At 69.3% G+C, this 115343-nt stretch carries 105 protein-coding genes, 1 tRNA gene and 1 pseudogene (2 of these 107 cut by a window edge); 59 read left to right on the plus strand and 48 right to left on the minus strand.

The genetic code is table 11. The annotated features are described in order from the left end of the window. The 3 genes in view from TEF_01510 to TEF_01520 are tightly spaced (at most 10 nt apart) and all read left to right on the plus strand, a layout consistent with a single transcriptional unit that may run on beyond the window. Positions 1-1442, plus strand: partial view of a hypothetical protein gene (locus TEF_01510; GenBank protein ANK79616.1) — the 3' portion only. It extends 466 nt beyond the left edge of the window; 1442 of the gene's 1908 nt are visible here — the last part of the coding sequence; its start codon lies off the left edge, out of view; the stop codon is at positions 1440-1442. Between the two features lie 10 nt (positions 1443-1452). After that, positions 1453-2574 carry a hypothetical protein gene (locus TEF_01515; protein ID ANK79617.1) on the plus strand — a complete coding sequence of 374 codons (1122 nt, stop codon included), beginning with the start codon at positions 1453-1455 and terminating at the stop codon, positions 2572-2574. Positions 2575-2582: 8 nt separating this feature from the next. Further along, positions 2583-4472: a molecular chaperone HtpG gene (locus TEF_01520; GenBank protein ID ANK79618.1), complete on the plus strand. Its 1890-nt coding sequence runs from the start codon at positions 2583-2585 to the stop codon at positions 4470-4472. A gap of 274 nt (positions 4473-4746) precedes the next feature. Here the strand turns inward: TEF_01520 and TEF_01525 are convergent, their stop codons facing one another. Next, positions 4747-5139, minus strand: coding sequence for an enamine deaminase RidA (locus tag TEF_01525; protein ID ANK79619.1), 393 nt, complete (start codon positions 5137-5139; stop codon positions 4747-4749). Positions 5140-5241: 102 nt separating this feature from the next. Here TEF_01525 and TEF_01530 point away from each other — a divergent pair, with 102 nt between their 5' ends. Then, positions 5242-5703 carry a tRNA-specific adenosine deaminase gene (locus TEF_01530; GenBank protein ID ANK79620.1) on the plus strand — a complete coding sequence of 154 codons (462 nt, stop codon included), beginning with the start codon at positions 5242-5244 and terminating at the stop codon, positions 5701-5703. Between the two features lie 58 nt (positions 5704-5761). On the opposite strand, the gene TEF_01535 is transcribed toward TEF_01530, so the two are convergent. Then, entirely contained in the window at positions 5762-6055 is a 294-nt protein-coding gene (locus TEF_01535) for a hypothetical protein (GenBank protein ID ANK79621.1), read from the minus strand. Positions 6056-6280: 225 nt separating this feature from the next. On the opposite strand from TEF_01535, the gene TEF_01540 reads away from it, so the two are divergent. Next, on the plus strand, positions 6281-6580 hold the full coding sequence (locus tag TEF_01540) for a hypothetical protein (GenBank protein ID ANK83208.1): 300 nt from the start codon (positions 6281-6283) through the stop codon (positions 6578-6580). 445 nt (positions 6581-7025) lie between these two features. On the opposite strand, the gene TEF_01545 is transcribed toward TEF_01540, so the two are convergent. Continuing rightward, positions 7026-7370 carry a hypothetical protein gene (locus TEF_01545; GenBank protein ID ANK83209.1) on the minus strand — a complete coding sequence of 115 codons (345 nt, stop codon included), beginning with the start codon at positions 7368-7370 and terminating at the stop codon, positions 7026-7028. A 185-nt stretch (positions 7371-7555) separates the two neighbouring features. Between TEF_01545 and TEF_01550 the strand changes: the two genes are divergently transcribed. After that, complete coding sequence (locus TEF_01550; GenBank protein ANK79622.1) at positions 7556-7783, plus strand: hypothetical protein; 228 nt, start codon at positions 7556-7558, stop codon at positions 7781-7783. A gap of 14 nt (positions 7784-7797) precedes the next feature. After that, positions 7798-8310 carry an RNase III inhibitor gene (locus TEF_01555; protein ID ANK79623.1) on the plus strand — a complete coding sequence of 171 codons (513 nt, stop codon included), beginning with the start codon at positions 7798-7800 and terminating at the stop codon, positions 8308-8310. On the opposite strand, the gene TEF_01560 is transcribed toward TEF_01555, so the two are convergent. The 3 genes from TEF_01560 to TEF_01570 form a co-directional block, all read right to left on the minus strand. Further along, a complete protein-coding gene (locus TEF_01560) occupies positions 8271-8519 on the minus strand; it encodes a hypothetical protein (protein ID ANK79624.1) in 249 nt (82 codons plus the stop codon). The two genes, TEF_01555 and TEF_01560, sit on opposite strands and share 40 nt — an antisense overlap. 20 nt (positions 8520-8539) lie before the next feature. Beyond that, positions 8540-8614 (minus strand) — tRNA-Gly (locus TEF_01565). A gap of 201 nt (positions 8615-8815) precedes the next feature. Further along, positions 8816-9712 carry a hypothetical protein gene (locus TEF_01570; protein ANK79625.1) on the minus strand — a complete coding sequence of 299 codons (897 nt, stop codon included), beginning with the start codon at positions 9710-9712 and terminating at the stop codon, positions 8816-8818. 310 nt (positions 9713-10022) lie between these two features. On the opposite strand from TEF_01570, the gene TEF_01575 reads away from it, so the two are divergent. The 4 genes from TEF_01575 (at position 10023) to TEF_01590 (ending at position 15021) form a co-directional block, all read left to right on the plus strand. Next, entirely contained in the window at positions 10023-10982 is a 960-nt protein-coding gene (locus TEF_01575) for a radical SAM protein (protein ANK79626.1), read from the plus strand. Positions 10983-11094: 112 nt separating this feature from the next. Then, complete coding sequence (locus TEF_01580; protein ANK79627.1) at positions 11095-11520, plus strand: Co2+/Mg2+ efflux protein ApaG; 426 nt, start codon at positions 11095-11097, stop codon at positions 11518-11520. Positions 11521-11528: 8 nt separating this feature from the next. Next, entirely contained in the window at positions 11529-12980 is a 1452-nt protein-coding gene (locus TEF_01585; protein ANK79628.1) for a potassium transporter TrkH, read from the plus strand. Positions 12981-13077: 97 nt separating this feature from the next. Next, positions 13078-15021 carry an acetate--CoA ligase gene (locus tag TEF_01590; protein ANK79629.1) on the plus strand — a complete coding sequence of 648 codons (1944 nt, stop codon included), beginning with the start codon at positions 13078-13080 and terminating at the stop codon, positions 15019-15021. Here the strand turns inward: TEF_01590 and TEF_01595 are convergent. The 3 genes from TEF_01595 to TEF_01605 all read right to left on the minus strand — a co-directional run bounded on the left by TEF_01595 (position 15003) and on the right by TEF_01605 (position 17737). Then, positions 15003-16445: a hypothetical protein gene (locus TEF_01595; protein ID ANK79630.1), complete on the minus strand. Its 1443-nt coding sequence runs from the start codon at positions 16443-16445 to the stop codon at positions 15003-15005. The genes TEF_01590 and TEF_01595 overlap by 19 nt on opposite strands. A 247-nt stretch (positions 16446-16692) precedes the next feature. Further along, entirely contained in the window at positions 16693-17244 is a 552-nt protein-coding gene (locus TEF_01600) for a hypothetical protein (GenBank protein ID ANK79631.1), read from the minus strand. Positions 17245-17296: 52 nt separating this feature from the next. Continuing rightward, a complete protein-coding gene (locus tag TEF_01605) occupies positions 17297-17737 on the minus strand; it encodes a hypothetical protein (GenBank protein ID ANK79632.1) in 441 nt (146 codons plus the stop codon). Positions 17738-17944: 207 nt separating this feature from the next. Between TEF_01605 and TEF_01610 the strand changes: the two genes are divergently transcribed. Next, positions 17945-19546, plus strand: coding sequence for an ATP-dependent acyl-CoA ligase (locus tag TEF_01610; protein ID ANK79633.1), 1602 nt, complete (start codon positions 17945-17947; stop codon positions 19544-19546). 312 nt (positions 19547-19858) lie between these two features. Here TEF_01610 and TEF_01615 read toward each other — a convergent pair whose 3' ends face one another. The 5 genes from TEF_01615 to TEF_01635 form a co-directional block, all read right to left on the minus strand. Further along, entirely contained in the window at positions 19859-20746 is an 888-nt protein-coding gene (locus TEF_01615; GenBank protein ANK83210.1) for a hypothetical protein, read from the minus strand. A gap of 208 nt (positions 20747-20954) precedes the next feature. Then, positions 20955-21143: a DUF3012 domain-containing protein gene (locus tag TEF_01620; protein ID ANK79634.1), complete on the minus strand. Its 189-nt coding sequence runs from the start codon at positions 21141-21143 to the stop codon at positions 20955-20957. Next, positions 21130-22452, minus strand: a complete 1323-nt coding sequence (locus TEF_01625; GenBank protein ID ANK79635.1) for an MFS transporter permease — start codon at positions 22450-22452, stop codon at positions 21130-21132. Before TEF_01625 ends, TEF_01620 begins: the two co-directional genes overlap by 14 nt. 7 nt (positions 22453-22459) lie before the next feature. Further along, on the minus strand, positions 22460-22747 hold the full coding sequence (locus TEF_01630; protein ID ANK79636.1) for a ferritin: 288 nt from the start codon (positions 22745-22747) through the stop codon (positions 22460-22462). 125 nt (positions 22748-22872) lie between these two features. Next, positions 22873-23889 carry an agmatinase gene (locus TEF_01635; GenBank protein ID ANK79637.1) on the minus strand — a complete coding sequence of 339 codons (1017 nt, stop codon included), beginning with the start codon at positions 23887-23889 and terminating at the stop codon, positions 22873-22875. A 107-nt stretch (positions 23890-23996) separates the two neighbouring features. On the opposite strand from TEF_01635, the gene TEF_01640 reads away from it, so the two are divergent. From TEF_01640 to TEF_01665, 6 genes are all read left to right on the plus strand, one after another. After that, the gene (locus tag TEF_01640) at positions 23997-24518 is read left to right on the plus strand and encodes a hypothetical protein (protein ANK79638.1); all 522 of its coding nucleotides are present in this window, start codon (positions 23997-23999) and stop codon (positions 24516-24518) included. Between the two features lie 111 nt (positions 24519-24629). Then, entirely contained in the window at positions 24630-25154 is a 525-nt protein-coding gene (locus tag TEF_01645) for a hypothetical protein (protein ID ANK79639.1), read from the plus strand. After that, on the plus strand, positions 25151-25663 hold the full coding sequence (locus TEF_01650; GenBank protein ANK79640.1) for a hypothetical protein: 513 nt from the start codon (positions 25151-25153) through the stop codon (positions 25661-25663). Before TEF_01645 ends, TEF_01650 begins: the two co-directional genes overlap by 4 nt. 52 nt (positions 25664-25715) lie before the next feature. After that, the gene (locus TEF_01655) at positions 25716-26174 is read left to right on the plus strand and encodes a hypothetical protein (GenBank protein ID ANK79641.1); all 459 of its coding nucleotides are present in this window, start codon (positions 25716-25718) and stop codon (positions 26172-26174) included. 89 nt (positions 26175-26263) lie between these two features. Next, positions 26264-27943 carry an energy-dependent translational throttle protein EttA gene (locus tag TEF_01660; protein ANK79642.1) on the plus strand — a complete coding sequence of 560 codons (1680 nt, stop codon included), beginning with the start codon at positions 26264-26266 and terminating at the stop codon, positions 27941-27943. 353 nt (positions 27944-28296) lie between these two features. Beyond that, positions 28297-30105, plus strand: a complete 1809-nt coding sequence (locus TEF_01665; GenBank protein ID ANK79643.1) for an elongation factor 3 — start codon at positions 28297-28299, stop codon at positions 30103-30105. 5 nt (positions 30106-30110) lie between these two features. On the opposite strand, the gene TEF_01670 is transcribed toward TEF_01665, so the two are convergent. Together TEF_01670 and TEF_01675 are read right to left on the minus strand one after the other, a co-directional pair. Beyond that, positions 30111-30608, minus strand: a complete 498-nt coding sequence (locus tag TEF_01670; GenBank protein ID ANK79644.1) for a hypothetical protein — start codon at positions 30606-30608, stop codon at positions 30111-30113. Between the two features lie 98 nt (positions 30609-30706). After that, positions 30707-31627 (minus strand): 2-nitropropane dioxygenase, encoded by a 921-nt coding sequence (locus TEF_01675; protein ID ANK79645.1) that lies wholly within the window; start codon positions 31625-31627, stop codon positions 30707-30709. Positions 31628-31740: 113 nt separating this feature from the next. Here TEF_01675 and TEF_01680 point away from each other — a divergent pair, with 113 nt between their 5' ends. The 7 genes from TEF_01680 to TEF_01710 all read left to right on the plus strand — a co-directional run bounded on the left by TEF_01680 (position 31741) and on the right by TEF_01710 (position 39800). After that, the gene (locus tag TEF_01680) at positions 31741-33498 is read left to right on the plus strand and encodes a hypothetical protein (GenBank protein ANK79646.1); all 1758 of its coding nucleotides are present in this window, start codon (positions 31741-31743) and stop codon (positions 33496-33498) included. Next, the gene (locus TEF_01685; GenBank protein ID ANK79647.1) at positions 33488-34015 is read left to right on the plus strand and encodes a molybdenum cofactor biosynthesis protein B; all 528 of its coding nucleotides are present in this window, start codon (positions 33488-33490) and stop codon (positions 34013-34015) included. Before TEF_01680 ends, TEF_01685 begins: the two co-directional genes overlap by 11 nt. A gap of 87 nt (positions 34016-34102) precedes the next feature. Then, on the plus strand, positions 34103-35266 hold the full coding sequence (locus TEF_01690; protein ANK79648.1) for a hypothetical protein: 1164 nt from the start codon (positions 34103-34105) through the stop codon (positions 35264-35266). A gap of 51 nt (positions 35267-35317) precedes the next feature. Beyond that, positions 35318-36451 carry a radical SAM protein gene (locus TEF_01695; protein ID ANK83211.1) on the plus strand — a complete coding sequence of 378 codons (1134 nt, stop codon included), beginning with the start codon at positions 35318-35320 and terminating at the stop codon, positions 36449-36451. Positions 36452-36576: 125 nt separating this feature from the next. Beyond that, positions 36577-37959 (plus strand): hypothetical protein, encoded by a 1383-nt coding sequence (locus tag TEF_01700; protein ID ANK79649.1) that lies wholly within the window; start codon positions 36577-36579, stop codon positions 37957-37959. Positions 37960-37986: 27 nt separating this feature from the next. Further along, complete coding sequence (locus TEF_01705; GenBank protein ANK79650.1) at positions 37987-38580, plus strand: ribonuclease HII; 594 nt, start codon at positions 37987-37989, stop codon at positions 38578-38580. Positions 38581-38717: 137 nt separating this feature from the next. Beyond that, positions 38718-39800: a modification methylase gene (locus TEF_01710; protein ID ANK79651.1), complete on the plus strand. Its 1083-nt coding sequence runs from the start codon at positions 38718-38720 to the stop codon at positions 39798-39800. A gap of 327 nt (positions 39801-40127) precedes the next feature. Here TEF_01710 and TEF_01715 read toward each other — a convergent pair whose 3' ends face one another. After that, the gene (locus TEF_01715) at positions 40128-44933 is read right to left on the minus strand and encodes a hypothetical protein (GenBank protein ANK79652.1); all 4806 of its coding nucleotides are present in this window, start codon (positions 44931-44933) and stop codon (positions 40128-40130) included. 260 nt (positions 44934-45193) lie between these two features. Here TEF_01715 and TEF_01720 point away from each other — a divergent pair. Beyond that, positions 45194-46551, plus strand: a pseudogene (locus tag TEF_01720) (glutamate dehydrogenase). A gap of 80 nt (positions 46552-46631) precedes the next feature. Here TEF_01720 and TEF_01725 read toward each other — a convergent pair. From TEF_01725 to TEF_01750, 6 genes are all read right to left on the minus strand, one after another. Continuing rightward, entirely contained in the window at positions 46632-48194 is a 1563-nt protein-coding gene (locus TEF_01725) for a murein biosynthesis integral membrane protein MurJ (protein ID ANK79653.1), read from the minus strand. Between the two features lie 229 nt (positions 48195-48423). Beyond that, positions 48424-48657, minus strand: coding sequence for a hypothetical protein (locus tag TEF_01730; protein ANK79654.1), 234 nt, complete (start codon positions 48655-48657; stop codon positions 48424-48426). 39 nt (positions 48658-48696) lie between these two features. Then, positions 48697-49494, minus strand: coding sequence for a hypothetical protein (locus tag TEF_01735; GenBank protein ANK79655.1), 798 nt, complete (start codon positions 49492-49494; stop codon positions 48697-48699). Positions 49495-49614: 120 nt separating this feature from the next. Next, complete coding sequence (locus TEF_01740) at positions 49615-51054, minus strand: hypothetical protein (GenBank protein ANK83212.1); 1440 nt, start codon at positions 51052-51054, stop codon at positions 49615-49617. Positions 51055-51082: 28 nt separating this feature from the next. Continuing rightward, a complete protein-coding gene (locus TEF_01745; GenBank protein ANK79656.1) occupies positions 51083-51808 on the minus strand; it encodes a response regulator in 726 nt (241 codons plus the stop codon). After that, entirely contained in the window at positions 51801-52328 is a 528-nt protein-coding gene (locus TEF_01750; protein ANK79657.1) for a hypothetical protein, read from the minus strand. Before TEF_01750 ends, TEF_01745 begins: the two co-directional genes overlap by 8 nt. A 466-nt stretch (positions 52329-52794) precedes the next feature. Between TEF_01750 and TEF_01755 the strand changes: the two genes are divergently transcribed. Continuing rightward, positions 52795-54003 carry a hypothetical protein gene (locus TEF_01755; GenBank protein ID ANK83213.1) on the plus strand — a complete coding sequence of 403 codons (1209 nt, stop codon included), beginning with the start codon at positions 52795-52797 and terminating at the stop codon, positions 54001-54003. An 89-nt stretch (positions 54004-54092) separates the two neighbouring features. On the opposite strand, the gene TEF_01760 is transcribed toward TEF_01755, so the two are convergent. From TEF_01760 to TEF_01775, 4 genes are all read right to left on the minus strand, one after another. Then, positions 54093-54764 (minus strand): hypothetical protein, encoded by a 672-nt coding sequence (locus TEF_01760; protein ID ANK79658.1) that lies wholly within the window; start codon positions 54762-54764, stop codon positions 54093-54095. A gap of 65 nt (positions 54765-54829) precedes the next feature. Continuing rightward, positions 54830-55030 carry a hypothetical protein gene (locus TEF_01765; protein ANK79659.1) on the minus strand — a complete coding sequence of 67 codons (201 nt, stop codon included), beginning with the start codon at positions 55028-55030 and terminating at the stop codon, positions 54830-54832. 1 nt (position 55031) lies between these two features. Then, positions 55032-55295 (minus strand): hypothetical protein, encoded by a 264-nt coding sequence (locus TEF_01770; protein ANK79660.1) that lies wholly within the window; start codon positions 55293-55295, stop codon positions 55032-55034. A gap of 63 nt (positions 55296-55358) precedes the next feature. Then, positions 55359-56135 carry a cyclase gene (locus TEF_01775; protein ANK79661.1) on the minus strand — a complete coding sequence of 259 codons (777 nt, stop codon included), beginning with the start codon at positions 56133-56135 and terminating at the stop codon, positions 55359-55361. 80 nt (positions 56136-56215) lie between these two features. On the opposite strand from TEF_01775, the gene TEF_01780 reads away from it, so the two are divergent. Further along, a complete protein-coding gene (locus TEF_01780; GenBank protein ID ANK79662.1) occupies positions 56216-57199 on the plus strand; it encodes a peptidase T4 in 984 nt (327 codons plus the stop codon). Positions 57200-57336: 137 nt separating this feature from the next. Here the strand turns inward: TEF_01780 and TEF_01785 are convergent, their stop codons facing one another. Continuing rightward, entirely contained in the window at positions 57337-58437 is a 1101-nt protein-coding gene (locus tag TEF_01785; GenBank protein ID ANK83214.1) for an acyl-CoA dehydrogenase, read from the minus strand. A 126-nt stretch (positions 58438-58563) separates the two neighbouring features. Here TEF_01785 and TEF_01790 point away from each other — a divergent pair, with 126 nt between their 5' ends. After that, positions 58564-59676 carry an S-(hydroxymethyl)glutathione dehydrogenase/class III alcohol dehydrogenase gene (locus tag TEF_01790; protein ANK79663.1) on the plus strand — a complete coding sequence of 371 codons (1113 nt, stop codon included), beginning with the start codon at positions 58564-58566 and terminating at the stop codon, positions 59674-59676. A gap of 246 nt (positions 59677-59922) precedes the next feature. Here the strand turns inward: TEF_01790 and TEF_01795 are convergent, their stop codons facing one another. Continuing rightward, positions 59923-60522 (minus strand): 2-hydroxychromene-2-carboxylate isomerase, encoded by a 600-nt coding sequence (locus TEF_01795; protein ANK79664.1) that lies wholly within the window; start codon positions 60520-60522, stop codon positions 59923-59925. Positions 60523-60595: 73 nt separating this feature from the next. On the opposite strand from TEF_01795, the gene TEF_01800 reads away from it, so the two are divergent. The 3 genes from TEF_01800 to TEF_01810 all read left to right on the plus strand — a co-directional run bounded on the left by TEF_01800 (position 60596) and on the right by TEF_01810 (position 64369). Next, positions 60596-62143 (plus strand): acyl-CoA synthetase, encoded by a 1548-nt coding sequence (locus tag TEF_01800; GenBank protein ANK79665.1) that lies wholly within the window; start codon positions 60596-60598, stop codon positions 62141-62143. Between the two features lie 488 nt (positions 62144-62631). Continuing rightward, entirely contained in the window at positions 62632-63105 is a 474-nt protein-coding gene (locus TEF_01805; GenBank protein ANK79666.1) for a hypothetical protein, read from the plus strand. A gap of 40 nt (positions 63106-63145) precedes the next feature. Then, on the plus strand, positions 63146-64369 hold the full coding sequence (locus tag TEF_01810; GenBank protein ID ANK79667.1) for a hypothetical protein: 1224 nt from the start codon (positions 63146-63148) through the stop codon (positions 64367-64369). Here TEF_01810 and TEF_01815 read toward each other — a convergent pair. Beyond that, positions 64326-65276 (minus strand): threonylcarbamoyl-AMP synthase, encoded by a 951-nt coding sequence (locus TEF_01815; GenBank protein ANK79668.1) that lies wholly within the window; start codon positions 65274-65276, stop codon positions 64326-64328. The two genes, TEF_01810 and TEF_01815, sit on opposite strands and share 44 nt — an antisense overlap. A 34-nt stretch (positions 65277-65310) precedes the next feature. Further along, on the minus strand, positions 65311-66603 hold the full coding sequence (locus TEF_01820) for an acyl-CoA dehydrogenase (GenBank protein ANK79669.1): 1293 nt from the start codon (positions 66601-66603) through the stop codon (positions 65311-65313). Between the two features lie 169 nt (positions 66604-66772). Here TEF_01820 and TEF_01825 point away from each other — a divergent pair, with 169 nt between their 5' ends. Next, positions 66773-68347, plus strand: coding sequence for a hypothetical protein (locus TEF_01825; GenBank protein ANK79670.1), 1575 nt, complete (start codon positions 66773-66775; stop codon positions 68345-68347). Positions 68348-68492: 145 nt separating this feature from the next. Here TEF_01825 and TEF_01830 read toward each other — a convergent pair whose 3' ends face one another. Continuing rightward, complete coding sequence (locus TEF_01830; protein ID ANK79671.1) at positions 68493-69083, minus strand: hypothetical protein; 591 nt, start codon at positions 69081-69083, stop codon at positions 68493-68495. Further along, the gene (locus TEF_01835; protein ID ANK79672.1) at positions 69080-70297 is read right to left on the minus strand and encodes a hypothetical protein; all 1218 of its coding nucleotides are present in this window, start codon (positions 70295-70297) and stop codon (positions 69080-69082) included. Before TEF_01835 ends, TEF_01830 begins: the two co-directional genes overlap by 4 nt. A 239-nt stretch (positions 70298-70536) precedes the next feature. On the opposite strand from TEF_01835, the gene TEF_01840 reads away from it, so the two are divergent. Continuing rightward, the gene (locus TEF_01840) at positions 70537-72405 is read left to right on the plus strand and encodes a potassium transporter TrkA (GenBank protein ID ANK79673.1); all 1869 of its coding nucleotides are present in this window, start codon (positions 70537-70539) and stop codon (positions 72403-72405) included. A 14-nt stretch (positions 72406-72419) separates the two neighbouring features. Next, positions 72420-73124, plus strand: coding sequence for a hypothetical protein (locus tag TEF_01845; GenBank protein ANK79674.1), 705 nt, complete (start codon positions 72420-72422; stop codon positions 73122-73124). A 136-nt stretch (positions 73125-73260) separates the two neighbouring features. On the opposite strand, the gene TEF_01850 is transcribed toward TEF_01845, so the two are convergent. After that, on the minus strand, positions 73261-74064 hold the full coding sequence (locus tag TEF_01850) for a phosphoserine phosphatase SerB (protein ANK83215.1): 804 nt from the start codon (positions 74062-74064) through the stop codon (positions 73261-73263). A 55-nt stretch (positions 74065-74119) separates the two neighbouring features. Between TEF_01850 and TEF_01855 the strand changes: the two genes are divergently transcribed. The 5 genes from TEF_01855 to TEF_01875 all read left to right on the plus strand — a co-directional run bounded on the left by TEF_01855 (position 74120) and on the right by TEF_01875 (position 79791). Then, positions 74120-75088, plus strand: coding sequence for a tRNA (adenosine(37)-N6)-dimethylallyltransferase MiaA (locus TEF_01855; protein ID ANK79675.1), 969 nt, complete (start codon positions 74120-74122; stop codon positions 75086-75088). Positions 75089-75240: 152 nt separating this feature from the next. Further along, positions 75241-77007 carry an acetolactate synthase 3 large subunit gene (locus TEF_01860; GenBank protein ID ANK79676.1) on the plus strand — a complete coding sequence of 589 codons (1767 nt, stop codon included), beginning with the start codon at positions 75241-75243 and terminating at the stop codon, positions 77005-77007. 64 nt (positions 77008-77071) lie between these two features. Next, positions 77072-77578, plus strand: a complete 507-nt coding sequence (locus TEF_01865) for an acetolactate synthase small subunit (protein ID ANK79677.1) — start codon at positions 77072-77074, stop codon at positions 77576-77578. A gap of 197 nt (positions 77579-77775) precedes the next feature. Further along, on the plus strand, positions 77776-78795 hold the full coding sequence (locus tag TEF_01870) for a ketol-acid reductoisomerase (protein ANK79678.1): 1020 nt from the start codon (positions 77776-77778) through the stop codon (positions 78793-78795). Between the two features lie 564 nt (positions 78796-79359). Next, positions 79360-79791: a hypothetical protein gene (locus tag TEF_01875; GenBank protein ANK79679.1), complete on the plus strand. Its 432-nt coding sequence runs from the start codon at positions 79360-79362 to the stop codon at positions 79789-79791. A 242-nt stretch (positions 79792-80033) separates the two neighbouring features. On the opposite strand, the gene TEF_01880 is transcribed toward TEF_01875, so the two are convergent. Further along, on the minus strand, positions 80034-81242 hold the full coding sequence (locus TEF_01880) for an acyl-CoA dehydrogenase (GenBank protein ANK79680.1): 1209 nt from the start codon (positions 81240-81242) through the stop codon (positions 80034-80036). Positions 81243-81309: 67 nt separating this feature from the next. On the opposite strand from TEF_01880, the gene TEF_01885 reads away from it, so the two are divergent. From TEF_01885 to TEF_01900, 4 genes are all read left to right on the plus strand, one after another. Continuing rightward, positions 81310-82653, plus strand: a complete 1344-nt coding sequence (locus TEF_01885; protein ID ANK79681.1) for an amidase — start codon at positions 81310-81312, stop codon at positions 82651-82653. Between the two features lie 195 nt (positions 82654-82848). Further along, positions 82849-83610 carry a hypothetical protein gene (locus TEF_01890; protein ANK79682.1) on the plus strand — a complete coding sequence of 254 codons (762 nt, stop codon included), beginning with the start codon at positions 82849-82851 and terminating at the stop codon, positions 83608-83610. Between the two features lie 63 nt (positions 83611-83673). Beyond that, positions 83674-84813, plus strand: coding sequence for an acyl-CoA dehydrogenase (locus TEF_01895; GenBank protein ID ANK83216.1), 1140 nt, complete (start codon positions 83674-83676; stop codon positions 84811-84813). 142 nt (positions 84814-84955) lie between these two features. Further along, positions 84956-85924: a hypothetical protein gene (locus TEF_01900; GenBank protein ANK79683.1), complete on the plus strand. Its 969-nt coding sequence runs from the start codon at positions 84956-84958 to the stop codon at positions 85922-85924. Positions 85925-85939: 15 nt separating this feature from the next. Here TEF_01900 and TEF_01905 read toward each other — a convergent pair whose 3' ends face one another. Further along, positions 85940-87556, minus strand: coding sequence for a hypothetical protein (locus TEF_01905; GenBank protein ID ANK79684.1), 1617 nt, complete (start codon positions 87554-87556; stop codon positions 85940-85942). Between the two features lie 283 nt (positions 87557-87839). On the opposite strand from TEF_01905, the gene TEF_01910 reads away from it, so the two are divergent. Further along, positions 87840-88601: a 3-hydroxy-2-methylbutyryl-CoA dehydrogenase gene (locus TEF_01910; protein ID ANK79685.1), complete on the plus strand. Its 762-nt coding sequence runs from the start codon at positions 87840-87842 to the stop codon at positions 88599-88601. A gap of 257 nt (positions 88602-88858) precedes the next feature. Here the strand turns inward: TEF_01910 and TEF_01915 are convergent, their stop codons facing one another. Beyond that, positions 88859-90064: a hypothetical protein gene (locus TEF_01915; GenBank protein ID ANK79686.1), complete on the minus strand. Its 1206-nt coding sequence runs from the start codon at positions 90062-90064 to the stop codon at positions 88859-88861. A 170-nt stretch (positions 90065-90234) separates the two neighbouring features. Between TEF_01915 and TEF_01920 the strand changes: the two genes are divergently transcribed. Then, on the plus strand, positions 90235-90897 hold the full coding sequence (locus tag TEF_01920; protein ID ANK79687.1) for a peroxidase: 663 nt from the start codon (positions 90235-90237) through the stop codon (positions 90895-90897). A 331-nt stretch (positions 90898-91228) separates the two neighbouring features. On the opposite strand, the gene TEF_01925 is transcribed toward TEF_01920, so the two are convergent. The 3 genes from TEF_01925 to TEF_01935 all read right to left on the minus strand — a co-directional run bounded on the left by TEF_01925 (position 91229) and on the right by TEF_01935 (position 94186). Continuing rightward, on the minus strand, positions 91229-91972 hold the full coding sequence (locus tag TEF_01925) for a hypothetical protein (GenBank protein ANK83217.1): 744 nt from the start codon (positions 91970-91972) through the stop codon (positions 91229-91231). 44 nt (positions 91973-92016) lie between these two features. Continuing rightward, a complete protein-coding gene (locus tag TEF_01930; GenBank protein ANK79688.1) occupies positions 92017-93384 on the minus strand; it encodes a modulator protein in 1368 nt (455 codons plus the stop codon). 178 nt (positions 93385-93562) lie between these two features. After that, entirely contained in the window at positions 93563-94186 is a 624-nt protein-coding gene (locus tag TEF_01935) for a hypothetical protein (protein ANK79689.1), read from the minus strand. 70 nt (positions 94187-94256) lie between these two features. Here TEF_01935 and TEF_01940 point away from each other — a divergent pair, with 70 nt between their 5' ends. Continuing rightward, on the plus strand, positions 94257-95066 hold the full coding sequence (locus TEF_01940; GenBank protein ANK79690.1) for a 4-hydroxy-tetrahydrodipicolinate reductase: 810 nt from the start codon (positions 94257-94259) through the stop codon (positions 95064-95066). Here the strand turns inward: TEF_01940 and TEF_01945 are convergent, their stop codons facing one another. Continuing rightward, entirely contained in the window at positions 95067-96218 is a 1152-nt protein-coding gene (locus TEF_01945; protein ANK79691.1) for an acyl-CoA dehydrogenase, read from the minus strand. A gap of 188 nt (positions 96219-96406) precedes the next feature. Between TEF_01945 and TEF_01950 the strand changes: the two genes are divergently transcribed. The 10 genes from TEF_01950 (at position 96407) to TEF_01995 (ending at position 105613) form a co-directional block, all read left to right on the plus strand. Further along, positions 96407-96925: a hypothetical protein gene (locus tag TEF_01950; GenBank protein ANK79692.1), complete on the plus strand. Its 519-nt coding sequence runs from the start codon at positions 96407-96409 to the stop codon at positions 96923-96925. A gap of 135 nt (positions 96926-97060) precedes the next feature. Beyond that, positions 97061-97885, plus strand: coding sequence for a cytochrome c oxidase subunit II (locus tag TEF_01955; protein ID ANK83218.1), 825 nt, complete (start codon positions 97061-97063; stop codon positions 97883-97885). 28 nt (positions 97886-97913) lie between these two features. Continuing rightward, positions 97914-99533 carry a cytochrome c oxidase subunit I gene (locus tag TEF_01960; protein ID ANK79693.1) on the plus strand — a complete coding sequence of 540 codons (1620 nt, stop codon included), beginning with the start codon at positions 97914-97916 and terminating at the stop codon, positions 99531-99533. 13 nt (positions 99534-99546) lie between these two features. Beyond that, positions 99547-100467, plus strand: a complete 921-nt coding sequence (locus TEF_01965) for a protoheme IX farnesyltransferase (protein ID ANK79694.1) — start codon at positions 99547-99549, stop codon at positions 100465-100467. 147 nt (positions 100468-100614) lie between these two features. Continuing rightward, positions 100615-101226 (plus strand): cytochrome c oxidase assembly protein, encoded by a 612-nt coding sequence (locus tag TEF_01970; GenBank protein ANK79695.1) that lies wholly within the window; start codon positions 100615-100617, stop codon positions 101224-101226. A 4-nt stretch (positions 101227-101230) separates the two neighbouring features. After that, the gene (locus TEF_01975; protein ANK79696.1) at positions 101231-102067 is read left to right on the plus strand and encodes a cytochrome B562; all 837 of its coding nucleotides are present in this window, start codon (positions 101231-101233) and stop codon (positions 102065-102067) included. Positions 102068-102092: 25 nt separating this feature from the next. After that, on the plus strand, positions 102093-102455 hold the full coding sequence (locus tag TEF_01980; protein ANK79697.1) for a hypothetical protein: 363 nt from the start codon (positions 102093-102095) through the stop codon (positions 102453-102455). A gap of 60 nt (positions 102456-102515) precedes the next feature. Continuing rightward, positions 102516-103172, plus strand: coding sequence for a hypothetical protein (locus TEF_01985; protein ANK79698.1), 657 nt, complete (start codon positions 102516-102518; stop codon positions 103170-103172). A 5-nt stretch (positions 103173-103177) separates the two neighbouring features. Then, positions 103178-104665, plus strand: a complete 1488-nt coding sequence (locus TEF_01990) for a peptidase M32 (protein ANK83219.1) — start codon at positions 103178-103180, stop codon at positions 104663-104665. A 96-nt stretch (positions 104666-104761) separates the two neighbouring features. After that, a complete protein-coding gene (locus tag TEF_01995; GenBank protein ANK79699.1) occupies positions 104762-105613 on the plus strand; it encodes a 5-carboxymethyl-2-hydroxymuconate isomerase in 852 nt (283 codons plus the stop codon). Positions 105614-105628: 15 nt separating this feature from the next. Here the strand turns inward: TEF_01995 and TEF_02000 are convergent, their stop codons facing one another. The 5 genes from TEF_02000 to TEF_02020 all read right to left on the minus strand — a co-directional run bounded on the left by TEF_02000 (position 105629) and on the right by TEF_02020 (position 111376). Then, positions 105629-107320, minus strand: a complete 1692-nt coding sequence (locus TEF_02000; GenBank protein ID ANK79700.1) for a hypothetical protein — start codon at positions 107318-107320, stop codon at positions 105629-105631. Positions 107321-107464: 144 nt separating this feature from the next. Next, a complete protein-coding gene (locus TEF_02005) occupies positions 107465-108400 on the minus strand; it encodes a hypothetical protein (GenBank protein ANK79701.1) in 936 nt (311 codons plus the stop codon). Continuing rightward, complete coding sequence (locus tag TEF_02010; GenBank protein ANK79702.1) at positions 108397-109269, minus strand: hypothetical protein; 873 nt, start codon at positions 109267-109269, stop codon at positions 108397-108399. The genes TEF_02005 and TEF_02010 overlap by 4 nt, the downstream gene beginning before the upstream one ends. Beyond that, positions 109266-109703, minus strand: coding sequence for a hypothetical protein (locus TEF_02015; GenBank protein ANK79703.1), 438 nt, complete (start codon positions 109701-109703; stop codon positions 109266-109268). Before TEF_02015 ends, TEF_02010 begins: the two co-directional genes overlap by 4 nt. Continuing rightward, positions 109700-111376, minus strand: coding sequence for a hypothetical protein (locus TEF_02020; GenBank protein ANK79704.1), 1677 nt, complete (start codon positions 111374-111376; stop codon positions 109700-109702). Before TEF_02020 ends, TEF_02015 begins: the two co-directional genes overlap by 4 nt. Positions 111377-111539: 163 nt before the next feature. On the opposite strand from TEF_02020, the gene TEF_02025 reads away from it, so the two are divergent. Continuing rightward, positions 111540-112157 carry a hypothetical protein gene (locus TEF_02025; GenBank protein ID ANK79705.1) on the plus strand — a complete coding sequence of 206 codons (618 nt, stop codon included), beginning with the start codon at positions 111540-111542 and terminating at the stop codon, positions 112155-112157. Between the two features lie 198 nt (positions 112158-112355). Here TEF_02025 and TEF_02030 read toward each other — a convergent pair whose 3' ends face one another. Next, positions 112356-113798, minus strand: a complete 1443-nt coding sequence (locus tag TEF_02030; protein ANK79706.1) for a mannose-1-phosphate guanylyltransferase/mannose-6-phosphate isomerase — start codon at positions 113796-113798, stop codon at positions 112356-112358. Further along, the gene (locus TEF_02035) at positions 113795-114715 is read right to left on the minus strand and encodes a peptide ABC transporter ATP-binding protein (GenBank protein ANK79707.1); all 921 of its coding nucleotides are present in this window, start codon (positions 114713-114715) and stop codon (positions 113795-113797) included. Before TEF_02035 ends, TEF_02030 begins: the two co-directional genes overlap by 4 nt. A gap of 80 nt (positions 114716-114795) precedes the next feature. Here TEF_02035 and TEF_02040 point away from each other — a divergent pair, with 80 nt between their 5' ends. After that, on the plus strand, positions 114796-115343 hold the 5' portion of the coding sequence (locus tag TEF_02040) for a hypothetical protein (GenBank protein ANK79708.1). It continues 475 nt past the right edge of the window; 548 of the gene's 1023 nt are visible here — the first part of the coding sequence; its start codon is at positions 114796-114798; its stop codon lies off the right edge, out of view.

Below are 115343 nucleotides of genomic sequence, written 5' to 3' on the forward strand. Positions count from 1 at the left end.
CCCCCGACCGCGCGCGCTTCCTGGAATACGACCTGACGCGGACGATCCACGGCCTGTCCAGCCCCGACCTGCCGGTGCTGTCGATCATCACTTCCTTCCCGCTGGAGTTCGGGCCCGGCGGCATCCAGGCGGCGATGCGCGGCCAGAGCCGGGCCTATGGCATCCTGCGCCCGCTCAGGGAGTTCTTCGAGGTGCGCGTGCCGACCCCGCGCTGGGAGGAACTGGACGCCGACACGGACGTGCTGATGCTGCTGCACGCGCGCGACCTGACCCCGAAGCAGCTCTATTCCATCGACCAGTTCATCGTGAACGGCGGCAAGGCGGTGATCTTCGCCGACCCGTTCTCGGAGACCGCGGCGCAGCTGCCGCCGCCGGGCGGCCAGCCGCCCAGCCCGCTGGACACCCATTCGTCGATCCCCAAGGCGCTGTTCGACGCCTGGGGCCTGCGCATCGACGGCGACCGGCTGGTCGCGGACCGCGGCTACGCCACTCGCGTCAACGCCGGCCAGGGGCGGCGCGCCATCGTCGACTACGTGGCCTGGCTCACCGCCGGCCCGGAGGCGCTGAACCAGGACGATGTCGTCACCGCCGAACTGCAGATGCCGCTGCTGCTGCCCTCGATCGGCCATATCGAGCAGGCCGAGGACGCCACCGTCGACCTGCGTCCGCTGGTGCTGTCGAGCCAGGACTCGATGCTGATCGACGCCTCGAAGATCCGGTTCCGGCCCAACCCGCAGGCGCTGCTGTCCGAATTCGAGGCCGATGACCGGCGCTATGTGCTGGCGGCGCGGCTGAAGGGCGAGGTCAGTTCCGCCTTTGCCGAAGGCCCGCCGGAGGGTGTCGAGGCGGAACACGTGGCGAAGTCCGACGGCCCCGTCGACATGATCGTTGTCGCCGACGCGGACATGCTGGACGACCGCTACTGGGTGCAGCGCCAGGACATGTTCGGCGAGGAGGTCATGCAGCCGACCTCGGCCAACGCCAGCTTCCTGGTCAACGCGCTGGACAACCTGACCGGCTCCAGCGAGCTGATCGGCCTGCGCAGCCGCGCCGAGGGCGACCGTCCCTTCGCGCGCATCGAGGAACTGCGCCGCGAAGCCGAGCAGCGCTATCTGGCCGAGGCCGAGGCGCTCGAGGCGCAGCTTTCGGAGACGGAGAAGAAGCTGGCCGAACTGCAGTCCAGGGCCGGGGAGGGCGCCACGGAGCTGCTCTCCGCCGAGGAGGAGCGGACCATTGCCGAGTTCCAGCAGCGGATGCTCGATACCAGGCGCGAACTGCGCGGCGTCCAGCACAGCCTGCGCCGCGATATCGAGGCCCTGCGGGCCGATATCCAACTGGTCAACATCGCGCTGATGCCCGCACTGGTGCTGCTGATCGCCATCGGCGTCGCGTTCTACCGGCGTCACCGCCGCCGCGTCAGCCAGCAGCTGAGGGAGGTCTGAGACCATGCGCGTGAAAAGCTGGTTCGTCCTTCTGGCCGTCACCGCCCTCGCCGTCGCCGCCGCGCTGTGGCTGGTGGCCGCGCGCGACGAGCGCCTGGCCGAGCGCGTCTACGGGGAGCCGCTTTATCCCGGCCTCGCCGCACGGGTCAACGACATCGCCGAACTCGGCTTCGACACCGGGCTGGACCAGTGGACCATCCGCCGCGACGACGCCGGCGTCTGGCGCATGGCCGAGCGCGGCGGCTACCCCGCCGATCCGGACCGCGTGAAGCAGGCCGCCGTGGCGCTGGGCAAGGCCGCCGTGGTGGCGCCGAAGACCGCCGACCCGGCGAAGCACACGCGCCTCAGCCTGGTCGGCCCCGACCCGGAAGTCGAAAGCGCCGACGACGTGAAGACCGTCGCCATGACCGCGAGGACGGCCGAAGGCGAGACGCTCGCGGCGCTGATCCTGGGCAAGACGAAGCAGTTGCCCACCTCGTCGGAGCCGGGGCAGGTCTATGTCCGCCGCGAGGGCGAGGACCGCACCTGGCTGGTCGAGAGCCGCTTCGACATCCGCAAGGATCCGACGGCCTGGCTGGACAAGACGCTGCTGAAGATCGAACGCGCCCGCATCCGCGAGGTCGTGGTCGAGCATCCCGGCGGCGAGACGCTCAGGCTGAAGCGCAATCCCTATGGCGACCTCCGCCCCGTGGACATGCCCGAAGGCCGGGTCACCGAGGACATCCGCCTGACCGCTGCCCAGCGCAGCCTGGAGTTCTTGCCCTTCGCCGACGTCCGCCCCGCCGACGAGGTCGACATGTCCGGCGCCGTGGAGACCACCTACCGCGCCGACAACGGCATGGTCGTCACCGTGCGCACGAAGGAGGCAGGCTTCGAGACGGACGGCGACCCGGCCTACTGGGTCACCTTCGACATCCGCCACGATCCCGACAGCGTCTCGACGGAGGCCGACATGCCGGAGCTGACCGGCCCCGACGAGGAAAAGCCGGTGATCGACCCGGAAGAAGGCGCCGAGCGCGCCCAGACGGCCATGGAAAGGGCCGAGGGCTGGGCCTATCTGTTTGCCGAGTTCACCGCCCAGAACTTCATCCACCGGATGGAGACCGTGACGTCACCGAAAGAGGAAAGCTGAACAAGAAGATGACGGCCGAAAACTTCCAGTTCCAGGCGGAAGTCACCAGGCTTCTGCATATCGTTACCAACGCGCTCTACTCGGAGAAGGAGATCTTCCTCCGCGAGCTGATCTCCAACGCCTCCGACGCCTGCGAGCGGCTGCGCTACCTGGCCATCGCCGAGCCGTCGCTCACCGAGGGCGCCGAGCCTTTCCGCATCCGCATCGCCGTCGACCGGGAGGCGGGCACGCTGACGGTTTGCGACAACGGCGTCGGCATGACCCGGGACGAGCTGATCGAGAACCTGGGCACCATCGCCAAGTCGGGCTCGACCGCCTTCCTGGAGCAGCTCGAGGGCGGCAAGTCCGCGGATCTTTCCGTCATCGGCCAGTTCGGCGTCGGCTTCTATTCCGCCTTCATGGTCGCCGACGGGGTCGAGGTGCTGACCCGCCGCGCCGGCGAGGACACGGCCTGGCGCTGGAAGAGCGACGGCTCGGGCGCCTACACCATCGAGGACGCGGAGCGCGCCGGCCACGGCTCCGACGTGACCCTGAAGATCGCCGAGGCCCAGAAGGAGTTCCTGGACCCCGACCGGTTGCGCCGGATCGTCGAGACCTATTCCGACCACATCGCCTGGCCCATCACCATCCACGCCGGCGGCGACGAGATGGCCGACGACGCCGACGAGCCGGTCAACAAGGCGTCCGCGATCTGGACCCGTCCGAAGTCGGAGATCACCGAACAGGACTACACGGAATTCTACCACCATGTCGGCGGCGGCTTCGACGCGCCGTGGCTGACCATTCACGCCCATGTCGAGGGCAAGGTCGAATACCGCCTGCTGCTGTTCGTGCCGAGCGAGCGGCCCTTCGACCTGTTCCACCCCGACCGCAAGCACCGGGTGAAGCTCTACGTCAAGCGCGTCTTCATCACCGACGAGGCCGAGGAGCTGGCCCCCAGCTACATGCGCTTCCTGCGCGGCGTCGTCGATTCGGAAGACCTGCCGCTCAACGTCAGCCGCGAGATGCTGCAGAACGAGCCGCTGCTGCGCCACATGCGCGGCCAGATCGTCAAGCGGGTGCTGACCGAGCTTGAGCGCAAGGCGAAGAACGATCCGGAAGGTTTCGCGAAGTTCTGGGAGACCTTCGGTGCGGTCCTGAAAGAGGGCATCTACGAGGATCAGGAGGTCGGCGAGCGCATCCTCGAGCTTTCCCGCTTCCACTCCACGGCGGGCGAGGGGCTGGTCGGGCTCGACGAGTACGTCGCCCGCATGAAGCCGGAGCAGGAGGCGATCTACTACATCACCGCCGAGGACCTGGAGCAGGCCCGCAAGAGCCCGCAGCTCGAGGGCTTCCGCGCCAAGGGCGTCGAGGTGCTGCTGCTGACCGATCCGGTCGACGACTTCTGGCTGTCGGTGCGGCCCGCCTACAATGAAAAGCCCTTCCGCTCGGTCACCCGCGGCGGCGCCGACCTGTCGAAGATCGCCGGCGGCGAGACGGAGACGTCCGAAGAAGAGGACAAGGCCGACAAGCCCGGCCAGACCGAGCTCGCGACCCTGATCGCCGGCATCAAGCAGGCGCTGGGCGAGAAGGTGAAGGATGTCCGCGAATCCGGCCGCCTGCAGGAAAGTCCGGTCTGTCTGGTCGCCGACGAGTTCGACATGGACCTTCGGCTGGAGCGGGTGCTGAAGGCCCACAAGCAGGTCGACCAGGCCTCGAAGCGCATCATGGAGATCAATCCGCGCCATCCCCTGATCCGCCGCCTGGCCGAGCGGATCCGGGAAGGCGGCGTCGACGACGCTCTGACCGAGGCCTCGGAACTGCTGCTCGACCAGGCGCTGATCATCGAGGGCGAGCCCATCGCCGACCCGGCCGCCTTCAGCCGGCGCATGGCCGACTTCATGGTGCGGGGGCTGTAGAGCGGTTCAGTCGGCGCGCCGGGGATGGACCGGCCGACCGGCGCGCCTTCTGACTCCCGTCGCACGGGGTCCCGGCTCTCCGCTGCGCTGCGGCCGGGATGACAACGTTTGTGAGGAGGGGCCCGCCCGCCTTCTGCCCCCGGTGTCATGCCCGCCAATGTGCGGGCATCCGGGCGATCGAACGACTTGCGGCGAAGCCGCTCCGGACTCCCGCACGGTGGCGGGGGTGACATCATGCGGGGACGCCAATTGCCTCAATGTCCTGGCGGCTCACCTATGCCAGCGCGATGGCCTCGATCTCGATGTCGAAGGGCCAGGGCCAGGAGCCGACGGTGACGAAGGTCCGCGCCGGCGGCTCGCTGGGGAAGAACGCGCGGTAGGCGTCGTTCACCCGGTCGAACATGCCGGCGTTCACCGCGAAGACCGTGGTCTTCATGATCTTCGACATGTCGGAGCCGTTGGCCTCCAGCACGGTCTTTATCGCGTTCAGGGAGGCGGTCGTCTGCTCCTCGATATTGCCGGTGACCAGCTTGCCCGTGTCCAGGTTCAGCGGCGGCAGACCGCCGACGAAGATCAGCCCGCCGCCGCGGGTCGCCAGCGACAGCGGCACGCGGCCCTTGTCGACGATCTCCTGGATGACGGGATGGGTCAGGATTTCCTTGCTCATGGTCGCTCTCCCCTTCGTTCGTTTGCGCCGCCAGTCTGGGCGGAAGCCGGGGCGGCGGACAAGCCGATTGCGCCGCCGCGCGCCAGCACGTTGAATATCCGCATGGATTTCGAGAAGCCCAGTTTCATGGCCCATGCGCTGGACGCGGCAGGCGCGGCGCTGCTGCGGGGCGAGGTGCCGGTTGGGGCGGTCGTTGTGCACCACCCGACGGAGCGCATCGTCGGCCGCGCCGGCAACCAGACGGTCGGGCGCAACGATCCGACGGGCCATGCCGAGATCCTGGCGCTCCGCCAGGCCGGACAGGCGCTCGGCGGGTATCGTCTGACCGAGTGCGACCTCTACGTCACGCTGGAGCCCTGCGCCATGTGCGCCGGCGCCATCAGCCACGCCCGCATCCGCCGGCTCTATTACGGCGCCGCGGACGGGAAGGGCGGCGCGGTGGAGAACGGCGTGCGCTTCTTCCAGCAGCCCACCTGCCACCATGCGCCGGAAGTCTATCCCGGCATCGACGAGGCCCGCGCCGCGGAACTGCTGCGCCGGTTCTTCCAGCAGAAGCGACTCTGAAACCGCCCCTGAGGTTGGGCCGGGGATGGTCGGGCCGGCCAGGGGGCGGCGCCGGGATTCAACCGTAGCGCCACGCCAGAAGCCCGAAACTGGCGATGAAATGGATGATCAGGTAGACGCTCGTCACCAAGCGGGTGCGGGCATGCCGTTGATTTCGTTCTCGTTCCCAGGCCGCGCGTTCTGGCGAAACCGTTGCGTCTTCGATCTCCTCGCGCAGGAACCGGTCCATCGAAGCCGGCGTCCACATGTTGTTCCAGATTACAAACCGATTTCCGTGGCCGGCGATCACGGCGGCGCCGATTACGCCGCCCAGCACGAAAAGCCAGATCACAAGGTCCATGAAGAACAACATTATTCGAGACTACATGAATTTGCGGGACGCCGGCATGACTGGTGCCGCGCACCCGCATCGCCGCGTGCACCAAGACCGCCGTTGCCCTCCATCCTTTCATCGCGCGGATGAGCATGCCATCATTCCGTCACACAGCGACGGAGGTGCGACATGGGCGAGGTGGTCAGTCTGGATGACTACAGTTCCGGCGCCCGGCGGGGACAGGCCGCCGCGCCGGGCGCCAGGATGGACGTCTTCTTCGACCGACGGGAACTCGGCCTCATCCTCGACCTCTACGGCCAGATGGTCGCCAGCGGCGACTGGCGCGACTACGCCATCGGCCATGACCGCGACGTCTGCGTCTTCGCCGTCTACCAGCGCAGTTCGGAAGCGCCGCTCTACCGCATCGTCAAGCGCCCGAAACTGGCGCGCCGCCAGGGCATGTTCCAGGTGGTGGGCCGCGACGGCCGGGTGCTGAAGCGCGGCCACGACCTCGCCACGGTGCTCCGGGTCTTCGACACCAAGCGCTGGAAGGTGGTCGAGTAGCCGCAAGGCGCGCGCCGCCCGGATCCAGGCGGCGGAACGAAAAAAATCCCGGCGGGGTTGCCGCCGGGATCGGGTGGGCCGAGCTTCGCTTGTTGTTGCTCTTGTACGTTGCGGCCCAGTGGGTTCGGCCGGATCCTGTTGTTGTTCTTGTGCCGGCCTGACTTTCGCCCCTGCTGCCTCAGCCGTGGCCTGCTGCAGGGTGACCGTGGCCGGCGAGATGGGAAACGAGGCCGCCGGCCGCGGCGACAATCATCAGCAGGGCGGTGCTGGCAAGCCTTGTCCGGATCGCGGTCTTCATTGTCGGTCTCCCTGGTTGCGACGCCGTTTCGCGTCCCGTTGTTCCTAATCTGACCCCTGCGGCCGGCGGCGGGAACCCCCCGCCGCCACTTGCCCCAGCTCTGTCACCGCCCGGATTCGGACGGTCACAGCGGGACGGCGCGGCGCCTCAATCCCGGTCGCCCGCGCCGCGCGTCGCCGCATCCACGGCCACCACGGCGTCGATGACGCGCTTGGTCGCTTCGGCGATCAGCAGCAGGTCGCCGTCGACCCGGGCGTAGATCAGGCCCTCGGCCGGATCGCGCAGGCCGTAGCGGCCATGGTCGTAGACCGGCACGTAGCGCACGCCGTCGGGCAGGCGCTCGCCGATCGCGTAGCGCTTCTTGGCGAGGCCCGGCGGCATGCAGCCGTTGTTCTTCTTGGCCAGGCCGGGCGGGCAGTGGCCCGGCTGCGCCATGGCCGGCGCGGCGATCATGGGCACGGCCATCATGGCGATGGCCGTACTCAGGAACATGGTGCGGATGGCCGTTTTCATTGTCGTTCTCTCCGTTTCCTTGCCATTCTCGGCACTGATATGTGTCCAATGACCGTATCCGGGTAGTGCGCGGCGCAACTTGCCCCTGTACGGTCACGGCCCCGATCCGCTAAGCCTCGCGGCTGAATGGCGGATGAACCCGGCGTCAACGAGGGAGCGGCGACATGAGCAGGCAGGATCTCTATCTGGTCTTCGGCGGCGCGCTGGTCGATCCGCGCGAGAACGTGCTGGCGGAGCCCGACAAGACCGACGTGGTCGGCGTCTTCGCCACCTACGACGCGGCGCTGAAGGCCTGGCGCGGGCGCAGCCAGGCCAATGTGGACGACGCCTATGTCCGCTATTTCATCGCCCCGCTGCACCGGCTGATGCACCCGGACGAAGAGGGCGTCTGAGGGCGCCGCGCGGGATGCAGACCGAAGTCGTCACCGGGGACATCACGGCGCTGTCGGTCGACGCCATCGTCAACGCCGCCAACGAGAGCCTGCTGGGCGGTGGCGGGGTCGACGGCGCGATCCACCGCGCGGCGGGGCCGGAGCTGCTCGAGGAATGCCGCGCGCTGGGCGGCTGTCCCACGGGGGAGGCGCGGATCACGAAGGGCTATGGCCTGCCCGCGCGCCACGTCATCCACACCGTCGGGCCGGTCTGGCGTGGCGGGGCGGCCGGGGAGCCCGGCCTGCTCGCCGCCTGCTACCGCAACAGCCTGGCGCTGGCCACGGAACACGGCCTCGCCTCCATTGCCTTTCCCGCCATCTCGACGGGCGTCTACGGCTATCCGCTGGAACAGGCGACCGAAATCGCCGTGGAGGTCGTGCTGACGGTGCGGGCGCGGCCGGCGCACGTCATCTTCTGCTGCTTCGACGGGCCGACGGCGGCGGTCTGTCAGCGGGTGCTGGACGCGCAGCAGCCGTTCCCCAACTGAACGGGCGGGCAGGGCGTGTCGCCATGGCTGCAATAGACGCAGCAGTCGCCCGGCTTCGGCCGGTGGAGATCGCCGCAGGCCGGGCATTCCCGGAACCAGATGCAGGCGTCCTCGGGCATGGTCTCGGTCGCCCGCGCGCCGCAGGCCGGACAGGTGACGGTCGATTGCAGGCGGAGGGGGACGGTTTCCGCCGTGCCGGCATCGGTCATGGCGCGACCTCGCGGAATTCTGGAGCGGGTGATGGGAATCGAACCCACGACTCTCAGCTTGGGAAGCTGAAGCTCTACCACTGAGCTACACCCGCATGGTCCCGATTCCTAGACCCGCCCGGCCCGGCTGGCAAGCGGTTGGTTGGCGCCGCCGGCGCCACGCCGATCCCTTCTCCCCCGCGAGTGGGGGCGAGCAATCTCGGTGAAATCATCCTCCCCCTGGAATCAGGGGGGCGGCCCAAAGAAGCAGCCAGAAGGCGCGCGGGCCGGCCCCGCCATCCCCCGCGCGCCCTCGTTCACTTCCTGGCCTGCTGTCTCAACAGCAAGAGCACCACGCCGGCGACGATGAGCGCCGCGCCGGCGACGGCCAGCGCGTCGGGGACGTCGCCGAAGACGGCGAAGTCGTAGAGGCTGGCGAAGACAAGCGTCGAGTAGAAGGCCGGGATCACGTGGCTGGCCGCGCCGCGCTTCATGGCCTGGATGAACAGGCTCTGCGCCCCCACCATGGCGACGCCGATCAGCACCAGCAGTGGCCATTGCTCCGGCGTCGGCGCGCGCCAGACGAAGGCGGCGGCCGTGCCGGCGATGCAGGCGCCGAGACAGTTGTTGATCAGCAGAATGCGGATCGGCGGCTCCCGGTCGGAGAGGCGTTTGATCATGATCGCCTCGAGGCCCATGAATACCGCCGCCCCCAGGGCGATCGCCGCCGCCGGCTGATAGGCCGCCGTGCCCGGCCGGATCAGCACCAGCGCGCCGGTCAGCGCCACGGCCACCGCCAGCCAGCGCCAGGGTCCGACGCGCTCGCCCAGGAACAGGATCGCCAGTCCCATGGTGACCACGGGGCTGAGAAAGCTGATCGCCGTGGCGTCGGCCAGCGGCATGCGCGCGGCGGCGGCGAACAGGCAGGTCGCGCCGAGCCAGCCGGCCGCCGTCCGCCCGGCATGAACCGGCCAGGCCGCGCCGCGGAAGTCCGGCCTGAGCCAGAGCGCGAAGCCGGCCACCGTCACGAAGCCGAAGACGAAGCGCGCGGCGCTGACCTGGAAGGGGTGCAGCCCGGTCCCCTCTGCGCCCAGGCCCAGCGCCTTGGCGATCAGGGAGGTCACCGCGATCAGCGCGCTGGCGCCGATCATGGCCAGGATGGCGAGACGCCGGCGGCGGGCGTCCTCGGCGGTGAAGGCGGGGGTGGCGGTCATGCGCCGCCTTTGCCACCGCCCCGCCCGTCCGGCAAGCGCCGATTCCGCGGCCCTCGTCTTTCACCCCCTCCCCGGCCCTCCCCCTCACGAGGGAGAGGGGGAACGAACCGGCGAACTGTGAGATCATTGCCTCCCCCTGGGATCAGGGGGAGGTCGGCGCGGCACGCGCCGGGAGGGGGTCGGGCGGCGCCGGCGCCCTCATAACGCCGCTTCACCGCTGCGTGAATCGGCGGGGCTGCAAGTTGACAGCCGCGCCGGCGCAGCCAAGCTTCCGGACTTCAACGGAAGACGCCGCCGAACGGGAGACAACATGACCGACGCCGCCATCCATCAGAAGGCGCCCGGGCTGGACCCGGCCAAGTTCCGCGATCCCGATGTTACCGCCGACGGTTCGGCCCGCGCCTCGGTGGCGCTGGAGGAGCTGCAGACGCTCTGGTTCAACACCGGCACGCTCTGCAATCTCGAATGCGTCAACTGCTACATCGAGAGCAGCCCCACCAACGACCGGCTGCAATACCTCCCGCTGGCGGAGGCGGAGCGGTTCCTGGACGAGCTGGACCGCGATTTCCGCGCCGTCGAGATCGGCTTCACGGGCGGCGAGCCGTTCATGAACCCGGACTTCATGGCGATGCTCGAATCGGCGCTGGACCGCGGCTACCGGGCGCTGGTGCTGACCAACGCCATGCGGCCGATGATGAAGCGCGCCGGCGAACTTCTGGCGCTCCGCGAACGCTTCGGCGAGCGGCTGCATGTCCGGGTCTCGATCGACCATTATTCGCGCGAACTGCACGATCTGGAGCGCGGGGCCGGGGCATGGGAGCGGATGCTGCCGGGCCTCGACTGGCTGGCGGCGAACGGCTTCCGCCTTTCGATCGCCGGCCGGACATTCTGGAAGGAGTCCGAGGACAGTCTGCGCGAAGGATTCGGACGCTTTCTCGCGGCCCGCGGCATCGGCCTCGACGCCGGCGACCCGGAACGGCTGGTGCTGTTCCCGGAGATGGACGCCGCCGCCGACGTGCCGGAGATCACCACCGCCTGCTGGGGCATACTGGACGTGCAGCCCTCGTCCATGATGTGCGCCAGCTCGCGCATGGTCATCCACCGCAAGGGCGCGCCCTCGGCGACCGTGGCACCGTGCACCCTGCTGCCCTACGAGACCGGCCTGGAGATGGGCCGGACCCTGGCCGAGGCCCGCGCCGAAGTAAAGCTGAACCACCCCCATTGCGCCAGGTTCTGCGTGCTGGGCGGCGGCTCTTGCTCGCGCGCATGAGCGGCGTCCCCGGCCCGGGCCCGCTCGAGGCGCCGGTCTTCGTTCATGGCGCCGCCTGAGGGGAGCGGTCACGGGCTGGCAAGTTCCCCCGGAATCATGCTCAATAGCGGGCATGGCCAGTGACCCGACATTCGACAGCCAGGGCCGTTACGTCGCCGAGACCCGCGGCGTGACCGTGCGCGTCAAGCCGGCCTATCTGCCGCGCCAGTCCGACCCCGAGAGCGGCCGTCACGTCTGGGCCTACGAGGTCACCATCGAGAACGGCGGCGGCGAGACCGTGCAGCTTCTCAACCGCCACTGGCGCATCACCGACGGACACGGCCGCGTCGAGATCGTGGAAGGCCCCGGCGTCGTGGGCGAGCAGCCGGTCCTGCAGCCCGGCCAGCGTCACACCTATGCCAGCGGCTGTCCCCTGCCGACGCCGAGCGGAATCATGGTCGGCCACTACGAGATGGTGAACGGGAAGGGCGAGCGCTTCCTGGTCGAGATTCCGGCCTTCTCCCTGGATCTGCCGGGCGGCGACCGGGCCGTGAACTAGGGCCGGTCATGGAGGGCGCGCGGGGGGTCCTGCTGATCAACGGCGTGCTGGTCGTCCTGCTGGGCCTCGCCATGCTGGCGCCCATGCTGGTGGACCTAGCCTACGGCCACAGGGACTATCTGGTGTTCCTGTCTTCGGCCGCGGTGACCGTCTTCGCCGGCGGCGCGGTGGTGACGGCGACCTTCAGCCGGGGCCTGCAGCTCGACATGCGCCAGGCGTTCATCCTGACCACCAGCGTCTGGCTCGTGCTGCCGGCCTTCGCGGCGCTGCCCTTCCTGCTGTGCGAGCTGAAGCTGTCCTACACCGACGCCTTCTTCGAAGCGATGTCGGGCCTGACCACGACGGGTTCGACGGTGATCGTCGGCCTGGACCGGGCGCCGCCGGGCATCCTGATCTGGCGCGCCATCCTGCAATGGCTGGGCGGCGTCGGCATCATCGTCACCGCCATCGCCGTGCTGCCGCTGCTCCGGGTCGGCGGCATGCAGCTCTTTCGCATGGAAAGCTCCGAACAGTCCGACAAGGCCCTGCCGCGCGCGGCGCAGATCGCCGCCGCCACGGCCGTCGCCTACCTGATCCTGAGCATTGCCTGCGCCGGGGCGCTGTGGTTCGCCGGGCTGAGCGCCTTCGACGCCATCGCCCACGCCATGACCACGGTCGCCACGGGCGGTTTCTCGACCTCCGACAGCTCCGTCGGGGGCTTCGCCAACGCCGCCGCGGAATGGATCATCATCCTGTTCATGATTGCCGGCTCGCTGCCCTTCATTCTCTATCTCCAGGCCGTCCGCGGCCGGCCGGCGGCGTTCTGGCGCGATACCCAGGTGCGCTGGTTCCTGGCCACGATCGCCGGGGCGACGGCGCTGGTGCTGCTGCTCTCCGGCGTCCGCGGCCTGGCCGGGGGGGAGCTCGAGGCGGTGCGGCTGAGCGCCTTCAACACGATCTCCATCATCACCGGCACGGGCTATGCCAGCGACGACTATGGCGGCTGGGGCCGGGCCGTGATCGTGCTGTTCTTCTTCTACACCTTCATCGGCGGCTGCGCCGGCTCGACGTCCTGCGGCATCAAGATCTTCCGTTTCCGGGTGATGTTCGAAAGCGCCCGGGTGCAGATCCATCAGCTCATCCAGCCCAATGCGGTGATGGTGCCGCGCTTCAACGGCCGGCCCCTGGAGACCCACGTCATCGACGCGGTGATGAGCTTTTTCTTCCTGTTCGCCATGGTCTTCGGCGTGCTCGCCTTCCTGCTGACCCTGACGGGCCTGGACATGACCACGGCGCTGTCGGGGGCGGCGACGGCGATCTCCAATGTCGGCCCCGGCCTGGGCGACATCATCGGCCCGGCGGGCACGTTCAAGCCGCTGCCCGATTCGGCGAAGTGGCTGCTGTCGGCGGGCATGCTGCTCGGCCGGCTGGAGCTGTTCACGGTGCTGGTGCTGTTCACCCGGCGGTTCTGGCGGACCTGAGCATTGACCTTGCGGCACCGTGCCGCCTTACATTGTGGCAGGCGCGGCGGGAAAACCGGCGCAAGCAGAACAAGACAGCCCGAGGGAGGCCCGATCCATGAGCGCAGACCTGCACCCCGTCCCCGACGAGTGGGCCAGGACGGCCAAGATCGACAACGACAAGTACCAGGAGATGTACCGCGCCTCGATCGAGGATCCGGAGACCTTCTGGGGCGAACAGGGACGCCGCATCACCTGGTTCCGGGACTACACGAAGATCCGCGACGTCTCCTACGACGCCGACGATCTGCACATCCGCTGGTACGAGGACGGCACGCTGAACGCCGCCTACAACTGCCTCGACCGGCACCTGGCCGACAAGGGCGACCAGCCGGCGATCATCTGGGAGGGGGACGAGCCCGACACCGACGAGACCGTCACCTACCGCGACCTGTACGCGCGGGTCGGCCGTCTGGCCAACGGGCTGAAGGCGCTGGGCGTCAGCAAGGGCGACCGGGTGACGATCTACATGCCGATGATCATCGAGGCGGCGGTGGCCATGCTGGCCTGCGCCCGCATCGGCGCGATCCATTCGGTGGTCTTCGGCGGCTTCTCGCCGGACTCGCTGGCCGGGCGCATCCAGGACTGCGAAAGCAACTGCGTGATCACCGCCGACGAGGGCGTGCGCGGCGGCCGGCGGATTCCGCTGAAGGCCAACACCGACGCCGCGCTGGCCGAATGTCCCGGCGTCGAACATGTCGTCGTCGTGCGCCATACCGGCGGCGATGTCGGCTGGAAGGACGGCCGCGACGTCTGGTACCATGAACTGGTCGAGGGCCAGTCCGACGACTGCCCGGCCGAGGAGATGAACGCCGAGGATCCGCTGTTCATCCTCTATACCTCCGGTTCGACCGGCAAGCCGAAGGGCGTCATGCACACGACCGGCGGCTACATGGTCTACACCTCGATGACGCATGAATACGTCTTCGACTACCGCCCGGGCGACATCTACTGGTGCACCGCGGACGTTGGCTGGGTGACGGGGCACAGCTACATCCTCTACGGCCCGCTGGCCAACGGGGCGACCACGCTGATGTTCGAGGGCGTGCCGAACTACCCGGACGTCTCCCGCTTCTGGCAGGTCTGCGACAAGCACAACGTGCAGATCTTCTACACCGCACCGACGGCGATCCGCGCCCTGATGGGCGCCGGGCCCGATCCGGTGAAGAAGACTTCGCGCAAGTCGCTCAGGCTGCTGGGCACGGTCGGCGAGCCGATCAATCCGGAGGCCTGGAACTGGTACCACGACGTCGTGGGCGAGGGCCGCTGCCCGATCGTCGACACCTGGTGGCAGACCGAGACCGGCGGCATCCTGATCAGCCCGCTGCCGGGCGCCACCGATCTCAAGCCCGGTTCGGCGACGCGGCCCTTCTTCGGCATCAGGCCGATCCTGGTCGACGAGTTCGGCAAGGAGCTCGACGGCGCGGTCAGCGGCAATCTGTGCATCACCGAGAGCTGGCCCGGCCAGATGCGCACGGTCTACGGCGACCACGAGCGCTTCGTGCAGACCTATTTCTCGACCTATCCGGGGCGCTATTTCACCGGCGACGGGGCGCGGCGCGACGAGGACGGCTATTTCTGGATCACCGGCCGCGTCGACGACGTGATCAACGTCTCCGGCCACCGCATGGGCACCGCCGAGGTGGAGAGCGCCCTGGTCGCCCACGACAAGGTCTCGGAAGCCGCGGTGGTGGGCTATCCTCACGACCTCAAGGGTCAGGGCATCTACGCCTATGTCACGCTGATGGCCGGCGAGTCGCCCGGCGACGACCTGCGCCGCGAGCTGGTGCAGTGGGTCCGCAAGGAGATCGGCCCGATCGCCTCGCCGGACCTGATCCAGTGGGCGCCGGGTCTGCCCAAGACGCGCTCGGGCAAGATCATGCGCCGCATCCTGCGCAAGATCGCCGAGGACGATTACGGCAGCCTGGGGGACACCTCGACGCTGGCCGATCCGGCGGTGGTCGAAGACCTGATCGAGAACCGTCAGAACCGGCGCGACTGACCGGCCCCCGCCTCGGCGGCGACGCCGCCGCCGGACGCCAGCGGCTGTCCGGCAGGCGCCGGCTGCTCGGCCAGCGGCAGGGTGACGGTCACCGACGTGCCGGCGCCGGGCGCGCTCTCGATGGTCATGGTCCCCCGGTAGGAGGCGACCAGGTCGCGGCAGAAGGTGAGGCCGAGTCCCGTGCCCTTCTCGCCCGAGGTGCCGGAGCTGGAATAGCGGATATCCGGCGCGTTGACCTTCTCCAGCGTGGTCCCGGCCATGCCGACGCCGTCGTCGCGGATCACCAGCCGCGCCTGACCGCCGCTGCGGCCGATATCGACGCCGACCGTGCCGCCGGCGCGGGTGAACTTCAGCGCATTGGCCAGCAGGTTGCGGACGATGGTCTCGACGCCCAGCGGATGGGCCAGCACGACGATGTCGCTGCGGCCGCCGGGGGATTCGAAATTCACGCCCTTGGCCTCGAAGGCGCTGGCCAGTGGCGCATGGGCGGCGGCGACCGCGGCGTCCAGCGCCACGGGTTCGCGCTCCAGGTCGCGCGGCTGGCTCTGCGTCCAGGCCAGCAGGCTGTCGACCAGGTCATGGGCCTGGCGGGCGGCGACGTGGATGTCGTCGGCCATCTCGAGCGCGCTTTCGGTCCGTCCCATGCGGGCCAGGTGGCGCATCGCCTCGGTGCCGCCGACCAGGCTGTTGAAGGGCGTCTTCAGGTCGTGCGCCAGCAACGAGATCAGGCGGTCGCGGCGCCGCACCTCGGCGCGGAGCGTGACCGACATGCGCCCCGTCAGCAGGCTCAGCGCCCACAGGGCGTAGAACAGGGAAACGACCTCGAGACCCGCGACAGTCGTTGCCACCGGGCCGGAGAGATTGAGAATCTCGTCGAACTGGTGGCCGCTGACGACCTCGACCGTCACCACCGTCAGCACGATTCCGAAGACGCCGGAGATGCCGGCGGCGGGAATGCGGCTGCCATTGCCGATCTGGCGCCGCGATTTCCAGGGACGGAGCGAGACGACCAGCCAGAAGCAGAGGGCGGCGCCGGCGGACATGGTGACTGCGAGGCGCATGCGGGCGTCCGGATCGCCCAGATAGAACCACCCGACGCCGAGGCCAACCGCGGCGACGATCGCCAGCAGCGGCCAGATCGTGACCGGACGCGACAGGAAGGCGCGGGTGCCGAGGATGGCGGTGGCGAAACCGCCGACGATCAGCATGTCGCTCACGACGACCGAGACGAAGCCCGGAATGACCTCGCGCAGCGCCACCAGCAGGGAGCCGAAGGCGACCGCCGTGAAGCCCAGGGACCACAGGCGCGCGGCGATGGCCGCCGACCGCACGGGCGGCCGCCGCTGCATCCACAGGAAGTAGGCCGTCGCCAGATTGGTCGCGAAGGCCACCACCTGAATTGTGCCGATATCCAGTTCGATCACGCCGGCCTCGGGGTCCAGGAGTCGAATCCCATAGCCCGCGCCCCGCTAAGAAACGGTGAAGACAATTTCGTTTCCTGGGGGGTTGCGCTGTTTGATTGAGCGGCCCCTCACTCGGCGCGTCACCCCCGCCTCTGTGCGGGGGTCCGGAGCGGCTTCGCCGCAAGTCGATGGTCTTGACCGGATGCCCGCACGGGGGCGGGCATGACACCGAAGCTCCACTGGCGATTCAACCTCCCCGAGGATTGTTCTAGCGGACGATGACCTCGGCGCGGCGGTTGAGTTCGGAGCGGCGGTCCTCTCCGGGCTCCAGCGGCTCGCGCTCGCCGCGGCCCCAGATCTCGATGCGGCCGGCCTCCAGGCCGGCGGCGACGAGTTGATCCCGCACCGCTTCGGCGCGGCGGAGCGAGAGCGCGTCGTTGTAGTCGTCCTCGCCCACCGTGTCGGTGTGGCCGACGATCACCACGTCGGCCGGCGCGTGTTCCTCGATGGCCGCGGCGATCCGGGGGATCAGCGCCAGCGAATCCGCGTCCAGCACGTCGGAGCCGAATTCGTAGCGCAGCGTGAATTGCTTCGGCGCCCGGGGCATGGCGCCGATCGCAGCCCGGTAGTCGCGGTCGACCGCGGCGGCGTCGGTCCGGTCCACCGTCGCCTGTCCGCCCTTCGCGACGCGGGCGCGCTGGAAGGCGTCGGCGATGACGACTTCCTCGCCGCCGGGATTGACGGCGATCTGGCCGACGCTGCCGTCGTCGTCGGCCAGCAGGACGATCTCGTCCTCGGTGGCGCAGGCGGCCAGCAGCAATGCCGCGGCCAAGGCGATGACTGTTCTGTGCATGGTCATGTCTTCCGCCGCCTCAGTCCGCAACGCGCATCAGGAAGCGCGTGCCGCGCACCGCCAGCACCGTGTGCGGCGTCTCCACCAGCATCTGGTCGCGCCCGCGCTTGGCCAGCCGGCCCGACCGCGCCGACAGCGACCCGCGCTCCAGCCGGCTGCGGAACGCGCCTTCATTGGTGGTGGGGTTGAAGCTGTAACCGGCGACCGCGAAGCTGCTCGACGGGCCCAGCGCGATCAGCGAATTGTCGGTGAAGGTGAGGCCCGCCGTGGCCTCGGGACCGGTGTGGACGACGTCTTTCTCGGCAATGCGGAAGCCCGGGGCCGCCGGCAGGCGGTCGCCGCCGCGCTCCACCTCGACCCTGCCCTCGACGGTCTTCACCGTCGCCACGTAGTCGGCCGCCATGGCGGCGGGCGTGGCAAGCGCCCCGGCCAGCAGGCAGATCGTCAGAAGCCGCATCATGATGTCCTCCCTCGCGGGCTGTGCCGGATCACCCTTCCCCGGCGGCATTGAAGCGCAATGCGGCCAGGAAGGCCAACGGCAATAGGGCGTGGCCGACATCACAGAGCGGTCATTCGGGCGGGGCCCGCCGGTCACCGCCGCCCCATTGGCAAGCGTGGCGAAAGCTGCAACGCTCGGGTTTCAACGATCTCCGGGGAGGGACGATCCATGCAGGTGCATGATCCACGCATACCGGCCTTCGAGGACTGCGTCGTGCCGGAGATGCTGAAGAAGCAGGCGGCCCGCCAGCCCGAGAAGGTCTACGCGGTCTTCGAGGACGGCGAGGAGTGGACCTATGCCGAGATGTTGTCCAGGGCGCGCCGCGCCGCCGCCGGCTTCCGGGCGCTGGGCGTCGGGCGCGGCGATCACGTGCTCTCCTGGCTGCCCAACGGGCGGGAGGCGCTGCTCACCTGGTTCGGGCTGAACATGCTGGGCGCGGTCTATGTCCCGGTGAACACCAGCTATCGCGGCGGCCTGCTGGAGCATGTCGTGGCGCTCTCCGACGCCCGGCTGATCGTCGTCCACAGCCAGCTCATGGGCCGGCTCGCCGACATCGACCGGGCGCGGCTCACCGACGCCATCGTCGTCGGCGGCGAAGCGGCGGCCATCGACGGCCTGACGGCGCATCCGGCCGAGGCCCTGCAGCCCGGGGAGGAGGCGGAGGCCGAGGAGCCGGTGACGCCCTGGGAGAGCCAGTACATCATCTTCACCTCCGGCACGACGGGGCCGTCGAAGGCGGTGCTCTCGCCCTATCTGCAGGCCTACGCCATGTCCTGCGAGAGCTATCATTTCCTGAACGCCGAGGACCGGGTGCTGGTCAACCTGCCGCTGTTCCATGTCGGCGGCACCATCTTCGTCTATGTCATGCTCCATCACGGCGGCTCGGTGCTGATCGAGGAAGGTTTCCGCACCGACGGCTTCTGGGAGACGGTGCGCCGCCACGAGGTCACCGCCACCTGCCTGGTGGGCGCCATGACCCCGTTCCTGCTCAAGCTGCCGCCATCGAACCGCGACCGCGATCACCCGATGCGGTCCATCGTGACGATCCCGTGGAACGAGGACTCGCTGGCGCTGGGCAAGCGCTACGGCGTCGACATGTACACCGGCTTCAACATGACCGAGATCTCGTCCCCCATCGTCTCCGAAGCCAATCCGCCGGCGCTGGGCACCTGCGGCAGGTCCCGCGAGGGCGTCGAGGTGCGTGTGGTCGACGACAATGATTGCGAGGTGCCGCCCGGCGTCGTCGGCGAGCTGATCGTGCGCACCGACCGGCCCTGGGCGATGAACGCGGGCTACTACAAGAACCCGGAGGCGACGGCGAAGGCCTGGCGGAACGGCTGGTTCCATACCGGCGACGCGTTCCGCTACGACGAGCAGGGCAACTTCTTCTTCGTCGACCGCATCAAGGACGCGATCCGCCGCCGCGGCGAGAACATCTCGTCCTTCGAGGTGGAATCGGAGGTCACCCAGTTCGCCGCCGTGCGCGAGGCCGCGGCGATCCCCGTGCCCAGCGAATTCAACGAGGACGAGGTCATGGTCGTGGTCGCGCCGTCGCCCGGCCAGACCATCGACGCCGAGGCACTGTTCCGCTTTCTGGAGCCGCGTATGGCGCACTTCATGCTGCCGCGCTTCATCCGCGTGGTCGACGACCTGCCCAAGACGCCGACCCAGAAGGTGCAGAAGGTGAAGCTGAAGGAAGACGGCATCACCGCCGACACCTGGGACCGCGAGAAGGCTGGCATCAAGGTCAAGCGGGAAGCCATCGGCTGACCCGGTGGCGCGCCGGGGATGGCCCGGCTGGCCGGCGCTGCGCAGCTGGGCGCGCGCAAGCCGTTCTGTCATCCCCGACGAGCCGGAGGGGCGCTCGGGGATCGGGCGATGCCGGACTCCGGCGTTCTGCCGTGGCCGGATGCCCGCGCGCCGAAGGCGGCGGGCATGACATCGAGAAGTGGGCCAAGCCGCTACATGCGGACGCATCCCCACCCCGACCCTCCCCCTTCCCGAAGGGGGAGGGTGGCCCGCCCCGGCGGGCCGGGAGGGGGTGATCCTGAAATCGCGCGGCGCGGGATTGTCCGCGCTCCGCTACTTCTTCTTCCCGAAACTGAAGCCGGCGCAGCGGTCGGGGCTGGGGGTCAGGGCGGTGAAGATCACGAAGTCGAACTGGCGGGCGTTGTCGACATAGGCGGCGGCCGCGGTCTCGCCGGGGACGGCCTCGATCAGGCCGATGCTCACCGCGTCCGGGTTGGTGCCGAGATAGATCGGCACGCCCCGGTCGGCGCGGACATGGCCGTTGCCGGCGATCAGCACCGCGCCGTCGCCGGCGTCGGCCTGCAGCAGCGCGGCGGCCATGGCGGCGTCACGGCTGCGCTGGATGCGGTTCATCGGCGCCAGCATGCGTTCGGGCATGACACCGCAATGGCCCTCCACCAGATCGAGGTTGAGCGCGGTCTCCTCGCGCTGGCTCCAGGGCGCGAGGCGCAGCAGCCGTGCGGTCACGGGGTCGGTCAGGGCCGACAGCCCGTCGCGCATCAGCCGGCCCACGGTGGCGCGGTCGAAGTTGGCGGCGTGCTGCGGCAGGCCGGCGGCCATCGCCACCTCCGCGATGGGGCGGTAGGTTTCCCATTCGGGCCAGCCCGATTCCGCCCAGCCGACGGCGTCGCCCAGGCCGGCGGCGTCGGCGCCGGGGCGGGCCAGATAGGCCTGCAGCGCGTCTTCCCGGGTGAAGTCGATCATCTCCCAGACCACGGCGGGCCGCCGGTCGGCGCGCACCAGCTCGGCCAGGATGCCGGCCTGCAGGCGGTGGTGATCGGGATTGTCGTGCTTCTCACCGATCAGCACGAAGCGCGTGCCGGCGATATGGCGCGCCAGCTCCGCCTCGCTGGCCTCCCGGCCTTCGCCGGGAATCCAGATGCGGCCGATCAGCGGGTGCGCGCGGCGGCCGCTCTCCTGCACGTTGAGCAGCGGCGGCAGCGCAGCTTCGGATCCGCCGCCGCGGCCGTCGCCGGCGCCCTGTTCGGCGCAGGCGGCGAGCAGCAGAAGGCCCGTCAGAAGGGCGGCGATGCGTGACAGAAGAGACATCGGACTCCAATTGGGTTCCCGCGCGGATTCGCCAAGGCGCGCCCGTGGCGCCTTGCAGTGTGCCGGCGCCGCGGTCAACGGCTCCGGCCGGACGCCGCCGTCATTCCTTCGGCATCTTGATGATGCAGTTCTTCGTGAACTCGGCGGTTTCGTTGAGCGTCCACTCGCCCTTCGGCTTCTCCTCCATTCCGGCGCACCATTCGTCGCTGCCGACCTCGGGTTCGCAGGCCGCCACGAGCGCCAGAAGCGCCGCCGCGGCGCCCCATTTCGCCAGATCATTCGCCCTCATCGTGTTGCACCTCCTCAAGGCCGATCGCGACCACCGAGGCCGCGACGCACATTGCCGCGAACAGGGCCAGCACCGCCGCCTCGCCAAAGGCCGAGGCGAGGAAGCCGACGCCCGCGCCCGCCAGCAATAGCACGCCGATGATGGTATTGGAGAGAGCCGTGTAGGCCGCGCGGCTGTCGCGGCCGGCCATGTCGGTCAGATGCGTCGCCCGCGCCAGCCGCACGCCCTGATAGGCGAGCTGCAGCACGAACAGCAGCGCCGGCAGCACCCAGCCGGACTTGTCGATCTCCCCGCCGGTGCGGTCGAGGAGCACCGCGAGCACGAAGGCCAGGGCCGCCAGCAGTCCGGCGGCGATCAGCACCTTGCGGCTGGAGCGGTCCGAGGCGCGGCCCCAGACATAGCCACCCAGGATCGCCGCGGCCGAGGAGGCGATCAGGAACAGGCCGAGGCCGCCCAGGCCGCCGGATTCCTCGGCCGCACCGGCCAGCGCCAGCAGATAGGGCGGCGCCAGCGCCGTGGCGATCAGCAGCGCCCGGACGACGATGAATCGCACCAGCTGCCCGTCCGTGCGCAGCAGGCCGAACTGCTCGATCGCCACCCGGAAGGGATTGCCGCCGCCCTCGGTCGCCCCGGGCTCTTCCTTCAGGGTCGTGAAGACGCCGGCGGCGGCGATCCACAGCCCGCCGGCGACGAAAAGCACCACGGCGATGATCTCGGCCGTCTTCGGCAGTATGCCCGCGCCCAGCAGCAGCCCGAAGGCCAGCACCCCGGCGGAGGCGAGGCTGCCGGCCGTGCCGGTTGCGGTGCCGCGCGTCGACTTGGAGACCGTCTTGCCCAGCACGTCCTTGTAGCTCACCGAGCAGGCGCTGCGGGCGAGGGCGAAGACCGTGAGCAGGCCGACGATGGCCCAGCCCGCGGCAGCGCCCTCCAGCGTCAGCGCCGCCAGGCCGATGCCGATCACCGCGCCGCCCTGGACCAGCGAGCCGCCGGCCCAGACCCACTTGCGTTGCGGCAGGGACCGGATTTTCGCCGAAACGAACAGCTGCGGCAGCAGGGCGCCCGCCTCCCGGATCGGCACCAGGAAGCCGATCAGATAGACCGGCGCACCCAGCGCGCCCATCAGCCAGGCCAGCACCAGCTTCGGATCGATCAGCCCGTCGCCCAGCTTGGTCGCCGCCAGGCTGATGACGTGGCGCATGAAGTTCTCGGGCTGCGCGTTGCAGGCGCTTTCGGGGATGTCGCGGCAGACCCGGCCCTCGTCCTCCGACGTCAGGACCGCGTAGGCGCGCTGGACGGCGGTTTCGGCCATGACCGGTTCAGTGATCCGAGATTTCGCCGTCCTTGAACAGGAATTCCCGCAGATGGGCGTCGAAATCCTTGGAGTTGCGGCGGATCCACTCGATGACCATGGCGGCGTGCTCCATCTCCTCGCGCATGTTGTGGAGCAGGATCTCCTTAAGCGCCTCGTCCTCGCAATCGTCGGCGCGCTGGCGGTACCAGTCGACCGCCTCCATCTCCTCCATCAGGGAGACGATGGCGTGGTGCATGTGCAGGGTCTCTTTCGACAGGCGCTCGCGCGGTGCGTGCAGGTTCTCGCTCGACATGAATTCCCTCCCGGTCGGTGGCGCGGGCCGCCGCCCCTCGCGTGACCCGGTACGGAGTGTCGCCCAATCCGGATCGCCGGACTCTGGCGCACAATGGCGCACCTCGGTACCCGGCGGGCCTGCGCTCAGGCGGGCCGGGCCATCAGGGTCAGGATCTCGAACAGCATCTGGCCGCCCGTCAGCGCGGTATTGGTGGACGGGTCGTATTGCGGCGCGATCTCGACCACGTCGCCGCCGACGATGTCGAGCCCGTCCAGGCCGCGCAGGATCGCCTGGGCCTCGCGCGGGGTCAGGCCGCCGACCTCCGGCGTGCCGGTGCCCGGCGCGTAGACCGGATCGAGCCCGTCGACGTCGAAGCTGACATAGACCGGGCCGCCGCCGACCACCTCGCGCGCCTTCTCGATCACCGCCGCCGGTCCCATCTCGGCGACGTCCTCGATGTGCAGCACGGTCATGCCGGCGTCGCAGGAGAATTCCCAGATGATCTCCGAGGAGCCGCGGATGCCGATCTGGATCGTGCGCTCGGGGTCCAGCACGCCCGCCAGCACCGCCTGACGGAACGGTCCGCCGTGATGGAACTTGGAATAGTCGTACTCGCCGCCGGTGTCGCAATGGGCGTCGATATGGACCATGCCGAGCGGCCGGCCGTCCCCCAGCGCCTTCATGATCGGATAGGTGATGGAGTGGTCGCCGCCCACCGAGAGCGGCCGCACGCCTGCCTCGCGGACCTTGCGGTAATGCGCCTCGATGTCCTCGATGCACATCTCCAGGCTGAAGCGGCTGCGGAAGTCGACATCGCCGGTGTCGGCCACCTTCGCCTCGGCGAAGGGCGCGCGGCGCAGCACGTGGTGATAGGGGCCGATCCGTTCGATGTCGCGCACCGCCCGCGGGCCGAAGCGTGCGCCGGGGCGGTTGGTGACGCCGAGATCCATGGGGACGCCGATGAGGGCGATGTCGAGGCCGTCCAGGCTGCCGGCGATCGGCGCGTCCAGCAGGGTCGGGATGCCCGCATAGGGCGGCTTGCGCCGCTGCGGATCGGCGAAGACGATCTCAGCCGCCCGCCTCAGTTCCGGATCGAAGATGTCGCCGCCCCTGGCGTCGGCGTATTTCGCCCTGAGCCTTTCGAGATTGTCGCGATCCATGGGGCACCTCTCCTTCGCGTGCGCCGCCCGAGCCTAGCGTCCCCGGCGCCGCCCGGCCATCATCGAGGTCCTTTCCGTCCGATCCGAAATCGGCGAAGTTTGTCGTCATGCCTGGCTTTGCGGAGAGACCGGACGACTTCAGGATTCTCGACGATCACGACGAGTCCGTAACCGACCCCATACTCATACAGGGCCGCGAATGGTGGGAAAGCGCCCGCGGCGGGCGCGCCATGCCGGGCCGCAAGAACTTCGATCCCGTCGAGGCGCCGCCGGAAATGCTGCCGCACATCCTGCTGGCCGATGTGGTGTGGACGCCCCGGCTGCGTTTCCGCTACCGGTTGATCGGAACCCATATCACCCAGGCGATGGACCGGGATGCGACAGGGCGCTGGTTCGACGAGTTGTACAATGAATACGAGTACGAGGGCGTCACCGCCGGCATCATGCGGGCCATCGAGACGAGGCGGCCCGTGAGCACGCTCGCCAGGGCGCCGGCGGACGAACGCTCCTTCCTCCAGATCGAGGCCGTGGACATGCCGCTCGCCGCGAACGGCTGGGACGTCGACATGATCATGACGTTGTGCAGCATCCGCAATCCCAGATTGAATCAGCAGTCCGGTTCCATATGACCGGTTGCGGAATGGTGCCCCGGAATCCCACCGCCCACCGTGCCGCCATTGACGGCGAGGTCGCTTTGGCGGATTCATGGAACAGGGGGCCGTCTGCCTTCCGGGGGTAGCATGAACAGTTTCATCGATAGCCGCACCGGCGCGTTCCGGATCGTGGCGGTCGAGGAGTCCGAAGTCGAGAGTCCGCTGCTGCTGGAGGCGCGCGCCCTGTGGGACCGCCTGCGCGGCGACCGGCCGATGCCGTCCCGGCGGGACTTCGATCCCGTGGAGGCCCCGCGGCGGCTGCTGCCGCACATGATGCTGGTCGACGTCGCCTACGGCCAGACCCCGTCGCCGCGTTTCCGCTGGCGGCTGCTCGGCACCCATGTCACCACGGCCATGGGCCGGGATTCGAGCGGGCGCTGGTTCGACGAGATCTACCACGAACGCGAGATGGAACTGGTCGTCGGCGGCATGCGGACTGCGATCGAGACGCGCCGGCCCTGTTTCACGCGCGCCCGCGCGCCCAGCGAGGAACGCTCCTTTCTGCTGGTGGAGGCGGTCGACATGCCGCTGTCGTCCGACGGCGAGCGCGTCGACATGATCCTGGGCGCCTGCCATTTCTACAGCCCCGCACCCGACGGGCAGCAGTCATGAGCGGCCCCGAACCGATGCCGCTGCCGGCGGTCTTCCGGGTGGAACTGGACCCGGAGTTGGCGGTCGTGAGCCCGGTCCTGGCCGAGGCCCTGCGGCTCTGGGAGGCGCTGCGCGGACCGCGGCAGATGCCGGCGCGCCGCGACTTCGATCCGGCGGAGACGCCGCGCGCCCTGCTGCCCCACATCCTGCTGATCGACGTCGACGCCGGGGAGGGGGCGGAGTCGCGTTTCCGCTGGCGGCTGATCGGCACCCATGTGACGACCATGCTGGGCCGCGACATGACCGGGCGCTGGTTCGACGAGATCTACGACGCGGGGACGCTGACATCCATCACCACCGGCCCGCGCTGGGTGCTGGCCAACCGCCGCCCCGTACGCACCGTGGGCCAGGCGCCGGTTGACGAACGCAGCTATCTGCGCTCGGAAAACCTCCACATGCCGCTTTCCGACGACGGCCGGCGCGTCGACAAGATTCTGGTCGCCACCGACCTCCGGTCCATCAGGTTATGACGAGGATCCGATGACTCCCGCTCCAGACCGCCATTTCCCGAACTGGTTCCGGATGGAGCTCGCGCCTGTCGACGATATCCGCAGCGACGCGCTCCGGGCCGGTCTGGCCGCCTGGCGCAACGCCCGCGGGGAACGCGAGATGCCGGCGCGCCGCGATCTGGACCCCACGGCGATGCCGGGATTCCTGTTGCGGCATCTGCTGCTGATCGACGTGAAGCATGCGCCGCGTCTTCGCCTGCGCTGGCGGCTGATCGGCACTCATGTCACCGAGATGATGGGCCGCGACTCGACCGGGCGGTACTGGGACGAACTCTACCCGCCGGAGATCGCCGATATCCTGGCGACCGGCCCCGCCGCCGCGATGCGGACGCGCGGACCGGTGCGCACCCTCGGCGTCGCCCCCGCCGGCGACCGCAGCTATCTGCGCTCCGAGAACCTGGACATGCCGCTGTCCTCGGACGGCGAGACGGTCGACATGATCATGGTGGTCAGCGATTTCGGCCGGCGCTGAGCGCGCCGATTGCCCCGCCCCGGCCCTTCCGTTAAAACGCGGCCTTCCGAATTCCCGAAAACTTCCGACGAAGGACGACGAGAGCGCGAATGGCGAACTATCAGTACGTCTACACCATGCAGGGTCTGACCAAGACCTGGCCGGGCGGCAAGACGGTGCTCAAGGACATCCACCTGTCCTATCTGCCCGGCGCCAAGATCGGCGTGCTCGGCGTCAACGGCTCCGGCAAGTCGACGCTGCTGAAGATCATGGCCGGCGAGATCACCGAGTACAACGGCGAGGCCTGGGCGGCCGACGGCCTGAAGGTGGGCTATCTGCACCAGGAGCCGGAGCTGGACGAGACGAAGGACGTACTCGGCAACGTCATGGACGGGGTGGCCGAGAAGCAGGCGATCCTCGACCGCTACAACGAGATCTCCATGAAGTTCGCCGAACCCATGGACGACGACGAGATGAACGCCCTGATCGAGGAGCAGGGGAAGCTGCAGGAGGAGATCGACGCCCGGAACCTTTGGGATCTGGACCGCGAGGTCGAGATCGCCATGGACGCGCTGCGCTGCCCGCCCGGCGACGGGGACGTCGCGAAGCTGTCGGGCGGCGAGCGCCGCCGCGTGGCCTTGGCGCGGCTGCTGCTGTCGAAGCCCGACATGCTGCTGCTCGACGAGCCGACCAACCATCTGGATGCCGAGAGCGTGCTCTGGCTGGAGCGGTTCCTGGACGAGTATTCCGGCACCGTCGTCGCCGTCACCCATGACCGCTACTTCCTCGACAACGTCGCCGGCTGGATCCTGGAGCTCGACCGCGGCAAGGGCATCCCCTTCCAGGGCAACTATTCGGGCTGGCTGGAGCAGAAGGAGAAGCGCCTGCGGCAGGAGGAGCGCGAGGACGCCTCCCGTCAGCGCACGCTGTCGCGGGAACTCGAATGGATCCGCCAGAGCCCCCGCGCGCGCCAGGCCAAGTCGAAGGCGCGCGTCACCGCCTATGAGGAGCTGCTGTCGGCCGACACCGAGAAGCGCCGTTCGGAGATGCAGATCTACATCCCGCCCGGCCCGCGGCTGGGCGGCAATGTCGTGGAGTTCGAGAACGTCTCGAAGGCGTTCGGCGACAAGCTGCTGATCGACGGCTTCACGGCGAAGATTCCGCCCGGCGCCATCGTCGGCATCATCGGCCCCAACGGCGCCGGCAAGACGACGCTGTTCCGCATGCTCGCCGGGCAGGAAGAGCCGGATTCGGGCACCATCAAGGTCGGCGAAACCGTCGAGCTCGGCTATGTCGACCAGTCGCGCCAGAGCCTGGACGACAGCAAGAACGTCTGGGAGGAAATCTCGGGCGGCACCGACGTGATCGAGCTGGGCAAGCGCACCGTGCCCTCGCGCGCCTATGTCGGCAGCTTCAACTTCAAGGGCGCCGACCAGCAGAAGAAGGTCGGCCAGCTCTCCGGCGGCGAGCGCAACCGCGTGCATCTCGCCAAGATGCTGAAGTCCGGCGCCAACGTACTGATGCTCGACGAACCGACCAACGACCTGGACGTGGAGACGCTGCGCGCGCTGGAGGAGGCGCTGGAAAGCTTCGCCGGCTCGGCCCTGATCATCAGCCATGACCGCTTCTTCCTGGACCGCATCGCCACCCATATCCTGGCCTTCGAGGGCGACAGCCACGTCGAGTGGTTCGAGGGCAATTTCGAGGACTACGAGGCCGACCGGAAGCGCCGCTTCGGCGACGACGCCGACCAGCCGCACCGGATCAAGTACAAGAAACTGGTCGGCTAGACCGGTCGGCGCGCGGAAGCCCCTGTCATGCCCGCCGCCGCAGGCGCGCGGGCATCGGGCGGCGGAAGGATGCCGGCGTCCGGTTTCGCCCGATCCCCGAGTGGCGCTGGCGCCATCGGGGATGACATCTTCCGGTGGGCGACCGATCCCCCACCCTGTCCCTCCCCCTTGGCCAAGGGGGAGGGGTGGATCTGCGCAAGCGGAACCGGGAGGGGGGATGGCGGATGACGCCGGCCGGGGACGCGTGTAATCAGGCCCGCGCCGGGACTTGATCCCGGCGTCCAGCGGGCGGTGAGGTCGTACTGGGTCCCGGGGTCGAGCCCCGGGACAGGTTGAAGTTCTGGAGCCACGATTTGCCCCCCGTCCTGCATCTGCGCGACATTCATCTGACCTTCGGCGGCAAGCCCACGCTGGACGGGGCGGAGCTGGCCGTCAGTCCGGGCGAGCGGATCGCGCTGGTCGGGCGCAATGGCTCGGGCAAGTCGACGCTGCTGAAGATCGCCGCCGGCGTGGTCGATCCCGACGATGGCGAGATCTTCCGCCAGCCGGGCGCCACCATCCGTTATCTGCCGCAGGAGCCCGATCTGACCGGCCACGCGCGGGTCAGCAGTTTCGTCATGGCCGGCCTCGCGCCGGGCGACGACGAGCATCGCGCCCGCTATCTGGTGGAGAATCTGGGTCTCACGGGTGACGAGGATCCGGCGACGCTGTCGGGCGGCGAGGCGCGCCGCGCGGCGCTGGCCCGGGCGCTGGCCCCGGCGCCGGATATCCTGCTGCTGGACGAGCCGACCAACCATCTCGACCTGCCGGCCATCGAATGGCTGGAGGCGGAGCTGGCCGGCTCGGCCTCGGCGATCGTGCTGATCAGCCATGACCGGCGCTTCCTGCAGAACCTGACGGCGGCGACGGTCTGGCTGGACCGCGGCGCGACGCGGCGGCTGGAGCGCGGCTTCGCCCATTTCGAGGAATGGCGCGACGCCGAGATCGCCGCCGAGGAGGAGCGGCTGCACAAGCTGGACCGCAAGATCGCCTCGGAGACCGAGTGGCTGCACAAGGGGGTGACCGCCCGGCGCAAGCGGAACATGGGCCGGCTCCGCGCGCTGCACGACCTCCGCTCGGAGCGCCGCAACTATGACAAGGCCCAGGGCCGGGTGGAGATGACCGCGTCCGAGGCGGCGAAGTCCGGCAAGCGCGTGATCGAGGCCGAACATGTCTCGAAGAGCTTCGGGGACAGGACCGTGGTCCGGGATTTCAGCCTCCGCATCCTGCGCGGCGACCGCATCGGCATCGTCGGGCCCAACGGCGCCGGCAAGACCACGCTGCTCAAGCTGCTTCTGGGCGACCTGGAGCCCGACGAGGGCCGCATCGCGCGCGGCACCAACCTGGAGATCGCGACCCTGGACCAGCGGCGCGAGAGCCTGGACCCGAAGATGTCGCTGGGCGACGCGCTGACCGGCGGCGGCGGCGACATGGTCGCCGTGGGCGGCGAGCAGCGCCATGTCATTGGCTACATGAAGGACTTCCTGTTCGACCCGAAGCAGCGGCCGACGGCGATCTCGGCGCTGTCGGGCGGGGAGCGCGGGCGGCTGATGCTGGCCCGGGCGCTGGCCCGGCCGTCCAACCTGCTGGTGCTCGACGAGCCGACCAACGACCTCGACATCGAAACCCTGGACCTGCTGCAGGAACTGCTGGCCGACTATGGCGGCACCATCCTGCTGGTCAGCCACGACCGCGATTTCCTCGACCGCTGCGTCACCGCCACCGTCGCCTTCGAGGGCGACGGCCGCTGGACGGTCTATGCCGGCGGCTACAGCGACATGATGCGGCAGCGCGCCGGCGCGGCGAAGGAAGCGGCGGCGGCGCAGAAGACGGACGGGGCGGGGAAGACGAAGCCCGCACAGAAGCCGCGCAAACCGGCGGCCCGGAAGCTCTCCTACAAGCAGAAATACGCCCTCGAGACCCTGCCGGACCGCATCGCGGAGCTGGAAGGGGAGATGCAGCGGCTGGAGGCGGAGCTCGCCGACCGGAGACTGTTCACGCAGGATCCGGAACGCTTCCAGGCGGCGACGAAACGCCTGGAGGCCGCCGCGGCGGAGCACGCCGCCGCCGAGAGCGAATGGCTGGAACTGGAGATGCTGCGCGAGGAGATCGAGGGCGGCTGAGGCGATCAGCCCTGCCCGGCCTCCGGCGGCGGTGTCTCGTCCGACTGCAACAGACGGTCGGCGAAGGCGTTGGCGCGCGACAGCAGGCCGATCAGGGTCGCGTACTCCGCGTCGGAATAGATTTCGCGGAAGGCGCTGCCGACGGCCATGGCCCTGGGCAGCACCTGCCGCGCCAGCTTCTCCCCCGCGGCGCTCAGCACGATGATGATCTGGCGGCGGTCCCGCTCGTTCGGCCGGAAGGCGACCAGGCCGCGCTGTTCCAGCTGCCGCACGGTGCGGCTGACATGGGCGGGATCGAGCAGCGCCAGTTCGGATACGCGCCGCGCGATGCTGGGGCCGTAGATGAACAGCGCCAGCATGATGCGCCATTCGCGCAGGGTCAGACCGTCCTGCGCCAGGGCGCGGCGGGCGACGGTCAGCGACAGTTTGTTGCTCAACGTGACGATCTGATGGTTCAACGCGTCGTCGGCGCCGTGTTCGGCCGCGCCCGCCGGGGGGCGCATCCTGTCATCTGCCATCGCCGATCTCCGGTGCCGGGCGGTTGCTTGCCGGAGCAAGCGCGAAGCAGCATTACCGGCGCGGCGGCCGTTGTCTAGGTATCTTATGCGCTTTCGTGGTACTCGCGTGCGATCCCGGCCACCACCTCGGCGACCTCGGCGATCCCGTCCACCAGTTCGACCGAATGGCCGGCCGACCAGATGTCCTTCCAGCGCCGCGGCGCGTCCGGGTTGATGTCCTTGGATATCTCGATGGCGCCGCGTTCGGGCAGGTTGTCCGGGTCCAGGCCGGCGGCCAGCAGGCTGGGCTTGAGGATGCTGGTGTCGAGACCGGTGATGGCGTTGGTCAGCTTGATGTCGTCCAGGCCCGACTCCACCAGCATCTGCTTGTAGCGGTCGGCGGCCATGCTTTCGGCGGTGGCGATGAAGCGCGTGCCCATGTAGGCGAGGTCGCAGCCCAGCACCTCGGCCGCGCGCAGGCCCCGCCCGTCGCCGACGCCGCCGGCCAGCACCACCGGCCCGTCGAAGATGCGCCGCACGCCGCGCACGAAGGCGAAGGGGTTGGCCCAGCCGGTCTGGCCGCCCGCGCCGCCCGTCAGCAGGATCAGCCCGTCCGCGCCGGCGGCGATCGCCTTCTGGGCGTGGCGCATCGAGGCGATGTCGGCCAGCACCAGCCCGCCCCAGCCATGCACCGCGTCGACGATCTTCTCCGGGCTGCCGACGCTGGCGATGACCAGCGGAGGGCGATGCCTCGCCAGTACCTCCAGATCCTGCGGCAGGCGGGTATTGGTGCGGTGGACGATCAGGTTGGGCGCGATCGGCGCGCTGTCCGCTCCCGTCTCCCGGCCCATGCGTTCCAGCCACTTGTCCAGTTCGTCCACGGTGCGGCAGTTGGCCGTGGGAAACGATCCGATGACCCCGGCGCGGCAGGCGGCGATCACCAGTTCGGGCCCGGAGACCAGGAACATGGGCGCGGCGATCAGCGGCAGTTTCAGCCGCTCGGCGATCTCGGGAGGCAACGACATGAAAATCCTTTCCGGGCTGGCGGTCGCGACATCTTTCCCGAGCCGCCGGCCGCCGACAAGCTTGCGGTCGGCGGCGCTTCGGGTTTCATTGCGGCATGTTTGGCAGGTTGGGAATGTGGCTCGCAAGTCTCGCGCTGCTGGCGGCGGGGGCGTCGGCGGCACTGGCGGAGCCGCTGCCGCGCGTGCTTTCGGATGCCGACGCCGGACGCTATGCGCGCATCTTCGAGGCCCAGCGCCAAGGCGACTGGCGCACCGCGGACCGGCTGATCGGCGGGCTGCAGGACCGTCTGCTGCTGGGCCATGTGCAGTTCCAGCGCTACATGCACCCGACCGCCTACCGCTCCGCCTATGCCGAGCTGCACCGCTGGATGAAGGCCCATGGCGACCATCCTCTGGCCGAGCGGCTGCACGCCCTGGCGCAGAAGCGGCGCATCGCCGGCTGGAAGCCGCTGCCCGGGCCGCGGGTCGCGCGGCTGGAGCTGCCGCCGGGGGTGGAGCTGCCGGCCGTGCGCCCGGCCGCCCGCGCGGAGGCCGCGGAGAGCGGCCGCACCGGTCATGACAGGGCGGTGCTGGCCCAGGTCCGGCGCAATGTGCTGCGCGACCGCATGACGGTCACCGAGAACATGCTGGACGGGCCGAGGGGGCAGGCGATGTCGCCGGCGGCGATGGCGGAGGCGCGGGCCACGCTGGCCCGGGGCCACCTGTCCAAGGCCCGTTTCGAGCGTGCGCTGAAACAGGGCGACCTGGCCCGTCAGGGCCCCGGCGGCGGCATGCGCGCCGGGTCGTTCTATGCAGGTCTGGCGCTCTGGGCCATGGGCCGGCATGCCGAATCCCACTACCGCTTCGCCGCCGCCGCCGACACGACGCCGGATCATATCGGCCACATGGGCGGGGCCGCCGACTTCTGGGCGGCGCGGGCGGCGCTGGCGGCCGGCCGCTACGCCGCCGTGGTGCCCTATCTGCGCCGGGCGGCCAGCTACAGCCGGGACATGTACGGGCTGCTGGCCGCGCGCCAGCTTGCCGACCGCGGCGACTTCGAATGGTCGCCGCCCGGTCTCAAGGCCGCGGCGGTCGAGACGCTGATGGCCGCGAACCCGGCGATCCGGCGGGCCATCGCCCTGACCGAAGCCGGCCAGATCGCCCGCGCCGACCTGGAGCTGCGCCGCCTGTCGCGCCGCGCGGACGCCCGCGGTTCGGCGCTGCTGATGGCGTTGTCGGCGGCGCTCGACGCCCCGGCCACGGCCTACCGCATCGCCCGCATCCGCCTGAACAGCTTCGGCGAGCGCCACGATCCGGCGCTGTTCCCGCTGCCGGACTGGCGCATCGACGAGGGGCAGCCCGTCGGCCGCGCCCTGCTGATGGCGGTGGCGCGCCGCGAATCCGGTTTCGACACCCGCGCGCGCAGCGGCCGCGGCGCCAGCGGCCTGATGCAGCTGATGCCGCGCACCGCCGACTACATCGCGCGCAAGTCCGGGCGTCCGCCGCCGGGGCGGGCGGCCCTGTTCGACGCCGAGGTGAGCCTGGAGCTGGGCCAGTCCTATCTGGCCTATCTGATGACCGCGGTGGAGCCCGACGGCAGCCTGCTGCACGTGCTGGCGGCCTACAATGCAGGGCCGGGCAATGTGCGCGAATGGCAGCGCCGCTTCGGCGACCGCGACGATCCGCTGCTGTTCCTGGAACTCATGGGGTCGCTGCAGACGCGCCTGTTCGTGCGCGACGTGCTGGCTGCCTACTGGATCTACCGCGACCGGCTGGGGTGGGAGACGCCGACGCTGGGCGAACTGGCCCAAGGGCGCTGGCCCTTCTACAGTCCGCCGCCGCGCGCCGCGGCGCCGGTCCTCATCGGAAGAGGAGGCATCGGTGCCGATTGACGAGAGCCGGGACTTCGTGCCCGTGAACATCGCCGTGCTGACCGTCTCGGATACCCGCACGCCGGAAACCGACAGGTCCGGCGAAGTGCTGGTGGAGCGGCTGGAGGCGGCAGGCCACCGGCTGGCGGCGCGGTTGATCGTTGTCGACGAGCGGGCCGCGATCGCCGAACGGCTGCGGGCCTGGGCCGATGACGAGGGCGTCGACGTGGTCATCGCCACCGGCGGCACCGGGGTGACGGGCCGCGACGTGACGCCGGAGGCCCTGTCCGACGTCTGCGAAAAGGAGATCGCCGGCTTCGGCGAGCTGTTCCGCATGCTCTCCTACGAGAAGATCGGCACCTCCACGATCCAGTCGCGCTGCGCCGCCGGCGTCGCCCGCGGCACCTACATCTTCGCCCTGCCGGGGTCGCCGGGGGCCTGCCGCGACGGCTGGGACATGATCCTGGCCACCCAGCTCGACATCCGCTTCCGTCCCTGCAACTTCGTTGAATTGCTGCCACGGCTCAGGGAAAGCTGAACCTTTCCGGACACAAAGGGCTTGTGCGGGGACGCGGCTCCGCGCAATTCTGCGCGGCCGGGGGGCGCATGAGTGGGTAACTTGACGATGAAACGACGTCTGACGGCGGTTGCGGCCGCGGCGCTGGCGCTGCTTCCGGCGGCGGCCCTGGCCGAGCTTGACGGGCCGTACCTGGCCGGCGGTGTCCTGGGCCAGCATGTCGGCGACCGCGAACTTTCCGGCGGCGTGGCGGGCGACCTGGAAATGGCCATCGGCGCGGGCGGACTCGCGGCCTTCGGCTACCAGTTCCGCACCGGGATACGTCTGGAGACGGAGCTGAGCTACCGCCACAACCGGGCCGACAGCTTCAACGGCGCCAACGTCAACGGCTCCTTCGGCGTCCTCGGTGGCCTCGTCAATCTGGTCTGGGAGTACGACAACGATTCCGGCATCTATCCCTATGTCGGCGGCGGCATCGGCATCGCCCAGGTTCAGGCCAATGATTTCGATTTCGGCGGCGGCCGGACCCTGGACGACGGCGCCACCGAGTTGGCCATGCAGGGCCTGGCCGGCGTCGCCTTCGCGCTGGACCCGAATCTCTCCCTGATCGCCGAGTACCGCTATTTCCGCACCGGCGAGGCCGAATTCCGCGATTCGACCGGCGCCACCATCGACGCCAGCTATGCGGCCCACACCGCGGTACTGGGCCTGCGCTACCGCTTCGGCGAGCCGCCCAGGGCCGCCCGCGCCGCGACGAGCGTGCGCGACGCCGCAGCCGCGGCCATGCCCGCCGCCAAGGGACCGAAGGAAAGCACGGCGCCCCGGCGTCTCGCGCCCGCCCGCCCGGCGGCGGCGGTCCGGCCCAGGGCCGAACCCCTGCCCAACGCCCAGGCCCGGGCCGCAGCCAGCCTGCGCCGCTCCTATGTCGTCTTCTTCGCCCTGGACAGCGCCGAGCTGGGTCCCGAGGCGCGCGAGACGGTCGCCGAGGCCAGCGACCGCGCCCGCCAGGACGGTACGGCCGTGATCGAACTGGCCGGTCACGCCGACCGCTCCGGCGATGCCGCCTACAACCGCGCCCTGTCGGAGCGTCGCGCGCGCAACACCGCCGCCGAGATCCGCAGCCACGGCGTGCAGGCGGTGATGGACATCGAGGCGCATGGCGAGACCCAGCCTCTGGTGCCGACCGCCGACGGCGTCTACGAGCCGCGCAACCGCCGCGTCGAGATCGTCCTGCAGGGCCAGGGCGATGGCCTGAACGTCAGCCGCAACTGATCCGCGCCATTGCCGCTTGACCGCGCGGCCATGCAATGGTTCCATCCGGCGATGGAACAAAAAAAGAACAAATCCCATGACGGCCACGGCTTCGACATGTCGGCGGCGGCCGGACCGGCCCAGGCCAGGGGCCGGGGGGCGCGGTCCAACCGCTCGGGCCGCTTCGAGGCCGAGGAGCGCGTCTGGATCGACGATGGCTGGACCCCGCCCGAGGAGTGGCTGGAAGGCGGCGCGGCCGTCAGAACGACCGAGACGGAGGACGCCACCCGCACCATCATCGCCCGCAACAGCTCGCCCGACATCTCCTTCGACCGCTCCATCAACCCCTATCGCGGCTGCGAGCACGGCTGCATCTACTGCTTCGCCCGGCCGACCCACGCCTTTCTCGGGCTCTCGCCCGGCATCGATTTCGAGACGAAGCTGCTCTACAAGCCCGAGGCCGCGCGACTGCTGGAGAAGGAATTGCGCGCGCCGGGCTACCAGTGCCGCGTCATCGCCATGGGCACCAATACCGACCCCTATCAGCCGATCGAGCGCCGGCGTCAGGTCACCCGCCAGATCCTGGAGGTGCTGGCCCGCTTCGAGCATCCGGTCGGCATCGTCACCAAGTCGGCGCTGGTGACCCGCGATCTCGACATCCTGGCGCCCATGGCGGAGAAGGGTCTGGTCAAGGTGGCGCTGTCGGTGACCACGCTGGACAAGCGGCTGGCGCGCTCCATGGAGCCCCGGGCGTCCACGCCGGAGAACCGGCTGGCGGCGATCCGGGATCTCTCACGGGCCGGGGTGCGCACCGCCGTCATGGCCGCGCCGATGATCCCGTCGCTCAACGAACCGGAGATGGAAGCGATCCTGGAGCGGGCGGCCGAGGCCGGGGCCCGGGAGGCCGGATACATCCTGCTGCGCCTGCCGCTGGAGATCGCCGACCTGTTCCGCGAATGGCTGGAGAGCGAGACCCCGAACCGGGCCGGGCGCATCATGAAGCTGATCCGGGAAATGCGCGGCGGCCGGGACTACGACGCCGCCTGGGGGCGGCGCATGTCCGGCGCCGGACCCTATGCCGAAATGATGGCGCGCCGCTTCCGCATCGCCACCCGGCGGCTGGGCCTCAACGAGGCGAAGCTGCGGCTCGATACCTCGCGTTTCCGCAAGCCGCCGGCGCCGGGGGACCAGTTCTCGCTGCTCTGACGAGCGGCGCAGTCCCCATCGGGGATGACAACGAGGGGAGATGGCTGCGGCGCGCATGCCGCCGCCGCATCGTCAGGTGCGCGTCGTCAGTGCCAATTCCGCCCGAATTGCTCTAGATTGGGGCGATGCACGAACAGGAGCTGATCAATCTCGCGATCGTGGCCGTGGCCGCGCTCGCCTGCGGACTGGCGTTCAGCCGGATGCGCCAGCCCGTCGTGGTCGGCTACATCGCCGCCGGCATCGTTCTGGGGCCGTCGCTGCTGGGCGTGATCGCCGACCGCGACGAGGTCGAGTTCATCGCCGAGCTGGGCGTTCTGATGCTGCTGTTCCTGATCGGCATGGAGCTGTCGCTGCGCAGTTTCCGCCGCGTCTGGCGCCTCGCCGTCACCGTCGCTGGCCTGCAGGTGCTGCTGGGCGTGGGCGCGGCCTGGCTGATCGGCGCGGCGTCGGGCTGGACCCCTCAGGTCGCCCTGATCGTCGGCTTCGGCCTCAGCCTGTCGTCGACCGCCGTCGCCATCAAGATCCTGGAGGACATCGGCGAACTCCGCTCCGACGTCGGCCGCCTGGCCGTCGGCGTGCTGGTGGCGCAGGACCTGGCCGTGGTGCCGATGCTGATCATCGTCTCCGAGATGGGGCGGGAGGGCGCCGGACCGGCCGACGCCGCCCTGCCGGTGATCGTCGCCGTGGCCATCCTCGTCGGCGTCGTCTTCCTGCTCAGCCGGCGCAAGCGCGAGCACCTGCCCTTCGCCCACTGGATCACCGACAACGCCGATCTCGCCGCCATGGGCGGCCTCGCGATCTGTTTCGCCGGCGCGGCGGTCAGCGGCGTGCTCGGCCTGTCGCCGGCCTATGGCGCCTTCGTCGGCGGGCTGGTGGTCGGCAACACCATCGAACGCGGCAAGATGATCACCGCGGTGCAGCCGATCCAGTCGGTGCTGCTGATGGTGTTCTTCCTCTCGATCGGCTTGCTGCTCGACCTCGGGTTCATCTATGAGAACCTCGCCGTCGTGCTGGGGCTGCTGCTGCTGGTGACCCTGACCAAGACGGCGGCGAACATCGGCATCTTCCGCATGCTGGGCGAGCCCTGGCCCCGGGCCTGGCTGGCCGGCACGGTGATCGGCCAGGTCGGCGAGTTCTCCTTCATCCTGGTGGCTGCCGGCGCGGCGGCGGGGGTGGTCGACGGCTACAGTCGGGACCTGATGACCTCGGTGATCGTCCTCAGCCTGATCTCCAGCCCTTTCGTGCTGTTCTCCGCCCGGCGGATGGCGCGGGTGAAGTGGCGGCGCGTCAGGACCTTCGAGGATTTCCTAGGCGCGGTCTATTTCCGCGGCCGGGGGCGGCGGGCGCCGGCGGCGGCCGCGCCGCGGCCGGGGCGGGTGTCGATGACGCTGGGCGACTACAGCCGGGGCGAGGTGGACCGGCTGATGCGTCGGGTCCGGCCGAAGCGCGGGGGCGCGGACGGGGACGGGCAAGACGGTTCCGGCGGCGGAGCGGCAGGGGGAGCATGAGAGAAGATGGCGGCGATACCCGACCGAATGCTGGAAACTGAACGCAGCCGTCTCTGGCAGGGCCCGGTGGCCGGCGTCGACGAGGCGGGCCGCGGCCCCATCGCCGGCCCGGTGGTGGCCGCCGCCGTCATCCTGCCCGAGGACTTCATGCTGGAGGGCGTCAACGATTCCAAGCTGATCGCCCCGGCGGCGCGGGAGGCGCTGGCGCTCGCCATCCGCGCGGTCGCGGTGGTCGCCGTGGGCCAGGCCTCGGTGGAGGAGATCGACACGCTCAACATCCTGCACGCCGCCATGCTGGCCATGCAGCGCGCGATCGAGGCCCTGCCCATGCGGCCCGCCGGGGTGCTGGTCGACGGCAACCGCCTGCCCGAGCGGCTGCCCTGTCCCGGCCTGCCGGTGATCGGCGGCGACGGCACGGAACTCGCCATCGCCGCGGCCTCCATCATCGCCAAGACCGAACGCGACCGGATCATGCGGGATCTGGGCGCGCTCTATCCCGGCTACGGCCTGGAAACCCACGCCGGCTACGCCACCGAACGGCACCGCCAGGCGGTGCAGCAACTGGGTCCCACGCCCGCCCATCGCCGGTCATTCCGCCCCGTTCGTGACATGTTCACTTGAACAACGGGCGATAAGTCCATGACTTCCCATATCAAAATGTTGACGGTAGGCTAAGGTCGCGTCAGTTTGGCGCGGAGGGATCGATTCGTGGGGGTCGCGGATCGGCCAGAAGCGGTGAAATCGGGTCGGGCGCGGCGATGCAGGAACTTCCGGTCAACCGGATCATCCAGGGCGACTGCGTCTCCATCATGGAGGGGCTGCCGGCGGGTTCCGTCGACATGATCTTCGCCGATCCGCCCTACAATCTGCAGCTTCGCGGGGAACTGAAGCGCCCCAACGAGTCCGTGGTCGACGCCGTCGACGACGACTGGGACCGCTTCGAGAGCATGGAGGCCTATGACGCCTTCACCCGGGCATGGCTGACGGCGGCGCAGCGCCTGCTCAAGGACAGCGGCACGCTGTGGGTCATCGGCAGCTATCACAACATCTACCGCATCGGCGCCGTGCTGCAGGATCTCGGCTTCTGGATCCTCAACGACGTGGTCTGGCGCAAGGCCAACCCGATGCCCAATTTCCGCGGCCGGCGGCTGACCAACGCGCACGAAACGCTGATCTGGTGCGCCAAGGCTGAAGACGCGAAGAACTACACCTTCAACTACGAGGCGCTGAAGGCGCTGAACGACGATCTGCAGATGCGCTCCGACTGGTTGCTGCCGATCTGCTCGGGCGGCGAACGGCTGAAGGTCAACGGCCGCAAGGCGCATTCGACGCAGAAACCTGAATCGCTGCTCTACCGGGTGATGCTGACCGCGACCCGGGACGGCGACATCGTGCTCGATCCCTTCTTCGGCACCGGCACCACGGGCGCGGTGGCCAAGCGCCTCGGCCGGCGCTTCATCGGCGTCGAGCGCGAGGACAAGTTCTGCCGTCTGGCCCAGGCGCGGATCGGGCGCGTGCGCACCCTGCCGCCGGAGGACCGGGTGATCACCCCGCCCAAGCGCCAGCAGACGCGCGTGCCCTTCGGCATGATCGTCGAGCGCGGCCTGATCGAGCCCGGCACGAACCTGCACGACTACCAGCGCCGCCACACCGCGCGGGTGCGCGCCGACGGCAGCCTGGTCTGCGCCGACGCCACCGGCTCGATCCACAAGATCGGCGCCCATGTGCAGGGCGCGCCGAGCTGCAATGGCTGGACCTACTGGCATGTCGACGTCGAAGGCCGCCTGGCGCCCATCGACATCTTCCGCGAGCAGGTCCGCAGCGAACTGGGCGGTCTCTAGGCGGTCCCGCCTGGCGCGCGAGGGTTGGCATGGCCGGCTCGCGCGCCTTCCGAATCCGAGAAACGGCAGAATTGCCTGTGCACCCATCCGCGCCACGACACCGCTCCTCCCCGGAACGGGGGCCGGGGGAGGCTCGTCAAGCCCGAGGACTTCGACAGATCAATCCTCGGTTGGATTGAATCGCCAGCAGAGCTTCGGTGTCATGCCCGCCCCCGAGCGGGCATCCGGCCAGGATCATCGACTTGCGGCGAAGCCGCTCCGGACCCCCGCACAGAGGCGGGGGTGACACGCCGAGTGAGCGGCGGTCCAATCAGACAGCGGAAGGGTCTATCCCAGCAGCCGGCCGATCTGGCGGTTGGCGAGGACGAGGCGGCCGATGTCGACGGCGCCGGCGGCCCGGACCTCGTGCATGGTCTGGTCGATGCGGCCGAGATCGCGGCCGTACTGCGCCTCGAAGGTCTCCATCGCACCCTTCACCGTTTCGGCGTCGCCGGCGAAGGCGTTGACCGCGAGCTGGCGCTGCTGGGCGTAGGTGTCCTCGACCAGCATGTTCACGGCCTGGCGGTCCCAGGCGCTCTCCAGCATCAGATTGGCCGCCTGGGCGCGCAGCCAGTCCAGCCCCAGCCGCGCGCCGATGGCGAAATAGGTCTCGGCCACCAGCCCGATATCGCGGGCCGCGGTCTCGGCGGCGTCGACGACGTCCAGCGTCGTCGCCAGCGGCTGCAGGGCGGCGACGTCGGCGGCCAGCTTCTCGTCCACGCCCGCGGCTGCGAGATCGGTGGCGCGCTGGCGGAAGGCGGCCAGCTCCATCTCGCCCAGCTGTTCGTCCAGCCGTCCGCGCAGGTCCTGGATGGCGGGGCGGAAGCGTTCGGCGATGCGGACCCGGCCGATGGGCTGGGCGGCGTTGCGCAGGAACCACAGGCCGGCGCGCACCATCGCGTCCTGCACCATCAGCAGCATGCGCGTCTGCACCTCCGCCGGCACCTTGTTGTCGAGGGCGTCAATGGCCTCCCAGATCGGGTCGAGCCGGAAGACCTGGCGCGTTGCCATCGCGACCCGGCCGACATCCGCCGCGTCCACGCCCAGGTCGTCCTGCGCCAGCCGCGGAAAGGCCGGCCCGGCGCGGTTGACCATGAAATTGGCGATGCGGGTGGCGATGATCTCCCGGCGCAGACGATGACCCTCGATGGCGTCGGGATAGCGCTTCTGGACGGCTTCCGGGAAATAGCCGAACAGCACGTCCTCCAGTCCGTCCTCGTCAGGCAGGGCGCTGTCGAGCAGCTCCGTCTTCAGCGTCATCTTGGCGTAGGAGAGGATGACGCAGAGTTCCGGCCGGGTCAGGCCGCCGCGGCGTTCCGACAGCTCCTCGTCGTCGGGCAGGTACTCGATGTCCCGGTTGAGCAGCCCCTCCCGGGCGTAGGAGCGCATCAGCCGCCCCCAGGGGCCGTTGCCGGACCGTCCGCGCGCCTGGGCGACGGTGACCGCCTGGCCCTGGACGTAGTTGTCCTCCAGCACCAGGCCGGCGACGGCCTCGGTCATCTCCTCCAGCAGGGTGTTGCGCTGCTTGCGGGTCATGTCGCCGGCGGCCTCGACGGCGCCCAGCAGGATCTTGATGTTGACCTCGTGGTCGGAGCAGTCGACGCCCGCCGAATTGTCGATGAAGTCGGTATTGATGCGCCCGCCGTGGCTTGCGTACTCGATGCGGCCGAGCTGGGTGATGCCCAGGTTGGCGCCCTCGCCGATCACCTTGACGCGCAGTTCCCGCGCGTCGACGCGGATGGCGTCATTGGCCCGGTCGCCGGCGTCGCCGTGGCTCTCGTCCTCCGACTTCACATAGGTGCCGATGCCGCCGAACCAGAGCAGATCGGCCGGCGCGCGCAGGATCGCCTGCATCACCTGGAAGGGGGTCATCTCGGCCAGCTCCACGCCGATGGCCGCCGCCGCCTCCGGCGTCAGCTTCACCTTCTTCTCGGTCCGCGGCACGATCATCGCGCCCTTCGACAGCTTGCTCCGGTCGTAGTCGTCCCAGCTCGAGCGGCCGAGCTCGAAGACCCGTTGCCGCTCGGCGAAGCTGACGGCCGGGTCCGGATCCGGATCGATGAAGATGTGGCGGTGGTCGAAGGCCGCCAGCAGGCGGATCTGCTGCGACAGCAGCATGCCGTTGCCGAAGACGTCGCCGGACATGTCGCCGACGCCGACGACGCTGAAGGGCTCGGTCTGGATGTCGGCGCCGATCTCCCGGAAATGGCGTTTCACGCACTCCCATGCGCCGCGGGCGGTGATGCCCATCTTCTTGTGGTCGTAGCCGGCCGCGCCGCCCGAGGCGAAGGCGTCGCCCAGCCAGAAGCCGTAGTCGATCGCCACCTGGTTGGCGTAGTCGGAGAAGGTCGCGGTGCCCTTGTCGGCGGCGACCACCAGATAGGGGTCGTCGCCATCGCGGCGGACGACGCTCTCGGGCGGGACGATCGATCCGTCGACGATGTTGTCGGTGACGTCCAGCAGCCCGGAGATGAAGCCGCGGTAGCAGGCCACGCCCTCGGCGATCTGGGCCTCCCGGTCGCCGCCCTGGGGCGGGCGCTTGGGCACGAAGCCGCCCTTGGACCCGACCGGCACGATGACGGCGTTCTTGACCATCTGGGCCTTGACCAGGCCCAGGACCTCGGTGCGGAAGTCCTCGCGCCGGTCGGACCAGCGCAGGCCGCCGCGGGCGACCAGCCCGCCGCGCAGGTGCACGCCCTCGAAGCGCGGGCTGTAGACGAAGATCTCCCGGAACGGCCGCGGCAGCGGCAGATCGTCCAGCACCTGGCTGTCGAACTTCAGCGACAGATAGGGGTTGCCGTCGACGTCCGTGCGGCGCTGGAAGAAGTTGGTCCTGAGCGTCGACTGCACGGCGTTGAGGAAGCGGCGCAGGATGCGGTCCTCGTCCAGGCTGGGCACCTTGTCCAGCAGCAGCTCGATGGATTCCCCGATGGTCTGCGCCGTTTCCTCCCGGTCGCCCGGAGAGGCCGGGTCCAGCAGGCAGTAGAACAGTTCAACGATCAGGCTGGTGACGGCGCCGTTGGTCGCCAGCGTGTCCTCCATGTAATCCTGGCTGAAGGCGATGCCCGCCTGGCGGAGGAACTTGCAGTAGGCACGCAGCAGCACCACGTCGCGCGGCGCGATGCCCTCGGCGACGATCAGGCGGTTGAAGCCGTCATTCTCCATCTCGCCGGAGAAGATCTTGGCGAAGCCCTCCTCGAAGGCCGGCTTGAACTCGCCCAGATTCGGCTCCGCGCCGTCGGTCGTGCCCATCTCGAAGTCGTGGATCCAGCAGAACGGGTCGACGGGATCGCCGACCGGGTGACTCTGTTCGGAGAGCACCCACAATCCCATGTGCTCCAGCATCGGCAGCACGTCCGAGAGCGCCAGCGCCTCGCCGCGCTGGAACAGCTTCAGGCGCAGCGTGCGGTCGTCGTCCTCCAGCAGCCGGTAGAGGTTGAGGCCCATCGCGTCCTGCGCCGTCTCCTCCATGTGCTGGATGTCGATGCAGGCCATCTCGGCGCTGAACACCTCGCGGTAGGCGGCGGAGAAGGCGTGGGCGTAGCGCCGGTGCAGCACGTTGGCGCGCTCCTCGCCCCAGGCCTCGACCAGCGCATCCTTCAGCGCGTCGTCCCAGGACCGCGCGGCCTCGATCAGCCGCGCTTCCAGCGCCTCCCGGTCGACCTCGCTTGCAGTCGGGCCGCCGCCGACGATGACGTGCAGCCGCGCCAGCGCCGAATCGCCGATCTGAGTGTAGAAGGCGGAGATGCGCCCGCCGAGCTGCTCGGCCAGGATCTTCTCGAACTTGCGGCGGAGTTCGGAATCGTAGTTTTCCCGCGGCACGTAGACCAGGCAGGAGAAGAACCGCTCGAAGCGGTCGCGGCGCAGGAACAGCTTGATCCGCGGCCGGTCCTGCAGCCCCAGAATGCCCATGGCCGTCTGGTAGAGCTCGTCTTCCGGGATCTGGAACAGCTCGTCGCGGGGGAAGGTGTCGAGCACGTTGGCCAGCGCCTTGCCCGCGTGGCCGCGGGGGTCGTAGCCGGCGCGCTCCAGCACCCGCGCGGTCTTGCGCCTCAGATAGGGAATTTCCTTCGGCGTGCGGTTGTAGGCGGCGGAGGTGAACAGGCCGACGAAGCGGCGCTCGCCGACGATCTGGCCGTCGTCGTCGAAGCGCTTGATGCCGACATAGTCCAGGTGGACCGGGCGGTGGATGGTCGAGCGCTTGTTGGTCTTGGTGACGATGATCAGTTCCGGCCGCTGCAGGAATTCGCGCACCTCCGGCGACAGCGCGGGCTCGCCGCTGGCGCGCTCCATCACGCGCCGGGCGGGGTCGCGCAGCAGGCCGAGGCCGGAGCCCGGCACGATCTCCAGGCTCTCGGTCTCCCGGCTGGCCAGGTAGTCGTATTCCCGATAGCCGAGAAAGGTGAAGTGGTCGTCGATCATCCACTCCAGCAGCGCCCGGCCCTCATCGACGTCCTCGGCGTCCAGCGGCGGCGGATTCTCGCGCAGGTCCTCGGCCATGATCTCGGCCTGCCGCAGCATCGGCCGCCAGTCCTCGACCGCCAGGCGCACATCGTCCAGCGTCTCGCCGAGCGCCTTCTCGATGGCCGCGAGGTCCGCCGGGTCGGAATGGGTGGAGAACTCGATCTGGATCACCGATTCGGCGATCGCGCCCTCTGCGCCGCGGTCGACGCAGCCCTGCAGCCGGCCCTCGGCGTCGCGGACGACATGCACCACCGGATGGATCAGCTCGTGGATCTGGCCGTCGAACTGGCCCAGGGCGGAGACGATCGAATCGACCAGGAACGGCATGTTGTCGTTCACCGTCTCGATGATGGTGTGGGGCGAGGACCAGCCGTGCTCGTCCAGCTTCGGATTGTAGGCCCGGACCTTGCCGGAGCCGGGCTTGCGCTGGGCCGCGAACTTCCACAGCGACAGCAGTGCGCCGTAGATATCCTCGGCGCTGCGCTCCTCCACCGCCTCGTGGATCGCGCGGTGAAGCACCTGCGCGGCGAAGTCGGTGAGGGCCGCCGCCTCCTCGGCCGCCAGGCGATCGCGGCAGCGTTCGGTGACGGCCTGCAGCAGTTCATCCTGCGCGTCGGTCCTGGCGTCCATGGCGTCCCTCCGGTCGCTGACTGGCGGCCGCGATTGTGGCACGGACCGCACAGGGGCGAAACATTGCAGCTTTCTTCGCCTCCTTGCCTGCAAAACCGGCAGGGACACACGTGATGGAGGTTGACCGATTGTCGCAGCGGGACAACACTCCCCGGCGAAGGCTTGCGCCATGTGGGGGAATGGGGGCGGTTCGATACCCGCTGCCGCCGGGTGCAATCCCAATGGAAATCAGGGCAGGACTCGAAGGAGGGGGGACGATCATGGCGTCCACGAACGACCAGCTACAGCAATTCATGGAAGGCCTGGAGAAACGCAATCCGGGCGAACCCGAATTCCACCAGGCGGTGATGGAGGTTGCGGCCACCATCATTCCGTTCCTGGAGAGCAATCCGCGCTACAAGGAGATGATGATCCTGGAGCGCATGGCGGAGCCGGACCGGGTGGTCAGCTTCCGCGTCTGCTGGGAGGATGACGAGGGCAACATCCGCGTCAACCGCGGCCACCGCGTGCAGATGAACAATGCCATCGGCCCCTCAAGGGCGGCATCCGCTTCCATCCGTCGGTGAACACCTCGGTGCTGAAGTTCCTCGCCTTCGAGCAGACCTTCAAGAACAGCCTCACCGGTCTGCCCATGGGCGCGGGCAAGGGCGGCGCGAACTTCAATCCGAAGGGCAAGTCGCTCAACGAGATCATGCGCTTCTGCCAGTCGTTCATGACCGAGCTTTACCGCCACATCGGCGCCAACATCGACGTGCCGGCCGGTGACATCGGCGTCGGCAGCCGCGAGATCGGCTACATGTTCGGCCAGTTCAAGCGCATCACCAACTCGTTCGAAGGCGTGCTGACCGGCAAGGGCCTGGAGTTCGGCGGCTCGCTGGTGCGCACCGAGGCGACGGGCTACGGCGCGGTCTACTTCCTGCAGAACATGCTCAAGGCGGCCGGCAAGGACGTCGAGGGCATGACCGCGGTGGTCTCCGGCTCGGGCAATGTGGCGGTCCATGCGGCCGAGAAGCTGATGCAGCTCGGCGCGCGTCCGGTGACGCTCTCCGACAGCCAGGGCTTCATCCATGATCCGGAAGGCTTCACCCAGGAGAAGCTGAACTGGGTCAAGGAGCACAAGGGCCATCGCCGCGGCCGCATCAGCGAGTACTGCCAGGAGTACAAGGGCGCGACCTTCCACGAGGGCAAGCAGCCCTGGGGCGTCAAGTGCGACATCGCCATGCCCTGCGCCACCCAGAACGAGATCGACATCAAGGACGCCAAGACCCTGATCAAGAACGGCGTCAAGGCGATCTCCGAGGGCGCCAACATGCCGACCTCGAACGAAGGCGTGGACGCCTTCCTCGACGCCGGCGTGATCTTCGGCCCGGCCAAGGCGGCGAATGCCGGCGGCGTCGCGGTCTCGGGTCTGGAAATGAGCCAGAACTCGGCCCGCATCTCCTGGGGCATCGACCAGCTCCAGGAACAGCTGCGCCAGATCATGGAAGACATCCATGGCCGCTGCGAGCACTACGGCAAGGACTATGGCCGCAAGGGCATGACCGACTACGTGGCCGGCGCCAACATCGCCGGCTTCGCCAAGGTCGCCGACGGCATGCTGGCCTTCGGCGTGGTCTGACCGCAGCCGCAAACGACCGATCGGACGCGCCCGGTCTTCCGCGAGGGAGGCCGGGCGTTTCCTTTTTCAGCGAGACCTGATCACCGCCCGCGCGCCAGACCTCCGAGATCGGAGGGCCGGACGAGGCGGAGGATCCAGCCGAGGCCGAAATAGACCGCCACCGCGCCGGCGACGAGGATCGCCAGCGACAGCGCCCGCCAGAACTCGCCGCCGGGCAGGTGGACGTCCAACGCGATGGCGCCGAACAGCAGCCCCGCCGCCATGACCAGTGCCGCGGCGAACATCTTCGGGATCGCCCACAACAGCCGCCGGTCGGGCTTCAGCCAGCCGCGCCGCCAGGCGAAATACGCCAGCAAGGCGGTGTTGAGCCAGGAGGCGATGGCAGTGGCCAGCGCCAGGCCGGCGTGCAGCATCGGTCCCATCAGGATCAGGTTCAGCACCACGTTCACGGCGACCGCGGCGACGGCGATCTTCACCGGCGTCGATGTGTCCTCACGGGCAAAGAAGGCCGGGCCCAGCACCTTCACCATGACATAGGCCGGCAGGCCCCAGGCATAGGCCGAGAGCGCCCAGGCCGTGGCCGCGGTGTCGGCGGGGCTGAAGGCGCCGCGCTCGAACAGCGTACCCACCAGCACCGACGGGATCATCAGGCAGGCGGCGGCGGCGGGAACCGAGAGCAGCAGGGCGAACTCGATGGCGCGGTTGAGGCTGAGCCGGGCGTCGTCCAGCTGCCCCGAAGCCGCCTGGCGGGAGAGCAGCGGCAGCAGCGCGGTGCCGACGGCGACGCCGACCACCCCGATCGGCAACTGGCTGATGCGGTCGGCGTAGAACAGGTACGAGATCGAGCCCTCTGGCAGGGTCGAGGCGAGGATGATGTCGATCACCAGGTTGATCTGCACCACGCCCGCGCCCAGCGCCGCGGGCGCCATCAGAGAGACGACCCGCTTCACGCCCGGCGTCAGCCGGGGCCGGGGCAGCCTCAGCGCCAGGCCCGCCCGGTGCAGCGCGTGGAGCAGCCAGAGAAACTGTACCGCGCCGGCCACGAAGACCCCGATGGCGAGCGCGTGGCCCGCCGTCGGCACGTGTTCCACCAGCAGAAGCAGCGCCGCGATCAGGCAGAGATTGAGCAGGATCGGCGTCGCCGCGGCGGCGGCGAAGCGGCCGGTGCTGTTCAGCACGCCCTGGAAGAGCGAGACCAGGCTGATGAACAGCAGATAGGGAAAGGTGATCCGGGTCAGCTCGACCGCCAGGTCGAAGGTCGCCGGATCGTCGGTGAAGCCGGGCGCCAGGGCGATCATCGCTACCGGCATTGCCATCTGCAGCGCCGCCACCAGCAGGAACAGCACCGTCAGCAGCACCGCCGCGGTGTCTTCGGCGAACAGCCGCGCCGCCTCCCGCCCCTCCCGCGCCAGCCGACCCGAGAACAGCGGCACGAAGGCGGCGTTGAATGCGCCCTCGGCGAACAGGCGGCGGAAGAAGTTGGGCAGCTTGAAGGCGACGAAGAAGGCGTCGCCAATGGGGCCTGCGCCGACGATCGCGGCGATCAGGATGTCGCGCGCGAAGCCGGTGATGCGGCTGATCATGGTGAAGCCGCCCACCGTGGCGGCCGCGCGCATCAGCCGGCCTGATCCCGAATCTGCCATTGCGAAGTCTTAGATCGGGATCCGGGCGGAAGTAAGTCCTCTCGCGAGGGACGGGACGGCGGACGTGAAGAAGCCCGCGCCGGGGGGCCGGCACGGGCTTCTCCGTCGCGGGAGCCGCCGTGAGGGAAAGGAGGGAACGGTGCGGCCCCCGTGGTGCTGCGGACGCGCCGGCCGGGTCCCTGCGGACCCCGCCGCGCGCCGGTATCCGGCCTTGCGGGCCGACGCCTGCTTATTCGAAGGCGTCGTCGTCGGAGGTGATGTAGCCCGCGCCCGCGCCGAGCGCGCCACCCAGCAGTGCGCCTGTTGCGGCGCTGCCGCCGGTGATCGCGCCGAGCGCCGCGCCGCCGGCCGCGCCCGCGGCGCCGCCGGAAAGGGTCCGCTGCTGGGTTTCGTTCATGCCTTCGCACGCGCCAAGACCCAGCATGAGGCCGATAACGCTGATGGCTCCAATCTTGCGGATCATCGGATTAGCTCCACTTTTCTGAACTTTCTTGGCTGGAACTCAGTGTACGACCGCGACCGGGGCCTCCAGCTTGGCATGGTCCAGTCGGGTCAACGCCCCACCTTCCATCGCGTACAGCACGCGGCGGACGAATGGGCTGCGTTTGAGGTGGCCACCATCCAGCAGGAGTGCAAGACGGTAGCCATCGAATCGGCGGCTGCGCCGCTGGCGGCTGCGTTCGCGCCTGAGCGCCGCGCCGTCCCTGTAGGTGTTGATGCCGTGAATGACGTCAAGCATCGGGCTCAGCAGATCCCGGTAGTGGCTGCGCCGGGCGCCCCCCAGGGCCTGAACCGCCGACGGCGGCAGATTGGCCGGGCTGGCCAGCGAGTCGGGCGCCAGCGCCATCAGATCGTGCGCCGTCCGCTCCCGGCCCCAGTCCGTCGCCGCCGCGGCGATGGCCAGCAGCAGCGAGGGCGGCACGACGTCGAAGCGGCGGTCGAGCTGCTCCAGGTCGCGGGCGTCATATTGGCGCATCGCCTGCTCCAGCATCAGGGGATCGCTCTCCGCGCGGATCATGCTGCGCTGCAGGCTCATGATCTCGTTGGCGCGCAGCACGATGGGCAGCATCAGCGTGATGAAGGTCTTCTGGCGCTCCGCCAGACTGGCGATGCCGGCCATGTCGCGCGGCAGCCGCTCGATGAAGGTCCGGGGCACCATCTGGCGGCCGTTGCCCGCCGCGTACGGGTCATAGGACAGCCGCCGCAGACACTGGCGTGTGTCCCTGGGTGCGAAGACGTCCCCGCCGATACCGGAGCGGGCGGTGGCGTATGCCTGTTGCTCGATGATGGTCTGGTACATTGCGGCCTCGAACTGACGGGCGGGAAATTCCGCTGCTTGCACCATCGAATATCGGGCAAGGCCGGTGGCGGGTCAGCGGCGAGGCTGTGGCAAAGCTGTGGCGGCGGGTCGCGTTACGTATCAGGGCCTTGCAGCGGGCAGGCGGAGCACGACGGCCAGGCCGCCCTCGTCGCCGGCTTCGGCATGGGCCGCGCCGCCCATCGCCTCCATGTTGCGGCGCACGATCCACAGGCCCAGCCCGTCATGGCCGCCGTCGCCCGGCTCGCGGTGGCTGAAGCGGCGGTCGAAGATCTGCTCCAGCTGGCTGTCGGCGACGCCGGGGCCGGTGTCGGTGACGCGGATCTCGATCATGCCGGTCGATTCCTCGGTCATCAGCGAAAGCTCGACCCGCCCGCCCGCCGGGGTCAGGTCGAGGGCGTTCTCGACCGGATTCTCGATCGCGGTGCGCAGCAGCTCCTCGTTGCCGAGCGCCATGACGCGCCCCGGCGAGCGGACCGTGACCTCGATGCCCCGGTCCTCGGCGATGGGCCGGTAGTCGTCGGCGACCGGACGCAGCAGGCCGCCGGCGTCGACCGGGGTCAGCCGCGGCGCGACCAGGGCGGCGGCCGTCTCCTCGCTGCGCCGGATCACCGTGATCAGATGATCCAGGCGCTCGATCGCCTTCTCGATCAGCTCGACCGAGCGCCGCCGGCGGGGATCCTCGGCCGCCATGGCCCGGAGCGGCTCCACGGCCTGGGCGATGACACCCACGGGCGTCTTCAGGGCGTGGGCGTTCTCCTCCGACAGCCTGAGCAGGCTTTCCGCCGAACGCCGGAGATGGCTGACCATCTGGTCGAAAGCCCGGGCGACGCCGTCCAGTTCCGGCACCCGGTTCTGGTCCAGGAAGCGGGTGCCGCCCTCGCCGCGGGCGGTGCGCCGCGCCGCGTCGGCGAAGCCGCGCAGGTCGCGGCGGAAGCTCAGGAAGACCAGCAGCACGAGGCCGACCATGATCACGTAGATCACGCCGCTGGCGATCATCTCCGGCGATTGCCAGTAGGGTTGCGCGCCGTCGGGGCCGAAGCCGGCGAACTGCTCCCGGGTCAGGATCACCACCCAGCAGCCCTCGGGCTTCGCCAGCGGCACCACCGAGGCGATGATGCGGCGGTCGCCGGCGACCGTGTCGTAGACCTGTCCCGCCGGACCGCCCGGCCCGCAGCCGGGCCCGATGTCGGCGACCGCGCCGGTGGCCAGCAGGCGCTCGCGCTCCTGTTCCAGGTCGGCGTCGGGCAGCGCCGGCGAGGCGCCGACGAAATAGAACGCCCGGTCCGCGTCGTCGCTGGGACGGAACAGCACCCGGACCTCGTTGCGCGGCGTGTCGAAGCGGGCCAGGTGCTTGCCCAGTTCCGGCAGTTTGGCCGGGTCCAGCGCGGTCTCGACGCCGCGCGCGATCATCCGCCCCTGGGCGGCGACGGACTGGCGCAGCAGCGCGCTCTGTTCGGCGTCGGCGGCGCGGAGCTGCAGGTAGATGATGACCGGGGCGACGGCGAGAACCAGGGCGATGGCGGCGAGGCGCATCCACATGGAGCGCCAGATGCGGCCGCCCACGACCTTAGTCCCTTCGCCAGCGATAGCCGAATCCCGGATAGTTCTCGATCTCCTCGAAATCGGGGTCGATCGATTCGAACTTGCGCCGGATGCGCTTGATCATCGAGCGGACATTGGTGCGATAGCCGTCCTCGCCGGCGCCGGCGTGGAATCCCTCGCCGCGCACGAGGTCGTAGATCTCGCGATAGCGGCAGTCGCGCCCCGCCCGGGACGCCAGATGGCTGACGATGGCGAACTCGGCGATGGTCAGGTCGACGCGCCGGCCGCGCCAGGCGGCGCGCGCGGATTCGGGATCCAGCGTCAGCTCGCCGATCCGCTGCGGCTGGTCCTCGGGCGCCTCCTCCTCCGCGCCGCCGCGGCGGCCGTCCACGATCAGGTCGATGCGCCGGCGCAGGATGGAGAAGCTGCGCGATTTCTCGATGAAGTCGACGGCGCCGCCGATCAGCGCCGCCTCCTCGTAGATCTGGTCGCTCAGCACCGTCAGGAAGATCACCGGGATGTCGCCGCCCCGGGCGCGGTACTGTTTCAGCACCTCGATGCCATTCATCTTCGGCATCTTCCAGTCCAGCAGGATGAGCTGCGGCAGGGGTTCGCTCTCCAGGCCTTCGAGGGCCTCCGGGCCGTCGGGAAAGACGGCGACCTCGAAGCCGGCGTCGGCCAGGTTCTGCGCCACGGACTCACGGAACAGATCGTCGTCGTCGACGACGTAGATCAGCGCGTTCTCAGCCATCGGCCAGTCTCTTGCCCTCCACGCAGAATTTGTCGGGCGTCTCGCCGCCGCCCTCGTTGATGACGATCTCGTAGCTCAGCGCCTTGGTGCGGCCGCTGGCGACATCCTCGAACAGGAACAGGTCGATGGCGCAGCCGGTCAGATCATAGCGCCAGACGCTGGCCGGCGGCTCGTTGCGGATCCGGTCGGGCTGGCCCATGGCGTCACGCAGTTCGGCTTCCGACATCCCGATCAGCTCCGGCGCCGGCCGGCGTACACGGGGCTTGGCGGCGGCGCCGGCGGGTGGCCCGGAGCCGGCGGGTGCGCGCGCCAGGCCTTCGGGCCGGGGTGTGGGCGGCGGCGGCGAGGCCGCGTCCGGTGCGCCGGCGGCTTCCTCGCTGCCCGGACGGGGCGGAATGACGCGCGTGTCCGGCGCGGGCGACGCCGTGGCGGCGCCCGAACCCGCCGGCGGCGCCTGCTGTGTGCAGGCGGCCAGCCACGCCGCCGCGATGACGACCCCGCACAAGCCGGAAATCCGCATGTCTGCGCGAGCCCTCCGTTCCCCCTGGCGCGTACTGCACCGGGATCAGTCTACGGCCTGGGCGTCCGCCCGCAAGGCCGCTCTTGGCATGAAGTGTCGGCAGCGGTTGAGCATTTCAAGCGATTAGGGTGGAATAACCCCTTCGCGAATCAGCGCGATTGTTGACACTCTGCGGCGATCTGATCATTTTGCGCGCTTCCGAGGGATGAGCGGGACCGAAACCGAACCGATGATTGTGCAGGAACCGAGTTACCGCGGTGGACGCCGTGGCAAGCGGATTACGGTCGCCGCGTGCGCGCTTGCCGTGATTGGCGGCCTGGCCGGGCTTCTCTTCGGCATTCAGGATCCCGAGACCAAGGGCCGGGCGAACGCCGCCGTCGGCCTCGGGGCCGGCGATTCGCCGCGCCTGCTGATGAGCCAGCGCGAACGCGACATCGACGCCTTCGTGGAGCGGGTCTTCGCCCGCATGGTCGAGGACGGCGTCGCCGATCTGGACCGGCAGGCCGCCCTGACCGGTGAGGCCCTGGCGGGCCGGCGGATGGACACGGTGATCCGTCCCGGCGACACGCTGGCCAGGGCGCTGTCTTCGGCGGGCGCCGACAACGGTATCGTCCACCAGGCGGTGACGGCGCTGGGCAAGCTGACGGACCTCAGGCGCCTGAAGCCGGGCCAGGAACTGACCCTGATGTTCGATCACGCCACCGACAAGCTGACCGAGGTGCGCCTGCGGGAGAGCGTGGAGCGCGTGGTCTACGCCCGGGCGACGCCGGACGGCGGCTTCCTGGGCGAGGAGGAGCGGCTCACTTTCGACCGGGAGCTGGTCCGCGCCCGCGGCACGATCGACGACTCGCTGTTCCTGGCCGGCCAGCGCGCGGGCGTGGAGCACGAGGTGCTGGCCGAGCTGATCCGCATGTTCAGCTTCGACGTCGACTTCCAGCGCGGCATCCACCCCGGCGACGGTTTCGAACTGACCTACGAACGCTTCGTTAACCGGGCCGGCGAGGTGATGAAGACCGGCAACATCCTGAAGGCGACGCTGGTCCGCAAGGGCTCGCCGCTGACCTATTTCCGCTACCAGCCGGAAGGCGAGCCGGGACCGGACTATTTCGACGCCCGCGGCCAGAGCGCGCGCAAGACCCTGATGCAGACGCCGATCGACGGCGCGCGCATCTCATCGGGCTTCGGCAAGCGCCGCCACCCCATCCTGGGCTACACCAAGATGCACAAGGGCACGGACTTCGCCGCCCGCGCCGGCACGCCGATCATGGCGGCCGGCGACGGCACCATCGCCCGTCTCGGCTGGAACGGCGGCTATGGCCGCTACATCCAGATCCGCCACAACGGCACCTACTCGACCGCCTATGCCCACATGAAGGGCTTCCGCAGCGGCCTGAAGAACGGCAGCCACGTCAAGCAGGGTCAGATCATCGGCTATGTCGGCACCTCGGGCCGGTCCACGGGGCCGCACCTGCACTATGAAGTGCTGAAGAACGGCCGTCAGGTGAATCCGCGCTCGATCAAGCTGCCCACCGGCGTGAAGCTGGCCGGCGCGCGGCTGGAAGCCTTCCAGGCTTTCCGGGCGGAGCTGGACGCGGAGATCGCGGCGCTGCCGTTCCTGGAGAACGAGGTCGCCGAGGTGGGCGCCGCCAGGGTGCGCACCGCCGCCGCCGACTGAGGCGCCTGCGCGCTTCCGCGCGTCCGCTTCCTCCAGGCTGATGCCCGCATCCGAAAGCAACGCGTCGGCGATCGCCTCCGCCGCGCGCGTCACTCGAGCGGCGACAACCCCTCCAGCATCGTCTCCGCTTCGTCGAAGCCCGGACCGTCGGCCATGCCGGGGCGGCCGAGGGCAGCGACGGCGAGGAACCGTTCACCCACCGGCCGCACGGCGAGCCCGCCCTGCATGGGGTCGCTCCCGTCGGGTTCGGCGAGACAGATGTCGAGGCCGACGGAGCCGGCGCTGGCGCGCGGATGGACGCATTCCACGATCAGTCCGCGCTCCTCGGCCGCGCCCTGGACGATTTCCTCCACGGGCACGCCGGTCACCGACCCGGGGCGGTCCTGCATCATGCGGAACATGCCGCGGAACATGTCGAACTGGACCCGCGCCGACTGCCGGGCGGGCAGGGGCTCGCCGCCGCCCAGCAGCGTTCCGGCCAGGCGCATGGCGAAGTTCTCGGGCTGGGCGCCGGCGCGGATGGCGTTGAGCGCGACGCAGTCGAGGAAGACCGCCCTGGGCTCGAAGCGCCGCTCCGTGCCGGCCATCATCCGGGGCCAGAGCGCCCAGCGCTCGAGCTCCTCGGCTTCGGCGCGGCAGAAGCCCGGTCCGGCGTCGATCGCGTAGCCCTGGCCCCCGAGCGTGAACGCGGCGCGCCGCTCCTGCGTCAGCGCCGGCGCGGCCATTACGGCGAGCACGATGACGATCGGGATAAGACGCATGGACGGACCTCCGGGGCGCAACGGTGCTGCGGTTTCAGATGGGGTGCGCCGGGCCGGGGTAAAGGTCAGCCGCCGCCGGCCGCGGCGATTGCGGCGTCGTAGCGCCGGACCAGATCGGCCAGCCGGTCGAAGGCGGTGCGGCTGAACCAGAGGCGCGGGCCGTCCGCCGGTTCCAGTGTGACCTGGCCGTCGGAGAGGATGACCGACAGGGCGCGCTCCTCGTCCTCGATGCGGGCGAAGAGTTCCAGCATCAGCGCATCCGCCATCTCAGCGCCGGGCCGCGAGGTCGATCAGGTCGGCGCGCAGATTGCGAACTGCACGCGAAGCGCGGCGTTCCTCGATCTCCGCCTCGATCGGGTCGGCGAGGGGGAAGAAGGCGTCGTCCAGGGCCTGCTCCACGGCGATGCGGAGTTCCTCGCGGCCGTCGGCGTCCAGATCGGAGGCGGCGACGGGCGGCGCCATCGCTTCCAGGATCGCCATGCGCTGGGCCGAAAGCCGCGCGCGCTCCTCCAGCAGGTCGCCGAGATCCATGGTCCGCCTCCACGTGGTCAGATGCAGGCGGCATTATCGGTAAAAATACACTTATGTCAAGCTTCAGCCGTCGAGGATGGCGACCGCGCGCGTCCAGCCGGCCGAGGCCGCCTTGATCTTCACCGGGAAGCAGCAGATCGTGAAGCCTTTCCCGGGCAGCGCCTCCAGATTGTGCAGCTTTTCGAGGTGGCAGTAGCCGATGTCGCGGCCGGCCTTGTGGCCCTCCCAGATTACCGACGGGTCGTTCTCGGCGGCGTATTTCTCCGCCGTGTAGACGAAGGGCGCGTCCCACGACCAGGCATCGGTACCGGTGACGCGCACGCCGCGCTCCAGCAGGTACATGGTCGCCTCGTAGCCCATGCCGCAGCCGGTCTCGACATAGCGGTCGGAGCCATAGGCGCCGCCTGCGGCGGTGTTGACCACGACGATGTCGAGGGGCTGCAGTTCGTGGCCGATGCGCTGCAGCTCGGCCTCGACGTCGGCGGCGGTGACGACATAGCCGTCGCCGAAATGACGGAAGTCCAGCTTCACCCCGGGCTGCATGAACCAGTCCAGCGGCACCTCGTCGATGGTGATGGCGCGCTCGCCGCGGTTCATGGTCGAGGCGAAATGATAGGGCGCGTCCAGATGGGTGCCGTTGTGGGTGATCAGTTCCACCCGCTCCACCGCCCAGGCCTCGCCGCCGGGCAGGTCTTCCGGCTTCAGGCCGGGGAAGAAGGGCAGCATCTGGGCCAGCGACATCTGGTGGTCGACATAGGTGATCTTCGGCCCGAAGGGCTGCGGGTCAGAGACGACGTCGTTCTCCAGCGGCATGGAAATATCGACAATCTGGCGGCCCATGGCGGTCCTCCCTTGTGTTGATCCCTCCATCCTAGTTCTCTCCCATACATCATGCATCGGCAGAGAAGCGGGAGCGGAACATGGCGAAACCGGGGGCGCGGAACCTGATCACGGACGTGCCGGGCCTGACGGTGGGCAACGCCGAAGACGCCCGGGCGCTGACGGGGGTGACCGTGGTGCTGCCGGAGCGGCCGGCGGTGGCCGCGGCCGACGTGCGCGGCGGCGGCCCCGGCACGCGGGAGATCCAGGTCATGGACCCGGCGAACCTGGTCGACGTGGTTCACGCCATCTGCCTGTCGGGCGGTTCGGCCTTCGGCCTCGACGCCGCCGGCGGGGTCATGGCGCGTCTGGCGACGCGCGGCGTCGGTTTCCCCGTCGCCGGCCAAGTGGTCCCCATCGTGCCGGCGGCGATCCTGTTCGACCTGCCGCTCGGCGACAAGAACTGGGGCGAGGATCCGCCCTACCGCGAGCTGGGCAAGCAGGCGGTCGAGAACGCCGGGGCCGGTTTCGCGCTGGGCAATGCCGGCGCCGGCATGGGGGCCACCGCCGGGCCGCTGAAGGGCGGGCTGGGCAGCGCCTCGCTCGTCCTGGACGACGGGATCACGGTGGGCGCGCTGGTCGCGGCCAACCCGACCGGCCACACGGTGATGGCCGACGGGCGCACATTCTGGGCCTGGGCGCTGGAGCGCGACGGCGAGTTCGGCGGCAATCCGCCGCCCGGGCGCGGCGCGGCCGACGATCCGGGCGCGGTGACCTCGGCCGCCGGGGCCAATACCACCATCGCCGTGGTGGCGACCGACGCGAAGCTGAACCAGGGCCAGGCGCAGCGCATGGCGATCATGGCGCAGGACGGCCTCGCCCGCGCCATCCGCCCGGTGCACACGCCCTTCGACGGCGATACGGTCTTCGCGCTGTCGGTGGGCGAGCGCCCGGTCGGCGGGCCGGCGGACATCGCCCGCATCGGCCAGGCCGCCGCCGACTGCCTCGCCCGCGCCGTGGCCCGCGCCGTCTGGCTGGCCGAGGACGCCGGCGGCGTGCGCTGCTACCGCTCCACGCGAGGCTGACAGAACGTCTCACTCATCGATGGAAATACCTGACTCCGTCGCCCTTGGACTTGATCCAAGGGCCCAGCGAAGCAAAGGACTGGGTCCTGGGGTCAAGCCCCAGGACGTCAGTTGGCTGGATCACGTCGCGGACCGCACTACCCCGCGGCGCGGTCGAAGCCCTGCAGGCGCGCGGCGTCGGCGCGCACGGCCTCGGGGCCGCCCAGCAGCTGGCGGTTCAGCCCGATGCGCTTGAACCAGTAGTGCAGGCCCATCAGGTCGGTGAACCCCATGCCGCCATGCACCTCGGTGGCGGTGCGGGCGACGAAGGTCCCGACCTCGGCCATGTGCGACTTGGCCAGCGCCGCCATCAGCGGGAATTCGTCCGGTTCGGCTTCGGCCGCATGGGCGGCGTACCAGATCAGCGAGCGGCAGGGCTCCAGCCGGGCCGCCATTTCCGCGCACATGTGCTTGACCGCCTGGAAGGAGCCGATGGTGCGCCCGAACTGCTCGCGCTCCTTCGCGTAGTCCACCGCCTTCTCGATCATGCGTTCCGCCGCGCCGAGGCTGTCGGCGGCGAGCAGCACGCGGCCGGCGGCGACCATGCGCCGCGTGGCGGCGGACGCGTCATTGCCGCCCGTGAGCGCTTCCCCGGCGACGCCCTCGAAGACCAGCTCCGCCACGGGCCGCGTGCGGTCGATGGTGGGCATGGGATTGACCGAAAGCCCGGCGGCGTCGCGGGCGACGAGATGCAGGCCGCGGTCCCGGTCGGCGGTGATGAAGTGGGTGGCCGTATCGGGCTCCAGGGCGAAGAGTGCCTTGCCGGTGAGCCCTGCCGGTCCCGCCGTGACGCCCGCCCTTTCCCGCGCGCCGGCGGCTTCCGAGACCGCGATGCCGAAGCGCGCCTCGCCCGAAGCCAGCTTCGGCAGCCACTCGGCCTGCTGCGCCTCGCTCCCGGCGTCCTGCAGCGCGATGGCGGCCAGCGCGGCCTGCGCCATGAAGCCGGCGGGCGCGGCGTGGCGGCCCAGCTGCTCCTGCATCAGCGCCGCCTCCAGCAGGCCAAGCCCCTCGCCGCCATGGGCTTCGGGGACCATGATCCCGGCCAGTCCGAGCTCATCCAGTCCCGCGGCGATCTCGGCGCGCACCGAAGCGTCGCCGTCCGCGGCCAGCCGCACGCGTTCCAGCGCCGCCGCCGTGCCCAGAAAGCGGCCGACGCTCTCCTGCAGCAGGCGCTGGTCCTCCGACAGTCCGAACTCCATCCCGGTGTCCCCCTTGCCTGCGCCGACCAACCCCGCTCCGGCGCCTGCCGCGTCCTGCCCCCATGGACAGGATTACCCCGCAACAATAGCATCCGGTCAGATCGGGTCGACAGGAGGAGCGGGATCATGGACACACGCGCGGCGCTGGCTGTGGAGGCGGGCAAGCCCCTGGAGATCACGACGGTTCAGCTCGAAGGGCCGAAGGAAGGCGAGGTTCTGGTCGAGGTCAAGGCGACCGGCATCTGCCATACCGACGAGTTCACGCTCTCCGGCGCCGACCCGGAGGGCCTGTTTCCGGCGATTCTTGGCCATGAGGGCGCGGGCGTCGTGGTCGATGTCGGTCCCGGCGTGACGACGCTGAAGAAGGGCGACCACGTCATCCCGCTCTACACGCCCGAATGCCGCCAGTGCGAGTACTGCGTCTCGGGCAAGACCAATCTCTGCCAGGCGATCCGCACGACCCAGGGCCAGGGCCTGATGCCCGACGGCACCAGCCGCTTCTCCCTGAACGGGGAGCGGGTGTTCCACTACATGGGCACGTCGACCTTCGCCAACTTCACCGTGGTGCCGGAGATCGCGCTGGCGAAGATCCGCGAGGACGCGCCCTTCGAGAAGGTCTGCTACATCGGCTGCGGGGTCACCACCGGCATCGGCGCGGTGATCAACACGGCGAAGGTGGAGCCCGGCGCGAACTGCGCCGTCTTCGGCCTGGGCGGCATCGGCCTCAATGTCATCCAGGGCCTGCGCATGGTGGGCGCCGACCGCATTATCGGCGTGGACCTGAACCCGGAGCGGGAGGCGATCGGCCGGCATTTCGGCATGACCCACTTCGTCAATCCCAACGAGGTCGGCCGCGACAAGGTGGTCGAGGCGGTCATCGATCTGACGAAGGGCGGCGCCGACTACAGCTTCGAATGCATCGGCAATACGGAGGTGATGCGCCAGGCGCTGGAATGCTGCCACAAGGGCTGGGGCGAGAGCGTCATCATCGGCGTCGCCGGCGCGGGCCAGGAGATCGCGACGCGGCCCTTCCAGCTGGTCACCGGCCGGGTCTGGCGCGGCACGGCCTTCGGCGGCGCCAAGGGCCGCACCGACGTGCCGCGGATCGTCGACTGGTACATGGAGGGCAAGATCAACATCGACGACCTGATCACGCACGTCCTGCCCTTCGAGCAGATCAACGAGGGCTTCGACCTGATGCACGCCGGCGAGTCGATCCGCACGGTGGTGACCTACTGAGGCGTCCCGACGTCATGCCCGCCGCCGGATGACGGGCGGGCATCGGGCGGCGGCGATACGCCGAAGTCCTTCGTCGCCCTCTTTGCGCGTCCTGGGTCCGGCGAAGCCCCCGGAACATAGTCCGGGGCAGGCTCCGCCTGGTACCCACGCTTGGGCATCGACACATGCAGCCGCGCTGCCGGAAAGGCTCAGGCATGGGTCCCGCGCCGCCGCTCCCGCGGCGCGCAGGACTCGGCGGTTTCTGCCCTACGCCTTCAGCCGCGCGTCGAGCAGCGGCAGGCGGTCCTGGCCGAAATACATGTCGTCGCCGTCGACGAACATGGTGGGCGAGCCGAAGCCGCCGCGGTCGACGACTTCCTGAGTGTACTGTTTCAGCCGGTCCTTGATGCCCTGATCGTTCGCGCGGGCGACGATCGAATCCGCGTCGAGCCCGACCGCCTTCGCGCAGCCGGCGATGACATCGTCCCGGGCGATGTCCAGGTCGCGGCCCCAGTAAGCGTCGCAGATCTCCAGCGCGAAGGGCTCGGCCTGGCCGTCGTCCAGCGCGGCGATGCAGGCGCGCATGGGCTTCACCGCGTTGACCGGGAAGATGGTGGGCCAGTTGATGGCGACGCCGTGATAGCGCGCCCAGTCCATGAGGTCCTTGCGCATGTAGCGGTATTTCGGGTGTTCCGGGTTGGCCCGGTTCTCGTAGACCTGCTGGTTGACCTGGTTGAAGACCCCGCCGACCAGGATCGGCCGCCAGATCAGCTCCGCACCCCGCGCGCGGGCGATGTCGCCCACCTTCGCGATGCAGAGATAGGTCCAGGGCGACGAGCAGTCGAAATAGACCTCGAGTCGAGCCATGGCGATCCTCCCCCTTTTTCGCCGCGTATCCGGCGTTATTGTAGCGGCCAGTTCCAGGGGGAGGAAAGCGAACATGCATCCAGGCGTCCAGGCGGCGGAAAGGCCCGACAAGCCGGCCTTCATCATGGCCTCGACCGGCGAGGAAGTGACCTACGACATGCTGAACCGGCGCTCGAACCAGGGCGCGCACTTCTTCCGCTCCATCGGCCTGCAGCACGGCGACGCGATCGCGATCTGCATGGAGAACAACCGCCACTTCCTGGAGATCTGCTGGGCCGCGCACCGCGCCGGGCTCTACTACGCCTGCACGTCGAGCTATCTGACCGCGCCGGAGGTGGCCTACATCGTCAACGACTGCAACGCGCAGCTTTTCCTCTCGTCGGCCTACAAGGCCGATGTGGCGAAGGACGTGCCCGCGCTGACCCCGGCGGTGAAGACCTGCATGATGGTGGGCGAGCCGATCGACGGGTTCGGGAGCTGGGACGAGGCCATCGCCGGCATGCCCGAGACGCCGATCGCCGACGAGTGGGAAGGCCACGACATGCTCTACTCGTCCGGCACGACGGGCCGGCCCAAGGGCATCAAGATCGACATGGAGGACCGCAAGCTGGGCGAGGTGCGCCCGTCCATGCAGGCGATCATGGCACTCTACGGCGTCGGGCCGGAGACGACCTATCTCTCGCCGGCGCCGCTCTATCACGCGGCGCCCTTGCGCTACAACATGCTGATGACCCGCATCGGCGCGACCTCCATCATCATGGAGCGCTTCGATCCCGAGCGCGCGCTGCAGCTGATCGAGAAATACCGCTGCACCCACAGCCAGTGGGTGCCGACCATGTTCGTGCGCTTCATGAAGCTGCCCGAGGAAGTGCGGGCGAAATACGACGTCTCCTCCATGAAGGTTGCCATCCACGCCGCCGCGCCCTGTCCCGTCGAGGTCAAGCAGGCGATGATGAAATGGTGGGGGCCGGTCATCTACGAGTACTATGCCGGCACCGAGGGCTCGGGTTATGTCGCCGCCGACCCGCAGGAATGGCTCGCCCATCCGGGCACCGTCGGCCGCCCCATCGTCGGCGAGATCAGGATCGTCGACCAGGACAATCCCGAGATCGAGCTGCCCCGGGGCGAGATCGGCCAGATCTACTTCGCCAACGGGCCGGCCTTCAGCTACCACAACGATCCGAAGAAGACTGCGGAGAGCCGCAACGCCAGGGGCTGGTCGACGCTGGGCGACATCGGCTATCTCGACGAGGATGGCTTCCTCTACCTCACCGACCGCAAGGCCTTCATGATCATTTCCGGCGGGGTGAACATCTATCCCCAGGAGATCGAGGACCGGCTGATCCTGCACCCCGACGTGATGGACGCGGCCGTGGTCGGCGTGCCCGACCCGGAATTCGGCGAGGCGGTGAAGGGCGTGGTGCAGCTCAGGGAGCCGGGCCATGCTTCGGACGGGATGGCCGACAAGCTGATCCGGTGGTGCCGGCAGGAACTCAGCGCCATCAAGACGCCAAAATCCATCGACTTCATGGACGAACTGCCCCGGCACCCCAATGGCAAGCTCTACAAGCGCCTGCTCAAGGACCGCTACTGGGGCAACAAGGAAAGCCGGATCGTCTGAGGGGGCACCGACCGTGACGTCATCCCCGATGGCGCCGGCGCCACTCGGGGATCGCGCGAAGCCGGCTGCCGGCGTCCCACCGCGGCCCGATGCCCGCGCGCCTGCGGCGGCGGGCATGACATCGATGAAGGGCCGCTGCGCCTGCGGAGCGCATCCCCCACGAGGTTATGTGTGGATGCATCCCCCACCCCGGCCCTCCCCCTTCTCGAAGGGGGAGGGTGGGCCGCGTCAGCGGGTCGGGAGGGGGTGGCCGTGAAACCGCGTCTTGCGCGCCGCACCAGCGGCGTCGCGGGACCCATGCCTGAGCCTTTCCGGGCGAGCGGCGTTCAGCGGATACGCTCAGGCATGGATCCCGGATCGGACCTCCGGTCCGTCCAGGACTCGGTGGTGGAAACGGGTCCATCCAACATTGGATTGCGCGAACCGAGGTACGCATAGCCGTATCAGTGCGACAATCGCCGGGACGCCATGTCCCCGGAGGCCCGCCCATGTTCGTGAAACCGTGCTCGGCGCCGCTGGTGCCCTTCGCCGCGCCGGCGGGGCCGGGGCTGTGGCTCGTCGTGTTTCTCGACCCGCCGGAGCCGGGGCCGGACGATCCCCTGCCCAACCGTCTGCTGGCGCGGGCGCTGCGCCTGCTCCGGCCCGGCTTCCGCCACGTGCTGGCAATCTCTCCCGTCGTGGGCGCGGGCGATCCGGGGCGCGGCTGGCTGGTCTGCAATCCCGGCGCGCGGGCGCTGGGTCTCGGCGTCGCGCCGCCCCATGAGACACTGAGAGTGCTGAGCCGGCTGGTGCGGCAGGGCCGCGCCCGCTGCGTCGCCGTCACGGCTCGGGAACCGGCGCGCATGCAGCCGCGCGGTCTGTTCACCTGCGTGCAGATCGTGGCCCATCTGATCGGGGTTCCCTGCCATCCCTTCGCCACGCCCCGCGGCCTGTGGCGGCGAATTGCGGCCATGCGCGCTTGAGAGGTGACGGAAGGCGTCCGCCGCACCATGATCCGGCCCCATGAGCGACGCCGCCCCACCTCTGCAGGGCCATTCCGCCGGATCGCGCCGCGGCTGGGTGGTGACCGCGTGCTGCTTCCTGATGGCGATCTTCGGCTGGGGCACGGTGTTCTACGGCCACGGCCTCTACATCTCGGCGCTGAAGGCCGAGCACGGCTGGAGCACGGCGCAGATCTCCGGCGCCATCACCTTCTTCTGGGTCGTCGGCACGCCGATGACGCTGACCGTCGGCGCCCTGATCGACCGCTTCGGCCCGCGGCTGGTGACCGCCGCAGGTTCGGCGTTCGTGGGCGCCAGCGTCATCGGTCTCGGCCAGGTCAGCGAGCTCTGGCACGTCTATCTGTGTTTCGCGGTGATGGCTCTGGGCTACCCGGCGGTGGGCGCGCTGGGCATCAGCGCGACGCTCTCGGGCTGGTTCGACCGCCGCCTGCCGGTCGCCATGTCCTTCGCGCTGACCGGCGCCAGCGTCGGCGCCATGGTGGTGGTGCCGCTGATGGCGCGGATGACCGCGTCGGACGGCTTCACCCATGCCGCGACCGTGATGGGCGGGCTGACCATCGCCGTCGTCGTGCCGATGACCCTGATCTTCATGTCCCGCCCGGCGACGGCCCCGCCCGCCGCCGGCAGCATCACGGCGCTGGCCCATATCGGGGCGACGGCGCGCAGCCGCCTGTTCTGGACCATCACGGCGGCGAGCTGCATCAGCCTGATGGCGCAGGTCGGCTTCCTGGCTCACCAGATCCCGATCCTGGAGGAGCGGCTGACCCGGACCGACGCCGCGGACGCCGTCGCCGTGACCGCCGCCGCCGGAATCATCGGCCGCTTCGGCGTCGGCTTCCTGGCCGAACGCTTCGACCTCCGCCTCGTCGCCGTCATCTCCTATGCCCTGCAGGCGCTGGGCATCGCCATTCTGGCGCTGGCCGAGGGGCCGGCGGTGATCTACGCCGCCTGCGCGGTTTCCGGCTTCGTCGTCGGCTGTCTGGTCATCCTGCCGCCCTTGCTGGTCCGCCGCTGGTTCGGACCGGCGGGCTACGGCAAGAGCTACGGCCTGCTGGCGGTCTTCGCCTATTTCTTCCAGGGGCTGGGGCCGGGCTCGGTCGGGCTGCTGCACGACGCGATGGGCGGCTACGGCGCCTCGCTCTGGTACATGGTGGCGCTGCTGGGCGTGGCGATCGTGGTGATCACCCGTCTCGGTCCGCCGCCGCCCGACGCAGCCGGTCGTTGACCGCGCGGCCGAGCCCCGTCTCGGGGATCGGCATCACCGCCAGCGTCCGGCCGTCGTCGCCGTCCAGTTCGTGCAGCATGCGGAACAGGTTCGCCGCCGCCTCGCCCAGGTCGCCGGAGGGGCTGAGATTGGGTCCGGGCGGAGCCTCGGGGCCGAAACCCAGCAGGATCTCGCCGTCGCGCGCCGCCGCCGCATTCAACCGGATGGGCCGCTTCGGGGCGTAATGGCTGGCCAGCATGCCGGGGCTCCGGGGCGCCGCCGGATCGCTCTCCGGCAGGGCCAGCGGGCCCGCCACGTCCTCGATCTCTTCCGCCGTCACGCCGCCGGGCCGGAGCAGCACGGCGCGGCCGTCGAAGACGCCGACCACTGTGGATTCCAGGCCCACCGCACAGGGTCCGCCGTTGAGGATGTACGCGACCTTCTCCCCCAGCCCTTCGGCGACGTGGCGCGCTTCGGTGGGACTGAGCCGGCCGGAGGGATTGGCCGAGGGCGCGGCGACCGGCACGCCGGCGGCGCGGAGCAGGGTCCGGGCCAGACCGTGGGCGGGCACGCGGACCGCCAGCGTCTCCAGTCCCGCCGAACAGAGCAGGGAGACCGGGCAGTCCGGCCGCCGGGGCAGGACGAGGGTCAGCGCGCCGGGCCAGAACGCCCGCGCCAGCCGGCGCGCGAGATCGTCGAATTCCACCAGCGCCTCGGCGGCGGCGAGATCGGGGACATGGACGATCAGCGGATTGAAGCCGGGACGGCCCTTGGCCTCGAAGATCGCGGCGACGGCGCGGTCGTCGGTGGCGTCGGCGCCCAGGCCGTAAACGGTCTCGGTCGGGAACGCGACCAGCCGGCCCTCGTGCAGGGCGCGGGCGCAGGTTTCCAGGTTCTCGGGCGTGGGCTCCAGCAGCATCGCCGCCATGTGCCGCCGCCGCGCCGCCGGGTCAAGCGCGGCGTCAGATCACGTCGTCGATGTGCTCCAGCGCCTCGGCGAACTTCTCCTCCGCCTCCGCCTGCAGCTTCGGCACGTGATAGCTGGGGAAGAGCGTGTTGGAGGGGCTGTAGCCGCGCAGCAACTGGCGGGCGACGGTGACCTTGTGGACCTCCGACGGCCCGTCGGCCAGGCCCATGTGGAAGCTCTGCAGCACCTGGTCGGCGAAGGGCATCTCCGACGAAATGCCGATCGAGCCGTGGATGTAGAGCGCCCGGGTGGCGATGTCGTGCAGCACCTTCGGCATCTCCGCCTTCACCGCGGCGATGTCCTTGCGCACCTGCATGTAGTCCTTGTAGCGGTCGATCCGCCAGGCGGTGCGCAGCACGAACAGCCGGAACTGCTCCATCTGGATCCAGGCGTCGGCGATCTTCTCCTGCACCATCTGCTTGTCGCCCAGCTTCTCGCCCTTGGTCTCGCGGGAGACGGCGCGTTCGCACATCATGTCGAACAGCATCTTCACCCGGCCCAGCGTGCGCATGGCGTGGTGGATGCGCCCGCCGCCGAGACGGACCTGGGCCACCTTGAAGGCCTCGCCGCGCCTGCCCAGCAGGTGGTCCTTCGGCACGCGGACGTCGGTGTAGCGGACGTAGGCGTGGCTGCCTTCCTTCTCGGTGGCGAAGCCGACATTGCGGACGATCTCCACGCCCGGCGTGTCCTTCGGCACGATGAACATGGACATGCGGTCCACCGTGGGCCGGTCCGGGTCGGTCACGGCCATGACGATCAGGAAGCTGGCCCAGCGCGCGTTGGAGCTGAACCACTTCTCGCCGTTGATCACCCATTCGTCGCCGTCGAGTTCGGCCTTGGTGGTGAAGACCCCCGGGTCCGCGCCGCCCTGGGGCTCGGTCATGGAAAAGCAGGAGACGATCTCGTTGGCCAGCAGCGGCTCGAGAAAGGCCTTCTTCTGCGCCGGCGTGCCGAAATGGGCCAGGATCTCGGCATTGCCGGTGTCCGGCGCCTGACAGCCGAAGACCACCGGGCCGAAGCGGGTGCGGCCCAGGATCTCGTTCATCAGCGCCAGCTTGACCTGACCGAAACCCTGCCCGCCGAGATCCGGGCCCAGATGACAGGCCCACAGGCCGCGGTCCTTCACCTGCTGCTGCAGGGGCCGCACCAGCGCGATGTTCCGCGGGTTGGTGATGTCGTAGGGGCTGCCCAGCACGTGGTCCAGCGGCTCCACCTCGCGGCGGACGAAGTCGTCCATCCAGTCGAGCGCGTCCTGAAACTCCGGATCGGTCTCGAAATCCCACGCCATGTCGCATTCCTCCCCTGTCGCTGCGGCGCCGGCAGCCTAGCAAGGCGGCCGGGCAGGCGTCACCTGCGCCGCGCGAATGGCCGCACCGCGGCGTTTGTTGAAAGGGCGCAATGGCATGCGCAGGTGTGTCGCGACGTCATCGGACCACGAAAAGAACAAGGAGCATCCCATGACTCACCGTCCGTTTCTCTTTCTCGCCTCGCTGGGCGCCGGCGCGATGCTCGCCGGCGCGGCGACGGCGCACAGCGGCCAGTGCGGCGGGTCCTACGAGATCCAGTCCGGCGACACGCTCTACGAGGTGACGCAGAAATGCCGCATCGGCCTCAGCCGCATCATGGAGCTGAACCCGGCCATCGATCCGCGCGCCCTGTCCATCGGGCAATCGGTCCGCCTCAAGGCCGAGGGCCATGTCCACGGCCAGGCCGGCCGCGATGAAGACGGCGGCGGCGACGACCGGCAGGCCTCGGACGGCGGCAATCTGAATCCCGATCCGGCCCCCGGCGCGCGGGGCTCCTACCGCGTCGAGACCGGCGACACCGCCTATGGCATCGCCCAGCGGCTCGGAATCTCGCTGATGGAGCTGCTGAACGCCAATGAAGGCGTCAATCCCCTCGCGCTAGCGGTCGGCGAGGTGCTCGAAGTCCCGACCGGCGACCGCTCCGCCGGCTTTTCCATCGAACCGCACAGCGGTCCCGCGGGCGCCGATGTGGCCGTGCGCGCTCACAATCTCCGTCCCGATGACTGGGTGACCGTCGGCGTCGGTCCGGCGTCCTCGGAATGGGAGGCCCTCGACCAGGCACAGACCTCGTCCACCGGCCGGCTGCGCACCTCCGTCGAGGTGCCCGACTGGGCCGATCCGGGCGACGTGCTGACCTTCGTCGTCGACACCGACCGCGGCGTGACCCTGAAGTCCGGCGACTTCCGCGTGGTCCGCGCCGGGGACGCGGACGAGCGCGACCGCATGACCCTGAGAGGCCGTGTGCGCGACGGCGTCGAGTGTCCGGTGCTGCGGACGCCCGATGGCGATGTCTGGTCGCTGACCGGCGCCGACGCGAACTTCACTGCCGGCGAGTATGTCGAGGTGAAGGGCCGCCGCGCCGACATGTCCTTCTGCCAGCAGGGCGAGGGCACGGTCGACGTCTCCAGCATCCGGGAGGTCTCGCCCCCGGAGGACGATGACGACCGCGCGCGGATGACGCTGGAAGGCCGCGTCGCCCAGGGGCCGGAATGCCATACGCTGAAGACGCCGGACGGCGACATCTGGTCCATCGTCAGCGACGGCATTCCCTTCACCAACGGCGAATATGTCGAGGTGAAGGGCCGCCGCGCCGACATGTCCTTCTGCCAGCGCGGCGTCGGGACCCTTGAGGTCACCGGGATCGACGAGATCGCGCCGCCGCGGGACGATGACGGCAACCGCGACGCCGGCCTGCTGGACCGCGCGTTCGTGACCGGCCCGTGGACCGCGAAGGGCAGCGACTGCTCCCGGCCCGACTTCGACGTCACCCGCTATCCCGGCGGCGGCCTGGCCGTGGAAACCAGCGTCGACGGGCGTGCGCGCACCGGCGACGTGGCGCTGTACGACGACGCGTCCTTCGTCTTCGACCAGGGCGGCGGCCGCTTCGAGATCGAGAGCCGCGGCGAGGGCGAACTCGCCGTGATCCCGACCGAGCGCGACAACAGCCGCTTCGGCGGGCTCGACCTCGGCGCCGACGGCGTCGTCTTCGTCAAGTGCCCGGCCTAGGCTGAAACAACGTCCACACGCGGGCTGCCAGCGCGCCGATCCCCCACCCTGCCCTCCCCCTTGGTCAAGGGGGAGGGTGGCTCCCGCTTCAGCGGGAGCGGGAGGGGTTGAGCCGGCGCATCCCTTCGGTGTCACGCTTGTCGGCTCAGACGACCACCCTGTTCACATGGTCGATGCGCGCGCCGCCGCCGCCGAACAGCGTGATCGATGTCAGCGAGAGCGGCGCGATGTCGAAGGCGACGGCGGAAGATGCATCTGCATTCATCGCCATGGCCAGGGCCGCGCGGATGACGCCGCCATGGGCGACGACGGCAAGGCGCCGGTCCGCATGGGTTTCCGCCAGGCCGGCGATGGCCGGCCGGACGCGCTCCAGCAGGTCGGCGAAGCTCTCGCCGGCCGGCGGGCGGAAGCCGGCAATGCCCTTGGCGTCGAGGCCCGGCGGCATGGATGCATCTGCATATGCCCGGCCGTCCCAGTCGCCGAAGTCCTGCTCCGCGAGGGCCTCGACGACACGGGGCGCATGTTCGGGAAACAGCGCCCCGGCGGTCTCCCGGGCGCGGCGCAGCGGGCTGGTCACGGCAAGATCGATGTCGCTGCATGCATCCCAGAGCGGCCCCAGATCGGCCGGTGCAGGCAGGACGGCGTGGGGGTCGCTCCGCCGGCCCATCCAGCGGCCCTCGGCGCCGGCGGACGGCGCGTGGCGGATCCAGAGGAAGCGGGTCGCCGTTCCGCTCAATCGGCGAGCGCCTGATAGACGAGCGCGCGCAGTTCCTTGCGCAGGGGATAGAAGCTCGACGGCATCAGCTGGGTGAGAAAGACCACTGTCATGTCCTCGACCGGGTCCGCCCAGAACACGGTGCTCGCCATGCCGCCCCAGCCGTGGTCGCCGGGGCTGCCCAGGTTCTTCGACAGGGCCGGCTCCAGCATCACCGCGAAGCCCAGGCCGAAGCCGATGCCCTCGTAGGAAACCTCCGAGAAGACCGGCTGGCCGTTGGCCGCCAGGTCGCCGCGCAGGTGGTTGGAGGCCATGAAGCGCATGGTTCGCGGCCCCAGCAGCCGACCCGCATCGCATTCGCCCCGGCGGCGGACCATGTCGGCGAAACGGCAATAGTCGCCGAGCGTCGTCATCAGGCCGCCGCCGCCGGAAAAGGTGCGGACGTTGGCGGCGCGGTAGACCGAGCGCTCGGCCGTGTCGGCGAGCTTCAGGGACAGGTCCTCGTTGGGCGTGTAGAGCTCGGCGAAGCGGTCCAGCTTGTCGTCGGGCACCGAGAACTCGGTGTCGGACATGCCGAGCGGATCAAGGATGCGCTCGCGCAGGAACAGGTCCAGCGGCTGGCCGGAAATCACTTCGACCAGCCGGCCGGCGACGTCGGTGGAGACGCCGTAGTTCCAGCGCGCGCCGGGCTGGAAGGCGAGCGGCAGCTCGGCCAGGCGCTTCACTTCCGCTTCCAGGCTCTCGGCCTTCGGGCCGAAGGCCAGCTTGCGCGCCTCGTAGGCGTCGCCCAGCACGCCGCCCTGGAAACCGTAGGTGAAGCCGGACATGTGGGTCAGCAGATGATGGATGGTCTGCGGCGTGCGGCAGTCCTCGACCTGATCGATCGACGTCGCTCCGGGCTTCAGGACCTTCAGATCCTTCAGTTCCGGCAGGTATGCGGCCACGGGGTCGTCGAGGTGGAACAGCCCTTCCTCGAACAGCATCATCAGCGCCACCGAGGTGATCGGCTTGGACATGGAGTAGGCGCGGACAATGGTGTCCTCCGTCCAGGGCGCCGCCGTCGCCACGTTGCGCAGGCCCGTCCCGCCCTGCCAGGCGACCTCGCCGCGGCGGGTCACGGCGACCGAACAGCCCGGCAGCCGGCCCTTGTCGACCCAGCGGGCCATCCACGGGCCCAGCCGGTCCAGCCGGCCGGCGTCGAATCCCAGCCGCGCGCCCTCGTTGATCGTCTCCATCGCCCCTGTCCCCTCCTGTCGCTCCGGTCCGCACGCTCTATAGCAGGCGCGACGCGCGACCGGAACGGGGTGGACCGATCCGCCGCCCTGTCCCTCCCCCTTGGCCAGGGGGGGAGGATGGATGCGCGCAAGCGGAACCGGGAGGGGGATGCCGGATGGCAGGGCGGCGCAGGCGTCTGTTGCAGCGGTTCGGCGGCGTCGCCTAAGCTGTCGCCCATCTTCCGCGCATCGGGGCACGCATGACGACCGACCAGGTCCTTCTCTTCTCGCTCTTCGCCGTCATTCTGGGGATGCTGCTGTGGGGACGGCTGCGCCATGATCTGGTGGCGGCCGGCGGCCTGCTGATCGGTGTCGTCCTCGGCCTGGTGCCCCAGGACGAGGCCTTCAGCGGCTTCTCCAATCCGGCCGTGATCATCGTTGCCCTGGTGCTGATCGCCTCGCGCGCCTTCGAGAATTCCGGCGTGCTCGGCCTGCTGGCCCGGCTCGCAATCCGCGAGAACCGCTCGGCGGGGGCGCATATCACGATCTTCGGCGGCGTCGCCGCGGCGCTGTCGGCGGTGATCAACAACGTCGCCGCCCTGGCCATGCTGATGCCGCTGGACGTCCAGGCCGCGCGCAAGGCCGGGCGGCCGCCCGGCCAGACGCTGATGCCGCTCTCCTTCGCCACCATCCTGGGCGGCATGGTCACGCTGATCGGCACGCCGCCCAACATCATTGCCTCCGCGGTCCGCGAGCAGCAGCTCGGCGAGCCCTATTCCATGTTCGATTTCGCGCCCGTCGGCGCGGCTGTGGCGGTCGCCGGCGTGCTGTTCGTGGCCCTTGTCGGCTGGCGGCTGGTGCCGCGGCGCGAGGACAGGCCGGGGGAGATCGACCCGGCCTCCTTCCTGGCGGAGCTGCTGGTCCCCGAGGATTCGCGGCTGGACGGCCGTGTCGGGGTCGAACTGGACGAGGAAGCCGAAGAGGCGGATGTCCGTCTCGTCGGCCTCATACGCGACGGCGAGACCCATCGCGGCGCGGTCCGCGCCCTGCGTATCCGGGCGGGCGACCGGCTGGTGGTGGAGGGCTCGACCGACGCAATCGCCGCCTTCATCAAGCTCTCCGATCTGCAGAAGGCCGAGATCGACGACAGCGAGGAGGCCGGCAAGGACGCCGATGAATCCGCCGGGCCGGACGCCCGGAAGAACGGCGAGGACGGAGACGGCGGCGAGGCCAGCGAGACCGAGGAGGAGAAGGAGGACAAGCCGGTGGCGCGCGGCCCGGAGATCATCGAGACGGTCGTGCGGGCCGATTCGCGTCTCGTGGGGCAGACCGCGACCTCGATCAGCATGCGCCAGCGCTACGGCATCACCCTGCTCGGCATTGCCCGCGCCGGCACGGTAACGCGGGAGGGGATCAGCCGGCGCACCATCGAGGCCGGCGACGAACTGCTGATCACCGGCCGTCAGGCCGGCCTCACGCTGACCCTCGACCAGCTCGGCCTCGTCGCCGTCAACCGCATCAGCGTCGCCGGTTTCAAGCCCTTCAATGCGGCGCTCGCGGTGGGGCTGTTCGCCGGCGCGATCGCCGTGGCGACCGCGGGGCTGCTGTCCTTCACCGTGGCCATCGCCATCGCCGTCGCCGGTTACGCGGCCTTCGGCCTGGTCCCGGCCAGGGAGTTCTACAGCCGCATCGAGTGGCCGGTCGTGGTCATGCTCGCCTGCCTGCTGCCGCTCGGCGCGGCCTTCGAGAACGTCGGCGGCACGGCGCTGATCGCGAACTCGATCGCCGGCTGGACCGAGGGCCATTCGGCCGTTCTCGCCCTGGTCGCGATCATGGTGGTGACGCTGACGCTGTCGGACGTGCTCAACAACGTCGCCACCATGGTGATCACCGGGCCCATCGCCATCGATCTCGCCCTGCGGCTGGAGGTCAATCCGGACACCTTCCTGATGGGGGTGGCGATCTCCGCCTCCTGCGCCTTCCTCACGCCCATCGGGCACAAGAACAACACGCTGATCATGGGGCCGGGCGGATTCCGCTTCTCCGACTACTGGCGGATGGGCCTGCCGCTGGAGGTCGTCGTCCTCGCCGTCTCGGTGCCGATGCTGCTGATCGTCTGGCCGTTGTAGGGACGGGAAGAGCGATGCGGATCGGCATTCTGGAGGCGGGACTGGTCCACGACGACCTGGTGGACGTGTACGGCGACTTTCCGGCCATGTTCCGGCGCTGGCTGACGCCGCATCTGCCGGCGGCGGACTTCCGGACCTGGTCGGTCATCCGCGGGGATTGGCCGGACGGACCCCGCGACTGCGACGCCTGGGTGCATACGGGCTCCCGCTTCGGCGTCTATGACGACGAGCCCTGGATCGCGCCGCTGAAGGATTTCATCCGCGCCGCCGCCGAAGCCGGCGTGCCGCAGCTCGGCATCTGCTTCGGCCATCAGCTCGCCGCCGAGGCCCTGGGCGGGCGGGCGGAGAAGTCGCCGAAGGGCTGGGGCGCGGGACTGCACCGCTACCGCATCGCACTGGACGGGGCGGAGCGGGAATTTCCCATGATCGTCAGCCACCAGGACCAGGTGACCGCCGTGCCGCCGGGGGCGCGGGCGCTTGGCGGCAACGACCATTGCCCCTTCGGCGTGCTCGAATACCGGGACGTCCCGATCCTCACGGCCCAGTTCCATCCGGAGTTCAACCGCGCCTTCAGCGCCGCGCTGATCCGGCTCCGGGCGGGATCCTCGATCCCCGAGAGGGTGGCCGCGCCGGCGCTGGCTTCGCTGGCGACGCCGCCGGCGAACGCCGAGGCCGGGCGCTGGATGGCGGGCTGGCTGAAGGCGAAGCTGGAGGGCTGAGCGAGGGACGGCGTTCAGAAATCCTTGTCATGCCCGCCTCGTGCGGGCATCCGGGCGAAGTGTCGACTCGCGGCGCGGCCGCTCCGGACCCCCGCACGGGGGCGGGGGTGACCCATCAGTGAGCAACGTCCGGCCCTCAAAGCCCCATGAAGCGCAGAACGGCGGTCAGGTCGGCATGGTCGATGCGCGCGTCGGCGGCCTTTGCGGTCACGGGCTTGGCGCGCCAGGCGACGCCGAGTCCGGCCTTGACGATCATGCCGAGATCGTTGGCCCCGTCGCCGATGGCGACCGCCTGCTCCGGGCCGATGCCCAGCTTCGCGCAGATCTCGTCCAGCGCCTCGATCTTGGCCTGGCGGCCCAGAATCGGCTGCGTGACCTCGCCGGTCAGCACGCCGTCCTCGAAGATCAGCGTGTTGGCGCGGTTCTCGTCGAAGCCGCAGAGTTCGGCGACGCGGCGGGTGAAGTAGGTGAAGCCGCCGGAGACCAGGGCGCAGTGCATGCCGGCCGCGCGGCAGCCGGCGATCAGCTCCCGCGCGCCGGGGCTGAGGCGCACGCGCTCGTCGAAGCACTGCTGCAGGGCGCTTTCCTTCAGGCCTTCCATCAGGCGCACCCGCTCGGTCAGCGCGCCCTCGAAGTCGATGTCGCCGCGCATGGCCCGCTCGGTGATCGCGACCACCGCGTCGCGCACTCCGGCGAAGTCGGCCAGTTCGTCGATGCATTCGACCGTGATCATGGTCGAATCCATGTCGGCGATGAGCAGTCTCTTGTTTCCCTGCATGTCCGCCGGCTGCACGCAGATGTCGATCGCATCGCCCTCCAGCGCGCGGTCCACCCGGTCGCGCAGCTCGGCGTGATTGTCCCAGTCGAAGCGCAGGTGCCGGACGCCGCCGGCGCCCTCTGCCATGGCGGCGGCGGGCAGTACCGCGTCCAGCGCGGTCAGCGCGTGCTCAGGGATTTCTTGACCGGGCGCGGCGACGAGCGTCAGAACCGTCTGCATGAACGAGTCTCCGGAGCGGAAGCAGGGGGGGAACGAGGCCCTGCTGATACTCGGCCCGACGGCCAGCGGCAAGTCCGCGCTGGCGCTGGCCGCCGCGCAGGATTTCGGCGGGGTCGTGATCAATGCCGATTCCATGCAGGTCTACCGCGACCTCAGGATCATTACTGCGCGGCCTGACGAGCGGGCGCTGGCCGCCGCGCCGCATCGGCTCTACGGCTTTCTCGACGCGGCGGAGATCTGTTCGGCGGTGCGCTGGGCCGAACTGGCCGCCGGGGAGGTGCGCGCCGCCCGCGCGGCGGGACGTCTGCCCATTATCGTCGGCGGTTCCGGGCTCTATGTCCGCGCCCTGCTGGAAGGCTTCTCGCCGATCCCCGACATCGATCCTGCACACCGCAAGGCGGCGGCGGCGAAACTGGCCGAACTGGGCGGCGAGCGTTTCCGCGCCGAACTGGCCGGGGTCGACGCGGCGTCGGCGGCGCGGCTGCATGCGGGCGACAGCCAGCGGCTGATCCGCGCCTGGGAGGTCTGGCTGGGCACCGGCCGGCCGCTTTCCGAATGGCAGATGCTGCCGCCGGAGCCGCCGCCGCTGGATCCGGACCTGCTGAAGGTCGTCCTGCTGCCCGACCGGAAGATGCTCTACGAACGCTGCGACGCCCGCTTCGGCGAAATGCTGGCGCAGGGCGCCATGGCGGAGGTCCGCGCCCTGGCGGCGCGCCGCCTGGACCCGGATCTGCCCGCCATGAAGGCGCTGGGCGTGCCGCAGCTCATCGCCGCCGACCGGGGCGAGATCGGACTGGAGACTGCCGCCGCGGAAGCCCGCACCCTGACCCGCCGCTACGCGAAGCGGCAGGTGACATGGCTCAGGCATCAGATAATTTCCGACATCACCCATGACGCGCAACATATGGAAAGAATGAAGGCCGATATCTTTCCGAAAATAAGCGAATTCCTGTTGACCCGTTCCTGACCCTGCCCTATGGTCCGCCGGCCCTCTCCGGGGGACCGGCCTTTCCGGCTGCCAGCGCGGATTTTCCGCCGCCGGCGGGCGGTCAATTCGCGGCCGCCCCGGCGGGGCGTTTCGTTTGTGAACCCGAGACGCAAGACAGATGGGACAGACCAATGTCGACCAAGACGATGACCGGCGCTGAAATACTGATCAAGGCACTCGTCGATCAGGGCGTGGACACGGTATTCGGATATCCGGGCGGCGCGGTACTACCCATCTATGATGCGCTGTTCCAGCAGAACTCCATTCGCCACATCCTGGTCCGTCAGGAGGGCGGCGCGGTGCACGCGGCCGAGGGCTATGCGCGCTCGACCGGCAAGCCGGGCGTCGTGCTCGTCACTTCCGGCCCCGGGGCGACAAATGCCGTCACCGGCCTGACCGACGCGCTGATGGACTCCATCCCCGTCGTCTGCCTGACCGGTCAGGTGGCGACGCACATGATCGGCAACGACGCCTTCCAGGAGTGCGACACCACCGGCATCACCCGGCCCTGCACCAAGCACAACTACCTGGTGAAATCGACGGACGACCTGGCGCGCGTGGTCCATGAGGGCTTCTATGTCGCCACCAACGGCCGTCCCGGCCCGGTGGTCATCGACATCCCGAAGGACGTCCAGATCGACACCGGCGCCTATTCCGGCCCCGATCAGGTCAGGCACAAGTCCTACCGCCCGAAGGTCAAGGGCGATCTGGAGGCGATCCGCAAGGCGGTCGACCTGATCGCCAAGGCGGAGCGGCCGATCTTCTATACCGGCGGCGGGGTCATCAATTCGGGGCCGAAGGCGTCGATGCTGCTGACCCAGTTCGCGCGCCAGACCGGTTATCCGGTGACCTCCACGCTGATGGGGCTCGGCGCCTATCCGTCCGCGGATCCGCAGTTCCTGGGCATGCTGGGCATGCACGGGGCCTACGAAGCCAACATGGCGATGCACGACTGCGACGTCATGATCTGCGTCGGCGCGCGCTTCGACGACCGGGTGACGGGCCGCCTCGACGCCTTCTCGCCCAATTCGAAGAAGATCCACATCGACATCGACCCCTCCTCGATCAACAAGAACGTGGCGGTCGACGTGCCGATCATCGGCGACGTGGCCCACGTGCTGGAGGACATGATGCGGGTCTGGAAGGCCGGGGCGCGTCAGGCCGACAGGAAGCGGCTGGCGCCCTGGTGGGCGGACATCGAACGCTGGCGCGGCCGCAACGGCTTCGCCTATGCGGAGACGGCGGACATCATCAAGCCGCAGCGGGCGATCCAGGCGCTCTACGAGAAGACGAAGGACCGCGATCCGATCATCTCCACCGAGGTCGGCCAGCACCAGATGTGGGCGGCGCAGTTCTTCGGTTTCCAGCAGCCCAACCGCTGGCTCACCTCGGGCGGGCTGGGGACCATGGGCTACGGTCTGCCCGCCGCCATGGGCGCGCAGGTGGCGCATCCCGGCCGGCTCTGCATCGACATCGCCGGCGAGGCCTCGATCCTGATGAACATCCAGGAGATGTCGACGCTGGCGCAGTACCGGCTGCCGGTGAAGATCTTCATCCTCAACAACCAGTGGATGGGGATGGTCCGCCAGTGGCAGGAACTGCTGCACGGCAAGCGCTATTCCGAGAGCTATGTCGACAGCCTGCCGGACTTCGTGAAGCTGGCCGACGCCTTCGGCGCCGTCGGGCTGATCGCCGAAAAGCCGGACGATCTGGACGGCGTCATCGACGAGATGCTGGCCGTGGACCGGCCGGTGATCGCCGACATCCGCGTGGACCGGGAGGAGAACTGCTTCCCGATGGTGCCTTCGGGCGCCGCCCACAACGAGATGATCCTGGGCAACGAGGCCAATTCGGAGGATTCGCCGAAGGTGACGGACAAGGGCTTCGCCCTGGTCTGAGCCCTTCGTCACCCCGACATTCCGAAGGAGGGGCGGACCTGGCCCGGCCGGGTCCGCGGGAAGCATGCACGATACAGTCGAAACCCACACCATCGCCGTCCTCGTCGACAACGAGGCCGGCGTCCTGGCGCGCGTGATCGGTCTCTTTTCCGGCCGCGGCTACAACATCGAGAGCCTGACCGTCTCCGAGGTCGACCGGGAGAACAACCTCTCCCGCATCAACGTCGTCACCTCGGGCACGCCCATGGTGATCGAGCAGATCAAGGCGCAGCTCGACCGTCTGGTGCCGGTGCACCGGGTGGCCGACCTGACCGTGGACGGGGAGCACATCGAGCGCGAGCTGGCGCTGCTGAAGGTGCGCTGTTCGGGCGAGAAGCGCGTCGAGTCGCTGCGCATCGCCGACATCTTCAAGGCCAAGGCGGTGGACGCCACCGACCGCAGCTTCGTGTTCGAGATCACCGGCTCGACGAAGAAGATCGACGCCTTCGCCGACCTGATGCGGCCGCTCGGTCTGATCGACATCAGCCGCACCGGCATCGCCGCCATCAGCCGCGGCCCGGACGAACTTTGAGGAGCAACTGACCCATCAGCTGTCGCCCCCGCCCTGTGCGGGGGTCCGGGGCGGCGTTCCCTCCGGCACTTGCCAAACAGGAAGAAACACCCTACCGGACCCCCGAATGAATCGGGGGTGACACTCAGCGACCGGTCGCCGGCACCCGAGCCGACCCGGTCGCGCCGCGAGATACCAATCGGAGGGAGAAAGAAGAAATGCGCGTTTACTACGACCGCGATGCGGATCTGAACCTGATCAAGTCGAAGAAGGTCATGGTCGTCGGCTATGGCAGCCAGGGCCACGCCCATGCGATGAACATGCGCGACAGCGGCGTCAAGGACGTGGCGATCGGCCTGCGCGAGGGCTCGTCGACCCGGAAGAAGGCCGAGGAGGCCGGCTTCAAGGTGATGACCGCGGCCGAAGGCGCCGCCTGGGCCGACGTCGTCATGGTGGCGACCCCGGACGAGCTGCAGGGCGAGCTCTACCGCGACGAGCTGGCGCCGAACCTGAAGGAAGGCTCGGCGATGATCTTCGCCCACGGCCTGAACATCCACTTCAATCTGATCGAGCCGCGCAAGGACCTCGACGTCTTCATGATCGCGCCGAAGGGCCCGGGCCACACGGTGCGCTCCGAGTATCAGCGCGGCGGCGGCGTCCCCTGCCTGGTCGCGGTCCATCAGGACGCCTCCGGCAACGCGCTGGACGTGGGCCTGTCCTACGCCTGCGCCATCGGCGGCGGCCGTGCCGGCATCATCGAGACCACCTTCCGCGAGGAATGCGAGACCGACCTGTTCGGCGAGCAGGTGGTGCTCTGCGGCGGCCTGGTCGAGCTGATCCGCGGCGGCTTCGAGACCCTGGTCGAGGCCGGCTACGCGCCGGAAATGGCCTATTTCGAGTGCCTGCACGAGGTAAAGCTGATCGTCGACCTGATCTACGAGGGCGGCATCGCCAACATGAACTACTCGATCTCCAACACCGCGGAGTACGGCGAGTACGTCACCGGCCCGCGCATCGTCACCGACGAGACCAGGGCCGAGATGCGCCGCGTGCTGGACGACATCCAGTCGGGCAAGTTCACCCGCGAGTGGATGCTGGAGAACAAGGTCAACCAGACCAGCTTCAAGGCGACCCGCGCCAGGAACGCCCAGCACCCGATCGAGGATGTGGGCGAGAAGCTGCGCGCCATGATGCCGTGGATCTCGGAGAAGGCGCTGGTGGACAAGTCGAAGAACTAGGTCCGAGCAGGCGGGATGGGGATGGCTGGGCCGGCCATCCCGCCGTCTTTCATATTTCTCTTATCCCGTGGGTTGGATCGGCCGGCACGGGGCGCGGCACCGTATTTCGAAAGAAGGCGCGCAGGCCGACCGGCCCATCCCCTGCGCGCCGACCTGTCCGGCCGGCCGGCGGGCCTTCTGACTCGTTGAGCCGGTGGATCAACCCACCGGACCATCCGTCTCCCTGACCCTTCACTTTCTCCGACGAGAGAGGGTGTTTCCGCTCAAGCAATCCGGACCTCGCGCGTCCGGCGCGGCGCGTCAGCGCCGACGCGGGACCCATGCCTGAGCATCTCCGGCATCGGAGTTCCGGCGGCCATACTCTGGCGTGGGTCCCGGGCTGAGCCTGCCCCGGACCATGATCCGGGGGCTGAAGCCAGCCGGCCCCAGGACTCTGGATATGGCTTGTCTTGAGCCTTGCGGCGCGAGCCGGGACCCCGCGACCTCCTTGCCACATGCGTGAACGGACCATGAACGAAGCTGGACGCCAGGTAGCGTTCATGTTTCAATATTCACGGAAAAGATGTGTTCACGGAGGCGGTGATGGAAGGGATGTCGATCTGGATCTGGGTGCCGGTCGTGGCGTTGATCGGAGTCGCGGTGGTCGCGGTGGCGACGGAACGCTCCGGCCAGCGCATGCCGCGGGCCGCGTTCTTCGGGCTGACCGTGGCGGCGTGGATCGTCGGGGGGCTGCTCGAGCGATTGGCCGAACATGCCGCTGTGCACTGGGCGCCGGGCGTGGCCCTGACCGTCACCATCGTCTCGCTGCTGCTGATGGCGGTGGTGGGCTGGTTCTATTTCCGCATTGCCGCGCGGCGCAGCCGGGACGCCATCGGCAGCCGGGCGCTGGCCTTCGCCATGGCCGTGCCGGTGATCGGCCTGCTGGCGATGCTCACGCTGTTCTTCTGGCCCAGCCAGGCCGAGGATCCGCCGGATCCGCACGGGGTCTTCGTCTGACCCGGAAGGACGCGCGGGAATACGAACCTCATGAGTCCTGCGCGGCGCGTCAGCGCCGGCGCGGGACCCATGCCTGAGCCGTTCCTGGGCGCGGGAGCGCTGGAGCCCTTCTTCGCCCGATCCCCGAGTGGCGCGAGCGCCGTCGGGGATGACGTCAACTGGACGGATGGGTCGATCCCCCGCCCCGACCCTCCCCCTTGGCCAAGGGGGAGGGAGAACGCTTCGATCAAACGGTGTCGGCCCTAAAGCCCCAGCACCAGCTTGGCCATGATGTTGCGCTGGACCTCGTTGGAACCGCCATAGATCGTCGCGGCGCGGTGGTTGAGGTGCGAGGGCAGGGCGGTCATGGCGTGGTCCGGGCCGAGGGTCGGCGCGTTGGAGCCGACATTGCGCGCCGGCTTCTGGTCCGGCCAGGCGTAGTAGCCCACGGCCTCCGCGGTCAGCCCTGCAGCCTTCTGCAGCGTCTCCGAGCCCACCACCTTCATCATCGAGGAGGCGGGGCCGGGCTGGCGGCCCGCCGCCAGGTCGCAGAGTATCTGCTTCTCCACGTGCTCCAGCGCGATGATGTCGCATTCGGCGTCGGCGATGCGGTGGCGGAAGCCCGGATCGTCGATCAGCCGGCCGCCGTCATCGCCGCGCTCGGCCGCCGCGACCCGCTTCAGGTGTGCGATATGCGCGTGCAGCCCGGGGCTGTAGGTGTCGCCGCCGCGCTCGAACTCCAGCAGGTACTTGGCCACCGTCCAGCCCTCGTTCTCCGGGCCGACGCGGTTGGCCACCGGCACGCGCACGTCCTCGAAGAAGACCTGGTTCACGTCATGATCGCCCGACATCAGGATGATCGGTTCCACCGTGATCCCCGGCGCGTCGAAATCGTCGATCAGGACGAAGCTGATGCCCTCCTGCGGCTTGCCCTCGTTCGAGGTGCGCACCAGGCAGAACATGCGGTTGGCGTGGTGGGCGAAGGTGGTCCAGATCTTGGAGCCGTTGATGACGTAGTCGTCGCCGTCGCGCACCGCGCGCGTCTTCAGGCTGGCGAGGTCTGAGCCCGAGCCCGGCTCGGAATAGCCCTGGCACCAGACGTCCTCGCCCGAGAGAATGCGCGGCAGGTACTTCTGCTTCTGTTCGTCCGTGCCGTATTTCATCACCACGGGGCCCACCATGCGCGTGCCCATGATGGAGAAGGCCGGGGCGCTGGCGGCGGCGGATTCGACGTCGAAGATGTAACGCTGGATCGCCGACCAGCCGGGCCCGCCATATTCCTTCGGCCAGGCCGGGGCCGACCAGCCGCGCTTCGCCAGGGTCTCGAACCAGCGCTGGCCGTATTCGAACTCGGCGAACGGCCCGCAGGTCAGCCGCCCGGCCTCCCGCATCTCCTCGGTCAGGTTCTCGCGCAGAAACGCCCGCACCTCGTCGCGGAAGGCCCGGTCCTCCGGTGTCAGTGTCAGATCCATGATGTTGTTCTCCCCAAGCGTCCGCCTATTGTACCGGGCAGGCGGCATTCAGGGGAAGGGGGCGCGCATGCTCGAGACAGGATTGGCCGCGCTGGCCGAAGCGCTGGCGGCGGGGCGGACGACGAGCGCGGCGCTGACCGACCGGGCCCTGGCGGCGAGCGCCGAGGGCGAGGGGCCGACGGCGTTCATGCAGGTATATGCCGACCGCGCCCGGGCCGAGGCGGCGGCCCTCGACGGGTTGCGCAAGGCGGGGCGGGAGGCCAGGCCCTTCGCCGGCATTCCGATCTCGATCAAGGACCTGTTCGACGAGGCCGGCCACGTCACCACCGCCGGCTCGAAGGCGCTGGCCGACGCGGCGCCTGCGAACCTGGATGCGCCCATCGTCGACCGGTTGCGGCGCGCGGGCTTCGTCATCACCGGCCGCACGGTGATGACCGAGTTCGCCTATTCGGGGCTCGGGCTCAACCCGCATTACGGCACGCCCGCCGCGCCCTGGGACCGGGCCACGGGCCGCATTCCCGGCGGCTCCACCTCGGGCGGGGCGGTGAGCGTCGCCGATCGCATGGCCGCGGCCACCATCGGCACAGACACCGGCGGCTCCTGCCGCATCCCCGCGGCCTTCTGCGGCATCACCGGCTTCAAGCCGACCATGGCGCGGATCCCGCGCGCCGGCGCGACGCCGCTCTCGCATTCGCTGGATTCAGTCGGCCCGCTGGGCAACTCGGTCGGCTGCTGCGCCATTCTGGACGACATCATGGCGGGCGGCCCCGGCGCGGGGGCGATGGCGCGGCCGGCGGGCGGGCTCAGGCTGGCGACCATGACCAACTACGTCACCGCCGACATGGACGAAACGGTCGCCGCCGGCTGGGACGCGGCGCTGAAGCGGCTCCGCGACGCTGGCGCGGCGGTGGTGGAGGCGGCCTTCCCCGAGATCGACGCCCTGCCCGCGCTCAACGCCGCCGGCGGCTTCGCCGCCGCCGACGCCTGGGCCTGGCACCGGACGCTGATCGCCGACAAGGGCGGGCTCTACGACCCCCGCGTGATCTCCCGGATCGAGCGGGGCGCGATGATCTCGGCGGCCGACTATATCGACCTGATGCACGCGCGCAGCGCCATGCAGGCGGCCAGCGCCCAGTCCATGGGCGGCTTCGACGCCGTGCTGATGCCGACGGTGCCCATCGTGCCGCCGCCCTTCGCGGCCTTCGAGGACGACGAGAGCTATGCGCGCCTCAACCTGCTCTGCCTGCGCAACCCGTCGGTCGGCAACTTCCTCGACCGCCCGTCGATCAGCCTGCCCTGTCACGAACCGGACGAGGCCCCGGTCGGGCTGATGCTGATGGGCCACAACGGCCTGGACCGGGAACTGTTCGACATCGCCGCCGGGGTGGAGAAGGTGCTGGGGCGGAGCTGAGGTCCCGGGTCTCCGCTGCGCTCCGCCCGGGATGACACCAGGGGCGCCGCGCATCGGGGTGTCATCCCGGCCAAGCCGAACGGCGTGAGGCGCGAGCCGGGACCCGGACTGCAGAACCAACCCCCTTGCCCCTCTCGACCTGCCGTGCGGCTGCGCTACCATTCCGGCAGGATATCCATTCCGGGAGAGCGAGCCATGGCCGACACCGCGCCGCACCGCGTCAGCACCGAGCCCTGCTGCAAGCGCATCCGCGTCGAGTTCAACGGCGAGACCGTCGCCGACACCACCGGCGCGATCTACCTCTACGAACCGCCGATCCCGCCGGTCTACTACGTGCCCCTGGAGGACATCCGGGCGGAGTTCCTGCACCGCTCCGAACATTCGACCCACTGCCCGTTCAAGGGCGATGCGGTCTACTGGGACGTCGTGGTGGGCGACAAGCGCGCGGAGAACGCCGTCTGGTCCTACCCGGAGCCGATCAGCGCGGTGCCGGAGCTGGCCGGCTACGGCGCCTTCTACTGGAAGAAGATGGACCGCTGGTTCGAGGAGGACGAGCAGATCTTCGTCCATCCGCGCGACCCGCATGTCCGCGTCGACGTCCTGCCGTCCTCGCGCACGGTCGAGGTTTCGCTGGACGGCGAGACACTGGCGAAGACGAACCGCGCCCAGTTCCTGTTCGAGACCGGCCTGCCGACGCGCCACTACATTCCCCGCGAGGACGTCACCGCAGCGCTGACGCCGTCGAACCGGCGCACGGCCTGCCCCTACAAGGGCGAGGCGAGCTATTACCATGTCGATGTCGGCGGGGTCCGGTACGAGGACCTGGTCTGGAGCTACGAGAGCCCGGTCCGGGAGGCGGCGCCGATCCGCGGCCTGCTCTGCTTCTTCAACGAAAAGGTCGACATTGCCGTCGACGGCAAGACCGAGGCGCGGCCCGAGACGAAATTCGCCAAGTGACGCTCCCGGCGCCTGCGCTATAACGGGACGCACGAGACCACGCCATACCGGGGAGAAATGACGATGGGCCAGCCGCGCGAGCTGTTCACCGAGGATCACGAGATCTTCCGCCGCTCCATGCACAGGTTCCTGGCCGAGGAACTGGCGCCGCGCCACGAGAAGTGGGAGGAGCAGGGCTATGTCGACCGCGACGCCTGGGAGCGCGCGGGCGAACTGGGCTTCCTGTGCATGTCCATGCCGGAGGAATACGGCGGATCGGGCGCGGACAAGCTCTATTCGATGATCCTGTTCGAGGAAGTGCAGAAGCTGAATCTGACCGGGCTCGGCTTCGGCCTGCACAACGAGATCGTCGCCCCCTACATCCTGCGCTACGGCTCCGACGAGCAGAAGAAGCGCTACCTGCCGAAGATGGCGAGCGGCGAGATGATCGGCGCCATCGCCATGTCGGAGCCGGGCACGGGCTCCGACCTGCAGGGCGTCAAGACCACGGCGCTGAAGGACGGCAACGAGCTGGTGGTCAACGGCCAGAAGACCTTCATCACCAATGGCTGGCACGCCGACGTGGTCATCGTCGTCGCCAAGACCGACCCGAGCATGGGCGCCAAGGGCACCTCGCTGGTCATGCTGGAGCGCGGCGACGAGGGCTTCGACAAGGGCCGGCGGCTGAAGAAGCTGGGGCTGAAGGCGCAGGACACCTCGGAGCTGTTCTTCGACAATGTCCGCATTCCCGCCGACCGAATCCTCGGCGAGGAGGGCAAGGGCTTCCAGTACCTGATGCAGGAACTGGCCTGGGAGCGGCTGCAGGTGGCCATCTCGGCCGCCCAGGCGATCGAGACCGCGCTGGACCTGACCGTCGAGTACTGCAAGGAGCGCAAGGCCTTCGGCCAGCCGCTGATCGAGTTCCAGAACACCCGCTTCAAGCTGGCCGAGGTGAAGACTCACGCCCGCGTCGCCCGCGCCTTTGTCGACGACTGCATGGCGAAGCTGCTGCGCGAGGAACTCGACGCCGAGACCGCGTCGATGGCCAAGTGGTGGACCTCGGACATGCAGAACCGGATGATCGACGAGTGCCTGCAGCTCTTCGGCGGCTACGGCTTCATGACCGAGTACCCGATCAGCCGCATGTACGCCGACGCCCGCGTGCAGCGCATCTACGCCGGCACCAACGAGATCATGAAGGAGATCATCGCCCGCGGTCTGTGACCCCGGCGGCCGCCGCTCCGGGGGCGGGGCGGACGACGTTCCGCCGCCGGAACCGCGCGGCGCCCATGCGGCTTCTTCACGTGTCCTCAACCGCTTCATGGTTTAAGGGTCAACCACCGTTACCCTTTCGTCGCGAGTCCGTGTGACCGACAAGTTCAATTCGCTGCCCGACAATGTGCGCGGCGCGCTCTGGCTGCTGATGGCCGGCGTGTTCCTGTCCGCCATGGGCGTGTTCATCAAGCTGGCGAGCCAGGAACTGCACCCGTTCCAGGTCGCCTTCTTCCGCGCCTTCTTCGGCCTGCTGGTGATCCTGCCCTTCGCGCTCCGCACCGGCCTGTCCGGCGTCCGCACCACCCGCCCGGGCATGCACCTGGTGCGCGGGCTGATCGGCGGCGTGGTGCTGCTCGCCATGTTCTACTCGGTCGCGCACCTGCCGCTGGCCGACGTCACGGCGCTCAGCTTCACCAAGCCGCTGTTCCTGATCCCGCTGGCGGTGCTGTTCCTGGGGGAGACGATCCGGCTCCGGCGCACCGTCGCCACCATCGTCGGCTTCGGCGGCGTCATCGTCATGCTCCGGCCCGGCGGGGAGACCGATCCGGTGGCCTTCATCGCCCTGGCGGCGGCGGCGCTGGTCGCGGTGATCACGATCTTCATCAAGATCCTCTCGCGCACGGATTCGCCGAACACCATGGTGTTCTGGTCCAGCCTGATCCTCAGCGTTGTGACGCTGGGGCCGGCGCTGGTCTACTGGCGCATGCCCAGCCTGGACGTCTTCCTGATGCTGGTGGCGCTGGCGGTCTGCGGCACCATCGGCCAGTCTATGCTGATCCGCGGCTACTCGGCCGGCGAGGCGACCGCGGTGACGCCGTTCGACTACAGCCGCCTGATCTACGCCGGGGTCGCCGGCTTCCTGGTGTTCGGCGAGATCCCGGATCTGTGGACCGTCGCCGGCGCGCTGATCATCGTGGCGTCGACCATCTACATCGCCCGCCGCGAGGCCCGTCTGAAACCGGGCTCGCGCCCGACGACCGCGACCTTCGACGGGCCGGCCGGCGGCTCGTCGCCGGAGACGGTGCGCGAGGGACCGCCCCAGGCCGCCCGCGGCGGCTGACGGCGGCCTCTGCGTTCAGGCGCTGTGGGCGGCTGTCTGGCCGCGTTCGCCCGACCCGGCCTCGGCGGCGGGCAGGCCGACCCGCACCGTCGTGCCGGCGCCCAGCCGGCTCTCCAGCCGCAGCGAGCCGCCCATCAGTACCGCCAGCCTTTGCGCCAGCGGCAGCCCCAGCCCCGTGCCGCGCAGCTTGCCGTCGGAGATGGCGTCGACCTGCACGAAAGGCTCCAGGACTCGCGGGATGTCGGTCTCGCCGATGCCGATGCCGTTGTCGCTGATGGCGATCTCGATCGCCGCGGGGCCGGTGCGGGTGATGGCGCAACGCACGCGGCCGCCCTCGGACGTGAATTTCAGGGCGTTGTTGAGAAGGTTCACCAGGATCTGGCGCACCGCCTTGGCGTCGCCCTGCCCCGTCTTCGCGTCGTCGTCGGCGGTCCAGCTCAGCTCGATGCCCTTCTCTTCGGCCAGATGGCCGACAAGGCGGATGGCCTGGCGGGTCAGGTCCTCCAGGTCGAGCGGTTCCGAGCGGAGTTCCAGCTTGCCGGCCTCGATCCTGGAGAGGTCCAGCAGATCGTCGACCAGCGAGAGCAGATGCGCGCCCGACTCGCGGATGTCGCCTGCATATTCCAGATAGCGCGGATTGCCGACCGGGCCGAGATACTGGTTCCTGATGATATCGGAGAAGCCGATGACGGCGTTGAGCGGCGTGCGCAGCTCGTGACTCATGCCGGCGAGGAAATCGGACTTCATGCGATTGGCCGCTTCGGCCGCGGCGCGGGCCTCGGTCAGCTGGCGCGCATGAACACCCACCTGCCGGGCGAAGACGAACCCGATGACTGCCAGCACGCAGGCGAAGACCGTCAGGCCGATGATCGCGGCCGGAATCATGCGCCGGCCGGGCAGGGCCGGACGCCAGATCAGGTAGGGATCGGCGCCGGCGCCGTAGTGGGCGAGAGGGATGGAGGTCTCGGCGCCTTTCGCCGGCTGCGGGGAAATGCGCATGTTCCGGACCAGGTTGGCAGTCTCCAGGCTCGCCAGCATCTCTTCGTCCACGAGACGGGAGAACAAGAGCACGTGGTCGGTGCTGTAGTCGTTCTCGGCGTCGTAGCTGGTCATCCTGAGCGCCGCCGTCATCGACAGCGCGTCGTCCTCGTAGGTGAAGCCGGCGGCGGGTTCGGGCTCGGCGTTGTCCGCGCTCGCCCGGGCGGCCCGCGCCAGCGTCATCCGGTCCGGTCCGGGGGCCGCCGCCGCGGCCGGATCCTGACGCACGCCGGCGGTCACGCGCAGCACGGTGCGGTCCTGACCGTCCACCACCTGGACGACGTCGATGCCGCCCTGACGGTGGAGATATTCGCCGAACTCGCTGTCGATCCATTCCGGGTCGAAGTCGTGGACGATGTTCGCGACCGCCTGATCCCAGTAGCCGTAGTCGAGCAGGAGCACGTTCAGCTCCCGCATCCGGCGGTCGATGTCGCCGCGCACGAGGCTTTCGGAGATGGTTCGGGAATTGCGGTCCTGGATGTGGATCAGCAGGAAGGACAGCGTGACCGCGACGGCCAGGGTGATCGTGCTCAGCGCGAAGAACCAGATGGAGAGCGAGCGAACCGAGCCTCTCCTCCACGATGCCAGTGGCATGATCCGATTCCGATGCTGTCCACACCATCCGGGCGCGGTCTCTGGATGGCTTCGCGCCGCGCCCTGTGGCTCCGATCCCCCTGAAACCGGTTCTACCGGCCCGAACGTTGAGATTGCGTTACGACCGCGCGCTTTTACGCGGCGGCGGATCATTCCGCAAGGGAACTCGGCCCGGATGCGGTCGGGCCCCTCGAACGGCGGGGTTTGCGCGCCCCGGCGACTTGTGATTAATGACGGCGACCATTCCAGACAGCGGCGCCGTCCCGGCGCGGGGGGAGAGACAATGAAACTGAAGGGTGCAGCGGTCGTCGTCACGGGCGGCGCTTCCGGTCTTGGCGGCGCCACGGCGCGCGAGCTGGCTTCCGCCGGCGCGAAGGTGACGATCTTCGATCTCAACGAGGATCTGGGCAACAAGATCGCCGGCGAGATCGGCGGCGTGTTCGCGAAGTGCAATGTCGCCGACGAGGCCTCCGCCGAGGCCGCGTTCAAGACCGCCAGCGATGCCCACGGACCCTGCCGCGTGCTGATCAACTGCGCCGGCATCGGCACCGCGACCAAGACCACCTCGAAAGGCACGCCGCATCCGCTCGACGCCTTCAGGAAGGTGATCGACGTCAACCTGATCGGCACCTTCAACTGCATCCGTCTGGCCGCCACCGAGATGGCGGCGGGCGAGCCGGACGACAACGGCGACCGGGGCGTCATCGTCAACACCGCGTCGGTCGCGGCCTTCGACGGCCAGATCGGCCAGGCGGCCTATTCGGCCTCGAAGGGCGGCATCGTCGGCATGACGCTGCCGATCGCGCGCGACCTGATGAATGACGGCATCCGCGTCTGCACCATCGCGCCGGGCCTGTTCATGACGCCGCTGCTGGCCAGCCTGCCGGACAACGTCAAGGACGCGCTGGCCGCCTCCGTGCCGTTCCCGAAGCGCCTCGGCGATCCGTCGGAATACGCGCACATGGCCCGCACCATCATCGAGAACCAGATGCTGAACGGCGAGACCATCCGTCTGGACGGCGCCATCCGCATGGCGCCGCGGTAGCTCCTTCAAACATTTGATCACCGCATTCTCCCTCCCCCTTGATGGGGGAGGGTCGGCGTGGCTGCACCAGAGCACCCGGCGTCCCGGGACCGGCGGAGCCGGGGCCCGGGACCCACGCCTGAGCCTTTCCGCCGGATAGGCGCGGCCGGATCTGCTCAGGCATGGGTCCCGAGCCGACCCTGCGGTTCGCTCAGGACTCGGCGGTGTCGACCGGTTCAATCGGCCATCCGGGTCGTTCAGCCGTCCGGGCGCGCCGCTCAGGCGTTCCCGCGCCGCACTCTGTGCTCCGGCAGGACGATGCTCGCGGTGAGGCCTTCGCCCGGCGCGCTTTCCAGCTCCAGACGCGCGCCGTGCAGCTCGCACAGCCGCCGCGCCAGCGACAGGCCCAGCCCCGTGCCCTCGTGATGGCGGGTGCGGTGATGGGCGATCTGGCTGAAGGGCTCCACGGCCTGGCGGATCTCGTCGGCGGTCATGCCGGGCCCCGGGTCGGTCACCACCAGGGCCGGCCCGTGCGGCCCGTCCGTCCGCCAGGCCAGGGTGACGACGCCGCCGCGCGGCGAGAACTTGACCGCGTTCGACAGCAGGTTGAGCAGGACCTGGCGCATGCGCCGCTGGTCCGCCAGCACTTCGGCGGGGGCTTCCGGATCCACCAGGTGCAGCCTGATCCCGGCGGCCGCCGCGACCGGCGCAATGTGGCGGCCGGCGTCGTCCATCACCTCGTCCACCGGCATCCAGGCGTCGTCCAGCTCCATCTGCGCGGCGTCCAGGCGGGCGAGATCGAGGATGTCGTTGATGATCGCCAGCAGATGCCGGCCCGACGACAGGATGTCGCTCGCATAGCCCTGGTAGCGCGGCTCGCCCATCGGGCCGAAGCGCTGCCCGTCCATGATCTCGGCGAAACCGATGATGGCGTTGAGCGGCGTGCGCAGCTCGTGGCTCATCGTCGCCAGAAAGCGCGACTTGGCGCGGTCGGCGACCTCCGCCATCTCCTTCGCTTCGCGCAGCCGGCGCTCGATCTCGATGCGGTCGGTGATGTCCGCGCCGGTGCCGCGATAGCCGGCGAAGCGTCCCGCCGCGTCGAAGATCGGCTTGCCGCTGATCGACAGGTAGACCTTGTGGCCGTCCGGATGGACGCGCGGATGGATGAAATTGCGGAACGGCCGGTGCGCCTCCAGCACCGCGATGTGGTCCAACCAGTCCTGCAGGCTGGTGATCTCGTCGGTGACCGGATCGGCCAGCGCCAGCATGTCGCGCCGCGAGCGGCCCAGCAGGTGCGATTGCGGCACGCCCGAGATCCGTTCGAAACTGTCGGAGAACCAGCAGAAACGAAGCTCGGAATCCATTTCCCAGAACCAGTTCGACGCCGCCTCAGCGAAGTCCCGGAACCGCTGCGCCTCCTCGGCCGCGGAGCGGGGCGCGCTCTCGGCCGGCGCCGGCGCAGGGCGGTCGTTCTGGCTGGTCATCGCGGCTGGGAGCTCCCCTGTCTGGCGCGAACCCATCATAGCTACTCGCCCATCCTTAAGCCCGCGTAAACCACGCCGCAGATTCCGGCCTCCTTTCGTATTGTCACAGGAAGACGGCGCTCTATGTGTTAAACTTCGGAATTCACACATCATGAACGTGGAGGAACGCGATGGGCCTGCGCATTGGCGAGGAAGCCCCCGACTTCAAGCAGAACTCGACCGAGGGCGAGATCAGCTTTCACGACTGGATCGGCGACAGCTGGGCGGTGCTGTTCTCCCATCCGAAGGACTTCACGCCCGTCTGCACCACCGAGCTCGGCGCGGCGGCGCGGCTGAAGCCGGAATTCGACAAACGCAACGTCAAGCTGATCGGCCTCAGCGTGGATTCGGTCGACGACCACATGGCCTGGTCGAAGGACATCGCGGAGACCCAGGGCACGGCGCCCAACTTCCCGATGCTGGGCGACGAGGACATGAAGGTCGCCAAGCTCTACGACATGATCCACCCGGAAGCCTCCGGGCCGGCGAAGGGCCGTACGGCCGCCGACAACCAGACCATCCGTTCCGTCTACGTCATCGGCCCCGACAAGAAGGTGAAGCTGATACTGACCTATCCCATGGCGACGGGGCGGAACTTCGCGGAGATCCTGCGGGTCATCGATTCCATGCAGCTGACGGCGAAGCACCAGGTCGCGACCCCGGTGGACTGGAAGTCCGGCGAGGACTGCATCATCGTCCCCGCGGTATCCGACGAGGCGGCGAAGGACAAGTTCCCCGACGGCTGGAAGACGGTGAAGCCCTATCTGCGCTACGTGAAGCAGCCGCAGGGCTGAACGCCGCGACTGGCGGGCGCGCCTGTGCGGCGCAATCCGGCGGTTGAACGATCCTGCCGCCCCTGGTTCCCGGGGGAAGCGCATCCCCCACCCTGCCCTCCCCCTTCCCGAAGGGGGAGGGTGGCCCGCGTCAGCGCGTCGTGAGGGGGTGGTTCGCAGCCTGGAGCATTCCACTGCTTGATTGAGCCACCCGATGTTGTTGCCCTCGGACTCGATCCGAGGGCCTGTGCACCTATCCGCGCCGCGACACAGGTCCTCCCCGGAACGGGGTCCGGGGCAGGCTCGTCAAGCCCGAGGACGTCAACGGAAATCGATCTACTCAAGGATTGCGCTAAGCCAGCACGCGCAGTAGTTCGTCGTGCAGGTTCGGGCCCGAGGCGATGACGTTGGGGTGGCGCGGACGCTCCTGATTGTAGCGGAAGGTCAGGTCCTTCGTGGTGGTGCAGCGCGCGCCGGCCTCGGTCAGGATCAGGTCGGCGGCGGCGATATCCCAGTCGTGCTTGCCGGCCATGGAGATCGCCGCGTCGAAGCGCCCGCAGGCCACCAGCGCCATGCGGTAGGCGATGGAGTTCATCCAGGTGCACTTCATGTCGTCGCCATGTTTCGGCCAGTCGAAATAGGTCATGTTGCGCCGGGCGGTGAGGAAGTGCGCCTCGCCGGCGTCGTGCTGCTCGGAAGGGCGGATGCGGCGGCCGTTGAGGCGCGCCCCGCCGCCCAGTGCGGCCTCGAAGAATTCGTCCTTGGCCGGATTGTAGACGGCGCCGAGGATGGGCAGGCCGTCCTCGACCAGGGCGACGCAGACGGTGAACTCGGGCACGCGGCGCATGAAGGCGCGGGTGCCGTCGATCGGATCGGCGATCCAGACCCTGCGCTTCTCCAGCCGGCCGAGATCGTCGGCGGTCTCCTCGGAGAGCCAGCCATAATCGGGCCGGGCCGCGGTCAGTTTCGTGCGCAACAGGTCGTCGACGGCGATGTCGGCCTCGGTGACCGGGTTGTCGCCGCCCTTGTCCCAGGTCTTGAGATCGGTATCGAAGAATTCGAGCGCCAGCGCGCCGGCCTGGCGGACCGTCGACATCAGCAGGCTGTGATCGGCCCGTAGTTCCCGGTTGCTCACGCGCGTCAGTTCCCGGCCACGGTCATGCCGTCGATGCGGACGGTGGGCGCGTTGGCGCCATAGCGGAAGACCAGGTCGCTGGCGGGCCGGAGCTTCAGGAACATGTCCTTCAGATTGCCGGCGACCGTCATTTCCGAGACCGGGAAGCCGATCCGGCCGTTCTCGATCCAGAACCCGGCGGCGCCCCGGCTGTAGTCGCCGGTGACCCCGTTGACGCCGAACCCGATCAGCTCGGTGACGTAGAAGCCTTCGGCGATGTCGGCGATCAGTTCCTCGGGCGAGAGCGCGCCCGGCTCCAGATAGAGATTGCTCGGTCCCGGCGACGGTGAGCTTCCCGCACCGCGGCCCGCGTGGCCGGTGGTCTGCAGGCCGAGCTGGCGCGCCGTGGCGCTGTCCAGCATCCAGGTCTTGAGCACCCCGTCCTCGATCAGGTCGGTGCGGCGGACCGCTACGCCCTCCCCGTCCACGGGGCGGGAGCGCAGGCCGCGCGGGCGCAGGGGATCGTCCACCACGCGGATGCCCTCGGCGAAGACCCGTTCGCCCATGCGGTTCTTCAGGAACGAGGTGCCGCGGGCGATCGCCGTGCCGTTGATGGCGGCGGCGAAGTGACCCAGCAGGCCGTTGGCCACGCGCGGGTCGAAGACCACGGGCAGCTTGTTGGAGCCCATCTTGCGGGAGCCGACCCGGCGCACCGTGTTCAGCGCCGCCTGCCGGCCGACCGCCTCGGGGCTCGCCAGATCCGCGAAATGGCGCGCCGAGGAGAAATCGTAGTCGCGCTCCATGTGGCCCTGCGCATCCTCGGCGATGACCGAGCACGACACCGAATGGCTGGAGGTGGTGTAGCTGGCGGCGAAGGGCCGGTCGCCACCGCGGATGGCGAGCGCCATGCGCGTGCGGGCCATGCCGGCGCTGCCGCCCTCCGATTGCTTGACGCCGTCGACGGCCAGCGCCGCCTCCTCGGCCGCGCGGGCGCGCTGGATCAACTGCTCGGGATCGGGGTCGGGATGGTCGTCCAGGTCGAGGTCGGGGACCTCGGCGGCGTAGAGCGCGCTGTCGGCCAGCCCGCACCACTTGTCGTCCGGGCTGACGGCGGCCATGGCGTTGGCGCGCTCGGCCAGTTCGTCGAGCATGGCCGGTTTCAGGTCGGTCGAGGCGACGGTCGCCTGCTTCTTGCCCCGGATCACGCGCAGGCCGACGTCGCGGCTTTCGGAACGCTCCAGGTCTTCGGGCTTGCCCATGCGCCAGGAGGCGCCGACGGAATCGCTCTGGATCATCACCGCGTCGGCGGCGTCGGCCCCGTGGGCCAGCGCCCGTTTCAGCAGGTCATCCAGCAGTTCGAGGGCGTCGTCGGCGGTGCGGGCGGTGTCGGGCATGAAGATCCTGATTGCGTGGAGGTCGGGGGAACGCGGCGCGCGGCGCCAGAATACACGTCCATCATCTAGTGTCGGAACCGGGCTGCGTTCAAGAGCGGAAGCCGGAGACCTCCCTTACCCTTCGCCAGGGGGAGGCGGATCAAGGGGACGGGTCTTGACGGTCAACGCCCCGCCCCCGCTATTTCCAGGCGAAGACCGGCTGTTCGTAGTGGGCGACGCGGGTGGGGCGGCCGTGCAGCGCCGCCTCCCGGAACTGGTAGAGCACGGCGGCGGTCGGCGCGTGGATCAGGTTGTCCATCAGCGGCAGACGGATCACCGGCCGGTCGCTTTCGGGAATTTCCACGAACTGCGGCGAGTCCTTCCGGTCCAGGTCGGCCAGCGGCAGCATGTGCAGCTCCTGCACCTCCGCCGGGTTGAGCGTGAAGGCCGGGCGCTCCCCCGCCCAGGCCACGACCGGCGCAATGCAGTAGCCCGAGCGGGTGACGTAATCGTCGAGCCGGCCGAGGACGTCCGCATCGGGAATGTGCAGGCCGATTTCCTCCCGCACCTCGCGCAGCGCCGCCTCGATCACGCTCTCGCCGGGGTCGATCCGGCCCCCGGGCAGGGCCCATTGCCCCTTGTGGCTGGAAAGCTTCGAGGAGCGGCGGGTGATGACGAAGCAGGGGATGCCGTCATCGTCATGGGTGATGAGACAGGCGACCGCGGCGCGCTTGGCCGGCTCCCGGTTCGGCGGCGTCCGCTCGAAGCTCGCCAGGTTGCGGGCCGCGTGCTCGCGCAGGCGGCCGGTGGCGGCCGCGTCCATCCAGCTTGATTTCAAATGCATGGCCGTGAGTTTATGGCCTTTCACGTCAGGGCGGAAGCCGGAGGGAAGCATGAGGATCGCAATTGCGGGCGCCGCCGGGCGCATGGGACGGATGCTGCTGAAGCAGGTCAGCGAAACCGAGGGCGCGGAAATCGCCGGCGGGCTGGAGGCGAAGGGCGGCGGCGCGGTGGGCCAGGACCTCGGCCGGCTGGCTGGCCTCGAGCCGATCGGCATCGCGGTTTCCGACGACCCGGCCGCGGTTTTCGGCGCCGCCGACGTGGTCATCGACTTCACCGTGCCCGAGGCGACGGTCGCCAACGCGAAGGCCGCCGCCGCGGCCGGCTGTGCGCTGGTGATCGGCACCACGGGACTGTCGAAGGACCAGCAGGCCGAGATCGAACGCGCGGCCGAAAGGGTCGCCGTGGTCCAGGCCGGCAACATGTCGCTCGGCGTCAACCTGCTGATGCAGACCGCGAAGCAGGTCGCCGCCGCCCTCGGCCTCGACTGGGACGTGGAGGTGGTGGAGATGCATCACCGCTGGAAGATCGACGCGCCGTCCGGCACCGCGCTGATGCTGGGCAAGGCCGCCGCCGAGGGCCGGGGCCAGGACCACGACAGGGTCGCCGTGGGCGGGCGTTACGGTCATACCGGCGCGCGGGAGAAGGGCCAGATCGGCTATGCGGCGCTGCGCGGCGGCAATGTCGTCGGCGAGCACTCGATCGTCTTCGCCACCGACAACGAGCGGGTCACCCTCAGCCACACGGCGACCGACCGCGCCATCTTCGCCGCCGGCGCGGTGCGGGCCGCGATGTGGACCAAAGGGCGCCCGCCCGGCCTCTATGGCATGGTCGACGTGCTGGGACTGGGCGGCGGGCTCTGATCAGAGCCGCTTGGCCACCTCCTCCAGCATCACCTCGGAAGCGCCGCCGCCGATCGACATCACCCGCGCGTCCCGGTACATGCGCTCGACCGGGTTCTCGGTCATGAAGCCCATGCCGCCGAAGAACTGGGTGCACTCGTAGAGCACGTGGTTGACCATGTCGCCGGTCAGCGCCTTCACCATGGAGACCTCGCGCGTGCAGTCGAGGCCCTGCGCGTCGAGCCAGGCGGCATGCCAGGTCAGCTGCCGCGCGGCCTCGACCTCGGCGGCGGCCTTCGCCATGCGCTGGCGCACCGCGCCGAGATCCCACAGCGGGTTGCCGAAGGCGCGGCGCTGCTTGACCCAGTCGAGCGTCTGCTCGATCCCGGCCATGGCCATGCCGACGCAGGCCGCGCCGAGGGTCAGCCGCTCGTTCTGGAAATTGTCCATGATGGCGTAGAAGCCCCGGTTCTCCTGTCCCAGCAGGGCGTCGGCGGGCAGGCGCGCGTCCTCGAACACCAGCTCCGCGGTGTCCGAGGAGCGCCAGCCGGTCTTGTCCAGCGTGCGCGCCGTCTCGAAGCCCGGGGTGTCGCGCTCGACGATGAAGATGGAGATGCCGCGGCTGCCCTTGACCGAGCTGTCGGTCTTGGCCGCGACGAACAGCACGTCGGCGGTGGCGCCATTGGTGATGAAGATCTTGCGCCCGTTGAGCCGCCAGCCATTGCCGTCGCGCACGGCCTTGGTCGATATGCCGGCGACGTCGGAACCCGCGCCGGGCTCTGTCACGGCGACCGCGGTCAGGATGTCGCCGGCGATGATGGCGGGCATGTACTTCTGCTTCTGTTCGTCGGTGCCGTAGCGGGCCAGATGCGGCGAGGCCATGTCGGTGTGGACCGAGACCATGGCGTGAAAGCCGCCATAGGTGGAGCGGCCGAGTTCCTCGTGCAGCGCCACGGTGGCCAGGGTGTCGAGTTCGGAACCGCCATACTCGGCCGGATAGCGCACGCCCAGCACACCGAGATCGCCCAGCTTCTTCAGCACCGACTTCGGCGTGCGCCCCTCCTTCTCCCAGGCGTCACCCTTGCCGGTCACTTCGTCGGCGACGAAGCGGCGTACGGTGTCGCGCAGCATGCCGAGCTCTTCGGTCATGTGGACCGGATCGCGGAATATCATCGTTTCGGGCCCTCCCCGGCCTCGCTCACCGGCGCGGGAACGAATCGGCGCGTCCCGATTCGTTCCGCCGCCACCGGTCTGTCCCCTTTCGTTCGCGCCTGTTCCGGAAATGCGACTCGGAAATGTTCCGGTCGCGGCGCGGCGTCACCCTGCTGTAGCATGGGCCGAAAGACCGGGGGAGATGCCAGATGGTGGATTTCGAGAACGTGCTGAAGCGCTTCACCGACGCGGTGGAGTCCAATGACGGCGCGGGGCTGGCGGCCCTGTTCGCCGGGGACGGCGTCTATCACGACTATATCTACGGCCCGTTCGAGGGCCGCGAGCGAATCGCCCACATGCTGTCGAGCCATTTCTGGGGCGATGCGAAGGATTTCCGCTGGCAGATGATCGATCCCGTCTGCGACGGGCGCACCGGCTATGCCCGCTACCTGTTCAGCTTCATCTCCACCATGCCGGCCTTCGCGGGCAACCACGTGCTGCTGGAAGGCACCTCCATCTTCGTCTTCGGCGAGGACGGCCTGATCGAGAGCTACCGGGAGACGGCGAACGGCGCCGCGGCCATGGTCCAGCTCGGCGTGCCGCCGGAGGTCATGGCGGCCAAGAGCCGGAAGTGGGCGAAGGAACTGCGCGGGCGCGCGGAAGCGGCGGGTCATGTCGCCGCCGGCCGCTCGGCGCTCGACGATCCGGCGGCGGGTGGAACCGGATAGTACAGCTTCAATTGCGACATTATCGCCCCTGTGGCGCGGCTCGCTTGGAGGGTAGGTTCCGGCGCAGCTATAAGGGGGGTCTGCGGCCGGGGTGCCGCGGACGGGTTACAGGTATCGAGGATCGGAACGGAAATGATGCGGATCTTTCTCGCGATCGCGGCGTTCTTGTCGATGACGACGGCGGGCTTCGGCCAGGAGGGGCGGCTGGGCCAGGGGGAACCCTGGGGACTCAACATGCAGGGGGCGGCCTCTCCCCTGATGGAGGAAATGGTCGATTTCCATAACCTCCTGCTGGTCATCATCACGCTGATCACCCTGCTCGTGCTGGGTCTGCTGATCTGGGTCATGGTGCGCTACAACGAGCGCTCCAACCCGACGCCGTCGCGCACATCCCACAACACGCTGGTCGAGGTCGTCTGGACCATCGTCCCGATCCTGATCCTGCTGGTCATCGCCGTGCCGTCCTTCAAGCTGCTGATCAACACCCACGAGGTCGAGGACGCGGAGATGACGCTGAAGGCGACCGGCTATCAGTGGTACTGGGAGTACGAGTATCCCGACCATGGCGGCTTCTCCTTCGTGGCCAACATGATCAACGAGGGCGAGGAGGGCTACGACCCCGCGCTGCGCCTGCTCAAGACCGACAATGTCGTCGTGCTGCCGGCCCGGACCAACATCAAGGTCCAGGTCACCGCCGCCGACGTGGGCCACAGCTGGGCCATGCCGGCCGCCGGCGGCAAGGTCGACGGCTGGCCCGGCCATCTGAACGAGCTGCCCATCTACTTCGAGAAGGAAGGCACCTATTTCGGCCAGTGCTCGGAGCTGTGCGGCATGCTGCACGGCTTCATGCCGATCATGGTCGAGGTCGTCAGCAAGGACGAGTTCGAGGCCTGGGCGCAGCAGCAATCCGCGGGCCTGGACGGCGGCGACCTGAAGGTCGCGCAGTCCGGCCGTCGCTGAAACCTCTCGTCAGGAAAGTGAGCCAGACATGAGCTATCTCGGCAAATCGGTCGACGCCCACGGCAACCCGAAGGGCTGGAAGCGCTTCGTCTATTCGACCAACCACAAGGACATCGGCACGCTGTACCTGATCTTCGCGATCATCGCGGGCATCATCGGCGGCGTGATGTCCATGCTGATACGCATGGAGCTGCAGAGCCCGGGCGCGGACATCCTCGGCGGCGACCATCACTTCTACAACGTGCTGATCACCGGCCACGGCCTGATCATGATCTTCTTCATGGTGATGCCGGCGCTGATCGGCGGCTTCGGCAACTGGTTCGTGCCGCTGATGATCGGCGCGCCGGACATGGCCTTCCCGCGGATGAACAACATTTCCTTCTGGCTGCTGCCGCCGTCCTTCGGGCTGCTGGTGCTGTCGATGTTCGTTCCCGGCGGCCCCGGTGGCGACGGCGCCGGCACCGGCTGGGTGATCTATCCGCCGCTCTCGTCGTCGCTCGGCCATCCGGGCATGGCGATGGACTTCGCCATTCTGTCGCTGCACCTGGCCGGCGCATCGTCGATCCTGGGCGCGATCAACTTCATCACCACCATCTTCAACATGCGCGCGCCGGGCATGACCCTGCACCGCATGCCGCTGTTCGCCTGGGCGGTGCTGGTGACCGCCTTCCTGCTGCTGCTGTCGCTGCCCGTGCTGGCCGGCGCCATCACCATGCTGCTGACGGACCGCAATTTCGGCACCGCCTTCTTCGAGGCCTCGATGGGCGGCGACCCGATCCTGTTCCAGCACCTGTTCTGGTTCTTCGGCCACCCGGAGGTCTACATCCTGATCCTGCCGGCCTTCGGCATCATCAGCCACATCGTCTCGACCTTCTCGAAGAAGCCGGTCTTCGGCTATCTCGGCATGGCCTACGCCATGGTCGCGATCGGCGTCGTCGGCTTCGTCGTCTGGGCCCACCACATGTACACGGTGGGCCTCAGCCTCGACGCCCGCGCCTACTTCACGGCGGCGACGATGGTCATCGCGGTGCCCACGGGCATCAAGATCTTCTCCTGGATCGCGACCATGTGGGGCGGCTCGATGAGCTTCCGCACGCCGATGATCTGGGCGATCGGGTTCATCTTCCTGTTCACCCTGGGCGGCGTCACCGGCGTGGTGCTGGCCAATGCCGGTCTCGACAACTACCTGCACGACACCTACTACGTCGTGGCCCACTTCCATTACGTGCTGTCCATGGGCGCGGTGTTCGCGATCTTCGGCGCCTGGTACTACTGGTTCCCGAAGATGACCGGCTACATGTACTCCGAGTTCGTCGGCAAGCTGCACTTCTGGGTCACCTTCATCGGCGTGAACCTGCTGTTCTTCCCGCAGCACTTCCTGGGCCTGCAGGGCATGCCGCGGCGCATCCCCGACTACCCGGAGGCGTTCGCGCCGTGGAACGAGATCTCGTCCTGGGGCGCCTATCTCTCCGGCGTCGGCGTGCTGGTCTTCCTGTTCGGCGTGATCGAGGCCTACATGGCCAAGCGCCGCGTGGGCGACAATCCGTGGGGCGAGGGCGCCACCACCCTGGAGTGGAAACTGCCGTCGCCGCCGCCGTTCCACCAGTACGAGGACCTGCCGGTGGTCCGCGAGCGTCAGCAGGGCTGAGGACCGCACCGCCATGAGCGACGCCGCATATGCTGCGAAGAACGAAGCCACCCGGGCCACGGAAGCCCGGGCGGTCGACTTCATGCGTCTGCTCAAGCCGCGGGTGATGTCGCTGGTGGTGTTCACCAGCGCCGTCAGCCTGCTGGCCGCGCCCGGGTCCGTGCATCCGGTCACGGCGCTGATCGCGGTGATCTGCATCGCCGTCGGCGCCGGCGCCTCCGGCGCCATCAACATGTGGTTCGACGCCGACATCGACGCCGTCATGTCCCGCACCGCCGCCCGGCCCGTGCCGGCGGGGCTCGTCGGACGCGGCGACGCGCTCGTCTTCGGCCTGTTCCTGGCCGCAGCCTCGGTCTTCACCATGGGCCTGCTGGTCAACCTGGCGGCCGCGGCCATGCTGGCCTTCACCATCTTCTTCTACGCCGTCATCTACACCATGTGGCTGAAGCGGCTGACGCCCCAGAACATCGTCATCGGCGGCGCCGCGGGCGCGTTTCCGCCGGTGATCGGCTGGGCCGCGGTGACGGGCGACCTCGCCGCGCCGGGCGCGTGGGCGCTGTTCGCCATCATCTTCCTGTGGACGCCGCCGCACTTCTGGGCGCTGGCGCTCTACCGCAGCGGCGACTACGCCCGCGCGGGCGTGCCGATGCTGCCGGTCGTGGCGGGGGAACCGGCGACGCGGCGGCAGATCCTGGTCTACGCGGTCCTGCTGGCGCCGGTGGCGCTGCTGCCCTGGGTTCTCGGCGTCGGCGGGGCGCTCTACCTCGCCGTCGCCGTTGCGAGCAGCCTGGTGTTCATCGCCCTCGCCGCCGTCGTCTGGCGGCAGCCCACGGGCTTTTACGAGGGCGCGAAGCGGCTGTTCGGCTATTCCATCCTGCATCTCTTCGCGCTGTTCGCGGCGCTGGGGATCGAGCATGCGGCGGGGTGGGTCTGATGGACCGCTTCGAGCCGCTGAACGAGCAGGAGGCGAAACGCCGCCGCGGCCGCAATCTGGCCGTCGCGCTGGCGCTGGCGGCCTTCGTGGGGCTGGTCTTCGCCGGCTCGCTGGTGAAGATGAGCCAGGGCGATCTGCCCGTGATGAATGGGGATATCGGTGTCCAGCGCTAGCGGCCGCAGCAACGGACGGATCGTCGTCGTCTGCCTCGCCATGGTGGCGGGCATGGCCGGCCTGTCCTACGCCGCCGTGCCGCTCTACGACCTGTTCTGCCGGGTCACCGGCTTCGCCGGCACCACCCAGCAGGCCGAGGCCGGGTCCGACATGCTGGGCGAGACCACGATGAAGGTGGAGTTCGATTCAACCCTGGCCCGCGGCATGCCCTGGTCCTTCGAGCCCGTGCAGCGCAACATGACGGTGCGCACCGGAGAGACGGGGCTCGCCTTCTACCGGGCCACCAACCCGACCGACCGGACCATCACGGGCACGGCGAGCTTCAACGTCGCGCCGCTGAAGGCCGGGCAGTATTTCGTCAAGATCGAGTGCTTCTGCTTCACCGAGCAGACGCTCGCACCCGGGCAGTCGGTGGACATGCCGGTACAGTTCTACGTCGATCCCGCCATCGAGCAGGATCCCAACGCGGACGAGGTGCGCACCATCACGCTCTCGTACACGTTCTTCGAGGCGAAGCCCGCCAAGGGCGAGCCGGACAGCAGGGTCAGCGCCGCCGGTGGGGACGGCGCGGCAAGGAGGGAGTGAGAGCATGGCTGACGCTCACGCCAAGAACCACGATTACCATCTCGTCGATCCGAGCCCCTGGCCGATCATCGGCGCCATAGCCGCCTTTCTCATGGCGGTGGGCGGCATCCTCTCGATCCCGCGGCACAATACCGATGGCTCGATCATCCCGGTCATCGTCTTCGCCGTGGGCTTCCTCGGCGTGATCTACACCATGATCGTGTGGTGGCGGGACGTGATCGACGAGGCCGAGCACAAGGGCCACCACACGCCGGTCGTCCAGTTGCACCACCGCTACGGCATGATCCTGTTCATCGCCTCCGAAGTGATGTTCTTCGTCGCCTGGTTCTGGGCCTTCTTCGGCGCCGCGCTCTATCCCAACGAGGGGATCGGCGGGCAGTGGCCGCCGCAGGGCATCGAGGTCTTCGATCCCTGGCATCTGCCCTTCGTCAATACCGTCATCCTGCTGCTCTCCGGCACCACGGTGACCTGGGCGCATCACGCGCTCAGGGAGGGCGACCGCAAGGGCCTGGTCAACGGGCTGATCTGCACCGTCCTGCTGGGGGCGCTGTTCTCCTGCGTGCAGGCCTATGAATACGCCTACGCGCCCTTCGGTTTCCGGGACGGCATCTACGCCTCGACCTTCTTCATGGCGACGGGCTTCCACGGCTTCCACGTCCTGATCGGCACCATCTTCCTGCTGGTCTGCCTGGTGCGGTCGATCAAGGGCCACTTCAGCCCCGACCACCATTTCGGCTTCGAGGCGGCGGCCTGGTACTGGCACTTCGTCGACGTGGTCTGGCTGTTCCTGTTCGTCTGCATCTACTGGTGGGGCGGCGCCGGCGGCGTCATCCACCAGTGACCGCCTGATCGCCGGCCCGGAATCGATGGAAGACGGCTTCGTCTCGCCATTCCGGGCCGGCTTCGGCTGCCGCTGTCCGCGCTGCGGGGAGGGGCGGCTTTACAGCGGTTTCCTGCAGGTGGCGCCGGCCTGCGACGTCTGCGACCTGGATTATTCGAAGGTCGATTCGGGCGACGGCCCCGCCGTCTTCATCATCTTCATCATCGGCGCCGTCGCCGCGGCCCTGGCGCTCTGGGTGGAGTTCAGCTTCGCCCCGCCCGTCTGGGTCCATCCGCTCTACCTGCTGCCGGTCGTGATCGGCGGCTCGCTCATCCTGCTGCGCCCGGCCAAGGCCCTGCTGATCGCGCTGCAGTTCCGCAACCGGGCGACGCAGGACGTCGATATCTAGAACCGCAGGACAGCCGCGTTGCGTTTTCGTCCCTCTCTCTGGCTCACGATCTTTGCCGCCATGGCCTTCGCCGTGCTTTGCGGACTCGGCTACTGGCAACTGCAGCGGCTGGACTGGAAGCAGGGTCTGATCGAGCAGATCGCCGCCCGCATGGACCAGCCGGCACGGCCCCTGCCCCAGGCGCTCGCCGACCCGACCGAATGGCGCTTCCGCCGCGTCGAACTGAGCGGCGTGTTCCGCCATGAGGGCGAGGTCTACCGCGCCGGAAGGCCGGAAGACGGCGAGATCGGCTATCGCGTCTTTACCCCCCTGGTGAGGGAAAGCGGCCGGGTCGTCATGATCGAGCGCGGCTGGGTGCCGGGCCGCTTCCGCGATCCCGCGGCGCGGCCGGGCGAGCCGCCCCGGGGCGAGGTAACGGTGACCGGCGTGTTGCGCCTGCCCGACCCCGACACCATCTTCACGCCCGGCCCGGACGCGGCGAGCCGCACCTGGTTCGCGGTCGATCCGCCGGCGATGGCCGCCGTTTCCGGACTGGATGCGCCGGCCTGGTACGTGGTGGCCGAGGGCGGCGGCGAATGGCCCCGCGCGGAACGCCCCGACCTCAACCTGCGCAATACGCATCTGAACTACGCGCTGACCTGGTTCTCGCTGGCCGCGGTGCTGGCGGTCATCTGGCTGATCATGGGTTTCAGACGCGGCCGGGAGCGACGCCGGTGAACGGCATGGACGCCTATGCGGCGCTGGTCGCGCGCTTCCGCCGGCGCGGGCGCGTCGAGGACGCGCTCGGCATCCTCTACTGGGACCGGGCGACGCTGATGCCGGCCGGTTCGGCGGAGGGCCGCGCCGACCAGATCGCCGAGCTCAGTCTGATCGCCCGCGAGATCCTGATCGCGCCGGAAACGGCCGAGCTGCTGGACCGCGCCGAAGCCGACCGGAACCGGCTGGAGAGCTGGCAGGCCCGGAACCTGGAACTGATGCGCCGCGAGTACCTGCTCGCCACCGCCGTGCCCACCGACCTTGTCGAGGCACTGCAGCGGGCTGGCGCGGCCTCGGAAATGTGCTGGCGCGAAACCCGTCCCGCCAACGACTTCGCCCGCCAGCAGCCCCATCTTGAGAAGGTCTTCGCCCTGGTGCGGGAGGCCGCGGCGGCGCGGGGCGAGGCGCTCGGTCTCGCGCCCTATGACGCCCAGCTCGAGCTCTTCGAGCCGGGCCTGAGAGAGGCCACGGTCGCGCCCGTGTTCGAGGATCTGGCCGTCTGGCTGCCGGACATGATCGATGACATCCTGTCCCGTCAGGCCGAGGCGCCCGAACCGGCGCCGCCGCGCGGCCCCTTTCCCCTCGCCGGCCAGAAGGCGCTGGGCCAGCGGGTCATGGCGGCGCTCGGCTTCCGCTTCGCACAGGGCCGGCTGGACGAAAGTGTCCACCCCTTCACCGGGGGCGTGCAGGACGACGTCCGCCTGACCACGCGTTACGCGCCCGAGGGCTTCGCCGAGGCGCTGATGGGCATTGTCCACGAAACCGGCCATGCCCTCTACGAACAGGGCCTGCCCGCCAAGTGGCGGGGCCAGCCGGTCGGCCGCTCGGGCGGCATGGCGCTGCACGAGAGCCAGTCCCTGATCTGCGAGATGCAGCTTTCCCGCGGGCCGGCCTTCCTGCACTGGCTCGCGCCCCTTCTGGCGGAGACCTTCGGCCCGCAGGCCGCCTTCGACCCCGACAATCTGAACCGGCTGGTCACCCGCGTGGCGCGCGGCCTGATCCGCGTCGACGCCGACGAGGCGACCTATCCGCTGCATATCGTGCTGCGGCACCGTCTGGAGAAGGCGCTGCTGTCGGGCGATCTCGCCGTCGGCGACCTGCCCGGCGCATGGAACGACGGCATGGCGGGGCTTGTCGGCATCCGCCCGCCCGACGACCGCGACGGCTGCCTGCAGGACATCCACTGGATGGACGGCGCGGTGGGCTATTTCCCGACCTACACGCTGGGCGCGCTGGCGGCGGCGCAGCTCATGGCGGCGCTCAGGCGCGATGTCGCTGATCTGGACGAACGGGTCGCCGGCGGGGACTTCACGGCCTTCACCGGCTGGCTCAGGGAGAAGGTCCACCGCCGCGGCCTTTCCGCGACGACGGAAGAAGTGCTCGCCGACGCCACCGGCGCGCCGCTGTCGGCCGAGGCGTTCCGGACCCATCTGGCGGCCCGCTATCTCGGCTGAGCGCCGGGGACCGGTGAGAAATTTGTATCTTCAAGAAGCCGGATTTCCGCACTAGGGTTCGGCCAACGAACAGTCGGGCAAGGGGAAGGACACGTCATGCGGCTGATGAGCTTCGAGATCGACGGAAAGACGAGCTTCGGCGCCGTCGAGGGCGACGCGGTGATCGACCTGTTCCCGCTGCTGGGCCAGAAGTACCACAGCCTGCGCGAGGTGCTCGCCGACGACGCGCTGGGCAAGGCCATCCAGGCCGGCTCCGAGGGCAAGCCCGATCATGCGCTGAAGGACGTGACCTTCCTGCCCGTCATTCCCGATCCCCGCAAGATCGTCTGCGTCGGTCTGAACTACGAGGATCACCGCATCGAGACCGGCCGCGATCCGACGGGCTACCCGGTGCTGTTCCCGCGTTACGCCAACTGCCAGGTCGGTCATGGCCAGGCCATGGTGAAGCCGCGCAACTCCGACCAGTTCGACTATGAGGGCGAACTCGCCGTGATCATCGGCAAGGCCGGCCGCCATATCGACCGCGACGACGCCCTGAAGCACATCGCGGGCTATGCCTGCTACAATGACGGCTCGGTGCGCGACTGGCAGGCCCACACCCACCAGTTCATGCCGGGCAAGAACTTCACCGCGACCGGCGCCTTCGGGCCGTGGATGGTCACCTCCGACGAAATCCCCGATCCCTCCCGGCTGACGCTGACCACGCGCCTCAACGGCGAGGTCATGCAGCACGCCAATACCGACCAGCTCATCTTCAACGTGCCGTTCCTGATCTCCTACATCACCAGTTTCATGGAACTGGAGCCGGGCGACGTCATCGTCTCCGGCACGCCGGGCGGCGTGGGCATGAAGCGGACGCCCCCCGTGTTCATGAAGGATGGCGATACGGTCGAGGTCGAGATCACCAATGTCGGCGTTCTGATCAACCCGATCGAGAACGAGGGCTGAGGCCAGGCCCGGCGGCTATTTGGAGGCCGGAAAGGGCGGCGGGCCGGCCTGCCGCGCCATCGCTAGGTCGCGCCATTCCGGCGGCGGCAGCGGTCTGGAGAAGAAATATCCCTGCAGGCGGTCGCAGCCATTGGCGACCAGCCAGTCGGCGATCTCCTGCGTCTCGACGCCCTCGGCGACGATGTCCATGCCCAGGTCCTTGCCGATCTGGATGGTGCGCCGGACCAGAATGGCGTCGCGTTCCGAGCTCATGACGTCGCGGACGAAGGACTGGTCGATCTTCAGCGTGTCGGCCGGAATCCTCTTGAGATAGACGAGCGACGAATAGCCGGTCCCGAAGTCGTCGATGGCGATGCGGACGCCGGTTTCGCGCACGCGTTCCAGGACGGGGACGAGGCGTTCCATATCCTCGATGATCGCGGTTTCGGTGATCTCGAGTTCGAGCAGGGCGAGGTCGGCGGGATCGTCGCCGAAGGCCTCGCGCAGCATGTCCGGGAAGCGCGGATCGGTGACGTCGCTGCCGGAGACGTTGACCGAGAACCGCAGCGCCGAGTGCGGCGCAAATCCGCGGACGTCGAGGACATGGCGCTTCGCGGTCTCGAAGCCGAAGCGGGTGAGATCGAAGATCAGCCGCGATTTTTCCGCCAGCGGGATGAACCGGGCGGGCGAAATGAAGCCGTTCTCCGGATGCGCCCAGCGGACAAGCAGTTCGGCGCCCCAGAGTGAACCGTCCACGGCGAACTTCGGCTGCGCATGGAAGACCAGCAGCCGCCCGTCGATGGCGCCGCGCAGGTCCGACAGCAGGCGCAGGTTGTCGCGCTGTGCGCCGTCCTGCCCGGAGTCGAAAAGATGCACCGTTCTGTTCGGGGCCTGACCGGCGCGGGCGATGGCGGCGAAGGACGCCCGCAGCAGTTCCTCCGGCTCATCTCCGTGGTCCGGATAGGTCGCGATACCGATCTCGCAGTCCACCAGCGCCGGCAGGCCGCCCATGTCCAGCGGATCACGCAGCGCCGAGCGCAGATCCTGGCCGACCGCCACCGCGTCCGCTTCCGGCGTGTTGATCAGGAAGCAGAGGAACCGCGCCTGACCGCCGCGCGCCAGGAAGCCGTCGTCGGGAAGGGCCCCGGCGATGCGCCGCGCGCAGGACCGCATCAGCGTCTCGTAGGCGTCGACCCCGAACGAGGAATGGATGTCGTCGCCATTTGTCAGGTTGAGGTGGATGACGGCGTGCTGGCCGCTGGAGCCGCCCTCGGCCTCCAGGGTCTGGGCGATATGACGCCGCAGCGGTCCGGCGAGCGGCAGTTCGGTGCTCGCATCGTAGTTGGCCAGGCGGAAGCGCTCTTCCCGGCCCCGCAGGACGATGCGGTTGAGCAGGCCGATCACCACGCCGATGGCGCAGAGGTAGACGCCGCGGAACAGCCAGTTCGAGGCCGGCTGCATCTCGCCCGTCGCGACGTCGAGCGGCATCAGCGGCCCCATGAGGATCATGCCCACGAGACCGGCGACGAAGCCGCCGAGCTCGTCGTAACGGAAGGCGGCCAGCAGGATCGGAAAGTAGATGACGTGCAGGTGGACGTATTTCGTGCCGCCGTCAGCGTGCACCAGCAGCCAGGCCCCGGCAAAGGCCAGGATAATCAGGGGTATCGCAACCCAGTGACGCCGGAACAGCCGGATCGCTTCGAACGCGGACGCAACGCGGTAACTCATGCCCGGACCTTTCGGACCATACGGTATCCCTTATAGGATGCACGCTAGGGTAATATGATCCCACGTTCAGTCGCGAACCAGCGCTCATGCTTCCCCTTTGAACTGCGTCAGACGCATGGCCTGGGCCCCTGGCTGCATTCTCCGTCAACTGGCGGCGATCAGCAGCCCCGAGACGGAGAGCACGGCAAGGCCCGTGGTCAGCAGCACGATGGTCGAGGCGCGGGCGACCGCCGCATCGTACTGAGCCGCCAGCACGTAGATGTTCGCGCCGGTGGGCAGGCTGGCGATGACCACCACCAGAAGCGCCAGATCGGGGGGCAGATCGAGCACCAGGAAGGCCAGCACCGCCGCCAGCGCCGGATGCACGGCGAGCTTGCAGACCGTGGCGAAGCCCACCTCCGCGCGGCCTTCGGCAATGGGTCGTCCGTAGAGGCTGCCGCCCAGCGCGAACAGGGCGCAGGGGCCGGCCGCGCCGCCCAGCAGGTCGCCGAAGCGTTCCACCGGTCCCGGCAGCGGCAGGGCCAGAAGGCCCCAGACCACGCCCAGCACCATGCCCAGCATGAAGGGATTGCGCCCGAAGCCCTTCAGCACGTTCAGCGCAAGCCGCGCGGGGCGGAAGCTGGGCGCCGAAGCGGCCTCCAGGAAGCCCATGATCAGGGTGATCAGGATCAGGTTGTCGGCGAGCAGGATCAGTCCCGCCGGCGCGCCCGCCGCAGGCCCCAGCGCACCGATCACCAGCGGCACGCCCAGATAGGCGATGTTGGAGAAGGAGGCGCCGCCGGCGACCACGGTGCGTTCGGCCAGGCTCCGCCCCGGAAAGACGGCGCGGCCCAGCAGCAGGGTGGCGAAGAACAGGATCACCGAAGCCCCGGAATAGGCCGCTACCAGCCGCCAGTCCGACAGCGCGCCCATCGGCGCGCGGGCGAAGATGAAGAACAGCAGCACCGGCAGGGCGAAGTAGTAGACGAAGCGGTTGAGGCCCGCGAGGCCTTCGGTGCTGAGCACCCGGAAGCGCATCGCCGCGAAGCCGAGCAGGACCAGCGCGAACAGTGGGACGACCGATTCCAGAACCGCGGTCACGGGGCCAGCAGGGCCCGGAATCCCTCCAACGCGGCGGCATCGGGCGGGCTGCGCCGGCCGCTGGCGCGGTCGAAGAAGCTCATGACGTACTCGACCCGGGCCACGATCTCCCCGTCGGTCTCGTCGGCGATGAGCTGGCCGAAGCGGACCGAGGTCTCGCCGAAGCCGAGCGTCGCCACCCGTACGGAAAGCAGGTCGCCCATGCGCGCCGGCCGGCCGTGGCGCACCTGGACGGCGGTCATGGCGCCGGCTGCGCCGCGCTGGCCCATCTCCCGCCGGTGGCCGCCCAGCGGGATCTGCACCGCCCAGAGCGCGCGGGTGACGATGTCGAAGATCGCCCGGGGCGACTGCAGTTCGTGCTCGTCGCAGTCGCGCACCTCCACGGTGCCGCGCCAGGCGAGCAGCGCGTGCGCCGGCAGGCGCGCCGGCGTCCACGGCTCCGGCATCGGCCTCAGCCGCGCGTCGCCGCCGAGCGCCAGCAGGTCGTGGCCCGCTCCGTCGGAATGGACGCGGCGCTCGACATCGTGGATCGCCCAGCTCGTCTCGAAGCGCATGACCGGCGCGTCGTCATGCGGACGCAGCATGCGGCCCGCCAGCGTCGTTTCCCCGTCATTGTCCAGACCGCCCGCGCCCTCGATGAAGGCGGCGTTGCCCGGCGCCAGCTCCCGGCGGAAGTCGATGCGCTCCTTCAGCGGGCGGACGGCCAGTCCATTCGCGCGCAGTTCGATCGGGTCGTGGCCCAGTTCGAAGGCGTGCGCCCGGCGCGCCTCCTCGATGGCGTTGGCGTAGTGCTGGATGTTGACGTGGCCGCCCAGGCCGCGCTGCCACTGGTTGAACACCCCGCGCCAGTAGACCGCATCCCCGCTCACAGGCCGAACACCTCTTTCGGGGCGACGAAGGTCCGGGCGGCGGCGAGAATGTCGTCGGGCATGGTGGTCCGCTTGCGCGCCTCCAGATCGAAGGGGAAGCCCAGCGAATGCGCGTTCAGCGCCAGCACGCCATCGGTCAGCCGGGTCATGCGGTGGGCGGTGTGGACCTGCCGCTCCGTCACTTCCAGGAAGCCGGTCTCGACCATGTACAGATCGCCGGGCCGCAGCTCGCGGCGGAACTTCAGCTCCATGGAGACGGCGGCGAGGCCGAGCCGGCGCTGCTTCACCACCGCGGGGCCCAGCCCGATCAGCGACAGCATGTGCAGGAAGGCGTCGCTCAGCGCGGCGTCGTAGAACTGCACGTTCATGTGGCCGAAATGGTCGCACTGTTCGGCGCGGACGACGCCGCGGAACGTCTCCGTCGGTCCGCTCACGGTTTCGTCTCGCCCCCGCTCTCCGGCAGGTCCGTGGCCGAATCGAGGACGAAGGCGTCGACGGTGCGGTCGCGGCCGGGAATGGCGATCTGCCGCCGGGTCCGCCCGCTCATGTCCAGTCCTGCAGTCGCCGCGGTTTCGGCCGACAGCACCAGCTGGCTGCCGAATTCCTTGTTGGCCGCCTCCAGCCGGCTGGCGGTGTTCACCGCGTCGCCGATGGCGGTCAGCGAGACCGTGTCGCGGTAGCCCATCTCGCCGACGATGACGTCGCCGACATGGACGCCGATGCCGATGCGCATGGGCTGGCCCAGATCGTCGGCCAGGGCCTGGTTCATGCGATCGAGCGCCACGGAGATGTCGCGCGCCGCCGCCAGCGCCCGCCGCGCCCCTTCCTCGGGTCCAGATTCGATGCCGAACAGCGCCATTACCCCGTCGCCGATGAACTTGTCGAGCCGGCCGCCATTGGCCTCGACCGCGCGGCCCATATAGCGGCAATACTGGTTGATGACAAAGACCACGTCATAGGGCAGCCGGCCCTCGGCGAAGCGGGTGAAGTCGCGCAGGTCGGCGAACAGGATGGCGATGCGGCGCTCCGCGCCCTGAGCGTAGCCGTTGCGGCCATAGGCGTCGCGGACCTCCGCCGGCTCCGCCACCAGGGGGAGGACGCGCAGATCGGCCTCGGGCCGGAGCTGGCAGGCCAGCCGGACCCCTTCCGGCGCGCCGATCCGGCGCAGCACGCGGCGCTCGGTGTCCTCCGGCGGCGGCATCTCCTCCCAGCCCTCCAGCACCCGGACACGGCAGGTGGAGCAGCGCCCGCGGCCGCCGCAGACGCTGGCGTGGGCGATGCCGGCGCGGCGGCTGGCCTCCAGCACCGTGACGCCTGGCTCGACGATGGCGCGGCGGTTGTCGGGATAGCGGATGGTGACCAGGTTGCGCCGCCGCTCCCACAGATAATGGGCGCCCCGTGCGGCGCCGAAAAAGGCGATGAAGGCGATCATGGCGGTCCACGTCGCATCGCGCGTCTCGTAGACCCAGGCAGCCGCCTCCGCCGGCAGGGCGGTGCGCTGCGTGTAGGCTTGCAGCCAGACCGGATCCTGAGCGCGCAGGCTCACTTCCTGACCGCCGCTGACGAAGCCGGCGAGGCCGAGAACCAGCACCATCAGCGCGGCGGTGTAGAGCGCCGGGGCGCAGGGGCGGTAGCGTGGCTTCAGCCTGAGCCACATGTGGACGCCGAGACAGCCATGGATCCAGGCGATGATCGTCAGCGCCGCCTGCTTCAGGCCCTCGAAGGGGTCGAGCTGCCACAGTCCCATCAGCACCCAGCTGTAGGTGTCCTCCAGGCCGTGCAGTTCGTGCAGGCCCCGGTTGGCGAGAATGTGGAGCACCAGCAGCGGCGGGATGGCCAGTGCGGTGACGTACTGGATGATCTCGGATGTCGTGATGCCGCGCCAGGTCCGCCGGCGGTAGATCGAGGCGAGGCCGGTGGCGACATGGGCCACGGTCGCCGCCAGCAACACCGCCGTGCCGGCCCAGGAGCGCCAGACGAACAGGAATACCTCGCGCCCCCCGTCCATCGCCTGCAGCGAGACGATGCCCAGGGCGTGATTGACCAGATGCGTGGCCAGGAAGGCGAACAGCACCAGCCCCGAATAGATCCGCACCCGGTTGATCATCTGGCAAGCGCCCGCATTTCCCCCTTCATGACCCGAACCTAGACGAAATTCCCCCGGGCGGGCAGGCTTTCCGGCGGGTGCGCCGATCAAGGCTTTGTGCATTCGATTTGCCGCGCCGGGCGGTTTATAGCTCGGTCGGAATGAAACAGGGGGAGGAGCGGCCATGTCCGCTGATGGCGTGATCGAATATTTCTATGCGGCCCATTCGGCCTTTGCCTATCTGGGCTCGAGGCGGTTCATGGCGATCGCGGCGAAGGCCGGGCGGCGGATCGTCCACCGGCCGGTGGACCTTCGACTGGTCGTGGCAGAAGCCGGCGCGACGCCGTTCCCGAAGCGCTCGAAGGCGCATGTCCAGTATTTCTTCGGCCGCGAGATCCGGCGCTGGTCGGAGGAGCGCGGTGCGCCGGTGCTGGGCCGGACACCCACCTTTCACCACCACGATATCGGGCTGCCCAACTGCTTCCTGATCGCCGGCATGGAGCAGGGGCTGGTGATCGACGAACTGGCGCACCGCCTGCTGGAAGCGCACTGGAAGGAGGACGCCGATCTCGCCGACCGAGGCACGCTGCTGCGTCTCGGCCGGGAAGCGGGCGTCGATCCGCAACCGCTGCTGGAGGCCGCCGACAGCCCGGCCGTGCGCGAGATCTATGACCGCTACAGCCGGGACGCGATCGAGCGCAGCATCTTCGGCTCGCCCACCTATTTCGTCGACGGCGACATGTTCTACGGCCAGGACCGCCTGGAGATGGTCGAACGCGCGCTGGCGAAGCCCTACGCGTGAACACGGCCGCAATCCGCCCCACCCCCGGAAAGGCTCAGGCATGGATCCCGCGCCGGCGCTTGCGCGCCGCGCAGGACTCGAAACCTGCCTTCAAGGAGCCCGGGGCCCACGCCTGAGCAGGGCCGCTGGAACGGCGATGCCGGTCAGGCGTCCGCGCCGCGCAGGACCCGCGCGTGGCCGCGCCGCCGGACCCGTCTCCTACTTCGTCTCGTGGTCGGCGCGGTTGTAGGGATCGTCGAGGCGGACGATGTCGTCCTCGCCCAGATAGCTGCCCGACTGGATCTCGATGACCTCCAGCGGCACCTTGCCGGGATTGGCGAGGCGGTGGGCGGTGCCGATGGCGATGTAGGTGGATTCGTTCTCCGACAGCAGCACGGTCTCCTCGCCGGTCGTCACCTTCGCGGTGCCGGAGACCACCACCCAGTGCTCCGCGCGGTGGTGGTGAAGCTGGTAGGAGAGCTGCGCGCCGGGGTTCACCACCAGGCGCTTGACCTGATAGCGGGCGCCGAAATCCAGCGGCTCGTAATAGCCCCAGGGGCGGTAGTGGCGGACATGGCTCTCGTGCTCGGCCCGGCCCTCCGCCTTCAGCATCTCGACCACCTCCTTGACCTCCTGGGTGCGGTCGCGGCGGGCGACCAGCACGGCGTCGGAGGTCTCGACGATGGTGAGGTCGGAGACGCCGATGGCGGCGACGACCGTCTTCTCGGTGCGGATATAGCTGTTGCTCACGTCGCGCAGGATGACGTCGCCCTGGACGGCGTTGCCGTTCGCGTCCTTCTCGGCGATGTCCCACAGCGCGGTCCAGGAGCCGATGTCTGACCAGCCGATGTCGCAGGGCATGACGGCGGCGCGCTCGGTCTTCTCCATCACCGCGAAGTCGATCGACTGCGCCGGGCAGGCGGCGAATGCGGCCTCGTCCAGGCGCAGGAAGTCGAGATCGCGCTCCGCGCCGTCCAGCGCCCGCTCCACTGCGTCGACGATATCGGGGCGGAAGCGCCGCATCTCCCCGATCAGGGCGTCGGCCCGGGCGACGAACATGCCGGAATTCCAGGAATAGCCGCCATCGGTGAGATAGCCGGCGGCGGTCGTCGCGTCGGGCTTCTCGGTGAACTGGTCGACGTGGAAGACGCCATCGGCGATGGCCGCGCCCTGGCGGATATAGCCATAGCCCGTGTGCGGCTCGGTCGGCCGGATGCCGAAGGTGACGATGTGGCCGGCGTCGGCCATCTCCACCGCCCGCGCCAGCAGGCGGCGGAAGCCTTCGATTTCCCGGATGACGTGGTCCGCCGGCAGCAGGGCGATCACCGCTTCCGGGTTGCGCGCGAGACACCAGAGCGCTGCCGCGGCCGCCGCCGGTGCGGTGTTGCGGCCCACCGGCTCCAGCATGATGGCCAGCGGCTCGCGGCCGATGGCGCGAAGCTGCTCGGCGATGATGAAGCGGTGGTCGTTGTTGCAGATCGCCAGCGGCGCGGCGTAGGCAGGATCGTCGGGCACGCGCAGCGCCGTCGCCTGCAGCATGGTTTCCTCGCCGGCCAGCGGCAGGAGCTGCTTGGGGTAGAGACTGCGCGAGAGCGGCCAGAGCCGTGTCCCCGCGCCGCCTGAAAGCAGCACGGGAAAGATCCGCGCGGTCCCGCTGGTCATCCTGCCGCCCTCCGTGCCGGTCGCTGGCCGCCGAGATTTACCATGGCCACGCCCACGGTCACCAGAACCATGCCGGCGATGGCGGCCGGTCCGAAGGTCTCGCCGAAAAGGGGCCAGGCGATCAGCGCCGTGGAGGCAGGCACGAGGAAGAACAGGCTGGAGACCTTGGACGCGGCGCCCTGACGGATCAGGATCATCAGCAGGGTGATGGCGCCGATGGACATGACCAGGACCAGCCAGCCGAGCGCGAAGACGAACTCGCCCGACCAGGTGATCTCGCGGGTCTCGATGGCGAAGGCGATGACGCCGAGCGCGACCGCGGCCGCGGCGAACTGGATGGCGTTGCCCGTGCGCAGGTCCATCTGGGTGCAGAAGCGTTTCTGGTAGAGCGTGCCGATGGTGATGCCGAACAGCGCCATCACTGCCAGCGCCATGCCTTCCGGCGTGCCCAGCCCCTGCTCCAGCTTGCGGTAGACCACCAGGAAGACGCCGGCGAGGCCGAGAAAGAAGCCGATCCACTGGCGCAGGCTGACGCGCTCGCCCAGCACCGGCCCGGCCAGGATGGCGGTCAGGATGGGCTGCAGGGCGACGATCAGGGCCGCGGTGCCGGCCTCCACGCCCAGGCTGATCGCGGCGAAGACGCCGCCCAGATAGACCCCGTGCAGCAGCACGCCGACGATGGCGATATGGCCCACGTCGGCGGCGCGGTCCGGCCAGGGCGCCCGCATCAGCAGCGCCAGCGGCGCCAGGATCGCCACGACGAGGGCGAAGCGCAGCGCCAGAAAGGTCATGGGCTCGGCATAGGGCAGGCCGAGCTTGGCGCCGATGAAGCCGGTCGACCACAGAAAGACGAACACCGCCGGCATCAGCACGGCGGCGACGAATCCGGGCGACGGGGTCTGCGCGGGCGCGGTCATCGGTCTGCCATAGCCGGGCGGGGGCAGACGGACAAGGCCGGACCTCTTATAAGGGTGCTGATTCGAACCCGGAGTTCCTCATGAGCAAGGTCGCGCGCTGGATCGGTCCCATCATCCTGCTGGCAGTGGTCGCCGCCGGCGTGGGCTACTGGTTCTACTGGAATGCGCTGGCCGACGGCCTGGAACGCGGTTTCAACCGCTGGGTCGAGCAGCGCCGCGCCGAGGGCGTCTCGGTCCGCCATGGCGCCGTCGAGGTGACGGGGTTCCCCTACCGGCTGGAACTGCACGTCGCCCAGCCGGAGATCGCCGCGCCCCGCCTCAACATGGCGCCCGAATGGTCGGCCGACGAGGCCGTGATCTACTTCCAGCCCTGGAAGCGCGGCCACGCCATCGCCGAAACCCGCGGGCCGCAGAAGCTGGGCTGGATCGAGGGCGGGGTCCAGCGCCGCGCCACGGTGGTGGCGGAGCGGGCGCTGTCCTCCGTGCGCTTCACCGACCGGGGGCGGATCACCCGCTATGACGCCGATCTGGTCCAGGTGGAGGCCTCGGGCGACCTCGCGCTCAGGCGCGCGGCGCGGCTGCAGAGCCATGGCCGGCTGGCCGATGCCGGGGACAGCGGTCCGCCGGC

The sequence above is a fragment of the Rhizobiales bacterium NRL2 genome (genome assembly GCA_001664005.1).
In the GTDB taxonomy this organism is placed as follows: Bacteria; Pseudomonadota; Alphaproteobacteria; order Minwuiales; family Minwuiaceae; genus Minwuia.

Coding starts and splice junctions, on each gene's coding strand:
- TEF_01730 (ANK79654.1), bottom strand. CDS start 48,657: ATGATCCGCAAGATTGGAGCCATCAGCGTTATCGGCCTCATGCTGGGT.
- TEF_01645 (ANK79639.1), top strand. CDS start 24,630: ATGAACAGTTTCATCGATAGCCGCACCGGCGCGTTCCGGATCGTGGCG.
- TEF_01955 (ANK83218.1), top strand. CDS start 97,061: ATGCGGATCTTTCTCGCGATCGCGGCGTTCTTGTCGATGACGACGGCG.
- TEF_01620 (ANK79634.1), bottom strand. CDS start 21,143: ATGAGGGCGAATGATCTGGCGAAATGGGGCGCCGCGGCGGCGCTTCTG.
- TEF_01680 (ANK79646.1), top strand. CDS start 31,741: ATGTGGCTCGCAAGTCTCGCGCTGCTGGCGGCGGGGGCGTCGGCGGCA.
- TEF_01945 (ANK79691.1), bottom strand. CDS start 96,218: ATGATATTCCGCGATCCGGTCCACATGACCGAAGAGCTCGGCATGCTG.
- TEF_01990 (ANK83219.1), top strand. CDS start 103,178: ATGGACGCCTATGCGGCGCTGGTCGCGCGCTTCCGCCGGCGCGGGCGC.
- TEF_01815 (ANK79668.1), bottom strand. CDS start 65,276: ATGGCGGCGATGCTGCTGGAGCCCACGCCCGAGAACCTGGAAACCTGC.
- TEF_01860 (ANK79676.1), top strand. CDS start 75,241: ATGTCGACCAAGACGATGACCGGCGCTGAAATACTGATCAAGGCACTC.
- TEF_01855 (ANK79675.1), top strand. CDS start 74,120: ATGAACGAGTCTCCGGAGCGGAAGCAGGGGGGGAACGAGGCCCTGCTG.
- TEF_01695 (ANK83211.1), top strand. CDS start 35,318: ATGGAACAAAAAAAGAACAAATCCCATGACGGCCACGGCTTCGACATG.
- TEF_01785 (ANK83214.1), bottom strand. CDS start 58,437: ATGGAGTTCGGACTGTCGGAGGACCAGCGCCTGCTGCAGGAGAGCGTC.
- TEF_01635 (ANK79637.1), bottom strand. CDS start 23,889: ATGGATCGCGACAATCTCGAAAGGCTCAGGGCGAAATACGCCGACGCC.
- TEF_01560 (ANK79624.1), bottom strand. CDS start 8,519: ATGACCGATGCCGGCACGGCGGAAACCGTCCCCCTCCGCCTGCAATCG.
- TEF_01650 (ANK79640.1), top strand. CDS start 25,151: ATGAGCGGCCCCGAACCGATGCCGCTGCCGGCGGTCTTCCGGGTGGAA.
- TEF_01885 (ANK79681.1), top strand. CDS start 81,310: ATGCTCGAGACAGGATTGGCCGCGCTGGCCGAAGCGCTGGCGGCGGGG.
- TEF_01965 (ANK79694.1), top strand. CDS start 99,547: ATGAGCGACGCCGCATATGCTGCGAAGAACGAAGCCACCCGGGCCACG.
- TEF_01930 (ANK79688.1), bottom strand. CDS start 93,384: ATGCCCGACACCGCCCGCACCGCCGACGACGCCCTCGAACTGCTGGAT.
- TEF_01760 (ANK79658.1), bottom strand. CDS start 54,764: ATGCGTCTTATCCCGATCGTCATCGTGCTCGCCGTAATGGCCGCGCCG.
- TEF_01920 (ANK79687.1), top strand. CDS start 90,235: ATGGGCCTGCGCATTGGCGAGGAAGCCCCCGACTTCAAGCAGAACTCG.
- TEF_01880 (ANK79680.1), bottom strand. CDS start 81,242: ATGGATCTGACACTGACACCGGAGGACCGGGCCTTCCGCGACGAGGTG.
- TEF_01805 (ANK79666.1), top strand. CDS start 62,632: ATGTTCGTGAAACCGTGCTCGGCGCCGCTGGTGCCCTTCGCCGCGCCG.
- TEF_01660 (ANK79642.1), top strand. CDS start 26,264: ATGGCGAACTATCAGTACGTCTACACCATGCAGGGTCTGACCAAGACC.
- TEF_01725 (ANK79653.1), bottom strand. CDS start 48,194: ATGGCAGATTCGGGATCAGGCCGGCTGATGCGCGCGGCCGCCACGGTG.
- TEF_01780 (ANK79662.1), top strand. CDS start 56,216: ATGGCGAAACCGGGGGCGCGGAACCTGATCACGGACGTGCCGGGCCTG.
- TEF_01530 (ANK79620.1), top strand. CDS start 5,242: ATGGATTTCGAGAAGCCCAGTTTCATGGCCCATGCGCTGGACGCGGCA.
- TEF_01765 (ANK79659.1), bottom strand. CDS start 55,030: ATGGCGGATGCGCTGATGCTGGAACTCTTCGCCCGCATCGAGGACGAG.
- TEF_02030 (ANK79706.1), bottom strand. CDS start 113,798: ATGACCAGCGGGACCGCGCGGATCTTTCCCGTGCTGCTTTCAGGCGGC.
- TEF_01910 (ANK79685.1), top strand. CDS start 87,840: ATGAAACTGAAGGGTGCAGCGGTCGTCGTCACGGGCGGCGCTTCCGGT.
- TEF_01640 (ANK79638.1), top strand. CDS start 23,997: ATGCCTGGCTTTGCGGAGAGACCGGACGACTTCAGGATTCTCGACGAT.
- TEF_01590 (ANK79629.1), top strand. CDS start 13,078: ATGAGCGCAGACCTGCACCCCGTCCCCGACGAGTGGGCCAGGACGGCC.
- TEF_01820 (ANK79669.1), bottom strand. CDS start 66,603: ATGGCGTGGGATTTCGAGACCGATCCGGAGTTTCAGGACGCGCTCGAC.
- TEF_01775 (ANK79661.1), bottom strand. CDS start 56,135: ATGGGCCGCCAGATTGTCGATATTTCCATGCCGCTGGAGAACGACGTC.
- TEF_01895 (ANK83216.1), top strand. CDS start 83,674: ATGGGCCAGCCGCGCGAGCTGTTCACCGAGGATCACGAGATCTTCCGC.
- TEF_01710 (ANK79651.1), top strand. CDS start 38,718: ATGCAGGAACTTCCGGTCAACCGGATCATCCAGGGCGACTGCGTCTCC.
- TEF_01585 (ANK79628.1), top strand. CDS start 11,529: ATGGAGGGCGCGCGGGGGGTCCTGCTGATCAACGGCGTGCTGGTCGTC.
- TEF_01985 (ANK79698.1), top strand. CDS start 102,516: ATGGCCTTCGCCGTGCTTTGCGGACTCGGCTACTGGCAACTGCAGCGG.
- TEF_01570 (ANK79625.1), bottom strand. CDS start 9,712: ATGACCGCCACCCCCGCCTTCACCGCCGAGGACGCCCGCCGCCGGCGT.
- TEF_01690 (ANK79648.1), top strand. CDS start 34,103: ATGAAACGACGTCTGACGGCGGTTGCGGCCGCGGCGCTGGCGCTGCTT.
- TEF_01950 (ANK79692.1), top strand. CDS start 96,407: ATGGTGGATTTCGAGAACGTGCTGAAGCGCTTCACCGACGCGGTGGAG.
- TEF_02035 (ANK79707.1), bottom strand. CDS start 114,715: ATGACCGCGCCCGCGCAGACCCCGTCGCCCGGATTCGTCGCCGCCGTG.
- TEF_01810 (ANK79667.1), top strand. CDS start 63,146: ATGAGCGACGCCGCCCCACCTCTGCAGGGCCATTCCGCCGGATCGCGC.
- TEF_01795 (ANK79664.1), bottom strand. CDS start 60,522: ATGGCTCGACTCGAGGTCTATTTCGACTGCTCGTCGCCCTGGACCTAT.
- TEF_02020 (ANK79704.1), bottom strand. CDS start 111,376: ATGATCAACCGGGTGCGGATCTATTCGGGGCTGGTGCTGTTCGCCTTC.
- TEF_01840 (ANK79673.1), top strand. CDS start 70,537: ATGACGACCGACCAGGTCCTTCTCTTCTCGCTCTTCGCCGTCATTCTG.
- TEF_01535 (ANK79621.1), bottom strand. CDS start 6,055: ATGTTGTTCTTCATGGACCTTGTGATCTGGCTTTTCGTGCTGGGCGGC.
- TEF_01575 (ANK79626.1), top strand. CDS start 10,023: ATGACCGACGCCGCCATCCATCAGAAGGCGCCCGGGCTGGACCCGGCC.
- TEF_01580 (ANK79627.1), top strand. CDS start 11,095: ATGGCCAGTGACCCGACATTCGACAGCCAGGGCCGTTACGTCGCCGAG.
- TEF_01915 (ANK79686.1), bottom strand. CDS start 90,064: ATGACCAGCCAGAACGACCGCCCTGCGCCGGCGCCGGCCGAGAGCGCG.
- TEF_01555 (ANK79623.1), top strand. CDS start 7,798: ATGCAGACCGAAGTCGTCACCGGGGACATCACGGCGCTGTCGGTCGAC.
- TEF_01655 (ANK79641.1), top strand. CDS start 25,716: ATGGAGCTCGCGCCTGTCGACGATATCCGCAGCGACGCGCTCCGGGCC.
- TEF_01835 (ANK79672.1), bottom strand. CDS start 70,297: ATGGAGACGATCAACGAGGGCGCGCGGCTGGGATTCGACGCCGGCCGG.
- TEF_01670 (ANK79644.1), bottom strand. CDS start 30,608: ATGCGCCCCCCGGCGGGCGCGGCCGAACACGGCGCCGACGACGCGTTG.
- TEF_01755 (ANK83213.1), top strand. CDS start 52,795: ATGGTCGAGGACGGCGTCGCCGATCTGGACCGGCAGGCCGCCCTGACC.
- TEF_01625 (ANK79635.1), bottom strand. CDS start 22,452: ATGGCCGAAACCGCCGTCCAGCGCGCCTACGCGGTCCTGACGTCGGAG.
- TEF_01605 (ANK79632.1), bottom strand. CDS start 17,737: ATGATGCGGCTTCTGACGATCTGCCTGCTGGCCGGGGCGCTTGCCACG.
- TEF_01905 (ANK79684.1), bottom strand. CDS start 87,556: ATGCCACTGGCATCGTGGAGGAGAGGCTCGGTTCGCTCGCTCTCCATC.
- TEF_01705 (ANK79650.1), top strand. CDS start 37,987: ATGCTGGAAACTGAACGCAGCCGTCTCTGGCAGGGCCCGGTGGCCGGC.
- TEF_01995 (ANK79699.1), top strand. CDS start 104,762: ATGCGGCTGATGAGCTTCGAGATCGACGGAAAGACGAGCTTCGGCGCC.
- TEF_01870 (ANK79678.1), top strand. CDS start 77,776: ATGCGCGTTTACTACGACCGCGATGCGGATCTGAACCTGATCAAGTCG.
- TEF_01825 (ANK79670.1), top strand. CDS start 66,773: ATGACTCACCGTCCGTTTCTCTTTCTCGCCTCGCTGGGCGCCGGCGCG.
- TEF_01745 (ANK79656.1), bottom strand. CDS start 51,808: ATGGCTGAGAACGCGCTGATCTACGTCGTCGACGACGACGATCTGTTC.
- TEF_01610 (ANK79633.1), top strand. CDS start 17,945: ATGCAGGTGCATGATCCACGCATACCGGCCTTCGAGGACTGCGTCGTG.
- TEF_01970 (ANK79695.1), top strand. CDS start 100,615: ATGGGGATATCGGTGTCCAGCGCTAGCGGCCGCAGCAACGGACGGATC.
- TEF_01715 (ANK79652.1), bottom strand. CDS start 44,933: ATGGACGCCAGGACCGACGCGCAGGATGAACTGCTGCAGGCCGTCACC.
- TEF_01865 (ANK79677.1), top strand. CDS start 77,072: ATGCACGATACAGTCGAAACCCACACCATCGCCGTCCTCGTCGACAAC.
- TEF_01525 (ANK79619.1), bottom strand. CDS start 5,139: ATGAGCAAGGAAATCCTGACCCATCCCGTCATCCAGGAGATCGTCGAC.
- TEF_01545 (ANK83209.1), bottom strand. CDS start 7,370: ATGTTCCTGAGTACGGCCATCGCCATGATGGCCGTGCCCATGATCGCC.
- TEF_01980 (ANK79697.1), top strand. CDS start 102,093: ATGGAAGACGGCTTCGTCTCGCCATTCCGGGCCGGCTTCGGCTGCCGC.
- TEF_01845 (ANK79674.1), top strand. CDS start 72,420: ATGCGGATCGGCATTCTGGAGGCGGGACTGGTCCACGACGACCTGGTG.
- TEF_02025 (ANK79705.1), top strand. CDS start 111,540: ATGTCCGCTGATGGCGTGATCGAATATTTCTATGCGGCCCATTCGGCC.
- TEF_01890 (ANK79682.1), top strand. CDS start 82,849: ATGGCCGACACCGCGCCGCACCGCGTCAGCACCGAGCCCTGCTGCAAG.
- TEF_01750 (ANK79657.1), bottom strand. CDS start 52,328: ATGCGGATTTCCGGCTTGTGCGGGGTCGTCATCGCGGCGGCGTGGCTG.
- TEF_01935 (ANK79689.1), bottom strand. CDS start 94,186: ATGGACGCGGCCGCCACCGGCCGCCTGCGCGAGCACGCGGCCCGCAAC.
- TEF_01735 (ANK79655.1), bottom strand. CDS start 49,494: ATGTACCAGACCATCATCGAGCAACAGGCATACGCCACCGCCCGCTCC.
- TEF_01700 (ANK79649.1), top strand. CDS start 36,577: ATGCACGAACAGGAGCTGATCAATCTCGCGATCGTGGCCGTGGCCGCG.
- TEF_01675 (ANK79645.1), bottom strand. CDS start 31,627: ATGTCGTTGCCTCCCGAGATCGCCGAGCGGCTGAAACTGCCGCTGATC.
- TEF_01630 (ANK79636.1), bottom strand. CDS start 22,747: ATGTCGAGCGAGAACCTGCACGCACCGCGCGAGCGCCTGTCGAAAGAG.
- TEF_01550 (ANK79622.1), top strand. CDS start 7,556: ATGAGCAGGCAGGATCTCTATCTGGTCTTCGGCGGCGCGCTGGTCGAT.
- TEF_01540 (ANK83208.1), top strand. CDS start 6,281: ATGGACGTCTTCTTCGACCGACGGGAACTCGGCCTCATCCTCGACCTC.
- TEF_01925 (ANK83217.1), bottom strand. CDS start 91,972: ATGTCGACGGTCCGCCAGGCCGGCGCGCTGGCGCTCGAATTCTTCGAT.
- TEF_01940 (ANK79690.1), top strand. CDS start 94,257: ATGAGGATCGCAATTGCGGGCGCCGCCGGGCGCATGGGACGGATGCTG.
- TEF_02000 (ANK79700.1), bottom strand. CDS start 107,320: ATGAGTTACCGCGTTGCGTCCGCGTTCGAAGCGATCCGGCTGTTCCGG.
- TEF_01520 (ANK79618.1), top strand. CDS start 2,583: ATGACGGCCGAAAACTTCCAGTTCCAGGCGGAAGTCACCAGGCTTCTG.
- TEF_01960 (ANK79693.1), top strand. CDS start 97,914: ATGAGCTATCTCGGCAAATCGGTCGACGCCCACGGCAACCCGAAGGGC.
- TEF_01740 (ANK83212.1), bottom strand. CDS start 51,054: ATGTGGATGCGCCTCGCCGCCATCGCCCTGGTTCTCGCCGTCGCCCCG.
- TEF_01790 (ANK79663.1), top strand. CDS start 58,564: ATGGACACACGCGCGGCGCTGGCTGTGGAGGCGGGCAAGCCCCTGGAG.
- TEF_01975 (ANK79696.1), top strand. CDS start 101,231: ATGGCTGACGCTCACGCCAAGAACCACGATTACCATCTCGTCGATCCG.
- TEF_01800 (ANK79665.1), top strand. CDS start 60,596: ATGCATCCAGGCGTCCAGGCGGCGGAAAGGCCCGACAAGCCGGCCTTC.
- TEF_01770 (ANK79660.1), bottom strand. CDS start 55,295: ATGGATCTCGGCGACCTGCTGGAGGAGCGCGCGCGGCTTTCGGCCCAG.